Below are 112,688 nucleotides of genomic sequence, written 5' to 3' on the forward strand. Positions count from 1 at the left end.
ACGCTCGGCTGGGAAACCCCAGCCGAGCGCCTGCATAAACTGCTCGCGGCCTGATCAACACGACCACGTGTTGCAACGACCCCTAGAAACCGCCGGTATCGGTCCGGGCCCTTCGTGTCACCGGTTTCACCGCTCATCCGCTCACCGCATGACACGCGGCAGCCGCAGGCTCAGGAGTGCCGTCACGACGACCAGCGCGAGCTGGACGAGCAGGGTGATGACGAGTGCGTCACGCATGCCCAGCGAAGGGGCCAGGGCGAGGAAGAGGCTGCCCAGGGTGGCGACGCCGAGGGCGAGCGCGGACTGCTGGGTCGTGACCACCACACCGCCGCCCACGCCGGCCCGGTCGGCCGGGATGTCGGAGAGCATCAGCCGGATGAGGACCGGGAGTTGCAGGCCCTGGCCGAGGCCGGCGACCGCGACGCCTGGGGCGAGTTCGGCGACGGTCAGGCCCGACCAGCCGTGCCACACGGTCAGCGTGAGCAGCGCGATGCCCACCGCCTGGATCACGCCGCCCGCGCTCACCACACGCGTACCGAACCGGCCGATCAGGCGGGGTCCGGCGAGCGACGCGGCGAAGAAGGCGAGCGCCATCGGCACCAGTGCGAGACCGGCCGCGACCGGGCCCATCCGCAGCCCCTGCTGAAGCACCACCGCGACCACGAACATGAAGCCGCTGAAGCCGATCGAGAACGGCACGACCATCACGAGACCGCGCCGCAGCGAGTCCGTCTCCAGCAGGCTCGGCGGTACGAGCGGCGTCCGCCCCAGCCGGTCCGCGCGCCGCTCCACCATGAAGAACGCGGTGGCCGCGAACGGGAAGACACCGAGCGAGACCCACGTCCACAGCGGCCAGCCCGCGGCCCGCCCCTCGGTCAGCGGGACAAGCAGCGACAGCAACGAGAGCGCGAGCAGCAAGGTGCCCGCCACGTCGATGGTGGCCGGCCGCTCCGAGCGGGTCTCCGGCACCGTACGCACCGCGAGGAACAGACCGACGACGGCGACCGGCACGTTCACCAGGAACACCGAGCGCCAGCCGGACCCGGCGACGTCCGCCGCGACCAGCACGCCGCCGAGTATCTGGCCGGCGACCATGGAAAGCCCGGCTGTGGCGCCGTACAGGCTCATCGCCTTGGCCCGGCGCGGGCCCTGCGTGGTCGCCTGGATGGTGGCCAGGACCTGCGGCATCATCAGCGCGGCCGCGGCGCCCTGCGCCACCCGCGCAGCGACCAGGGTCCAGGCGGTGGGCGCGAGACCGCAGGCGAGCGAGGTGAGGCCGAAGGCGGCCATGCCGGCCAGGAAGAGCCTGCGCCGGCCCGCCATGTCACCGAGCCGTCCGCCGAGCACGAGCAGGACCGCGTAGGCGACGCCGTATCCGGCGACGACGAGTTCCAGCATCGCGGGTCCCGCCGCGAGGTCGCTGTCCATCGACGGCAGGGCGACATTGACGATGAAGAAGTCGATCAGGGGCAGGGCCGCGCCGAGCAGCACCGTGAACAGCCCGAGCGGCCCGATCACTGCCCCGTGGTGGGTGACGGGGACAGAGGAAGCGGGAGAAGGGGAAGCAGGGGTCGTGGGAGGGCGGGAGGTCGTCCGTACCGTTGTTTCGCTCACGATGAGGACGATCCTCCTTTCCTGAGCCTGGTACCAGAGTCTCGTTATCCTGGTACAAGCACTACCCGGCAACCCGCTGACAACGGTCGGCCGGTGCGGCACCCTGAGATCATGAGCACTGTGGCCCCGGCGAGCGATGTCCGCCGTCATGAGCTGGCGGAATTCCTGCGCAGCCGTCGCGAGCGCATCACGCCCGAGCAGGTCGGCCTGCCCCCCGGGCGCCGCAGGCGGACCCCGGGGCTGCGTCGCGAGGAGGTCGCCCAGCTCTCCGCCGTCGGTGTCACCTGGTACACGTGGCTTGAGCAGGCCCGCGACATCCAGGTCTCGCCGCAGGTCCTGGACGCGCTGGCGCGTGCCCTGCTGCTCGACCCCAGCGAGCGCAGTCACCTCTTCGCGCTGGCCGGCGCCCTCGACCCGACCCCCAACGCGCCGTGCCCGCGGGTGACCCCGGCGCTGCGCGCGATGCTCGACCAGCTGGGCCCGATCCCGGCCTGCGTCCAGAACAGCCGGTACGACATCCTCGCGTACAACACCACGTACGGGCGGCTGCTCTGCGATCTCGACGCGCTGCCTCCCGAGGACCGCAACTGCCTGTGGCTGGCCTTCACCAACCCCGACTGGCGGGCCTCCGTCGTCGATCTGGCCGACATGAACCGGCTGATGGCGGCCAAGTTCCGCGCCTCGATGGCCGAGCACCTGGCCGAGCCGGCCTGGAAGGCGCTGCTGAGCCGGCTCGAAGGGGCGTCGGCGGAGTTCCGCGAGCTGTGGGCGCGCCACGAGGTGGTCAACCAGGGCGGAAAGACCAAGTACTTGCGCAACGCCGAGGTCGGCCTGCTGTCCGTGGAGCACACCAACTTGTGGCTGGGGCCGTCGGCCGGCCCGCGTCTGGTGATGTACGTGCCCTGCGACGAGGACAGCCGCCGCCGCCTTGAGCGGCTTCAGGAGCTGGCCGAAGCCGGTCAGGCGTTGGCGTCTGCCGGAGTCTGAGCCGGCTTCAGGAGCTGGCCGAAGCCGGTCAGGCGTTGGCGTCCGCCGGAGTCTGAGCCGCAGGGGACTCCAGGCGCCGCGCGGTCCTGCGCGCCGACTCCCGCGCCCAGCGCCCGCTGGTCGCGAGCCCCAGGACCAGCACGCTCACACCGCAGCCCGCGATGATCCACCAGGCGGGCCGTGCGGCGGCGGGGAACGTGTCGGCGTACGCGCCCGCCGAGACGCCCGCCATGCCGCCCGCGAGCACCGCGCCGATGACTGCCACGCCCAGCGTCTGCCCGATCTGACGGCTGGTGGAGGCGACCGCCGCGGCCACGCCCGCCTGGGAGCGGGGCATCCCGGAGACCGCGGTGTTGGTGATGGGGGCGTTCACCATGCCGAAGCCGAGACCGAACAGGACATATCCGGTGAACAGCAGCGCCGTGGTCCGCTCGGCGTCGAAGAGGGCGAAGAGCAGCCCGCTCGCCGCCATCGCCAGGCCGGCGATCAGCAGCGAAAGACGCGGGCCGCGGCTGCCCACCAAGCGGCCCGACAGGGGCGCGCAGACGAAGGTGAGCGCGGCCATGGGCAGCATGTACAGCCCGGCGTTCAAGGCGCTCAGACCGCGGGCGTTTTGCAGGTAGAGCGTGTTGAGGAAGAGGAACCCGCCGAGCGCGGAGAAGGCCGACACCGCTATGACGGTGGCGCCGCTGAACGGAGCGCTGCGGAAGAAGCGCAGGTCGATGAGGGGTTCGGCGCGCCGGGGCTCGTACACCAGGAGCCCGGCGAGCGAGCCGACGGCGAGCGTGGCGAAGGTGAGGATCTTCGGCGAGTCCCACCCGGCGCTCGGCACCTCGATGATCGCGTACGTCAGCGAGCCGAGCAGCGCGACGACCAGGAGCTGCCCGACCGGATCGGGGCGGCGCGGCTTGGGTGCGCGCGACTCGGGGACGTAGCGCCAGGTCATGAAGAGCGCGAGCAGACCGACGGGCAGATTGAGCCAGAAGATCGAGCGCCAGCCGACCGACTCGACCAGGGCGCCACCGACGATCGGGCCCGCGGCCATCGAGATGCCGACGACGCCGCCCCAGACGCCGATCGCGCGGGCGCGTTCGCGCGGGTCGGTGAAGGTGTTGGTGATGATCGACATCGCGACGGGGTTGAGCATCGAGCCGCCGACCGCCTGCACCATCCGGAAGATCACCAGCGAGGTGAGGTTGGGCGCGACCGAGCACAGCACCGAGCCGATGGTGAACAGGACCAGGCCCGTCTGGAAGACCTTGCGGCGGCCGATGCGGTCGGCGGTGGAACCCGACAGCATCAGGAGCGAGGCGAGAACGAGGGTGTAGGCGTCGATCGTCCACTGCAACCCGGACACCGAGGCGTGGAAGTCCCTTTGCAGGGAGGGCAGGGCAACGTTGAGGACGGTGTTGTCCAGGCTGACGATCAGCAGGCTCAGGCAGCAGATCGCCAGGATGAGCATCCGTCGGCGGTGGGTCGGCTCGGACATGGCTTCGATAGTACGCCTAACTAATGACTGAGGGGTGCGTGATCCCGGTGGCGGCGGCCCCGGTAGGGACACCACCCGTCTGCGCCGCCCGGAGCCCCGGTTGTCCACAGGCCCCGAGGGGCACGCGGCCCCGGGTTGTCCACAGCCCCCGAGGGGCACGCGCGACATGCGCGACAATGAACAGATGACCACGCTCTCCATCGGCCCGCACACCGTGCAACCGCCCGTGGTGCTCGCACCCATGGCCGGCATCACCAACGCCCCGTTCCGCACCCTGTGCCGTGAGTTCTCCGGCGGCAAGGGCCTGTTCGTCAGCGAGATGATCACCACGCGGGCGCTGGTCGAGCGCAACGAGAAGACCATGCACCTCATCCACTTCGACGCGAGCGAGACCCCGCGCTCGATCCAGCTGTACGGAGTGGACCCGGTCACCGTCGGCAAAGCCGTCCGCATGATCGCCGACGAAAACCTCGCCGATCACATCGACCTCAACTTCGGCTGCCCGGTGCCCAAGGTGACCCGCAAGGGCGGCGGCTCCGCCCTGCCCTACAAGCGGCCGCTGCTGCGCGCGATCCTGCACGAGGCCGTCGCGGGCGCCGGGGACCTGCCGGTCACCATGAAGATGCGCAAGGGCATCGACGACGACCACATCACCTACCTGGACGCCGGCCGCATCGCCGTCGAGGAGGGCATCACCGCGATCGCCCTGCACGGCCGCACCGCCGCCCAGCACTACGGCGGCACCGCCGACTGGGACGCCATCGCCCGCCTCAAGGAGCACGTCCCGGAGATCCCGGTGCTCGGCAACGGCGACATCTGGTCCGCCGAGGACGCCCTGCGCATGGTCAAGGAGACCGGCTGCGACGGCGTCGTGGTCGGCCGGGGATGCCTGGGGCGGCCCTGGCTCTTCGGCGACCTAGTGGCCGCCTTCGAGGGCACCGACTCCTTCGCGCGCCCCACCCTGCGCACCGTCTCCGAGGTGATGCTGCGGCACGCGACACTGCTCGGCGAATGGATCGGCGACGAGACGCGCGGTGTGATCGACTTCCGCAAGCACGTCGCCTGGTACCTGAAGGGCTTCGCGGTCGGCTCCGAGATGCGCAAGTCCCTCGCCATCACCTCCTCCCTGGAGGAACTGGCCGCTCAGTTGAGCGAGCTGGACCTCGACCAGTCGTGGCCGGACGGCGCCGACGGCCCGCGCGGCAGAACGTCCGGAAACAACCGGGTCGTCCTGCCCGACGGCTGGCTGAAGGACCCCTATGACTGCTCCGGCATCACCATGGAAGCCGAGCTGGACACCTCCGGCGGCTGATCCGCGCCGGTCCGGACCTGCGCGGATCAGCGCGGATCGGTGCGGACCAGCGCCGATCGATGCGCATCGGCACGGATCGGTGCGGATCGGCACGGATTGATCCCACGGGCGGTCCCGGGGGCGGTCCGAGGGATGGAATCCCGCTCGATCGAGCGCGTGATTCTCGCCACCCCTGATAGGGCTTGCGCTCAGATGAGCGTTTTACAGGTGGCTGCATCTCTGGAAGGGGTGGCATTGAGTGCCACCCCGTCGATGTTCAAGTAGTGAACTCACTTGCATGCACGGCTGCTCATAAGAGCGGTTCAACTCGACTTTGGCGCCCCTTCTCTTCAAGTGATGAAGGAAAGGGGTGGGCGATCGTTACGCGCCAGTCACTTTCGATCTGGTGGCGGACGAGTGGTTACGACCCAGTGACGCGCAAGTGGACGTACCCAGACACCTTCGATCTGGGTATGTTCCTCGCCGTCAGGGCAGCCACCGCGGATTCGAGGAGTCGAGACCCGTGTCGGAAGACAAAGACCTCCAGCACACCCAGAAGTTCGTCTACGACTTCACCGAGGGGAACAGGGACCTCAAGGACCTTCTCGGCGGGAAGGGCGCGAACCTCGCCGAGATGACCAACCTCGGTCTCCCCGTCCCGCCCGGGTTCACGATCACCACCGAGGCCTGCAAGGTCTACCTCGACAGCGGCGAAGAGCCCGCCGAACTGCGCGACGAGGTCACCGCGCACCTCGAAGCCCTCCAGAAGGCAATGGGCAAGAACCTCGGCCAGGCCGACGACCCGCTGCTCGTCTCCGTACGCTCCGGCGCCAAATTCTCGATGCCCGGCATGATGGACACCGTCCTCAACATCGGGCTCTCCGACAAGTCGGTCACCGGCCTCGCCCAGCAGTCCGGCGACGAGCGCTTCGCCTGGGACTCCTACCGCCGCCTGATCCAGATGTTCGGCAAGACCGTCCTCGGCGTCGACGGCGAGCTCTTCGAGGAGGCCCTTGAGGACGCCAAGGCCGCCAAGAAGGTCAGCGTCGACACCGACCTCGACGCGAGCGACCTGAAGAAGCTGGTCAAGCAGTTCAAGAAGATCGTCAAGGCCGAGGCCGGACGCGACTTCCCGCAGGACCCGCGCGAACAGATGGACCTCGCGATCTGCTCGGTCTTCGAGTCGTGGAACACCGACCGCGCCAAGCTCTACCGCCGCCAGGAGCGCATCCCCGGCGACCTCGGCACCGCCGTCAACATCTGCTCCATGGTCTTCGGCAACCTCGGCCCCGACTCCGGCACCGGCGTCGCCTTCACCCGCGACCCCGCCTCCGGCCACCAGGGCGTGTACGGCGACTACCTCCAGAACGCCCAGGGCGAGGACGTCGTCGCGGGCATCCGCAACACCGTGGCGCTGGCCGACCTCGAAGGCATCGACAAGAAGTCGTACGACCAGCTCATGGGGATCATGGAGACCCTGGAGACCCACTACAAGGATCTCTGCGACATCGAGTTCACCATCGAGCGCGGCCAGCTGTGGATGCTCCAGACCCGCGTCGGCAAGCGCACCGCGGGCGCCGCCTTCCGCATCGCCACCCAGCTCGTCGACCAGGGCCTCATCGACGAGGCCGAGGCGCTCCAGCGCGTCAACGGCGCCCAGCTCGCCCAGCTGATGTTCCCCCGCTTCGACGAGTCCGCCAAGAGCGACCTCATCGGCCGCGGCATCGCCGCCTCGCCCGGCGCCGCCGTCGGCAAGGCCGTCTTCGACTCCTACACCGCCGTCAAGTGGTCCCGCTCGGGCGAGAAGGTCATCCTGATCCGCCGCGAGACCAACCCCGACGACCTGGACGGCATGATCGCCTCCGAGGGCATCCTGACCTCGCGCGGCGGCAAGACCTCGCACGCCGCCGTCGTCGCCCGCGGCATGGGCAAGACCTGTGTCTGCGGAGCCGAGGAGCTGGAGGTCGACACCAAGCGCCGCCGCATGACGACGCAGGCCGGCACCGTCATCGAAGAGGGCGACGTCGTCTCCATCGACGGCTCCACCGGCAAGGTCTACCTCGGTGAGGTGCCCGTCGTGCCCTCCCCGGTCGTCGAGTATTTCGAGGGCCGCATGCACGCCGGCGCCGACGACGCCGACGAACTCGTCGCCGCCGTGCACCGCGTCATGGCCTACGCCGACCGCGTACGCCGCCTGCGCGTACGGGCCAACGCCGACAACGCCGAGGACGCCCTGCGCGCCCGCCGCTTCGGCGCCCAGGGCATCGGCCTGTGCCGCACCGAGCACATGTTCCTCGGCGAGCGCCGCGAGATGGTCGAGCGCCTCATCCTCGCCGACACCGACGACGAGCGCGAGACGGCACTCAGTGCCCTGCTGCCGCTCCAGAAGAAGGACTTCGTCGAGCTGTTCGAGGCCATGGACGGACTCCCCGTCACCGTCCGCCTCCTCGACCCGCCGCTGCACGAGTTCCTGCCCGACATCACCGAGCTGTCGGTACGCGTCGCCCTCGCCGAATCCCGCAAGGACGCCAACGAGAACGACCTGCGCCTGCTCCAGGCCGTCCACAAGCTGCACGAGCAGAACCCCATGCTGGGCCTGCGCGGTGTACGCCTCGGCCTCGTCATCCCCGGCCTGTTCGCCATGCAGGTACGGGCGATCGCCGAGGCGGCCGCCGAACGCAAGAACGCCAAGGGCGACCCCCGCGCCGAGATCATGATCCCGCTCGTCGGCACCGTCCAGGAGCTGGAGATCGTCCGCGAGGAGGCCGACCACGTCATCGCCGAGGTCGAGGCCGCCACCGGCACCCAACTCAAGCTGACCATCGGCACGATGATCGAACTGCCCCGCGCCGCCCTGACGGCCGGCCAGATCGCCGAAGCCGCCCAGTTCTTCAGCTTCGGCACCAACGACCTGACCCAGACCGTGTGGGGCTTCTCCCGCGACGACGTCGAGGCCAGCTTCTTCACCGCCTACCTGGAAAAGGGCATCTTCGGAGTCTCCCCGTTCGAGACCATCGACAAGGACGGCGTCGGCTCGCTCGTACGCTCCGCCGTCGAAGCCGGCCGCGCCACCCGCCCCGACCTCAAGCTGGGCGTCTGCGGCGAGCACGGCGGCGACCCCGAGTCGGTGCACTTCTTCCACGAGGTGGGCCTGGACTACGTGTCCTGCTCGCCGTTCCGCATCCCCGTCGCCCGCCTGGAGGCCGGCCGCGCGGCTGCCGAATCGAAGGGCAGCGACTCGCGCTGAGACCCCGGAGCCGCCGCCGGGTCCCCGACCCTCACCACCGATCCGGCGGCGGCTCCGGCCAACAAGAAGGGGCAGCAACCCTGTGCGGGGGTGCTGCCCCTTTTGCCGTGCCGCCCGCGCGGGGCCGCGGTAAACGTTTGCCGCACGGGGTTCGCGAGCGGTAGGTGTTTGCCCGAACGGCGCCCGCACGGCGGTAAGCGTTTGCCGCGGGCGTCCACCCCCTACGCCGCCCACGTGTGCGAGCGCTTAATTCCGGTTGAATGGCGGACATTTAACGGGGTGGTGGCCGGAAATGCAGAGTGCGGTTCACGGATCCCCACCCGTGAACCGCACTCTGTCAACCACGCCGAGCACGGAGCCGCCACCTACGCCCACCGCCGCCAGAGCCTGTGAAGCCCCCCACGGTCTTCGCAGAATCTTTCCGGTTGGCTCGGTGTCGTGCCCGACGAGGTACAGCTTTTCGTCCCCGGTGCCCCTTGCGCGAGGCCTTTCAACTGTGGCTGAAAGGCCCGTGGTCACGTGCAGTGACGGGAGGCATACTCAGTCGAGTCGATCGGGGGATCAATTGCGGATGCAACATGACGCAACAGGTTGCAACACAGTGGACAGGTGGGGTTTCGGTGCTGCGCATTCATTTCACCGGCGAGGATCTGGCCCGGCTCCGTATGGCGCCGGGTCCCGACACGCTGTGGGAAACGATTCTCAGCTTTCACCGCTTAAGGGACCGGCGGGGCGCCTCCGTATTCGGCGAATGGCGACAGGAAACTCGCGGACGATTGAGCGGAGAAACGCGATTGCTCTCCGCAGTCGTTCCCTGCCGGGGCTATTTCCCCGACTTTCTCACGCCACCCCAGGGCCCGCATTCCCTCGACGCCGGCCTCGAACGCATGAGAGAAACCACACCCGAACGCCTGAACGACGAACTCTCCCGGCTCCCCGGCGGCCGCCCCACCACCGGCTGGGCAGCCTCCCTCGCCGACGGATGCCCCGGCCAACTCGGCCGCCTCGCCGACGCGCTGGCCGCCTACCACCACGCAGCCGTCTCCCCGTACTGGGCCCACATACAGACCCGCGTCGACGCCGACCGCGCCGCCCGCGGCCGCGCCCTGCTCGACGGCGGAGCCGGCGAACTCCTCGCCTCCCTCCCGCCGATGCTGCGCTGGCGCGCCCCCGTCCTCGAAGCCGACTATCCCGTGCACCGCGACCTCCACCTGAACGGACGCGGACTGCTCCTCCAGCCCTCGTTCTTCTGCCGCCGCACCCCGGTCGCACTCCAGAACCCGAAGCTGCCACCCGTACTCGTCTACCCCGTCACGCACACCCAGGCGCCGTACGAATCCCCGCCCGGCCCCGCTCGCGGCACCTCGCTCGGCCGGCTCGTCGGGCACACCCGCTCCAGCGTCCTGCACGCCATAGGCAACGGCTGCACCACCAGCGAACTCGCCCGCAGGGCAAGCGTGTCGCTGGCCTCGGCGAGCCAGCACGCCGCAGTGCTGCGCGACGCCGGCCTCCTGGTCACCCTGCGGCACGGCAACTCCGTCCTGCACACCCTCACCCCGCTCGGCTCCGCGCTCCTGTTCGGCGGGGCCCCACCGGCGCCCCGCCGGCTTCAGTCGTCGATCCCCGAGCGCTCCACCCCCGCCACGATGTAGCGCTGGAGCAGCAGGAAGACCAGGACCAACGGCACGATGGAGACGGCCGCCGCCACGAACAGCTCGTGCAGATGGACCACTTGAGCGGTCGTGAAGGTCGACAGCGCCACCTGCACCGTCCACGCGTCCCGGTCCTGGCCGATGACCAGCGGCCACAGAAAGGAATTCCAGGCACCGATGAACACAATGGTGCCGACGGCCGCGAACACCGGACGCGCATTGGGCACGACGATCCTCCAGTACGTGCGCCAATATCCAAGACCGTCTACGCGCGCAGCATCCTCCAACTCACGTGGAAATCCCGTGAAGAACTGACGGAAGACGAAGCACGCGAACCCCGAGAACAGAGTGGGGACGATCAGACCCCGCAAGCTCGACACCCAGCCGAGCGACGAAACCAGAACAAAACTTGGCACGAACGTGACCGCCGCGGGAACCATCAGCGTGCCGATCACCGCGTAGAAGACCTGGTTGGCGAACCGGTACGGGATGCGCGCCAGACCGTACCCGGCGAGCGAGGCGAACAGCAGGGTGCCCAGCGTCGTCGCCACCGCGATCAGCGCCGAGTTGAGCAGCGAGCGGGCCATCGGGACCGCCGGATCGTCGAACAGCTCCCGCACGTTCGACCAGCGCAGGGTGGAAGGGAAGAACGTCCAGCCGGGCGAGGTGATGTCCGCCTCGGCGGCCAGCCCGTTGCGGACCAGCAGATAGAAGGGGACGAGGAAGAGCAGCGCGAGCGCCACCAGGAGCACCGTACGCAGCGCACGGCCCGCCCGCACCAGGGAGTCCTCGGGCCCCGTCGCCCTCCGGTCCGGCGCCCTCATGCGTCCGCCTCCTTCCTGCCCAGGCCGAACCACCGGGCCTGGAACACCGTGACCACCGCGATGACCAGAGCGAGGATCACCGCGCCCGCGCTGCCCATGCCCAGGTTCTGCCCCTGGCCGAGCGCGGTGTAGTAGAGGTACACCAGCGGCGGACGGGCATAGGGCGGATAGCCGCGGGCATCGGAGAGCAGGTTGTAGAACTCGTCGAACGCCTGGAAGGCGTTGATCACCAGCAGCAGGACCACCGCGACCGACGTGGTGCGCAGCTGGGGAAAGGTGATGTGCCGGAACACCTGCCAGCCCGGCCGGGCACCGTCGACCGCGGCCGCCTCGTACAGCCGGGGACTGATCCGCTGGAGCCCCGCCAGGAAGAGGATCATGTAGAACCCGGCCTGCAGCCACAGCCGTACGGTCACGATCACCAGCCAGTACCAGGGCGGATGCGTCGTCGAGAGCCAGGCCGTCTGATCGGCGCCGAACCAGCCCAGCACCGTGTTCGCCAGACCGAACCGCACCCCGTTGAAGATCGACAGCTTCCAGATCAGCGAGGCGACGACATACGAACAGGCGGCGGGCAGAAAGAACACCGAACGGAAGAACGCCTGGAAGCGACGGGTCCGGTGCACCATCAGCGCCAGGGCCAGCGCGAGAACGTAGGTCGCGGGAACGATGAACAACGAGAACACCGCGAACGTGCCCAGACTGGACGTGAACGCACCGTCGCGCAGCATCGCCGCGTAGTTGTCGAACCCCACGAAGTCCGTCGGCGACACCGTGTTGTGGGCGTCGAAGAAACTCAAGTAGACGCTCCACACGAGCGGAACGTAGGTGAAGACGGCCAGACCGGCCGCGAAGGGACCGACGAAGATCCAGAACCAGAGGGTGTCGTGCGCAACACGCCGCCGTCGGCGTGGTTGCAGAGCAGTCGATGGCCGCCCGGCCGCGGGTCGCTCGCCTGCCCGTTGCTCGGCCGTCGACCGCGCGCCCGTCGGCTGCTCGCCCGTCGGCCGGCGCATCGCGGGGCGCGAGACCGTGGGACGTGGGAGCGCGGGGCGCGGGAGCGCGCGGCGCCTGAGGGGGATCCGCCGCATCGTGGGTCGTCGCATGGCGGTCAGCGCTTCTTCACCCGCTGAAGTTCGTCATTGGTCTTACGGATGACAGACTTCAACTCACTGTCAGGGTCGGCCCCATCCTTGATGATCCGGTTCAACGCGTCCTGGTACGCGCTCTGCATCGTCGGCGTCCACAGCAGCGGCTGCGCGTAGCCGCTCTCCGTCACGAACGCCACCACATCCGCCGCCGCGCCCTGCCGCAGCTTGGCCGCCTTCTTGGCGAGCGAGAGCCGCGCCGGGATGTGGAAACCGTACGACAGCGCGAAGTCCTCCTGGAAATCGGCGCGTTCAACCCACAGCCACTTCACATACGCCTTCGCCTCGGCCTGGTGCTTCGAGCGCGTCGACACCGCGGCCGCATACGCCCCCACCGGCACCGAAGGCTTCCCGCCCGGCCCGTCCTTGGGAAAGGGAAGCACCCCGAAGTCGTCCCCGAACGCCTCCCGCACCGCAGGCAGCGCCCACAGCCCCGACCACTGCATCGCGGTGAGCCCCTGGACGAACGCGGAAGGGTCCGACCAGTCGCTCGGCGCGCCCAGCAGCAGCGACTTGTCCGCGTACAGCCGGCGCAGCTTGCCGAGCGCGCGGGCCGCGGCCGGATCGTCGAAACCCACCCTGCCATCGGCGGTCACCAGACTCAGTCCCGCCGCGTACAACGGCGTACCACCGAGCACACCCGCACCGCCGTCGTTGCCGAGGAAGAGCCCCTTGACCTTGTTCCTCGTCAACGCCTTTGCCGCGTCGACCAGTTCGTCCAACGTGGACGGCGGCCGCACCCCCGCGTCCTTGAGGAGACTCTTGCGGTAGTAGAGGAACTGCGTGTCGACGGTCTGGGGGATGCCCCAGATCTTCCCGTCGTACGTCTTGGGCGCCAGCACCGCCGGATTGAAGTCGTCCCTCACCCCGTCGAGCAGCCCGGTCAGATCCGCGACAAGGCCCCCCTGGATCTGGTCCAGAGTAGGCCCGTTGACCTCGAAGACGTCCGGACCCGACGACGTCAGCAGCGCGGCGGCGGTCTGCTGGTCATAGGCGCCCGGCCGCCACTGCACGGTGACCTTCGCCTTGTCGTACGCTGCCGCGTACCGGCGCACGGCCGCCTCGGTCCCGGCCTCCCCGTACTGGTGGTACCAGTGGTCGAGCGTGACCTTCCCGCCCGCCGAACTCCCCTTGTCACGCCCGGTGTTGGAGCCGCACGCGGTGAGCAGGCCGAGCGCGGCCCCCGTGCCGAGCAATGTCCTGCGGCTGATCGTCATGGTGTGTGCCCCCAATTCGTCATCCCGCTGTACGGCTCAACGATCAACCATGCGGGCCGATTACGACAGAGCTGTTGCGCTGGTGTGTCGGCCTGAAGGCGGCCGACGCGAGCGGTCGGCCGACACCACGGAACGGACATACGGTGACCGTACAGCCACCCATCGTGGCTGTACGCGCACCGTCGTGACCCCGGATCGCGCACCGGCGTGGCTGTGGCGTGCCGCGGGGAATTCGGTCGCGGCGCCGCGATGAGTTTTCGCGCGGGCCCGTGTCTACCCCTCGACAGCAGCGCCACCACCCACGAGGGAGCACGACATGCCCACCATGATCTTCGTCAACCTGCCGGTGCGGGACCTGGACCGTTCCAAGGACTTCTTCGGCAAACTGGGCTACACCTTCAACCCCCAGTTCACCGACGAGAACGCCGGCTGTCTGGTCATCAGCGACACGATCTTCGCGATGCTGCTGACCGAACCGTTCTTCAAGGGCTTCACGAAGCGGCAGATCGCCGACACCGCCACCACCGCCGAGTCGATCGTCTGCCTCAGCGCCGACAGCCGCGAAGAGGTCGACCGCCTCGTCGACACTGCGCTGACCTGCGGCGGCTCGCCCGCCAACGACACCATGGAGCAGGGCCCGATGTACGGCCGCTCCTTCCTCGACCCCGACGGGCACCACTGGGAGGTCATGTACATGGACCCCGCCGCGGTCGCCTCCTGAGCCCGCCCCGAACACCCCGCCCGCTCACCGCGCCCGTACGTCACGTTGCTCACGGCGCCCCGTACGTCACGCCGGTCAGCTGCTCGGACGCCGCCCACAGGCGTTCACCGGCGGCATCGTTCAGCGTCCAGGGCGCCGACTGAGTCGCCGGAACTCGGCCCGCGCGCCCGGGACTTCACGCCGAACGCGCTCCTCGGCCTCCCGCCCGCGCGCCTGCGCCACGGCGGGCCGGCTCCCGCGCCGTGACGAGACCGACCCCGCTGTTCGTCCCCGTGACGACGGTGGTGCGGCCGCTCTGGTCGGGGATGTCCTGAGCGCCCCAGCCACGAGTCACGCGGCCACCGTACTGGTCGGTTTGGCTCGCGCGGCAGTACGAGCGCGCGTACGCGTCAGGCGGAGGCGCCACCGTCGATGACGAGATCGGTGCCGACGACCGAGGCGGCGTCGTCGGAGGCCAGATACAGCACGGCCGCCGCGGCCTCGGCGGTGGTCGAGACCCGGCCGAGAGGCTGGGCCTGCTTCATGCGGACCGCCCGCTCGGCGTCGCTCTCGCCGGGCAGCAGCGACATGCTGGTGTCGACGGGACCGGGGCTCACCGCATTGATCCGCACCCCGTCCTGGATATGGTCCAGGGCCGCGCCCCTGGTCAGCGCGCTGACCGCGGCCTTGGACGCGGCGTAGGCGGCCAGGCCGGGGCGGCGGCTGTGGGCGCCCAGGTTGGAGGCGATGTTGACGATGGCGCCGCCCGACTCCTGGGTGCGCATGTGGGCGATCTCGGCCTGGAGTGCGTGGAAGACGCCGGTGAGGTTGACGGATATCAGAGTCTGCCAGTCACTCTCCGACATCTCGACGACCGGGGCGCCACCGCGGAAAACTCCGGCGTTGTTGACCGCCACGTCGAGGGAGCCGAACCGGTCGACCACGTCGGCCACCACTGTGCGTATGGCGAAGGAGTCGGACACGTCGGCGGTGAACGCTGCCGCCGTGCCACCCGCCTCTGCGATCAGGGTGACCGTCTCGTCGAGGGTCGCGGCGGTCCGCCCGGCGACGGCGACCTTGGCCCCCTCGGCGGCGAAGGCGAGCGCGACGGCCCTGCCGAGCCCGGAACCTGCTCCGGTGACGAGGACGGTCCTGTGCGCGAAACGAGCAGACATATTCTGGACCAATCGTTCTGTTTTGAGGACGTGAGGGAGTGCGGGCGTGAGTGTGCGGGGGTGTGCGCGTCGGCGCCGGTCCGCGAAAGGGGGAGGGTCGGGTGCGCGAGATCAGTTGAGCAAAGTCAGTTGAGCAAGGTCAGTTGAGCAAGGTCAGTTGAGCAAGGTCAGAATCTGTTCGGCCGCATCCCGTACGCGCCCCGGCTCGCCCGACGCCTTGCCGACGACGCGTACCCCCTGGAGGAAGACGAGCAGCACGCGGGCAAGCCCGCGCGCGTCGCGGTCCCCGGCCAGCTCGCCCTGGGCCTGGGCCCGCGCGAGCGCGGAGTGCAGCAGGGTCTCGATGTGCTCCCAGCTGAGCTCGACCCGGCGGGCCGCGGCGCTGTCGTGCGGAGCGAGTTCGGCCGCGGTGTTGGTGACGAAACAACCCGGCAGGCGGGTCGCGTCGGCCGTCGACTCGACGGCGAACCGCCGCACCACGCCGCGGACCGCCGGCAGTGCGGGGCCGGGCCCCGAGAGCTCGGCAAGCAGCTCGGGGTCACGGTGCTCGGCGTACCGGTCGAGGGCCTTCAGATACAGCTCGTGCTTGTTGCCGAACGTCGCGTAGATGCTGGCGCGCCCGATGCCCAGGTGCTCGACGAGGTCCGCCATCGACGTCGCCTCGTAGCCGCGCCGCCAGAACAGCTCAAGGGCTGAGTGCAGCGCGGCGTCCGGGTCGAATTCCTTGGTCCTGGCCACGACCAGACAGTAGATCTAATTGGAATGCTCGGTCAAGTAAGTCTGGACCGCCTGTCCTTCGTCGTCGAGGCAGGTGCCGGTCTCCAGGTCGAAGCGGTGCTTGAGGAGCGGCGAGGCGACATAGGGGCGGCCCTCGGGTGTCGAGCCGAGCAGTCCGCGCGAGAGCACATAGGCGCCGGTGAACGGGTCGCGGTTGTCGATCGCGTACGTCCGTCCGCGCCGGTCGGTGAAGACGGCGGCCTGGCGGCCGTCGGGCAGAAGGGCGGCGACGCCGCGTCCCGGCGTGAGGCGGGCGGCTTCGCAGACCGCGAGCAAGCCGTCTTCGAGCTTGAGGTGGACCATCGTCATCGGGTGGCTCCCAGGGTGAGGAGGGGCAGTTCCGGCTTGATCTGGTCGCGTTCGGCAACGAAGCGGACCGAGGGGTCGGGTGCGCCGGGCGCGTTCACGAAGGACACGAAACGGGCGAGCCGTTCGGGGTCGTCGAGGGTTTCGGCCCACTCGTCGCGGTAGCCCGCCACGTGCGCGGCCATCAGGGACTCCAGTTCGGTGCAGATGCCGAGCGAGTCGTTCACGACCACGTCCCTGATGTGGTCGAGGCCGCCCTCGATCCGCTCCAGCCAGACCGAGGTGCGTTCCAGGCGGTCGGCGGTGCGGATGTAGAACATCAGGAATCTGTCGATCAGACGGACAAGTTCGTCATCCGTCAGGTCCTGGGCGAGCAGATCGGCGTGGCGTGGGCTCGCGCCGCCGTTGCCGCCGACGTACAGGTTCCAGCCGTTGGCCGTGGCGATGACCCCGAAGTCCTTCGACTGGGCTTCGGCGCACTCACGTGCGCAACCGGAGACCGCCGACTTCAGCTTGTGCGGCGAGCGAAGCCCCCGGTAGCGCAGCTCCAGGTCGATCGCCATCCGCACCGAGTCCTGCACACCGTAACGGCACCAGGTCTGGCCCACGCACGACTTGACCGTACGCAACGACTTCCCGTACGCGTGTCCGGACTCGAAGCCGGCGTCCACCAACCTGGTCCAGATCGAGGGGAGTTGGTCGACGCGGGCGCCGAAGAGGTCGATGCGCTGGCCGCCCGTGATCTTGGTGTAGAGGCCGAAGTCCCGTGCCACCTCGCCGATCACGATGAGCTTGTCGGGGGTGATCTCGCCGCCGGGGATGCGCGGCACGATCGAGTAGGAGCCGTTGCGCTGCAAGTTGGCGAGGAAGTGGTCGTTGGTGTCCTGGAGCGCGGCCTGTTCGCCGTCGAGGATGTGTCCGTTGCCCAGGGCGGCCAGGATCGAGGCGATCGTCGGCTTGCAGATCTCGCAGCCCTCGCCGCCCCGCGCCTGGCTGCGTCCGTGCCCGTCGAGGAGTTCGGTGAAGGTCGTCAGGCGCAGCGCGAGCGCGATCTCGTACAGTTCCTGGCGAGTCTGCGCGAAACAGGCGCAGAGGCCGTCGTCGCCCGACTTCGGCAGCAGCATCCCGATCGTCTTGACGCAACTGCCGCAGCCCGTACCGGCCTTGGTGCACTTCTTGACTTCGGGCAGCGAGGAGCAGGCGGTGATGGCGCCCTTGGTGACGTTGTGGCAGGAGCAGATGACGGCGTCGTCCGGCAGTGACTCGGGGCCGAGTGCGGCCGGCGTGCCGAGCCCGGCGGGCAGGACCAGCTGTTCGGGGGGGACCGGCGGCACGTGCCCGGTGAGCGGGCGCAGCATGCCGTACGCGTCGGCGTCGCCGACCAGGACGCCGCCGAGCAGCACGCCGTCGGACGACACGACGAGCTTCTTGTAGACGCCGGAGCGGGAGTCCGAGTAGACGACGTCGAGGCAGTCGCCGGCTGCGCCGTGCGCGTCGCCGAACGACGCCACGTCGACGCCAAGCAGCTTGAGCTTCGTGGACAGATCGGCGCCGGTGAAGGTGCGTTCTGCGGTGGCGGCGATGGTGTCGGCGGCCGTCTCCGCCATGTCGTAGCCGGGTGCGACCAGGCCGTACACGCGGCCGTCCGACGCCAGCGCGCACTCGCCGATGGCGAAGACCGCCGGGTCGCTGGTGCGGCACTGCTCGTCGACGACGATGCCGCCGCGCTCGCCGACCGCGAGGCCGCAGTCGCGGGCCAGCTGGTCACGGGGGCGGACGCCGGCGGAGAAGACCACCAGGTCGGTCGACAGATGTGAGCTGTCGGAAAGTGTCATCCCGTTGACACGTCCCTCATCACCGGCGGTGATCTCCTGGGTGCCGACACCCGTGTGGACGGTGAGGCCCATGTTCTCGATGGTGCGCAGGAGGGCCGCGCCGCCGCCCTCGTCGACCTGTACCGGCATCAGCCGGGGTGCGAACTCCACGATGTGGGTGTCGAGGCCGAGCCCGCGCAGCGCGCCGGCTGCCTCAAGGCCGAGCAGGCCGCCGCCCACCACCGCGCCGGTCGTCGCGGTCTTCGCGTACGCCTCGATGGCGAGCAGGTCCTCGATGGTGCGGTAGACGAAGCAGCCGGGGGTGTCCTTGCCGGGGACGGGCGGCACGAAGGGGTACGAGCCGGTCGCCAGGACCAGCGTGTCGTATGCGAAGGTGCGCCCCGAGCGGGCGGTCACGGTGCGCGCCGCCCGGTCGACCGACTCGGCGGGGTCGTCCACGTACAGCTCCATGCCGTGCTCGCGCAGGAAACCGTCGGGCACCAGACTGAGTTCGTCGGGTGTCTTTCCCTCGAAGTACGAGGTGAGGTGGACGCGGTCGTAGGCGGGGCGGGGCTCCTCGCACAGCACGACCACCCGGGTCCGCCCGGCCGCGCCGCGCTCGGCGAACGCCTCCAGGAAACGCTGGCCGACCATGCCGTGGCCGATGACCACGAGGGTGGGAAGGTGTTCGGTGGGCACGTCAGGAACCTCCGTCGTGGGTGAGCAGGTGGAGCAGGGGCGCGTCGGGTACGGGCTCGTCGCCCTCCCAGGTCCGGGCGAGCGCCCCGACCGCGCCGAGATCGCCGACGAGTACGCCCCCGACCAGGCGGTCGCCTCGCACGACGACCTTGCGGTAGGCGCCCCGGGTCGCGTCCGCGAGATGCGCCACGTCGTCGCCGGGGCGGGGCGTGGGCTCGCCGAACGCGGCCAGGTCCAGGGGGCGCGGGCCGCCCAGGGTGAGCCGGGTCAGGCCGCGGGTCCCCGGGTACGAGCCCCGCCCGGTCGCGAGCAACGCGCCGAGCGTGTCGGCCTGTTCGAGCGCGGGGCCCGCGAGCCCGTACACCGTGCCGCGATGTTCGGCGCAGTCGCCGACGGCGTGGATGAAGGGGTCGGACGTGCGCAGCTCGTCGTCGACGACGACGCCCTGGCGGACGTCGAGCCCGGCGGCCAGCGCGAGGCCGGTCCGGGGACGGACCCCGGTGGCCAGTACGACGAGTTCGGCGCCGAGCACGAAGCCGTCGGCGAGCTCGACGTCGGTACCGGACGCCCCCGTGAGTCCGCGCACCCGGCACTCGGTGTGCACCTCCACGCCGAGGAGTTCGAGATGGGTGCGGACCAGCGCGGAGGCCCCCGCGTCAAGCTGACGCTCCATCAGACGCTCGCCCTGCTGGGCGAGGACGACCTGCGCCCCGCACTCCGCGAGCGCCCGCGCCGCCATCACCCCGAGCAGGCCACCGCCGATCACCACGGCTCTGGCGCCCTTACGGGCCCGTTCGCGCAGGGCGAGCGCGTCGTCCAGGGTGCGGAAGGGGTGGACGCCATCGGGCAGCCGGCCCTCGCGCAGGCCCCGCAGCGGCGGCAGCACCGGGTTCGAGCCGGTCGCGAGGACGAGGCGCCCGTACGGGACGACGGTGCCGTCGTCGCAGTGCACCGCACGCGCCGCGCGGTCGATCCGCACCGCGCGCACGCCCCGCCGCACCGGCACGGGGGGCAGCTTGATCACCTCGGGCCCGTACCGCCCGGCCAGCACCTCCGCGAGGAGCACCCGGTTGTACGGAGCGTGGGCCTCCTCGCCGATGACGGTCACCGGGACATGCCGGGCCAGGCGGGCACCCGCTGTGCCGCCGCCGATCACCACGATGTCCGTACTCATGTGCCCAGCGTGCGCGGCGGCTGTTTCCCGGCCGCATCCCCGCGATTACCACGCGGGAACCTTGAGCTCAGCGGGGCGGCGGGCGGGATGTGAGGGGTGGGGTGCCGGGGGAGGGCCGCCGGGTGACCGGGCACCGGGGGAGGGCCGCCGGGTGACCGGGCACCCGGGGAGGGCCGCCGGGCGACCGGGCATCCGGGGAGGGCCGCAGGGTGACCGGGACACCCGGGGGAGGGGCCGCCGGGCGACTGGGGGACTCGGGGAGGGGCCGGGGGGTGGGGTAAACCGAACCATGAAGATCCGTACTGGCACGATCGAAAGAGCTGGCCGGGGGCGGGAGCCTTGACGCATGGACCTCGCGCAGCGGCATTCCGCACCCACACCGGCCCGTCCGAAGGGAGCGGCCCGCCCGAAGGGCTCGGCCCTCCCGGTCACGGGCTCGGCCCTCCCGGTCACGGGCTCGGCCCTCCCGGTCACGGGCACGGCCCTCCCGGTCACGGGCGTGGCCGGCCCGCGGCCAGGCACGATCCGCTCTGCTGTGGGCGCGCCGGCCCTGGGCTCGGGCGCCGGCCGCCCTGCCCTGAGTCTGGCCGCCCCGGGCTCGGGTGCCGACCGGCCCGCTGTAGGCATGGCCGGCACGGCTGCCGACGCGCCGGGGCCGGACCAGCACGTCCGGCACCGCGAGGCGCGCGGCCCCGACTGGAGGGGTGTCCTGCGGGAACCGTTCCGGGCCGGGACATGGCTGCGATTCGCCCATCTGCTGCTCGCCCTGCCGGTCGGCATCCTGTGCCTCCCCATAGCCCTCGTCGGTGGTCCGGCCGGCCGGATCCAGCGCGGGCTCGCCCGCAGACTGCTCGGCGTGGAGGTGGCCGCCCCCGGCCGCACCGTTCGCACCGGGTTGCTCGCCCTGGCCCATGCCATCGTCAGCGTGCCGCTCAACCTGATAGCGCTCACCGTCTCCGGCTACTTCTGGACGGTCGTCGTCATGAACCTGGGCTACCCGCTGCGCCCGGGTGGCGACCCGAGCCAGGCGTGGGGCGGCCCCACGATGGCCGGCGCGTGGGCGGTGCACGGCATCGGCGGCGGGGTGCCGTTCCTGCTCGTCACGCCCTGGGTGATCCGAGGCTTCACGCTGATCCAGGCCCGCCTGGTCAGGGGCTTCCTCGGCGCGGATCGCACCGGGCTCCTGAAGTCCGTCGGGATCGCCCTGTCGCTGGCCCTGGTCTGCGCGCTCCTGTCCATACCCGTGATCCACCAGCTCTGACCGGCGGGCCTAGGTTGTTCCCATGCACCGTCTGCGCCTGGCGCGTTCCGTGGAGTTCGCGTTCCCCTACCGGCGGGACCGGCTGGGCCCGGTGATACGAGCCGCGCTCTACTCGCTGCTCGCGCTGCCCCTGGGCCTCGTGGGCCTTGTCGCGGTCGCCGGGGTGCTGCTGGCCGGCGCGGCGCTGTCGTGGACGGCGCCGGGGCTCTGGCTCCTGGCCGCCGGTGTCCGCGGGGCGCTGGCGCTCGGCGGCCTCCAAGGCGGCCTGGCTTTGCGCCTGTTGGGGCTGGAGATCGAACCGCCGCCGCGCGCGGAGGCCGGGGGAGCGTTCGACTGGCGGCGCTCCGTGCTGGGAGGCAGGGCCGGATGGCGGGCGGTGTGCTGCGCCCTGACCGCACCGCTGACGGCGCTGCTGCCCCTGCTAGCGGTCTACATCGGTTTCGTGAACGGCGTGCTGCTGAGCCTGTATCCGGTACTCAAGCGCTGGAACTACTTCACGATCAGTGAGCCCGACGGTTCCATGCGGCGGGTGGGAATGGAGGTGGGGGGAGTGGAGTTCGACAGCTGGCCGCGGTGGCTGGCGCCCTTCGCCCTCGGTCTGCTCCTCCTGTACGTGGCGCCGTGGCTCGACCGTCATGCGCTCACCCCGCACCGGATGCTGCTCACGGCGTTGCTGGGGCCCGACCGGGCGGACCAGCGGATCCGGACCCTGGAGGAGACCCGGGCGCAGGCCGTCGACGACGCGGCGGCAACCTTGCGCCGCATCGAACGCGACCTGCACGACGGCACCCAGGCCCGCATGGTGGGCCTGGGCATGCACCTCACGATGATTCGTGAACTGGTGGCGGGCGGCGCCGACCAGGACCGCATCCTGAGCGTTGTCGAGACCGCCCAGAGCAATGCCAAGCAGGCCGTCGCCGACCTGCGTCATCTCGTCAAAGGCATCCATCCGCCCGTGCTCGACCAAGGTCTGGACACCGCGCTGGCGACCCTCGCGGCGGACAGCGCACTGCCCGTGCGGGTGTGGTGCGGCATCGAGGGAAGACCGAGCCCCGCGATCGAGTCCATCGCGTACTTCTGCACGGCCGAACTGCTCGCCAACGCGGCCAAGCACAGCGGGGCTTCACAGGTGAAGGTCACCGTGACCGGCGCGGCACGGATCCTGCTGCTCGTCGTCGAGGACGACGGGCGAGGGGGAGCGGTGGTGGGCGCGGGCAGCGGACTGGCCGGCCTGCGGGCCCGGGTGCGTACCGTCGACGGCTCACTGACCTGCAACAGCCCGGCCGGGGGGCCTACGGTGGTGAGCGTGGTGCTGCCCTTCAGATAAGCGGAGCCCGACCAGTAACGTCACCAGCACCAGCACCAGCACCAGCAAGCACCAGCCCGGTCGGGCAGTCGGCAGCCGGCCGTCGGCGCCGCGCCGACATCGGGGCTGGTACCGACAACGAATGGGTCACCGTATGCGCGTCGTCATCGCCGAGGACTCCTCGATCCTGCGCGACGGACTCGTCCAGCTCCTGGAGATGCGCGGTGTGGAGGTGGTGGCCGCGGTGGCGGACGCGCAGGCGCTGCTCGCCGCGGTCGCCGAACACCGGCCCGACGCGGCAGTGGTGGACATCAGACTGCCGCCGACCCAGACCGACGACGGTCTGCGCGCGGCCGTGGAGATCCGCCGCACGGCACCGGGCACCGGGGTGCTGATCTTCTCGCAGTACGTGGAGACCAAGTACGCGGCGCAGCTCATCGGCGACGGCGGGGCGGGGGTGGGCTATCTGCTCAAGGAACGGGTCGTGGACATCGGCGAGTTCGTGAACGCACTCGAACGGGTGGCTGCGGGCGGCACCGCGCTGGACCCGGAGGTGGTGGCCCAACTGTTCGGCGCGAGCCGACGGGCCGCGGCGCTGGACGCCCTCACGCCGCGCGAGCGGGAGGTGCTGGGTCTGATGGCGGAGGGCCGCACCAACCATGCCATCGCCGACTCGTTCGGGGTGTCGGAGCGGGCGGTGGAGAAACACATCGCGAACATCTTCACCAAGCTGGACCTGCCCCCATCGGAAGCGGGCCACCGACGGGTGCTGGCGGTTCTGCGCTACCTGGACCGGGCAGGCAGCTGACATCGGGCGGGCGGGCGGTCATTGACCACGGCCGTGTTCAACCGGGCTCACCCGCCCCCGTGCCCGCCCCCGCCGTCGCCCCGGCCGCACCCGCCTCCGCCGCACCCGCACCCGCACGCGCCGGGGCCGCCTCCGCACCCGCTGCACCCGCCCCCGTCGAACCCGCACCCGCCCCCGTCGAACCCGCACGCACGCCCGTCGAACCCGCACCCACGCCCGCCGCCCCCGCCGCACCCGAACCCGCACCCACACCCGAGCCCGCCGCAACCGAATCCGCCGAACCCGAACCGGAACCCGCCCCCGCGGCCCCCCGCACGACCCCCGTCAGATGGGCGAAGGCGACCACGTTGCCTCGGTAGCCGGTTTTCTTTGTGAAGCCGCCGCCGCAGGTGATCAGGCGGAGTTCGGGGCGCGTGGCCGCCCCGTACACCTTGGTGTCGGGGAACGCGTCGTTCTCGTACACCTCGACGGCGTCGACGTCGAACACCGCGGTCAGTCCGTCCCTGCGGGTGACCTCGACCCGGTTTCCCTTCTTCAGCGCGCCGAGTGCGTAGAAGACGGCGGGGCCGTGCGCGTCGTCGACGTGTCCCGCCATCACGGAGGTGCCCCGGGCGCCCGGCGCGGTGCCGTCCTTGTACCAGCCCGCTCTGTCCGTTTCGCCGGGCGGCGGCACGTCGAGGCTCCGGTCGGGGCCAAGGCCGAGCCGCATCACGGGCGCGTCCACGCCGATCGTGGGGATCTTGATCCGTACGGGTTCGGAGGCGGGCAGGCCGTCGGGGGGCGGGAGTTCCGTCGCGGGCCGGTCCGCGGAGCCGGACGGGGAGTCGGCCGCGATACCGCCGCGCCCCGCCGTCCCCGCCGGACCCGAAGCGAAGGCCTCGGCCGCCGACGGCTGGGGAGGCTCCACGGTCTCCAGGCCCCGCTCGATCAACCAGAGCCCGACGAACGCGGCGATCACCATCAGCCAGCCCGCGTTGCGCCGCGCGGCCCCCGCCGACAAGGGCGGTCAGCCCCGGCCCTGCGTGCCGCTCGCCCGGCGACGCAGCAGCCAGGTGCCGCCCACGGCGGCCGCGGCCAGTACCGCCGCGCCCACCGCGATCTCGGTGGTGTCGGGGCGGATGCTGCCGCCGGCACCGGTCTTGACGTGACCGTGCGGGTCGTTGCCCTCCCAGGGCTTGTCGTGGCCCTGCCCGTCCTTCACGTCCCACGGTTTGTCACGCCCGTGCTGGTCCTTCGGGTCCCACGGCTTGTCACGGCCGTGCTGGCCCTTCGGGTTCGGGTCCCACGTCTTGCCGTGGTCCTGCTGGTTCTGCTGGTTCTGCTGGTCGTTCGGGTTCCAGGGCTTGTCGTGGCCCTGCTGGTCCTTGCGGTCCCAGGGTGTGCCGATGCCACGCTCGGTGCCGGCGGCGCCGGCACCCTCACCGGCGCCGGTGACCGTCAGCCGGGCCTCGACAACCTTGCCGTTCTCGCACCTCACACCGATGCGGAACGAGCCGGGTCTGGCGTGCGGGGCGACCTCGAACTGCCCGGCCAGTGCGTCCTTGGGCGGGGAGGCCGTCATCGGGAAGTCGCCCGCGCCCACCGCGTTCGCGTCACCCGTGCCGTGCCCTGCCGGCCCGCAGGCGGTGGTGTTGGCGGTCACCGTGGCGCCGGGCGGCGCACTCGTCGGCCACAGTTCGAGGGAACCGCCGGGCTGGACGTCGGCGTACGCGAGCGAACCCGCCGGGCCCAGCACGGCGCCGCCGGCCAGCAGGGCGCTCGTCAGGAGTCGGGCAGTACGCATGGGTCCTCCGTGGGCGTGGCAGGAGCTTCTGCCTTCGACCTAAGAGGCGCACCGGGCGCGCCGCCCCTCGGCGGGGGGCGAAAGGGTGACGTGGGGCGGGCCGTACGGGTGGCCCGTCACTGCGGGTGAATCACATCCCAGGGTGACTCCTCGAACGCCCGCCACACCACTTTCATCAGCTCCGCGTCGACCGCGAACTCCCGCTCGTCGATCCGGCCCACCGGGGCGATGCCGCGCGCATTGGTGACGAACGCCGCGCTGTACGCGTCGAGCCCGGCCAGGGTGACCTGGCGGTGCACCGACTTCAGGTGGTAGGCGGCGAGCCTTGGTTCGAGCACCGCCTTGGTGACGCCGAGCAGCGCGGGCCGGTCGGGCCAGACCACCGATGTGCCGTCCCAGAACGCGATGTTGGTGATGGCGCCCTCCGCGACGACGCCGCCGGGGCCGGTCAGCAGGGCCTCGGTGAAGCCCTGGCGGCGTGCGAGCCGGCCGTAGTAGGCCTGTGCGAAGCCGCCGAGGTGTTTGAGGTGGGCGACCGGCCGCTCGTACGGCACGGAGAGCAGGGACTGTGCGTCGGACGGCATGTCGACGGGCTCGTTCACGACGACCATGGGGGTGGGAGCGTCGGCAGGCCCGTACACGTAGACGCGTACGGCCGCGTCGGACGTGCCGGCGCCGTCGAGGGCCTGCGCGACCAGCGAGCGGATCCGGCCGCCGTCCATGCCGGGTCCGAACAGCTCGCGGGTGGCCCGGTCGAGCCGGGTCAGGTGATGGGCCAGCCCACGGACCCGTCCGTCGCGCACCTGCATCGCGGTGAAGTGGCCGTAGCCGCCGGTCAGGGCCGGGACGAGCAGGGTCTCGGCATCGGCGGGGCGGCCGTCGATCTCGACGTACGGAAGTGTCATGGGCCACAAGATAGTTCGCCCACGACCGGGCTTGACCTCAAGCGAACTTGAGGTTGAATCCTTCTCGGCATGGACATCACCACAGCCGGACAGGCTGCTCTCAAGCTCACCGTGGTCGTCGCCTCCAACCGCGAGGGCCGGTTCGCGCCGGTCGTCGCCGACTGGTTCCTTGCCCGGGCCCGCGAACACCAGGGTCTGGACATCGACGTGGTCGATCTTGCCGACGTGGAGCTGCCGACCACTCTCTCGCGTGATCCGTCGCCCGCCGTCGCCGCGCAACTCGCCCTGATCACACCGAAGTTGGCGGACGCGGACGCGTTCGTCGTCATCACCCCCGAATACAACCACTCCTTCCCCGCCTCGCTGAAGAACGTGATCGACTGGCACTTCGCGCAGTGGCAGGCCAAGCCCGTCGGCTTCGTCTCCTACGGCGGGATCTCCGGCGGCCTGCGCGCCGTCGAACAGCTGCGGCAGGTCTTCGCCGAGCTGCACGCGGTGACGGTGCGGGACACGGTCAGTTTCCACCAGGCGCAGGGCCTCTTCGACGAGGACGGCGAGCACCGCGAGCCCTTGCAGGCCGACGCGGCCGTGAAGAAGATGCTCGACCAGGTGGCGTGGTGGGCGCTGGCCCTCCGGGACGCCAAGAGGACACGCCCGTACGCGAGTTGAGTGACGTGCATGACGTGCATGACGTGCATGACATGCATGACGTGCGTGACGCGTGTGGCGCGTGTGGCGTGCGGGCAGGGGCGGGGGCGGGGCCGGCAAGGTCTGGTTTCCCCCGGCCCGTGCTGACGGCTCGGGGGCAGCAGCTCCCGAACCGGGGTCCGCGGCCCCGCGCCGCTCCCCGGGCCCCCCGCCCCGGCCCCCCGCCCCCGGCCCCCCGCCCCCGGCCCCCCGCCCCCGGCCCCCCGCCCCCGGCCCCCCGCCCCCGGCTCCCCGGCCCCCCGCCCCCGGCTCCCCGGGATCCCGGCCCCGGCTCCCCGCCCGGGCCGCGTCGCGCCGCGCCGCGCCGTGGGAGCATCTGTGCGGCGCGGTACGGTTCGGCGGCTCTCGCGGTGCGGCCGGTGGCGTGTCGCCGCTCAACCGAGGGAGGAAGCCGTGACGACGCCCGACATGACGCTGACCGTGCAGACCACGACCGACAGCGAGGACAAGGCGGCGGCGCTCGCCCGTGGTGCGGTGGAGGCGCGCCTCGCCGCCTGCGCGCAGATCGCGGGACCCGTCACCTCCGTCTACCACTGGGCGGGCGCCATCGAGACGGCGCGGGAGTGGCAGGTGCTCTTCAAGACCACGGCCGCCCGCTACCCAGCGCTCGAACGTCACCTCCTGGCCGCCCACGACTACGAGACGCCCGAGATCATCGCGACCCCCGTGGTGGCCGGAAGCCCGGCATACCTGGCGTGGATCACTTCCCGGACGGCCGCCCGATGACCCCCGCCGACGAGCCGCCGCTCCCCTTCTTCGTGTACGGCACACTGCGCCCCGGGCAGCGCCACCACCGGCGTTTCCTGCACGGCCGTACGGTGTCCGAGCGCCCCGCGCTGCTGTCCGGGGCCGTCCTGTACGACGGCCCCGGATACCCCTACGCCCTGGCCGGCGTCGGCACCGTCACCGGCGCCCTCATCGAGACCGGCCCGGCCCGGCACCTCGAACTGCGGGCCGAGCTCGACGAGTTGGAGGAGTACTACGGTCCCGGGCATCCCCGCAATCTCTACGACCGGGTGGCGTGCGAGGTGGCCGTGGACGGGCGACGCGTACGGTCCTGGGTCTACCTCGCCGCACCCCGCCTCGCCCGTGAACTCCTCGCGTGCGGCACCCCGATCCCGGGCGGCGACTGGCTCAGCCGGCCGCTCCGGCCCGCTCCACCCGTACCGCGCACGCCTTGAACTCGGGCATCTTCGACACCGGGTCGAGCGCCGGGTTCGTGAGGTTGTTGGCCCGGCCCTCGCCCGCCCAGTGGAACGGCATGAACACCGTGTCCGAGCGGATCGCCGCGGTGACGCGGGCCGGGGCCGTGGCGTGGCCGCGCCGCGATGTCACCGTCACCGCGTCGCCGTCCGCCACGCCGATCCGGCCGGCCAGCAGGGGGTGCATCTCGACGAAGGCGCCGGGGGCCGCCGCGTTGAGTTCGGGGACCCGCCGGGTCTGCGCGCCCGACTGGTACTGCGCGAGCACCCGGCCCGTGGTGAGCACCACCGGATACTCCGCGTCGGTCTCCTCGTCGGGGCCGCGATGGGTGACCTCCACGAAGCGGGCCCGGCCGTCCGCCGTCGCGAACCGGTCGAGGAACAGCCGGGGCGTGCCCGGATGGCCCTCGTCGGGGCAGGGCCAGAACACGCCGTCCTCGGCCTCGATCCGGTCGTAGCTGATGCCGCGATAATCTGCGGGCCCGCCCGCCGACGCCAGGCGCAGCTCCGCGAACACCTCCTCGGGGTCCGCCGGGAACCCCTCGGCCGTACGCGGGCAACTCATGAGCTCAGCAAGGGAGTTGAGGACGGACAGGTCGCTGCGTACGCCGTCCGGCGGGGCGAGCGCGGCGCGCCGCAGCAGCACCCGGCCCTCCAGGTTGGTCATCGTGCCGGTCTCCTCCGCCCACTGGGTCACCGGCAGCACCACGTCCGCGAGCTCGGCGGTCTCCGAGAGGACCACGTCCGCGACGGCGAGGAAGTCCAACGAGCGGAGCCTGGACTCGACATGGGCCGCGCGCGGCGCCGAGACGACCGGGTTCGAACCCATCACGAGCAGCGCCCGCACCTCGCCGCCGAGCGCGTCGAGGAGTTCGTACGCGCTGCGCCCGGGGCCCGGGAGCGCGTCCGCTTCCACGCCCCACACTCCGGCCACATGGGCGCGCGCCGCGGGGTCGGTCAGCTTGCGGTAGCCGGGCAACTGGTCGGCCTTCTGGCCGTGTTCACGGCCGCCCTGGCCGTTGCCCTGGCCGGTGAGGCAGCCGTACCCGGACAGCGGGCGTCCCGCCCGGCCGGTCGCGAGACAGAAGTTGATCCACGCGCCCACCGTGTCGGTGCCCGTGGCGTGCTGCTCGGCGCCGCGCGCGGTCAGCACCATGCCGTCCGGCGCGTCGCAGAACAGGTCGACGGCAGCCCGTAGTTGGGGCACCGGCACCCCGGTGATCTTCTCCACGAGCTCCGGCCAGTGCGCCATCACCGCGGTGCGCGCCGCCTCCCAGCCCGTGGTGCGCTCGGCGATGAACGCCTCGTCGGCGCGGCCCTGGGCCACCACCAGGTGCAGCAGGCCGAGCGCGAGGGCGAGATCGGTGCCCGGGCGGGGTGCCAGATGCAGATCGGCCTGCTCGGCCGTCCGCGTCCTGCGCGGGTCGATTACGATCAACGTGCCGCCGTTCTCGCGCAGTTCCCTCAGGTGGCGCACCGCGGGCGGCATGGTCTCGGCCAGGTTCGAGCCCGCCAGGATCACACAGCCGGTCCGCGCCACGTCCTCCAGCGGGAACGGCAGACCCCGGTCGAGCCCGAACGCCCTCTGGTGCGCGGCGGCCGCCGACGACATGCAGAACCGCCCGTTGTAGTCGATCTGCGAGGTCCCGAGCACCACCCGGGCGAACTTTCCGAGCGCGTACGCCTTCTCATTGGTCAGACCGCCGCCGCCGAACACCCCGACCGCGTCCGCGCCGCGCTCCTCGCGGACCGAGCCGAGCCGCCCGGCGATCAGCGCGAGTGCTTCCTGCCAGCCGGCCGGCTCCAGTCTGCCGGAGGCGCGGCGGATCAGCGGCTCGGTCAGGCGCAGGCCCCGCGAGAGCAGCGCGGGCGCGGAACTCCCCTTGCCGCACAGCGCGCCCCGGTTCACCGGGAAGTCGCGCGGAACCACTTCGAGACCGCCCTGCGCACCGCTCGCCGTCCGCAGGCCCATGCCGCACTGGAGTGAGCAGTACGGGCAGTGGGTGGCGGTCACGGGGGAGGGCGCGGGGGAGTCGGTGAGCATGCGCCCAGGCTGCGGTGCGCGTGTTACGCCCGCCTCCGCCCGGCGGTTACGTGCCCGGTGCCATGCCCTCATCGCGGCCGGAGCCGCACGGTGAGGACGGGCCGCCCATGCGCCGCCTCGGCCCGGCAGGGCCCTTGCCACCCCGGGGCCGCCATGTGCCGCCTCGGCCCGGCAGGGCCCTTGCCGCCCCGGGGCCGCCATGTGCCGTCTCAGTCCGCCAGGGCCCTGGCCACCCCGGGTTCTTTGGGGCCGAGGAAGGTGGGGTCGGGCTTGAACACCACGTCCAGCAGAGCCTTCCCCGCGGCGAACACCTCGCGGGCGCCGCCGTAGTACCAGGTCACGTTGTGCGTGGCGTCCACACCGACCCCGTAGGAGCGCACGCCCGCGGCTTCGCACAGCGCCACCGCGCGCCGGATGTGGAAGCCCTGGCTGACCAGGACGGCCCGGTCCACCCCGAACACCTTCTTGGCCCGCACGCAGGAATCCCAGGTGTCGAACCCCGCGAAATCGCTGACCACGCTCGTATCCGGCACGCCGTGGCGCACGAGGTAGCCGCGCATCGCGTCGGGCTCGTCGTAGTCGGTGCGGCTGTTGTCCCCGGTCACCAGGACCGCCTTCACCTTGCCCGCCCGGTAGAGCCGCACGGCCGCGTCGAGTCGGCCGGCGAGATAGGGCGAGGGCTCGCCGTTCCACAGGCCGGCTCCGAACACCACGGCCACCCCGGACGACGGGGCGTCGGCGACCGTGCCGATGCGGTTGCCGGTGCTCGTGTACAGCCAGGTGGCGGGCGCGAGCGCCAGCACGCACCCGGCGACCACGCCCCGCACCAGGCGCCGCCGTCCCGCGCGGGTGCGCGGCAGGCGCGGTCGCTTCCATCGGATGCGCGGCACGGGGTCCCCCTGCTGATCGGATCGCCTTCGGTTTCGGTGTACGGCGGGATGGACGCGGCGGGGCACGGTCGTGGTTCGCCGTACGCCGGGTGCGTACAGCTTTGTGACATTGCGTGCGGCGGGGTCGCTCCGCTTGGGTATCCCTCGCGTCCTTGGCCCCGATTTCGGCCACTGATCGTGCGGGGTCGCTCGCGCAGTTCCCCGCGCCCCTCACCCGCTTTCGGCCGGCGGTTGTGGTCGTTTTTTGCGCAGTTCCTCGCGCCCCTGATCCGCTTTCGGCTGGCGGTTGTGGTCGCTTTTCGCGCAGTTCCTCGCGCCCCTCACCCGCTTTCGTCCGGCGGTTGTGGTCGCTTCTCGCGCAGTTCCTCGCGCCCCTGGATGGCTGGGCGGGGGCCCTTTCTTGTTCGTGGTGGCTTGGGCACGCACGTGATGTTGCTCGTGACCGGGGCGCAACGGTCCCGCAATGTGGGGGCGGCACGATCGGGGGATGGCGGAGCAGCGGCAGCATTCGACAGACACGGTGGGGGGACGGCCCGTCCTCGTCGCCGTCGCGCACGGCAGCCGGGACCCCGGTGCGCTGCGGACGGTCGGCGCGCTTGTGGACCGGGTCCGCGCGGTGCGGCCGGATCTCGATGTCCGGCTCGGGCACATCGAGATAGACCGGCCGCTGCTGCCCGACACGCTGGCCGAACTGCGGGGCGATGCCGTCCTCGTGCCGCTGCTGCTGGGGCGCGGCCACCACGTCACGTACGACATTCCGCAGGCCCTGGCCGCCGCGGGCGGCCAGGTGCGTGCCCGTGTCGCGGCGCCGCTCGGCCCGCATCCGCTGCTGGTCGAGGCGCTGCACGGGCGGCTCGTCGAGGCGGGCTGGCGGCTCGACCCGCATGCCGCGCGGCAGAGCGCGGTCGTGCTGGCCGCCGCCGGGTCCCGCGACCCCGCATCGGCTCTCGACACGCGCCGCACGGCGCGGCTGCTCGGCGAACGCCTCGGCGTGCCGGTGCTGGCCGCATACGCATCGGCCGCCTCGCCCAGCGTGCCCGAGGCGCTGCGCGCACTCGCCGCGCGCGGCAGGCACCGGGTCGCGATCGCCTCGTATTTCACCGCTCCGGGACGTTTCGCGGCGCAGAGCGCGGCACAGGCGCCGTGGCTCGCGGCCGCGCCCATGGGGGCGCATCCGGCGATGGCCAGGCTCGTACTGCACCGCTACGCACAGGCGTTGGCGCGGACGCCGGCCGTCGGCGGCCCGTGCCCGGTCGCGGCAGGCGTCCCGGCACGCGTCGCGGTCTGAGCGGTCAAGGGCGAGCCTCGACGCCCCCTTGAGCCCACTTGTCCCTGTCTGGCGTTTACTGTCGGGGCATGGAGTTCTACGCCGAGGCCGACACAGAACGCTGGGCCGCCGAGCCCGACAAGCGGCCCGGCCGCACCGCCTTCCAGCGTGACCGCGCACGCGTGCTGCACTCGGGGGCGCTGCGCCGTCTGTCCGGCAAGACGCAGGTCGTCACGCCCGGCTCGCTCCCCCGCGTCCTCGGCTCCGCGCGAGCGGGGGACAGCGCGGTGCAGGCGTGGGACGCGAGCCCGCGGACCCGGCTGACGCACTCCCTGGAGTGCGCGCAGGTGGGCCGCGAGCTGGGCGCCGCGCTCGGCTGCGACCCGGACCTCGTCGAAGCCGCCTGCCTCGCCCACGACATGGGGCACCCGCCGTTCGGGCACAACGGCGAGCAGGCGCTCAACGAGTTCGCCAAGGACATCGGCGGCTTCGAGGGCAACGCCCAGTCGCTGCGGCTGCTCACCCGTCTCGAACCGAAGCGTTTCGTGCGTTCGACGGTGACGGGGGAGCCCGTCAGCGTCGGGCTCAACCTGACCCGTGCCGCCCTGGACGCCGCCACCAAGTACCCCTGGGCGCGCGGCGGCCACCCCAGCGACCCGGCGTCGGTGAAGTTCGGTGTCTACGAGGACGACCTGCCGGTCTTCGCCTGGGTCAGACAGGGCGCCGCGCCCTACCGCAAGTGTTTCGAGGCCCAGGTCATGGACTGGTCCGACGACGTGGCGTACTCGGTGCACGACTTCGAGGACGGTCTGCACGCCGGTCACATCGACCCCGGCGCGCTGCTGTCCGCCACCGAGCGGAGCGACATCTGGCGCGTCGCCATCGGCCGGTACGTGCCCGAGGACACCGACCCGCAGGAGCTGGCCGACGCCCTGGCGCGGCTCATGGCGCAGGAGTGGTGGCCGCACGTCTACGACGGCTCGGCGGTCTCCCAGGCCCGCCTGAAAGACGCCACGAGCCAGCTCATCGGCCGGTTCTGCCTGGCCGCCGAGAGCGCCACCCGCGCCGCCTTCGGCACCGGGCACCTCACCCGGTACGGCGCGGAACTGGTCGTGCCGCGTGCCGCCCGCAATGAATGCGCCGTGCTGAAGGCGGTGGCCGACCGTTACGTCATGCAGCGCGACGAGCAGGAACGGCTCCGTGCCGACCAGCGCGTCGTGCTGGCCGAGCTCGCCGACGCGCTGACCGCCCGTGCCCCTGGTGAAGGGCTCGACCCGCAGTTCCGCGCACTGTACGAGGAGGCCGGCGACGACCGCGCGCGGAAGCGTGTGATCGTCGACCAGATCTCCTCGCTCACCGACGCGGCGGCACGCTCGCTTCACTCCAGACTCACCGTTCACCACCGGTAATCCAGGCCGACCCGGCGTCCAGGCGGAGCAAGCCCTCTTCCCCCATCACGCTCCGTGCGGGACGCTCGCAGATGGCGGCGCCGCGCAGCAAGCACCGAGGAGGCATCAAGTGGTCGACGCAGATCGGACATTCGTCATTGTGGGAGGCGGTCTCGCAGGGGCGAAAGCCGCCGAGACCCTGCGGTCGGAGGGTTTCAACGGGCGGGTGATCCTCATCGGCGACGAGCGGGAGCACCCCTATGAACGGCCGCCCTTGTCCAAGGGGTTCCTGGCCGGCAAGGAGGAGCGCGACAGCGTCTTCGTGCACGAGCCCGCCTGGTACGCGCAGCGCGACATCGAGCTCCATCTCGGCCAGCCCGTCACGGCCATCGACCGCGAGGCCAAGACGGTCCGGCTCGGCGACGGCGCCCTCATCCAGTACGACCGGCTGCTGCTCGCCACCGGCGCGGAGCCGCGCCGCCTGGACATTCCCGGCACCGATCTGGCGGGCGTCCACCACCTGCGGCGCCTGGCCCACTCCGAGCGGCTGAAGCACGTACTCAAAGCGCTCGGCCGCGACAACGGTCACCTCGTCATCTCGGGTGCCGGGTGGATCGGCCTGGAGGTCGCCGCGGCCGCCAGGAGTTACGGCGCCGAGGTCACCGTCGTCGAGCCGGCGCCCACGCCGCTGCACAACGTGGTCGGGCCCGAGCTCGGCCAGCTCTTCGCCGACCTGCACGCCGAGCACGGTGTCCGTTTCCACTTCGGGGCCCGGCTCACCGAGATCGTCGGCCAGGACGGCATGGTCCTTGCCGCCCGCACCGACGACGGCGAGGAGCACCTTGCGCACGACGTGCTCGCCGCGATCGGCGCCGCCCCGCGCACCTCGCTCGCCGAGACGGCCGGGCTGGCCCTGGTCGACCGCCTGCACGGCGGAGGCATCGCCGTGGACGCCTCGCTGCGTACGTCGGACCCCGACATCTTCGCGGCGGGCGACGTGGCCGCGGTCCACCATCCGCTGCTCGACACCCGGCTGCGCGTCGAGCACTGGGCCAACGCGCTCAACGGGGGACCGGCCGCCGCCCGCGCCATGCTGGACCAGGACGTGTCGTACGACCGTGTCCCGTACTTCTTCTCCGACCAGTACGACGTGGGTCTCGAATACTCGGGCTGGGCGCCGCCGGGCTCCTACGACCAGGTGGTGATCCGCGGCGACACGGGCAAGCGCGAGTTCATCGCGTTCTGGCTCAAGGAGCGCCGCGTCCTGGCCGGGATGAACGTCAACGTGTGGGATGTCACAGAGCCCATCCAGGCCCTGATCCGGGGCGGGGCCCCGGTGGACACCGAGGCGCTGGCCGATCCGTCCGTCGCGCTCGGCTCCCTCGCACCCTGAGTGTCGTGGCGCCCCCGTAGACTTCACGCGTGGCAGGCAGGATCAACGATGACGACGTGAAGGCGGTCAGGGACGCGGTCCCGATCGACGCCGTCGTGTCCGAGTACCTTCAGCTGCGCAACGCGGGCGGCGGCAACCTCAAGGGCCTGTGCCCCTTTCACGACGAGAAGTCCCCGTCCTTCCAGGTCAGCCCGAGCAAGGGTCTCTTCCACTGCTTCGGCTGCCAGGAAGGCGGCGACACGATCGCCTTCGTCCGCAAGATCGACCATCTGTCGTTCTCCGAGGCGGTCGAGCGGCTGGCCGCCACCGCGGGCATCACGCTGCGCTACGAGGAGGGCGGCTACAACCCCTCGCACCAGCGCGGTGAGCGCATCCGTCTGGTCGAGGCGCACAGGGCGGCCGCGCAGTTCTACAGCGAGCAGCTGGCCGGCCCGGAAGCCGAGATCGGCCGCGCGTTCTTGGCCGAGCGCGGCTTCGACCAGGCGGCGGCCGCGCACTTCGGTGTGGGCTACAGCCCGGCCGGCTGGGACCATCTGACCCGCTTCCTGCGCGGCAAGGGCTTCAGCGACAAGGAGCTTTTGACGTCGGGCCTGGCCCAGGAGAGCCGGCGCAACCCCATCGACCGTTTCCGCGGGCGCCTGATGTGGCCGATCCGCGACGTGTCGGGTGAGGTCGTCGGCTTCGGCGCGCGCAAGCTGCGCGACGACGACAACGGCCCGAAGTACCTGAACACGCCCGAGACCCCGATCTACAAGAAGTCGCAGGTCCTGTACGGCATCGACCTGGCCAAGAAGGACATCGCCAAGTCCAGCCGTGCGGTGGTCGTCGAGGGCTACACCGACGTCATGGCCTGCCATCTCGCCGGTGTCACCACCGCGATCGCGACGTGCGGCACCGCGTTCGGCGGCGACCACATCAAGATCCTGCGCCGTCTCCTGATGGACAACGGCTCGGCCCGTGTCATCTTCACCTTCGACGGCGACGCGGCAGGGCAGAAGGCCGCCCTGCGGGCCTTCGAGGACGACCAGAAGTTCGCCGCCGAGACCTACATCGCCATCGCGCCCGACAACATGGACCCGTGCGACCTGCGCCTGGCCAAGGGTGACGAGGCGGTCGCCGACCTGGTCCAACCACGCACCCCGCTCTTCGAGTTCGCGATCCGTCAGATCGTCGCGCGCTACGACCTGGAGACCCCGGCGGGCCGGGCCGCCGCCCTCGACGAGGCGGCCCCCATCGTCGCCCGCATCAAGAACGTGGCGTCCCAGCACGAGGTGGCCGTCCAACTCGCGGGCATCCTCGGCATTTTGGACACCCAGTTCGTCGTCAAGCGTGTCGCCCAGCTCGCCCGCTGGGCCCGCGACCGCGGCGGCAAGGGCCCCGCGCCCGCCCAGGACCGCCGCAGGCCCTACGAGAGCGAGGCCCCCCGGCCCTCCTTCGCCTCGGGTCCCGCCCTGAACCTGCGCAGCCCCGCCCACCGCACCGAGCGGGAGCTGTTGAAGCTGGCGTTGCAGCACCCGCACCTGGTCTCCCCGGCGTTCGACGCGTACGGCATCGACGAGTTCACCGCCCCGCCCTACGCGGCCGTGCGCCAGTGCATCCAGGAAGCGGGCGGCGCCACCGACGCCCCCTCCGACTACCTGCCGGCCGTCATGGACTGCGCGCCCAACGACGTGGTCCGCGCGCTGGTCACCGAGCTCGCCGTCGAAGCCGTGCACGCCCGTACCGTCGACGAGGCCTACGCCGGTGAGCAGTTGGTGGCCGTCCGCCGCCGGGCCGTGGACCGCCGCCTCCTGGACATCCAGGGCACCCTGGCCCGCCTGGGCCAGCACGGCGACCCGGCGCAACTGGCCGCCGTGCAGAACGAGTTGTGGGTCCTCCAGCAGTACGGGCAGGCCCTGCGCAACAAGGGCGCGGCGGCGCTCTGACCCGCCGGGCCCCGCCGGGCCCGTCCGTCCGGGTAACCGTCCCGTCACGCACCGGATTCAGAAAGTCGTCGCACGCCCGTCGCGGCGATGCTGTGTCGTACCCCACACTGGATGGCGGTGCCTGAGTCCTCGGAGCGCGGCCGGCCCACCCCCGAAGGTGGGCACCTCACCCCCGCGGATCCGCTCGATGTGTACGGGACGGAATGCGGCCCGGCCGCCCCCGTCCCGCTGCCACACGCCCCCGATCCGGCAGCGATCACCCTGGAGGTCGCCCCCGTGCAGACCCAGACCCTGACCGACCACGACGTCGTCACGGCCCCGCCACCGCAGCCGCGGGCCGCGTACCTCCCGGAGGCGGAGGCATCCGGGCCGCAGGCGGGGCCCGCGTCCGAACCGCCCGGGCAGGAACCGGCCGAGCAGGAACCGGCCGAGCAGGAACCCGGCGAGCAAGAGCACGCCGAGCAGGGACCGCCCGAGCAGGGGCCGCCCGAGCAGGAGCCCGCCGAGCAGGAACACGCCGGGCGAGAAGCCGCCGAGCGGGAGGTTCCCGAGCTCCCCGGTCCACGGCCGAGCCGGACCGACACCGGCGGCCCGTCATCCGACCTCTTCCGCCAGTATCTCCGCGAGATCGGCCGCATTCCCCTGCTGAGCGCCGCCGAAGAGGTCGAGCTCGCCCGGCGCGTCGAAGCGGGCCTGTTCGCCGAGGAGCGGCTGAACACCGCGTCCGACCTGGACTCCCAACTCGCGCTCGACCTCGACAAGTTGGTCGTCATGGGCCGGATGGCCAAACGCCGGCTCATCGAGGCCAACCTGCGTCTGGTGGTGTCCGTCGCCAAGCGGTACGTGGGGCGCGGGCTCACCATGCTCGACCTGGTCCAGGAGGGGAACCTCGGCCTGATCAGGGCCGTCGAGAAGTTCGACTACGCGCGCGGCTACAAGTTCTCGACGTACGCCACCTGGTGGATCCGCCAGGCCATGTCGCGGGCGCTCGCCGACCAGGCCCGCACCATCCGCGTCCCCGTCCACGTCGTCGAACTCATCAACCGTGTGGTGCGCGTCCAGCGCCGCATGCTCCAGGAGCGCGGCTACGAACCGACCGCCGAAGAGGTCGCCACCCACCTCGACCTGACCCCGGAGCGGGTCGGTGAAGTGCTGCGCCTGGCCCAGGAACCGGTGTCGCTGCACGCGCCCGTCGGCGAGGAGGACGACGTCGCGCTCGGCGACCTCATCGAGGACGGCGACGCCGCGTCCCCCGTCGAATCCGCCGCGTTCCTGCTGCTGCGCCAGCACCTGGAGGCGGTCCTGTCCACGCTCGGCGAGCGCGAACGCAAAGTCGTCCAGCTGCGGTACGGGCTCGCCGACGGCCGCCCGCGCACCCTGGAGGAGATAGGCCGGATCTTCGGTGTGACCCGCGAACGCATCCGCCAGATCGAGTCGAAGACGCTGAACAAGCTCCGCGACCACGCATTCGCGGAACAGCTGCGGGGTTACCTGGACTGAAACGGGAAAAGGGGCCGGTGCGCACCGCGCACCGGCCCCACCCCCCCCTGCGGGTCAGTCGACTTCGGCGACCGCCTGCGCGAACTGGGCCGCGTACAGGCGGGCATAGGCGCCGTCGGCCGCCAACAGCTCGTCGTGCGTGCCCTGTTCGACGATCGAGCCGTTCTCCATCACCAGGATCACGTCCGCGTCGCGGATCGTGGAGAGGCGGTGCGCGATGACGAACGACGTACGCCCGTGGGCCAGGCGCGCCATCGCCTTCTGGATCAGCACCTCGGTACGGGTGTCGACCGAACTCGTCGCCTCGTCGAGCACCAGGATCACCGGGTCGGACAGGAACGCCCGCGCGATGGTGATGAGCTGCTTCTCACCGGCGCTGACCCCGGTGCCCTCGTCGTCGATGACGGTGTCGTAGCCCTCGGGGAGCGTCCGGATGAAGCGGTCCGCGTGCGCCGCCTTCGCCGCCTCCTCGATCTCCTCCCGGCTGACTTCCTTCGCCGCGCCGTACGCGATGTTGTCCGCGATCGAGCCGCCGAAGAGCCAGGTGTCCTGAAGCACCATGCCGATGGAGGAACGCAGCTCCTCGCGGGTCATCCGCGCCGCGTCGACCCCGTCCAGGGTGATCCGGCCGCCGGTGACCTCGTAGAACCGCATGAGCAGGTTGACCAGCGTCGTCTTGCCGGCGCCGGTCGGGCCGACGATGGCGACGGTGTGCCCGGGTTCCACCCGCAGCGACAGATGGTCGATGAGCGGCTTCTCCGGCTCGTAGCGGAACGACACCCCCTCCAGCGCGACCGCGCCGCGCAGCACCTCGGGGCGCTCGGGCGAGGCGGTGTCCGGCTCCTGCTCCTCGGCGTCGAGCAGTTCGAAGATCCGCTCGGCGGAGGCGACACCGGACTGCACCAGGTTCGCCATCGAGGCGACCTGGGTGAGCGGCATCGAGAACTGCCGCGAGTACTGGATGAACGCCTGCACGTCACCGATGGACAGCGAACCCGTCGCGACCCGCAGCCCGCCGACGACCGCCACCAGGACGTAGTTCAGGTTGGACACGAACATCATCAGGGGCTGCATGACGCCGCTGTTGAACTGCGCCTTGAACGACGCCTCGTACAGCGCGTCGTTCTGCTCGGCGAACGCCTGCGCCGACTCGTTCTGCCGCCCGAACACCTTCACCAGGGCGTGCCCGGTGTACATCTCCTCGATGTGCGCGTTCAGCTTGCCCGTGGACTTCCACTGCTGGACGAACTGGGGCTGTGAGCGCTTGCCGACCCGGGTGGCCACGACCACCGAGAGCGGCACCGTGACCAGGGCCACGACCGCGAGCAGCGGCGAGATCCAGAACATCATCACCAGCACGCCGACGATGGTCAGGAGCGAGTTGATGAGCTGGCCCATCGTCTGCTGCATCGTCTGCGAGATGTTGTCGATGTCGTTGGTCGCGCGGCTCAGCACCTCACCGCGCTTGGCCTTGTCGAAGTACGAAAGCGGCAGCCGCGACAGCTTGGTCTGGATGTCCTCGCGCAGCCGGAACACCGTCTTGTTGATGGCCCGGTTGGCGAGCCGGGTCGCCACCAGCATGAGCAGGCCCGCGCCCACGTACACCGCGAGCGCGGCGATCAGGATGGTGGCGACCGAGCCGAAGTCGATGCCGTGGCCGGGCGTGAAGTCGACCCCCGAGAGCATGTCGGCGAGGCCGCCCTGGCCCTTGTGCCGCAGGTTGTCGAGGGCCTGCGCCTTGGTGACGCCGGCCGGGATCTGCCGTCCGATCACCCCGGCGAAGACCAGGTCGGTCGCCTTTCCGAGGATCTTCGGCCCGACCACCGACAGTCCGACGCTGCACACGACCGCGGCGAGCATCACGCTCAGCGTGGCCTTCTCCGGAGCGAGCCGTTTCACCAGCCGTTTTCCGGAGTCCTTGAAGTTCATCGACCGCTGATCCGGGCCGCCGCCCATCATCATGCGTCCACCGGCCCCGCTCATGCCGCCTCAGCCTCCGTCAGCTGGGAGAGCACGATCTCCCGGTACGTCTCGTTGTCGGCCATCAGCTCGTGATGGCGGCCGGTCCCGACGACCCGTCCCTCGTCGAGGACGATGATCCGGTCGGCTTCCCGGATGGTGGAGACCCGCTGGGCGACGATCACGACCGTGGCCTCGGCGGTCTCCCGCGCGAGCGCGGAGCGCAGCGCCGCGTCCGTGGCGTAGTCGAGCGCCGAGAAGGAATCGTCGAAGAGGTAGATCTCCGGGCGCTGCACCAGGGTCCGCGCGATCGCGAGACGCTGGCGCTGGCCGCCGGACACATTGGTGCCGCCCTGCGCGACGGGCGCATCGAGGCCGCCCTCCAGCCGGGAGACGAAGTCCTTGGCCTGCGCCACCTCAAGGGCGTGCCAGAGCTCTTCGTCGCTCGCGTCGGGGTTTCCGTACCGCAGGTTCGTGGCGACCGTGCCCGAGAACAGGTACGGCTTCTGCGGCACGAGGGAGACCGTCTTGGCGAGCAGCACCGGGTCGAGGGTGCGCACGTCCTCGCCGTCGACGAGCACCTGGCCGTCGGTGGCGTCCATCAGCCGCGGCACGAGCCCGAGCAGGGTCGACTTGCCGCTGCCCGTCGAACCGATGACGGCGGTGATCTCGCCGGGCCGGGCCACGAGGTCCACGCCGCGCAGCACGGACGCCTCGGCGCCGGGGTACTTGAAGTCGGCGCCCCGCACCTCCAGATGGCCGTGCCGGCGCAGTTCCAGGACCGGGGCCTTGGGCGGCACCACGCTGGTGTCGGTGCCCAGGACCTCCTCGATGCGCTCGGCGCAGACCTCGGCGCGCGGCACCATCATGAACATGAAGGTGGCCATCATGACGGCCATCACGATCTGCATGAGGTACGCGAGGAACGCGGTGAGCTGGCCGATCTGCATGTCGCCGCTGTCGATGCGGTGCGCACCGAACCAGACGACGGCCACCGACGAGACGTTCACGACGGTCATGACGGTCGGGAACATCAGCGCCATCAGGCGGCCGGTGGCGAGCGAGACGTCGGTGAGCTCGGTGTTGGCGCCCTTGAAGCGCTCCTGCTCGTACTCGTCCCGTACGAACGCCCGGATCACGCGGTTGCCGGTGATCTGCTCGCGCAGCACCCGGTTCACCGTGTCGAGCCGGGTCTGCATGGTGCGGAACAGCGGCCGCATCCTGCGCACGATCAGCGAGACCGCGATGCCGAGGACGGGGACGACGGCGAGCAGCACCGCGGACAGCGGCACGTCCTGGCCGAGCGCCATGATGATGCCGCCGACGCACATGATGGGCGCGGACACCATCAGGGTGAAGGCCATCAGGACCAGCATCTGGACCTGCTGGACGTCATTGGTGGTGCGGGTGATCAGGGACGGCGCCCCGAACTGGCCGACCTCGCGGGCCGAGAAGGACTGGACCCGTGCGAAGACGGCGGACCGCACGTCCCGTCCCAGTGCCGCCGCGGTCCTGGCGCCGAAGAAGACGGCGCCGATGTTGCAGAAGACCTGGACGAGACTGACGGCGATCATGATGCCGCCGTGCTTCAGAATGTAGCCCGTGTCACCGTTCACGACACCGTTGTCGATGATGTTCGCGTTCAAGGTGGGCAGATAAAGGGTGGCGCTGGTCTGCAGCAGCTGAAGCAGCACCAACAGGGCAATCGGTCTCTTGTACGGCCTCAGGTGGGACCGCAGAAGTCGTATGAGCACGCGCAGGCTCTCCGGGTCGGCAAGATCGGGGGGTTCGACCCCCCATCTTGCGACACTCCACCCGTGGAAGCTCAAGCGATTATCGAGCTGGAGTCAAAAGGAATAGCAAAGAGCGCGGGCCAGGTGCGCGTCAAGCGCCCTGGCCGAAGGCGCCGGGGTGGATCTCGTCACGCGTCGCGACGTACTGCTGACGCACCGCCTGCCCCACGGCCAGGTCCTCGCCCGGCTCGAAGACCTGCGCCGAGGCGCCCTGCCAGGCCGGCGGGGTGTGCGCGGCCAGTGTGCCCTGGGAGACGCCGAGCGCCCAGGCGGCCTGCCGGGCCGCGCCGAGCGCCGCGTACTCGGCCGGCTGCGGCACGACGACCTGCGTACCGAAGATGGCCGGCGCGGCCGCCTGCACGGCGGGCAGTTCGGCGGCGGCGCCCAGCAGGAAGACCCGCCTGACCTCGACACCGCGCCCGCGCAGCACGTCCAGCGCGTCGGCGAGCGAGCAGAGCATCCCCTCGAAGGCGGCCCGCGCCAGGTGTTCGGGCTTCATCGACTCGCGGCGCAGCCCCGACAGCGTCCCCGCCGCGTGCGGAAGCCGGGGCGTGCGCTCCCCTTCGAGGTAGGGCAGCAGGACGAGACCGCAGGAGCCGGGCGTGGATTCCAGGGCCAGGTCGCTCAGCGCGGCCAGGTCGTCGGCGCCGAGCATCTGCGCCGTTCCCCGCAGGGCCCGCACCGCATTGCTCGTATGGACGACCGGCAGGTGCATCCCGGTCGCATCGGCGAAGGACGTAATCATTCCGCTCGGATCGGCCAGCGCCTCGTGGTGCACCGCCATGACGGAACCCGAGGCGCCGAGCGAGACGACCGCGTCGCCCGCGCCGACGCCGAGCCCGAACGCGGCCGCCATCGTCTCGCCCGTACCGGCGGAGATGAGCAGGCCCTCGGGGGTGGTGCCGGCCGCGTCGGAGGGGCCGAGGACCTCGGGCAGCGCCACCTGGTGGCCGAGGGCGAGCTCCACGAGGTCGGGGCGGTAGAAGCCGGTGGCGGCGGACCAGTATCCGGTGCCGGACGCGGCACCCCGGTCGGTGGTGCGCCGGGCGGGCCGGCCGAGCAGCTGCCACACCAGCCAGTCGTGGGCCTGGAGCACTCCGGCGGTGCGCTTGGCGGCCTCCGGTTCGTCGCGCGCCAGCCAGCGCAGCTTGGCCACCGCCTGGGCCGCCTGCGGCACACACCCGACGGCCTGCGCCCAGGCCTCCCGGCTGCCGAGCCCGTCCACCAGGTCGGCGGCGGCGACCTGGGCCCGCTTGTCGTTGCCGGTCAGTGCCGGGCGTACGAGATTGCCCTGCCCGTCCAGCGGCAGGAGCCCGTGCTGCTGGGCCGAGACCCCGATGGCCTGAACACCCTCAAGGAGGCCGCCGGTCGCGGCCTCGCCGAGCGAGAGCAGCCACGCCTGCGGATCGATTTCCGTGGCCTTCGGTTCGACCGGATGAGGGGCGTACCCCTGTCGCAGCACGGCTCCGGTGTCCGTGTCGCAGACGACGATGCGCGTGAAGGCGGAAGAGCTGTCAAGACCGGCGACTATCCCCATGCCCACGATTCTGCCGCACGCGCGGGGCCAGGGGGACGGCAGTGGCCAGGACAACGCTGTCGCGCTGCGGGCCCCGCCCGGCGGGGTGGTGCGCGGCGGGCCCCGCCCGGCGGGGTCAGGTGTTGGTGGTGCCCCAGTCGTCCTCGGTGCCCTGGCCCCGCTCGCGCAGCGAGCGCACCCGGCCGGCCACGGAGGCGGGCACCTTGTCCCCGACCTTGTCGCTCACCGCCTGGAACGCCTTGCCCGCCACCTCGCGCGAGGTCTGCGCGGCCGACTCGGCGGTGTTCCGCACGGCGGGGTTCTGAGCCACCTGACGTGCGGACTTCTTCAACTGCTCGTAGCGCTCGCGGCCGGCCTTGGTGCCGAGCACGTATCCGAGGGCCAGTCCGGCGGCGAACGTGAGCCGGTATCGCATGGCGGTCACCCTTCCCTAGCGTGTGTGCCGCGCCTACCCGCGCGGCCCCGTGATCACCCGGGGCGGAACCGATTGGCGGAGCACCCCCCTGCTTGCGCTAATGTATGTGTCGCAGCGGACGCACGCCGCCCGGGAACATCCCAGGTGGGTTCGTTCGACGCAACGAGACATTCCCCTGTAGCTCAATTGGCAGAGCAGCCGACTGTTAATCGGCAGGTTACTGGTTCGAGTCCAGTCGGGGGAGCTCGGTCTCCTGTAGCTCAATTGGCAGAGCAGCCGACTGTTAATCGGCAGGTTACTGGTTCGAGTCCAGTCGGGAGAGCAGCGGAATCGGACCCTTCGGGGTCCTTTTTCGTGTCCGGCGGAACCGCCGGGATCTCCACGAAGTCCTCATGGGCGTGCGATGCCGACCATCCGAGGCAGGAGATCGTATGAGCGGCTATGCTGCGGCAGACGGCGCGCACACATGTGCGCGACGCGCCGTAAGGGGCGGTAGCTCAGCCGGTTAGAGCAGCGGACTCATAATCCGTCGGCCGTGGGTTCGAGTCCCACCCGCCCCACCAGCAGTTCCCTGTGCAGAAACGTTCTGACCTGCGGGGACATTGGTCGCAGGATAGCGTCGGCCGGGCGCTCGCCACGCGAACGCCGCACCGACACGCCGATACGATTTTCTGCACGGCTTGGCTCAATCCTGTGTGCGGATCTCCGGAGACCTGACATCCGCCGTGGCTCGCCGGGCGGCGGTGGCCGAACAGGCCGTCGGTGCCGGCGCCGTGAGCCTTCGACGACGACCAGTGGACGCGGCGCGTGCGTGACCCTCAGCTCGCGGACGTGAACAGTGCCGTGAGTCCGATCATCAACCCGGCGTAGGCCAGGACGATGAGCAGGGTGCAGAGCAGCAACAGCCACCCCGTCACGATGGCGGCCAGCGCCAGGCCGCGGTCGTGGCCGCCCAGCCGTTTGCCCCGGAATCTGCCGAGATGACCGGCGGGGATCGCGACGAGGCCGAACACGAACAGGAAGAACGTGTAGATCCCGCCGTGCATCAGCCAGAGCATCGGCGTCGTGAAGATCGAAATGATCACGCTGACACCCATGCCTGCCGACCAGGCCGCGACCCGTGCCGGAACGTTGCGTACTGCGGCAGCTGGTGCCGTTGTCTGTGGTGCGGTGCTGGTCACGACGCATCTCCCCCGATTCGGCCACTCACCCTACGCGCCGCCCGCCGCTCGCCGAGTTCAGCACCTCCTCCCCACCCACTGCCGCCCTGAGGCGGCAGTTCAGCTCCCCGGGGTCGCGGTGCTTGAATGGACCGTTGGTTTTTGATCGGGCGAGGAGATGTGCTGTGCCCCTGGTGTCTGTCGTGATGCCCGTCTACAACTCGGCCGCCACCCTTGGCGCGGCCGTCCGATCGGTGCTCTCGCAAACGCACAGCGACGTGGAGCTGCTGGTCACCGACGATCAGTCCTGCGACGGGTCGATGGACCTGCTGAGGCAGTTCGCCGCCCAGGACGAGCGGGTGCTGCCGCAGTCGGCGCCCGAGCGGGGCGGCGCGGGCCGGGCACGCAACCTCGCGATCGAGCGAGCCCGTGGGGACTACGTGGCGTTCCTCGACTCCGACGACATGTGGCTTGCGGACAAGACCGAGAAGCAGCTCGCCTTCGCCGCCGAAGGCGATGCGCCGCTGACGTTCACCAGCTATTTCAAGATGGACGCCGACCACGACGGCGAGAGCACCGACTGGGTCCCCAACGGGCGGGTCGTCCGGGCGCGGGCCCACGTGGACTACCGCGCGATGCTCGTCCGGGACCACATCGGCGCCCTGACCGCCATGTACGACCGCACCGTCCTGGGCACCAGGTTCATGCCGGAGATGCGCAAGCGCCAGGACTACGCGCTGTGGCTGTCGATCATGCGGGACGGCGCCGACGCCCGCGGCCTGGCCGAACCGCTTGCGGTGTACCGGGCGGGCCAGGCGGGGTCGCTGTCCTCCAACAAGCTGTCCTTGGTCAAGTACAACTGGTCCCTGTATCGCGAGCACGAGGACCTGTCGGTCCCGCGCGCGACGCGGGCGCTGACCGGCGCCGTGTGGCAGTCGTTGCGCAACTCGCGCATCTAGGACTGATCAGCTGGACGGTGCCATCAGCTGGACGGCCCGATCAGCTGGACGGTCCGATCAGCTGGACGGTCCGATCAGCTGGAGGTCCACGTACCCGGAGTTGCGGTTCGCCATCGACGGGTTGCCGTCGCCCGTGTCGATCACGGTCAACTTCCAGAGCCGTCCCGCGAATTCGAGGGTGTCCCCGACGCGGGCGTCCTCGTAGCCGGCGCCGCCACCGGCGCGGCTGGTGATCACGATGTCGGCACGGTCCGGATCGGCGGCGACATCATGGAGGATGGCGCTGATCGCGCCGTGCCGCTCGGTGTTCGGGACGTGCCAGCGCAGGCGCAGACGGCCGTCCGTCAGGGACGGCCACCCCGGGTCGACGGCGTTGGGCACGGGTGACTGGGTCACGGCGGTCTCGTCCTTCGGGGTGAGTACGACTCGGTAGGTGCAGATCTGGGAGACGGCGAAGGCCTTGCCGCCCACCGCGAGGGTCTGGCCGGGCCGCACCGGCCAGGATGTGGTGCCCGCCTGCGCGGTGCCCGTGCCCGTGCCGTTGGTCAGGGTCGCCGTACGGTGCGTACCGTCCGAGCCGCCCTCCTTGTACAGCACCGGGCCGGCGCCACCCGGCAGCGCCTGCGAACCGCCGCGCAGGACGTGCAGACCCTTGGCGGTCGGAGTGCCTTCGCATGCGGGGCCCTTGTCGGCCGGGGGAGCGGGAGTGCGGGAGGACGGCGGGGGCGTGTCGGCAGCCTCGGAGCCGCCGGATGCACCCCCACAGGCCGCCGCCGGCACCAGCACACATCCCACCAGCGCCGCGGCACGCAGGGAACGTACGAGGGCTGTCACTTGGGTACCTCCAGGGCCTGCGGATCGCTGAAGAACTTCTTGTACTGCTCCGGCGTGGCCACGATGTCCTGGTACGGCGGCCCCCAGGGGTTGCCCAGGACGATGTTGTCGCCCTGGAACCCTTTCACGTAGTACACGTGCCGGGTCGAGAAGGTGTCACCCCACAGGCCGTTGCCCTGCTTCTGGGCGTCGTCGCCACTGCCGGTCTGCACGATGATCGGGTGGCCGGAGTCGAAGCTCTTGCGCAGTGCCGGAACGTCATTGTCGACGCCGTCCGAGTCCTTGCCGGTCACATACGGCGGCGCCTTGTCCGTGTTGTCCCACTCGGTCGCGCCGTAGTCACCGTGCTCCGCGCGGTCGTACTTCGCATCGCCGCCCTTGCCGTCCGGCGCGCCGCCCTTGTCGCCGCCGTACACGAGGGCGAACGCCTTCTCGTAGTACGCCGGCCAGGTGGAGCCACCGGCCGTGGCGCCCATCACGGTGCCGTTCTGGTCCAGGGGAAGGTCGGGCGTGACCGTCACCCAGTGCTTGTTGCCGTCCTTGTCCCAGATGCGCACGTTCACCGTGCCGTTCGGGTTCTGGACGATGCCGTCCCGGATGAACTGCGGGTTCACCTGGGCGGTCGAGGTCAGGGACGCGATGTACCAGCAGTCGGCGAAGCGCCCCTGCTGGATGTCGGCGGCCGTGATCTCCTTGCCGTCGGTTCCCGGGGCGAAGAGCGGGTCGCTCGGGTCTCCCCAGTGCATGCCCTTGGCCTGGTTGCCGTTCTGCGCGTTCTGGCCGTCCAGGTAGGCGTCCGTGGTGTCGAAGCCCGGCTGCATCCCGGGGAACGCGGCCTGTGCCTTCGCCCAGTGCGAGGGTCCCAGCTTCGCCAGCATCGCGCTGAGGTGGTCGCGGCGGTCGCTCTCGGGCAGACCGTTCTCGTCCCACCACTTCCAGCCGCTGTCGTCCGTGTCGTTGATCAGGCCGTTGTAGTGCTTGAGGTCGGCCTCGGGGACCTTGTCGAAGAAGGCGTCCAGTTCGGCGGGCGTCATGCCGTCCAGCATGCGCCTGACCTTCTGGAGGTCGTCGCGGTCGCCGTCGGTGCCGAAGTCCTTCCCGTCCAGGTCGTGGATCTGCTTCAGCGCGTCGGTGATGTCCTTCTCGTTCGGGGCGTCCTCGTCGGCGAACAGGAGGGACGGGTCGACGGCGTACCCGTGCTCGATGAGCACCTTGACCTCGTCCAACTGCTTGCTGCGGCGCTCCATCGAGCCCGCCATGTCGCTCAGCTCGCCGCCGAGCACGCCGGGCAGGGTCGAGGGGCCGCCGAAGAACGGGAAGGTGAAGACCTGTCCGACCAGGGGGCTCAGCTGCGGGTCGGTGGTGGCGGGCTTGCCCTTCATGAGCTGCTGCGCCTCGGTGAGGAGCCAGGCCAGGTCCTGGTGGAGACCCTGGGCGTCCTCGCCCTGCTTGCGCAGGGCGGAGGCGAGGGTGCGTACCTGCTCGGTGTCGAAACCGCGGAAGTCGGTCATCGGCCTGCTCCTGGTGCGTCAGACGTGAAACCCGGGGAGCCGTTCAATGTCCCGCCCCCGCCTTCGGCTTGGCGCCCGCGGCCTTAGCCTGCTCGTCCAGGCTGTCCGCCTCGGCATCCCAGCGGCCCGCGTCGTGGATGAGCGCCCACGCCATCTGGTTCACGGAATTCCTGCGACGCACCAGCGCCTCGGCCGACCGGGTGGCGAACGGGCCGCGCCAGATCGTCGGGTCCGGCTGCGACGCCTTCTTCGCCGACGCGTCCAGGAGCGGACCGAGCCGCTTGGCCAGCGCGCGGGCCCTGCGAGCGCAGTCGCGCAGGTCGCCGGCGCGCTTCTTCAACTGCTCCGGGGTCTCCCCCGTCGGATTGTCGGGTCGCCCCACGTCTTCCTACCCCCGTCGCTGGTCCGTCCGTCTACAGAACCGGCAGGCGAGACTAGCACCCCCCTTCACCTGCGCCTCTGTTCGGTGCGACCGGGCCTCCATCGCCCGGGCGGGACACGTCGGTTCGGCGGGTGCCGGGCCTTCCTCGCGCCCGCCTTCGGGCCGCTTCCCCCGCGCGCGGCTCCATCGGCCGCACGTGCCTCACCCGCTCCACCGCCTCTGCCTGCCCGCCGAGTTCCGCCGCTTAGGCGAGGAAGTCGCGCCGCTGGACGCCGAGTTGAGCGAGGCCGTCACCCTGGGCCCGGCGGGTGCGGTTCCATGGGCCAGTGCGCTTTCGTGGACCGGCGGCATGGCGAAGGCCCCCGGCAGAGCGCACGGGCCGTGCGGCCGGCGGGGGCCTTCGCTCGGGGCCCGTGGGTTACGTGGTCTTCACAGAGCGGACTGGAACGCCGAGGCGCTCGGGACATGGACGGCCGCCGTGGTGACGCGGCCGAGGGTGGCCGGGACGTGGCCGGCGTGCTGGGCGGCGGCCCGTGCGGTGAGCGGCACGCGCCGGGTGGTCTGCCGCGTGGTCTGCGGGGTGGTGGCGCTGCGGGCGGCGGCGGAGATCAGAGTGTTCATGGGTGGCCTTCCGGGTGATGCGTCGCCGCCCCCGCCGGATGAGGGCGGGGGCGGTTGGGACGCTTGCTGATCGGGGGAAGCGTAACGGCGGCCGGGAGCTTCGGCGCGCGCCCGAAGGCGTGGCGTGAAGGTGGCCCTCGCGATCGCTTCCGTCCCTCATGGCTTCGACCTGAGGCGATGGGCGGCGGGGGAGGACCGACCGGCCCCGAACGGGCGCCTCTTGGCCGCGAAACTGCGGGCCGGGCCTGCGGCCGGCCGGGGTACTCCGTGCCGCCGTCGGCCCCTTCGCCGGCAGCCGGGGTACGTGGCGCCGCCGTCGGCCCGTCGGCCCGTCGGCCCGTCGGCCCGTCGGCCGGCAGCCTGGGTACTCCGTGCCGCCGTCGGCCCCACCGCCGGCAGCCGGGTACTCCGTGCCGCCGCCGGCCCCCGCCGGCCTCTGCCGCACTACGGGCGCCCCGGTCTTCTCTTCGCCCGTGCAGAACTGCGGCCGGGCACCGGGGGCGACCGCGTCCGGACGGCGCCGCACCGGGCCTGCGGACGCCATGGTGGCGGGGAGGGAGCCGGTGGAGCGGGCGGGCGGGAATCGGCTTTTCGGGCGGCCCGGGGCCGGGGTTAGCATCGCCCGTGACCGAACAAGCCGAGCAGCCCGCCGAAACGCCCCTGTCCGCCCCGGGCGCAGCCGTGTCCCAGGCCGGGGCCGTACGGACACGGGGCCGCATATTCGCCGACCTCACGCCGTTCCGTACCTCGCCCGACTACCGCAGGCTCTGGTTCGGCAACATGGTGTCCTGGGTCGGCAGCGGCATGACGGCGCTGGCGATATCCCTCCAGGTCTACGACCTGACCGGCTCCAGTTTCCATGTCGGCCTCGTCGGCATCTTCACGCTCGTACCGCTGGTCGTGTTCGGTCTGTACGGCGGGGCCGTCGCCGACACCATGGACCGCCGCAAGCTAGGCCTCTACAGCGCGCTGGGCTCGGCCGTGCTCTCGGCGGCCCTCGCCGCCGGCACCTTCGCCGGGGTCGCGAACATCTGGTTCCTGTACGGGGTGATCGCGCTCCAGTCGGTCTGCCAGGCGCTGAACGGCCCGGCCAGGTCCGCGATGATCCCCAAGCTGCTGCCGCCCGAGCAGCTGCCCGCAGCCAACGCCCTCAACTCCATGATCATGACGACCGGCACGCTCGTCGGCCCGATGCTGGGCGGGCTCGTCGTCGGCTTCGCCGGGTACAAGACGGCGTACCTCATCGACGCGATCACGTTCGCCGCGTCCCTCTACGCGATGTGGCGGCTGCCCGCGATGCTGCCCGAGCGGATCGGGGCGAAGCGCGCCTCCGTCCTGGACGGGCTGCGGTTCCTGTCGACCAGGCCCAACCTGCGGATGACATTCTTCAGCGACTTCTGCGCGATGATCCTGGCCCATCCCCGCGCCCTGTTCCCGGCCGTCGCCGTCCTCTGGTACGGCGGTGACGCGCGCACCACCGGACTGCTCGTCGCCGCGCCCGCCGTCGGTGCGCTGCTCGGCGGGGTCTTCTCCGGGTGGCAGGGCCGCATCCACCGGCACGGGCTCGCGGTGCTGGTCTCGGTGGGCGGATGGGGCGCCGCCATCGCCGCGTTCGGGCTGACCCGGCAGCTGTGGCTCGGCCTGCTGATGCTCGCCGTCGCCGGGTTCTCGGACACCGTGTCCATGGTGTTCCGCAACACGATGATGCAGGTCGCGGCGCCGGACGAGATGCGGGGCCGGCTCCAGGGCGTCTTCATCGTCGTGGTCGCGGGCGGCCCGAGGCTCGGTGACTTCCTCGCCGGCACGGTCGCCGACCTGACCTCGCCCGCCGTGATGGTGGTGGGCGGCGGCCTGGCATGCGTCCTCGCGGTGACGGTGCTGGGCCTCAGCCGCCGGGCCTTCGCCCGCTACGACGCGCGCAACCCGGTCCCGTAGCCGGTCCCGTAGCCGGTTCCGTAGCCGGCCCCGGTAGCCGGCCCCCGGAGAGGCCCGGCGGTGACGGGCCGGGTGGTCCGCCGGTGACGGCCCGCGAGGGCGCTGTCCGGAGGGGCCCGGAGGGATTACGTCCCCAGTACCCCTCGGGCCATCCCCAGCTCCACCAAGTCCTGTGGCCGCAGCCTCAGTTGGGAGGCCGTCTGCTCCACCTCGGCCGGCGGACGCTTCAGGATCGCCGCCGCGAGTTCCGGGGCGATCACCGAGAAGTAGCTGTCCGCCGTCACCCACATACGGTCGGCGGACGTCAGGGCGAGGGCGCCGCCCGAGCCGCCCTCGCCGATGACCAGGGTGGTCACCGGCACGCGCGCGGAGGCCACCGCCGCGAACGCCTCGGCGATCGCCGCGCCCTGCCCGGCCCGTTCCGCCGCCGCGTCGTTCGCCGCACCCGGAGTGTCCACGAGGGTCAGGACCGGGATGCCCAGACGGTCGGCGAGACGGATGAGGCGGGCCGCCGTGCGGTAGCCCGCCGGGCGGGTCGCGGTGCCGGTCTGGGCGGCGTACGCGTGGCTCACCCCCTGGTGCAGGCCGAAGCCGCACAGCATCCCCGGGTCCACCCCGCCGCACCGGTCGCCCACCAGCGACTGCCGGTGCGGGAAGTACGCGTCGAGGTACGCCTGCGCACGGGGGCGGCCCGCCGCGCGGGCCCGGCGCACCGCCTCCCAGCCGTCCTCCGGCAGCCCCGTCCGCCCGAACGGCTCGGGAACCGGCGCCGGTTCGGGGTTCCGGTCGCGCCCGCGGTCGCCGCCCAGCAGGGTCAGCCATCCCGCGAGGACGCCCCGGAGGTCTTCCTTGCGTACGATCGCGTCGATGTGCCCCGCCGCCAGCTGGCCCTCCGCCCGGTAGGCCGCCGGGTCCGCGTCCGCCGGGCGGACCCGGGAACCCGCGAAGCCGATCTGGGCGCCCGGCAGCGCGAGAACCACATCGGCGCCCGCGCCGAGCGTGGCCCAGCCGCCGCCCGTCGTGGGGTCGCGCAGCACCGCGATCTGGGGCAGTCCGGCCTCCTTCAGCAGCGCCGACTGCCGTGCCACACGCTGGAGTTGGGCCAGCGCCTGCATGCCTTCCTGCATGCGGCTGCCGCCCGTGGCGATCAGCGAGACCAGGGGGAGCCGCCGCGCGCGGGCCGTCTCGTACGCCCTTTCCAGACGGTCCCCGGTCCGCCGGCCGAGCGATCCTCCAAGGAAGCCGAACTCGAAGGAGAGCAGCACGCACGGCCGGCCGTCGACGGAGGCGACACCGGCGACCACCGATTCGTCCTCGCCCGTACGCTCCGTCGCCAGCGCCCGTGCGGCCCCGTAGCCGGACCAGGAGAGGGGACCGTCGTCGGGGAAGACCCCTTCGGGCACGTGCAGTTCGTCGAACCGCGTCGCCACGAGGGCGATCGCCGCGCGTGCCGTGATCCGCTCGGACATGTCAGGCATGCAGGGCTCGCTTCATGATTTTGCCCATGTCGTTGCGGGGGAGTTCGGACAGGTAGCGCACCACGCGCGGTCGTTTGTGCGGGGCGAGCTGTCCGGCGACGTGCGCCGTCAACTCGGCCGCGTCCGGCGGCGATTGGGGGTCCGTGGGCACCACCCACGCCACGATGCGCTCGCCCAGGTCGTCGTCCGGCTCGCCCGTCACCGCGGCCTCGCGGACCCCGGGATGGTCGAGGAGTACGTTCTCGATCTCGCCCGCGCCGATCTTGTAGCCGCCGCTCTTGATGAGGTCGGTGGCCTTGCGGCCGACGATCCGTACCTGTCCGTCCGCGTCCACGCTCGCCATGTCGCCGGTACGGAACCAGCCGTCCTCGGTGAACGCGGCGGCCGTCGCGTCCGGGCGGTTCAGGTAGCCGCTGAACAGGTTCGGGCCGCGCACCTGGATCTCGCCGATGCCGTCGGCCTCGTCGGCCAGGCGCAGCTCGACGCCGGGGAGCGGGGCGCCGACCGTGCCGGGGCGTGCCCCGCCGTCCGCCCGTTCGGCGCACAGCATCAGCGTCTCGGTCATGCCGTACCGTTCGATCACCGCCCGGCCCGTAGCGCGCGCGATCCGCCGGTGGTCGGGTGCGGTGAGCGCCGCGGAGCCGGAGACAAGCAGCCGCGCACCCGCCAGGGCCTTCGCCAACTCCTGGTCGTCGTCCACGACTTCGGCGATCCGGTGATACATCGTCGGCACTCCGAACAGCATGGTCGCGCCCGTCGAGAGCTCCCGCGTCACGCCCTCCACCGAGAAGCGGCCGAGGTGGCGCACCGAGCCGCCGCGGCGCAGCGGTCCGAGGATGCCGAGGATCAGTCCGTGGACGTGGAACAGGGGGAGTCCGTGGACCAGGACGTCGTCCGCGCTCCAGCCCCAGGCGTCCTGGAGCGCGTCGAGCGTCGCCGCGACCGCCCGGCGGGGCAGCACCGCGCCCTTGGGCGGGCCGGTGGTCCCCGAGGTGTAGACGATCAGCGCGGGTGTCTCGTCGCCGGGCTCGGCGGGCAGCTCCGTGGCCGTTCCGGACAGGGGTACGTCGATGCGGGTCAAGTGGGCGAGCGCCGAAGGGAGGTGATCATCGGGGGAGGCGAGCACCGCCGTGGGCTCGCTGTCGCCGACGATGTGCGTCAGCTCCCGTTCGCCCGTCTTGGGGTTCAGGGGCACCACGGGTACGCCCGCGACGAGCGCCGCCACCACGCCGATCACGGTCCGCGGGGTCGGCGTCGCCCAGACCGCGACCCGCCCGGCGCCCGCCAGCCGGACGGCCAAGGCGCCTGCCGCGCCCGCCAGTTCGGCATGGGTCAGCGCGTGCTCGCCGAAGCGGACCGCCTCCCGTGGCTCGGCGGCGTACAGGGAGGGGAAGAGAGGGGACACGTACGGGACTCCTCGGCATCGACGGCACGGCTGGACGGGGCCCGGACCGTGCCGGGCCCCAGCTCGTCGACCCTACGCGGCGCCGTCCGGACGCATGATCCGCATCCTGCCGTACGGGACGCCGTGTCCCGCCGGAGCCGCGCGAAGCGTGAGCACCGTCACGGAGGGGCGAACGCGAGGCGTGCCCCGCGCCGCGCGCCGGGACGCGCTCGCCCTCGGTTCGCGTGCCGCGTACCGCGTACCGCATGACCCGTGCCCCGTGCCGGTTCCGTACCCCATACCGCCCGCCGTGCGCCGGACCCGGATCCGTGTCGGGGTGTGCGCTTGGGCGGGTGCTGTCCCGCGGGGGTGCTAACTCGACGGGGGGTGCTCGGCCGGTGGGCGCTCGGCCGGTTCCGGCTCCAGCGGTGCCTGCCAGGTCAGTGTCGTGCCGCGGATGCCGTCGTCGCGCATGCCGTTGTCGACCACGGTGAGCCGCACCGCGGGCCGCCCGTCGGGGAGTTCGGCTGCCGCGTCGACGACGACGCGCACCGAGGACACCCCCGCCCGGCGGTGCGCCGCGGCGAGCGCGCCGCGCAGGGCGGCGACGAGCTGGGCGTCCACCGGATCCCCCACCAGCGCGTCGACCGCGCCGTCGAACCGCACCGAGGGCCGGAAGCCGAGCAGGGCGCCGGCCCCGGCCGTCTCGCGCAGGACCCGGCCGCGCAGGGTCGTCGGTGCGTCGGCGGGCGGCTGCTGGAGGGCGAAGATCGCGGTGCGCACCTCCTGGATCGTGGAGTCGAGCTCGTCCACGGCCCGGGTGAGCATGTCGTCCGTGTCGTCGGCCGCCGACTTCTCGGCCCGGCGCCGGGTGGACTCCAGCATCATCTCCGTGGCGAACAGCCGCTGGACGACCAGGTCGTGGAGGTCGCGGGCGATCCGGTCGCGGTCCTCGTAGACCGCGAGCTGTTCGCGGTTGTGCTGGGCGTCGGCCAGGACGAGGGCGAGGGCGGCCTGCGAGGCGAACTGGGAGGCGAGCAGCCGGTCCACCGCCGTGTAGGGGCGGGCGCCGCGCCGCCGGGGCAGCGCGAGCGTGCCGATGAGCTTGCCGCCGTGTTGGAGGGGGAGCATCATGCTGGGCCCGAACCGGGAGCGTACGTGCGTGGTCATCCGGGGGTCGGTCGCCGAGTCCTCCAGGAACACCGGCTCTCCGCCGAGGAGTTGGACCAGGACGGGCGATCCGGGTTCGATGGTCGTGCCGACGATGTCGTCGGGGTCGTCGGGCGCGGACGCGGCGACGATCTCCATGCCGCCCGCCGCGGTGGGCTGGAGCACCACCCCCGCTGCCGCGTCCGCGAGCAGCCGGGCCCGCTCGGCCACCGTCATCAGGGCGTCCGCCGCGGTGTCGCCGGTGAGCAGGGAGGTGGTGACGGCTGCGGCACCGTCGATCCAGCGCTCCCGCAGCCGTACGGTCTCGTACAGGCGGGCGTTGCCGACGGCGATGCCGGCCTGCGCGGCGAGGACCCGCAGCAGCGCCAGGTCGTCCTCGGTGAAGGGGCCGCCGCGTTTCTCGGTGAGGTAGAGGTTGCCGAAGACCTGGGTGTGCACACGGATCGGTACGCCGAGGAACGAGCGCATCGGCGGGTGGCCCGGCGGCAGGCCGGTCGAGCGGGGGTCGCTGCTCCGGTCGTCGAGACGCAGCGGCTGCGGGTCCTGGATGAGGGCGCCGAGCAAACCGGTGCGGCCGTCGGGCAGCGGGCCGATGCGTTCGCGTTCGGCGTCGGTGAGGCCGCAGGTGAACAGCTCGGTGAGCCGGCCGCGCTCGGGGTCGACCACCCCGAGCGCCCCGTACTTGGCGTCCGTCAGCTCGGTCGCGGTGTCCACGATGTGCTGGAGCGTGGTGCGCAGTTCGAGGTCGGTACCGACGCTGAGCACCGCCTGGAGGAGCATCGGCAGCCGGGGCGCCGCGCTGCCCGGGCTCTTCGCCCTCGGGGTGTCTGGCCCCTCGGGGTCCGCGACGCCCGGGCTCTCCACTTCACTCATCCTTCGAGGATCCCTCACCACGGCCGAACGCCCCGGAGTCGGCCGCCGCCGTTCTGCTCACTCGGCCACCGGGTTGAGGACCATCGGCTGGATCTTGCCTTCCAGCATCGCGCCGAGGCCCTGGATCGCGCACACGTCGGGGCGCTCCGCGATGTGCACCGGCACGCCCGTCGAGTCGCGCAGCATCTGGTCGAGGCCGGGGAGCAGCGCGCTGCCGCCGACCATCATGATGCCCCGCTCGGCCAGGTCGGCGACCAGGTCGGGCGGGCATTCGCGGAGCACCTTGCCGATGCCGTCGAGCACCGCGGTGAGGGGGGTGTGGATGGCGTTGCGTACGGCGGCGGTGTCGACCTGGACCGAGCGGGCGAGGCCGGTGGCCACGTCGCGCCCGTGGATCTCGGTGGACGCGGGCCCCTGCGGGGTGAGGCCGTTGCCGCGCAGGGCCAGTTGCAGGGGGCGTACGGACTGGCTCGGCAGCATGAGTTCGTGCTGGTGACGCAGGTGCTGGATGACCGCGTGGTCGATGGCTTCGCCGCCGACCGGGATGCGGACGGCCGTCACGATGGCGCCGAGCGAGAGCACGGCGATCTGGGTCGTCGCCGCGCCGCACACCATGATCATGGTGGCGGTGGGCTGTTCCACCGGGAGCCCGCAGCCCACGGCGGCCGCGATCAGGGTGTCGACGAGCTCGACCCGCCGCGCGCCGAGCCCCACCAGCGTCTCCATCGCGGCGCGCTGGGCGAGCGGGTCGCTGTCGTGCGGGGTGCAGGCGGCGGCGCGCAGTCGTGGCTTGCGGCGCAGCTGGCGGCGCAGCTTCTCGCCCAGCAGGTGACGCAGCATGCGCTGGGCCATCTCGATGTCGACCACCGTGCCGCCGGACACCGGCCGGGCGACCCGGATGTAGTCGGGTGTGCGGCCGGTCATCTGCTCGGCGAAGGCGCCGACGGCGATCAGCGCGCCCGTACGGGTGTTGACGGCGGCCACGCTCGGCTCGTCCACGACGAGCCCGGCGCCCTTGATGTAGACCCGGGTTCTCGCGGCCCCCAGGTCGACGGCTACATGGCAACGGCGCAACTGCTCAAGACTGACGGTCACGGCAGATCCTCCCGAGAGCGGTACGTGGTTCGCTTGGTGCGACCGGCACTTGGTTCGCATCATGTGGCCGCCGCGGGACCGGCGCGCGCTGGGCTGAGCCGGTCGGGGAGGAAGCAGCTGACGCTCAGCCAGAAAGAGGACACCACGCAGGTCAGGCCGGGTCTCGCACGGCCCGTGCCGACGTCCGGCGGGAGGCGGGTCTGCCGGACGTCACCCCACCCCTCGGTCCGCGCCGGGCACGGCGCCCCGCCCCGCTTCCCCTCCTCTTCGCTTCCCCTCCTCTTCGCCGCTTCTCTTCGCTTCTTCGCGCGCGGCTAGGGGGTGTCTGGTGGATCAGGGTCGGTCAGGGTGCGGCGCCTGGTGCGGTGCATCGCAAGGCGCCGGAACGTCGTGATAGCGGAGCTATCGGGGCGTTTCGGCAACGCCGCGAGGTGCCGTGCCAGGCGCCGCACCCCCGGCCATGATCCACCAGACACCCCCTAGGGCAGCAGCCGCTGGAGCAGGCCCCAGGTGAACTCCGCCCCGCACGCCCGGCCGCCGGGCAGGGTGATCGCCAGCTGCCACCGCGTCGGAGCCGAGCCCTCCATCGGGCGGGCCGGGGGGAAGGCCCGCGCCACCTCGTCCACCGTGCACGACCAGGGCCGCAGATCCTCTTCGCCGCGCAACTCGGGGCCGGGTATGCCAGGGGCTCTGACCAGCCATTCGTTCCACACCGCGCCCCCGGGCCCGGCCAGCACCTCGAACCGCAGCCCCGGCCAGAGCGGCACCGGCCACAGCTGGGCCTCGCAGTCCAGGTCCCCGATCCTGCGCGGCACGACCGCGTCGGGCGCCCCGAGCACCGAGCGGTAGCGGGACAGCGCGCCGCGGGAACGGGACGACCGGAGCATCGCCTGCCAGCGCTTGTTGGCCTCGCGCATGTCCGCGATCGAGGCGCCCAGCTCGTGACGGGCGTCCTCGACGAGACCCGGCTGGTGGTCGGCCATCCGCCGCAGCAGCACGAGTTGGAAGTCCAGCGGGCCGAAAGGCCGCGTCACGGTTTCCGTCATGACGTCCATCCTGCCCGGCACTACTGACAACGCCCCGGTCCATGGCGATTCGTCACGCCAACACGCGCTCGGCGGCGCCCTTCCGCACAAGATCCACACATCTCGGGCCCCTTTTGCGGCACGGCCGCCGCATAGCCTCCCTGGGCCATGGACTACTGCCACTCCTGCCGACGGCACCTCAACGGCGCCCTGGCCTGCGCCGGATGCGGAACACCCGCACAGGAGCTGGGGCCCGCACCCGAGGACGAGCTCCTGGTGTACGCCGGCGCCCCGGCCCGCACCCCGGACGTGCTCGCGCCGTCCGGTCATCGCCGTGCCCGCAAGGGGCGGCGGGCCCGGCGCAAGCGCGGCAAGGTGGTCCTCTTCGGCTCGGCCGGTCTGGTCCTGGTGGCCGGCGCGGTGGGATTCGTACAGATGGCGATGGAGCCGCCGGTCAACGACCGCGCGTCCTCCGTGCACGAGGACGAGTCGATCGCCGACCCCCAGCCGCTGCCCTCGGGCAGCGGGGCCGCTGCGCCTTCGCGGCCGACGGTCGAGCCGGTGGCGTCCCGGGGGCGCGGGCCGGGCCCCGGCCGCGGCACCGGGGGGCCCGCGTCCGGCGCGGGTACGGCCGGGCCGCACGCCGCGGGCCCCGCACCGAACGCGTCGTCTTCGGCCGCGCCCGGCCCCGGGCCCTCCTCCTCGGGGGCCTCTTCGGGCACCGCGTCCTCGGGAGCCTCCTCCGCGCCGACGGATTCGGCCTCGCCGGGGGCGTCCGGCACGCCGGAACCGGGCCAGTCCACCCCTCCCCAGCCCCCGCCGCCGACTCCCAAGCCGACCCAGACCTGCCACCGGATCCTGTGGTGGTGCTCCTGACCGTCGGACCGGCGCTGCGCGCGCCGGGAGCGGTCAGACCCCCAGCATCCGCCTGAGCAGATCGCGCAGCACCGTCCGCTCCTGCGTCGAGAGCTCGGCCAGCGGCTCACGGGCGAAGTTCAGGGATTCGCGCAGATGCGTCGCGGTGCTGAGGCCCGCCTCGGTGAGGGCGGCCAGCTTGACCCGGCGGTCGAGCGGATCGGGGCGGCGCTCCACCAGGCCGCGGGCCTCCAGGCGGTCCACGATGCCCGTGATGTTCGACGGCTCGCACTTCAGTTTCTGGGCGATCCGGCGCATGGGCAGCGGTTCGATGGAGAGCAGACCGAGCACCCGGGCCTGCGCGCCGGTGAGGGAGTGCTCGGCGGCGGCCCGCTCGTACTCCTCGTAGTAGCGGCCGACGACCGTGCCGATCAGCTCTACGACTTCGAGACTCAAGGGGTCCATTCGGGGGGCCATGCCCCCCAGCTTACCGAGTTACTTGACAATCTCAAATATGTGGGCGCATGGTTCTTTCAGTACCTGAAGCATATGAGGGCCCGGTGCTCCCCATGGTCCGGCGCCCCTCATGTGCCGGCACCCCCGTGTGCCGGCGCTCCCCATGTGCCGGCACCCCCCCCCGGCGTGCCGGGTGCCCCGCTCAGACGTACCGATATGCCCCACGTACCGATCAGCTTTGCTTCGCAGGAGGACCCACCCCATGGCCACCTCGTCCGCACTCCCCGCCACCAGCCGCGCCTGGCACCTCGTCGCCCGCCCGAACGGCTGGCCCGTACCGTCCGACTTCGCGCTGCGGGAGACCCCCGTCACCGAGCCGGCCCCCGGCCATGTCCTGATCCGTAACCTCTTCATGTCGGTCGACCCGTACATGCGCGGCCGGATGAACGACGTGAAGTCCTACGTCCCGCCGTTCCAGCTGGAGCGGCCCATGGACGGCGGCGCGGTCGGCGAGGTCATCGCCTCCAACGACGAGAAGTTCGCCGTCGGTGACCATGTCCTGCACGGGCTGGGCTGGCGCGAGTACGCCGACGTGGACGCCAAGCACGCCACGAAGGTGGACGCCGGGCTGGCCCCGCTCTCCACGTACCTCGGCGTCCTCGGCATGCCGGGCCTCACCGCGTACGCGGGCCTGCTGGACGTCGCCTCCTTCAAGGAGGGCGACGCCGTGTTCGTCTCCGGCGCGGCCGGCGCCGTGGGCAGCCAGGTCGGCCAGATCGCCCGCCTCAAGGGCGCCTCCCGCGTCATCGGCTCGGCCGGATCCGACGAGAAGGTCGCGTGGCTGGTGGACGAGCTCGGCTTCGACGCCGCCTTCAACTACAAGAAGGGTTCGGTCCTCGAGCAGCTGCGCGCGGCCGCCCCGGACGGCATCGACGTCTACTTCGACAACGTCGGCGGCGAGCACCTGGAAGCTGCCATCTCGGCGCTCAACGTGCACGGCCGCGCCACCATCTGCGGCATGATCGCGGTCTACAACGACACCGAGCCCGCCCCCGGCCCGCGCAACATGGCCATGATCATCGGCAAGCGTCTGCAACTCAAGGGCGTCCTGGTCGGCGACCACTACGGCATGCAGCAGCAGTTCACCGGCGAGGTCGCGGGCTGGCTGGCCTCGGGCGAGCTCAAGTACAACGAGACCGTCGTCGACGGCATCGAGAACGGCGTCGACGCCTTCCTGGGCATGCTGCGCGGCGCGAACACCGGAAAGATGGTCGTCTCGCTCGGCAAGTAGTCCCCGGGGGTGCGTCCTGCCCTGTGCGGGTAGGCGGCCGGGTGCCCCGTCGTGTCGTGCGAGGCGGATGAAGTGACCCATCGCACACTCCGCCTCATGGTTTCCGCGATCCGATAAGGTTTTTCCACATCCCGGCGGCCGTGAGGCGCGAGCGGCCGCGTACCCAGGAGGAGCACCCCAGCATGTCCATACAGAAGTCCGAGGTCCTCTACACCGCCGTCGCCACCGCCGAGAACGGCCGGGACGGCCGCGTCTCCACCGACGACGGCCAGTTGGACGTCGTCGTGAACCCGCCGAAGGAGATGGGCGGCAACGGCGCGGGCACCAACCCCGAGCAGCTGTTCGCCGCCGGTTACAGCGCCTGCTTCCAGGGCGCACTCGGCGTCGTCGCCCGCAACGAGAAGGCCGACATATCCGGCTCGACCGTCACCGCGCACGTCGGCATCGGCAAGAACGACGACGGCTTCGGCATCCACGTCGAGATCACCGCGACCATCCCGAACGTGGACCGCGCCGCCGCGCAGGACCTGATCGAGAAGGCCCACCAGGTCTGCCCGTACTCCAAGGCGACCCGCGGCAACATCACGGTGAACCTCGCCGTCGCGTAACCGGCGTTCTTCGAAGGACCGCGTCCCGACAGGCGCGGTCCTTCGTCATGCCGGTCCGCACGGCCAGTCCCGGGGCGCAGGAGGCCGGCGGCCGGTGCCGGTGAGAGGCGCCCTCCCTTGGCGGCGCCCACGGTCCCGTCGCGTGCGGGACGGCGGGCGGGCGCCCATGGTCCCGTCGCGTGCGGGGATGCCCGATACGGCTGGATCCGCCTCATCGGCGGCCGGATAGGGTCGACGGCATGCGTGATCTAGGGGCGGGCTTCGGGTATCTGGTCAAGGGGCAGCGATGGGCGGCCGGGCACGGCAGGTCGCTGGGTGTAGGGCTGCTGCCCGGCCTCATCACCCTCGTCCTGTACGCGGGCGCGCTGGTCGGGCTCGCCTATGGGGCCGACGACTTCGTGGGCTGGTCCACGCCGTTCGCCGACGACTGGTCCGCGCCCTGGCTCGGCCTGTTCCGCGGATTCCTGACCGTCCTGGTCTTCGCGCTCGGCCTGTTCCTCGCCGTGATCTCCTTCACCGCGGTGACCCTGCTCGTCGGCCAGCCCTTCTACGAGAAGCTGTCGGCCGACGTGGACCGGGCGGAGAGCGGCGGCGAGGCGCCCGAGTCGGGCCTGCCGCTCTGGCGTGAACTGTGGGTCTCCGCCCGGGACTCCCTGCGCATCCTGGTCAGGGTCGCCCTCTACGGCATCCTGCTCTTCGCCCTCGGCTTCATCCCGGTGATCGGCCAGAGCGTGATCCCGGCGATCGGCTTCTGCGTCACCGGTTTCTTCCTCACCGAAGAGCTCACCGCGGTCGCCCTCCAGCGGCGCGGCATGGAACTGCGGCCCCGGCTCGCCCTGTTGCGCTCGCGCCGCCTGATGGTCCTGGGCTTCGGCGTGCCCCTCGCCCTCGCCTTCGTGGTCCCGCTGGTCGCGGTCTTCCTGATGCCGGGGGCGGTCGCGGGCGCGACCCTGATGGTGCGGGACCTGCTCGGTGAGTCGCGCACCGCGGACGGCGAGAGCGACGACGGCGAGAGCGACGAGGACGACGGCAGGGCGGGCGCGGCGGTACGGGCCGGGCACGGCCACGCGGGCCGCGCCGGGCGATCCGCGAGCCGCGGTACACCGATCGCCTGACCCTCAGGACGGCCGTGACCGCCGTGTCCGCATGACCGGCCGAGCCAACCCGCCCGCCGTGACGCGCAGTTGGGTCACGAACGCGGCCGCCGCCAGGGAGAGCGCGAGACCGCGTGGGGTCGCCGCGTGGACCGTCCGGCGCGGTACGTCGTCCGCATGCACGGTGACCAGAACGATGTCGGCGCGTACCGAATCGGCGGCGAGCGCCGGGAGCAGGGTGACACCGAGGCCCGCCGCGACGAAACCCACCCTCGACAGCCCTGCCGGCGCCGACGCCGTGGCCTGTGCGCCGCCCCGGTCGCCTAGGGGGTGTCTGGTGGATCATGGCCGGGGGTGCGGCGCCTGGCACGGCACCTCGCGGCGTTGCCGAAACGCCCCGATAGCTCCGCTATCACGACGTTCCGGCGCCTTGCGATGCACCGCACCAGGCGCCGCACCCTGACCGACCCTGATCCACCAGACACCCCCTAGCCGGCCGCCACCGCCACGATCGCCCTCATCTGGGCGACGATGTCCAGGCGGTTGCGTACGAACTGCGGGTCCGTCACCGCGCCCGTGTCCGGATCGGTGTTGCCCGGGCCGAACTCCAAAACCGGTGTGTGCACATGACCGCCCGCAATGGTGAGGCCCAGCCGGTCGCGGAGCAGGGTGGCCCGGTAGGCGATCTCGTTGGAGAGGTAGTCGCCGCCGCCTCCCGCCCGCGCGGCCGAACCCGGCGTCGGCCCGTCGGGCCGGTCGACCGGGGCGGTTGCGCCGGCCGGGATCTCCGTGACGTCGGTGTGGTCGTAGACCGGGAAGCGGCCGGTGTCCGCCGCCACGATGCTCTGGTACGGGAGGGTCGTGCGGGTCCACTGGGGCTGCGTCGCCGGGTCGGCCACCGGGACCTGCCCGGTGCTCGACGCGTTGTCGTTGTCGGGGAAGCCGCCCCGCCAGGCCCCGTTGAACCGCTCGACGTCGATGCGTCCGACCCGGCCCTGGCTCACCGTGGTGAAGGCGTCCACCTTCGGCAACACCGGCGTGAGGGCCCGCTCCACGGCCCCGTCCGCGAAGTCCTGCCAGCGCACCGGGAACGTGACGGTCTCGATCCGCGCGAGCTGCCCGTCGGCGGTACGGATCCATGTGCCGTCCAGGGCGAGCGCGGTCGCCCCCGAGGGGTTGCTGATGCGGATGTCGCTGTCCAGCGTGAACGGGTCGAAGCCGGTCACCAGGATCCGCTTGAACTCCTTGCCCTCGGGATAGTCGACGCTCTGCTGGCCGCGCGAGGTCTGCTCCAAGCGGTCGATGAGGGCTGTCCTGGCGGCATTGGTGAGGCCGAACTCCGGTTGCCAGAGGCGTAGTTCACGGGTCAGGCCGAGCCGGGCCCAGTACAGCGGGCGGTCGTCGTCGCGGCTCAGGTCGCCGCCGGCCGGGCCCCGGCCCTGCACCCGGTCCACCGCCCGCCGCCACAGCCGCGTCCCTTCGCGCGACACGAGCCGCTGCGCCGCGCCGTAGGACCGTACGCCCTGGAGCTCCCGGGTGAACTCCGGCGCCACGTCGTCGAATCCGCTGCGCGCCAGGATCTCCTTCGGCGCCGCGCCGTCGAGGCGCAGCTCCTCGACGGTGACCGTGCCGGGCCCCGTCGCGGCCTGCGCCGGGGCCGGTACCGCCAGCGTGCAGAACGTCATCGCCGCCAAGGCCCAGCCGAGTCGTGCCGCCCGTACACGTCGTCGCACCGTGGGTCCTTCCGTCGGGGTCGGGTGGCGCCCAGTATCGGCAAGGAACTCCCGTGTGGGTAGAGGGACTTATGAGCCGACCGGGCCGTGGAGCAGCGTCACGAAGTCGCCGAAGGCGCCCGCCATGTCCACCGCATCGGGGTCGAGCAGCCACTGGTACTGGAGGCCGTCCAGCACGGCGGCGAGCAGCGGGGCGGCCCGCTCCGGGGTGAGGCCACCGGGCAGCCGGTCGCCGAACTCGGCCCGCAGCACCGACGCCATCTCCTCACGCACCTGCGCGTAGCGGCGGGTGAAGAACGGGCGGGCCGGATGCCCGTCGGTCACCGATTCACCGAGCAGCGCCGAGAACGTCTGGACGATGCCGGGCCGCATCGCGTTGTACTCGACCAGGGAGGCGAGCAGTTCCAGACGCCAGCCGTCGCGGGAGGCCCGCCGCCCGTGGGTGTCCCACTGGTCCCGCTCGGCGAGGACCGCGACGAGCAGGGCCTCCTTGGTGGGGAAGTAGTGGAGCAGGCCCTGCTGGGTGAGGCCGACCCGCTCGGCGACGGCGGCCAGCGACGCACCCCGGTAGCCGCGCTCCGCGATCACCTCAAGGGCGGCGCGCACAATCTCCGCACGCCGTTCCTCGCTTCTGGCGCTCCTGGCCCTCGCCATGTCTGCCCCCGTTTCGTGCCGGTCCTTCGATGGTCCGAGAGGACCGTACGGCATCCTATTATCACGGTAAGGTAACTAACCCTACCGTTCTACAGGTGAACCGGTCACCATGGGCCCATCAGCGGACTTCTCCGAGGAGGTACGGCCGTGGCAGCATCCGTTTCCACCCCCGACTACACCGAGGCCGTCGAAGCGGCCCTGGGCGCACTCGACCTGGAGACCAAGGCCCGGCTGCTCGCCGGGCAGGACATGTGGTCCCTGCCGGCGCTCCCCGAGATCGGGCTCGCCTCCCTCGTGATGTCCGACGGCCCGATCGGGGTGCGCGGGGTGCGCTGGACCGCCGACGACCCCTCGATCGCGCTCCCCTCGCCGACCGCGCTGGCCGCCACCTGGGACCCCGAGCTCGCCCGCCGCGCCGGCACGCTGCTCGCCCAGGAGGCCCGCCGCAAAGGCGTCCACGTCCTGCTCGCGCCGACGGTCAACCTGCACCGCACCCCGCTCGGCGGTCGGCACTTCGAGTGCTACTCCGAGGACCCCTGCCTCACCGGGGCGATCGCCTCCGGCTATGTGAACGGCGTCCAGAGCGGCGGCGTCGGCGCCACCGTCAAGCACTTCGTCGCCAACGACGCCGAGACCGACCGCTTCACCGTCGACAACGTCATCGCCCCGCGCCCCCTGCGCGAGCTCTACCTCGCCCCCTTCGAGACCGTCGTCGAAAACGCCCACCCCTGGGGCATCATGTCCGCCTACAACCAGGTCAACGGCGTGACGATGACCGAACACCGCCACCTCCAGAACGAGGTGCTGCGCGGCGCATGGGGCTTCGACGGGGTCATCGTGTCCGACTGGATGGCCGCCCGCTCGACCGTCGGCGACATCCTGGGCGGTCTCGACGTCGCGATGCCCGGACCACGGACCGTGTACGGCGACGCGCTCGCCGCCGCCGTGCGCCGGGGCGAGGTGGAGGAGGCGGTGCTCGACGACGCGGTACGCAACGTGCTGCGGCTCGCCGCCCGCGTCGGCGTCCTCGACGGCGTCGAGCCGGCCGTCACCGAACTGCCCGCCCACCTCGACGGCCAGGCGCTGGCTCGCGAAATCGCCCGCCGCGCCTTCGTCCTCGTACGCAACGAAGGCGACACCCTGCCCATGGATCCGGCGCGCGTACGCGAAGTGGCGCTCATCGGCGCCGCCGCGCGTGATGCCCGTGTCCTGGGCGGCGGCTCCGCCACCGTCTTCCCCGAGCGCGTCGTCTCCCCGCTCGACGGCCTTGCCGCGGCCCTGCCCGAGGGCGCCCTGACCTACACCGTCGGCGCCGACCCGAGCGACGAACTCGCCCCCGCCGACCGGGGTTTCGAGCTGCGTGCGGTGTGCCGCGACGCCGACGGGAACGTGCTGGGCACCGGCTCGCTGCCCAGCGGCCAGGTCCAGTGGATCGGCGACGACCTGCCTGCCGGGGTCACCCACGAGAGGCTGCACTGCGTCGAGGTCACCGGCACCTTCACCCCGCGCGAGAGCGGCGAGCACACCTTCGGGACCCGGGGCACCGGCGCCTTCACGCTCACCGTCGACGGCCGCGCCCTGTGGGAGGGCGCCCAGGCGCCGAGCGGGGGCGCCGACCCGTTCGAGGCGTTCTTCGGCGCCCCCGCCGAACGCGGCCGCGTCCACCTCGCCGAGGGCGTACCGGTCGAGGTGTCCCTGCTGCACACCGTGCACAGGTCGGCCGACGCCCCGCTCACGGCCGTGATGTTCTCGCTCACCCACCTCGGCCCGCGGCGGGACGCGGACGAACTCATCGCCGAAGCCGTCGAGGCGGCCAGGTCCGCCGACCTCGCGGTGGTGATGGTCGCCACCACCGACCGCGTCGAGTCCGAGGGCTTCGACCGGCGCGACCTGCGGCTGCCCGGCCGCCAGGACGACCTGGTGCGCGCCGTCGCCGCCGCCAACCCGCGCACGGTGGTCGTCGTCAACTCCGGCTCCCCGGTGGAACTTCCCTGGCGCGAGGACGTCGCGGCGGTGCTTCTGAGCTGGTTCCCGGGGCAGGAGGGCGGCGCCGCCCTCGCCGACGTGCTGCTGGGCCACGCCGAGCCGGGCGGGCGCCTGCCCACCACCTGGCCGGCCCGCCTCGCCGACGCTCCGGTCACCGAGGTCCAGCCGGTGGCGGGTCAACTTGCCTACGCCGAGGGCCTGTTCGTCGGCTACCGGGCGTACGACCGGGACGGGGTGACGCCCGCGTACTCCTTCGGACACGGGCTCGGATACACGAGCTGGGAGTACGAGTCCCTTGAGGTGACCCCCGCGCACGCCAAGGTCCGCATCCGCAACACCGGTGCGCGCGCCGGCCGCGAGAGCGTCCAGATCTACCTGGCCCCGGTCGCCGACGCGGTGGAGCGGCCGCGGCGGTGGCTGGCCGGGTTCGCCTCCGTCGAGGCGGCGGCGGGTGCGACGGCGGAGGTCGAGATCCCGCTGCGCGGGCGGGCGTTCGAGATCTGGGACGAGGCGGCGGGGGGTTTTCGTTTCGTCCCCGGCCCGTACGAGGTGCGGGCGTGCCACTCGCTGGGGGACGTGCGGCTGAGGGTGACGCTGGAGGTGTAGCCCTGCGGGGGGTCCGGTGGGGGCGGGGTTTCGACTGCGGGCCGTCGGGGGCGGTTGCGCAGTTCCTCGCGCCCCTTGGCGGCGTTTTCGGCCTGCGGGTCGTGGTGGCTTCTCGCGCAGTTCCTCGCGCCCCTTAACCCCGCTTTCGGCCTGCGGGCCGTGGTGGCTTCTCGCGCAGTTCCCCGCGCCCCTTGGCGCCGTTTTCGGGTGCGGGCCGTCGGGGGCGGTTGCGCAGTTCCTCGCGCCCCTCAACGCCGCTTTCGGGTGCGGGTCGTGGTGGCTTCTCGCGCAGTTCCTCGCGCCCCTTAACCCCGCTTTCGGCCTGCGGGCCGTGGTCGCTTTTCGCGCAGTTCCCCGCGCCCCTTGGCGGCGCGAGGTCGGGCAGCATGGGCAGCTTCGGCCTGGCATGGGGGCCCCTGGCCCATGAGGGTTTGGGGGAGATTGAGGACAAGTGCCGTTCAGGCGTGCACGGGGTCTGGGGCGGGGCCCCGGGGGGTGCTCCGGCGGGGTCAGCCGGCTGCCGTCACCTTGCGGTAGGCGATTTCCGCCAGGTGGCCCTGGCCGTCCTTGCTGGGGTGGAACCAGTCCCACGGGCTCAACTGGGTGCCGTTGAAGTCGTAGTCGAACACCGCGCCGCCGTCAGAACGACAGGCACGATCCTTGGCGCACACGTCCTTGAGCACCTGGTTGTACGCCACGACCCGGTCGTACACCTTGCCGCGCCGCGCAGACGCATCCGCCCCCAGATCATCCGCGTCGGCCAGCATCGACCGGCAGATGCCCAGCTTCCAGATCTGCTTGCCCAGCGGGCTGCCCCGACCGGTCGACCACAGCCGCTTCAGATCGGGCACGCTCGCCACGTACACCTGCGTCTTCGGCGACACCGCGCGCAACTGCCGCAGCGACGCCTCGAACTCCGTGCGGAAGGACTCCACGGGCGTCATCGCCGCCACATCGTCGCGGCAGGCGTCGTTCGCCCCCACCATCACCGTGACGAGCCCCGGGCGCTGGGCCGCGGCCCGGCTCATCTGGGCCGGCAGGTCGGACATCCTGGCGCCGGTCTTGGCGTAGTTCCAGCTGTGCGTCGGGGCCGCGGGGCCCAGCAGGCGCATCGCGAGCGAGTCGACCTGGGCGTCGCTGCCGGTCGCCCAGGAGACCTCGGGGCAGTCCGCGAGGACGTCGCAGGCGTCGAAGCCGCGGGTTATCGAGTCGCCCACCGCGGCGAGTGACGCCGGGTGGCTGTCCCAGGCCGGGGAAGGGCTGGGCGAGGGCTTCTTCGATACGGTCGGGCCCGCCGCGGAACCGCCGGAATCACAGCCCGCGACCAGGGCGAGGGCGGCCGCCGCAGCCAGGGCCGCCGTGGTGCGGACGCGACGGCTCCGGCGACTGTCCGGCATCCCCGGCCCCCTCCGTGCGGTGATCGTGCGGTGATCGTGCGGTGTTCGTGCGGCGGCCCAGGGGCTTCCGCGGCGTCCTCGCGGGTGAAAGCCTGGTGTTCGAAGGCGCTCCGACCGACATTACGACACCCTGGGCACGGCTCAGCGCGGTAGCTTTGGCCCGTCCAGCCAGAGGAACCACGCCAGACGACTCCGGTAAATTACATCACGTCACATACTGTCCCTTTTCAGGAGATTAGCTCCCGATGCTGTTTACTGTTGAACCCAGGGGCAGAATGTCAGGTGCTGTCCTGACCGGGAACGGCAGGGGCGCGAGGCCGCTGGGGAAGGCGAACCTCGAACCGCACTGGAGGTCCCGGTGACGACACGTGGAGTTCTCTACGTCCACTCCGCCCCGCGCGCGCTCTGCCCGCACGTCGAATGGGCGGTGGCCGGCGTCCTGGGGGTGCGCGTCCAGCTCGACTGGATCCGCCAGCCCGCGTCGCCCGGCACCTGGAGAGCCGAGTTCTCCTGGCGGGGCGAACCCGGCACGGCCTCCAAGCTCGCCTCCGCGCTGCGCGGCTGGCACCTGCTGCGCTTCGAGGTCACGGCCGAACCCTGCGCCACCGCCGAGGGCGAGCGGTACAGCGCCACGCCCGACCTCGGCATCTTCCACGCCGTGACCGGCATGCACGGCGACATCCTGATCCCGGAGGACCGGCTGCGGGCCGCCCTCGCCCGCTCCGTACAGGGCGAGACCGACCTGGAGGCCGAGATCGCCAAGCTGCTCGGCAAGCCCTGGGACGACGAACTTGAGCCCTTCCGCTACGCGGGAGAGGGCGCCCCGGTGCGCTGGCTGCACCAGGTCGTCTGACCCACCCGGCACACCCCCCGCGTACGCGAAAGGGCCCCACCGGACGGTGGGGCCCTTTCAGCCGCTCACGGCGCCACGGGCCGCACTCAGACCGAGCGGAAGGCGAGCACCACGTTGTGGCCGCCGAAGCCGAACGAGTTGTTGATCGCGGAGATCGAACCCTCGGGCAGCGCGCGGGGCTCGCTGCTGATCAGGGCCGCGTCGACCTCGTCGTCGAGGTCGTCGACGTTGATGGTCGGCGGGGCCGTGCGGTGGTACAGGGCGAGGACCGTGGCGACGGTCTCGATGCCGCCCGCGCCGCCCAGGAGGTGGCCGGTCATCGACTTCGTCGCGGAGATCGCCACGTGGTCCAGGTCGTCGCCCAGGACCTTGCGCAGCGCCTTGATCTCGGCGATGTCACCCTGCGGCGTCGACGTGGCGTGCGCGTTGAGGTGTACGACCTCGGACGGCTTCAGGTCCGTCGAGTCGAGCAGGTTCTGCACCGCGGCGGCGACACCCCGGCCGGTCGGCTCGGGCTGCGCGATGTGGTGGCTGTCGGCCGAAAGACCCTGGCCCAGCACCTCGCAGTAGACCCGGGCGCCGCGCTTCTTGGCGTGCTCGGCGGACTCCAGGACCACCACGCCGGCGCCCTCGCCCAGGACGAAGCCGTCGCGGGCCTTGTCGTAGGGGCGCGAGGCCTGCTCGGGGTGGTCGTTGTTCTTGGACATCGCCATCATGTTGGCGAACGCCGCGATGGGCAGAGGGTGGATCGCCGCCTCGGTGCCGCCCGCGACCACCACGTCGGCGCGGCCCGTGCGGATCATCTCGACGGCGTACCCGATGGCCTCAGCGCCCGACGCGCAGGCGGAGACGGGGGTGTGGACGCCCGCGCGGGCGTTGACCTCAAGGCCGACGTTGGCCGAGGGGCCGTTCGGCATGAGCATGGGCACGGTGTGCGGGGAGACCCGGCGTACGCCCTTCTCCTTCAGCACGTCATACTGGTCGAGCAGGGTGGTGACACCGCCGATGCCCGACGCGATGACCGTGCCGAGCCGCTCGGGGGTGACCCCTGCCTCGTCGCCCGCCGGGGCGGTGAAACCCGCGTCCGCCCAGGCCTCCTTGGCCGCGATCAGCGCGAACTGCGCCGAGCGGTCCAGCTTGCGGGCCAGCGGGCGGGGCAGCACCTCACCGGGGTCGACCGCGGCCGGAGCCGCGATACGGACCGGCAGTTCGGCGAAGCGATCACCTTCGAGGGGGCGGACACCGGAGCGTCCCGCCAGCAGACCTTCCCAGGTCGAGGCGGTGTCGCCACCCAGCGGTGTGGTTGCGCCGATACCGGTGACGACCACGGTGCGATTGGTCGAGCTCACAGGAAATTTCTCCACGTGTGTAAGGGGCGTGAATCAGCGGCGCCACCGCTGGGTGGCGGCCCGAATTCAGGTCCTGAATCAGGCCTGGTGCTTCAGGATGTAGTCGGTGGCGTCGCCGACCGTCTTGAGGTTCTTGACGTCCTCGTCCGGGATCTTGACCTCGAAGCGCTCCTCGGCGGCGACGACGACCTCGACCATGGACAGCGAGTCGACGTCCAGGTCGTCGGTGAAGGACTTGCCCAGCTCGACGTCCTCGACCGGGATACCGGCGATCTCGTTGACGATATCGGCGAGACCTTCGAGGATCTCTTCCTGCGTGGCGGTCATGTTGGCGCTCCTTCGGTGTTAATGCTTCGATTTACGGGCTTCCGGAAGATCCGGAGTGCCTAGGGGAGGGTAACGACCGTCGCGGCGTACACGAGACCCGCCCCGAAGCCGATGACGAGCGCGGTGTCGCCGCTCTTCGCCTGTCCGGTCGCCAGAAGCCGCTCCATTGCGAGCGGGATCGAGGCGGCCGAGGTGTTGCCGGTGGTTTCCACATCACGGGCGACCGTGACGTGGTCCGGCAGCTTGAGAGTCTTCACCATCGAGTCGATGATCCGCATGTTGGCCTGGTGCGGAATGAAGACGTCCAGGTCGTCCGGGCTGATTCCGGCCGCGTCCAGCGCCTGCTGGGCGACCTTCGCCATCTCGAACACGGCCCAGCGGAAGACCGCCTGGCCCTCCTGCGTGATCGCGGGGAACTTGCCCGAGCTGTCGTACTCGGTCCACGGCACGGTCTGCTTGATCGTCTCCGACTTGTCGCCCTCGGAACCCCAGATCGTGGGGCCGATGGCCGGCTCGTCGGAGGGACCCACGACCACGGCGCCCGCGCCGTCACCGAACAGGAACGCCGTCGCACGGTCCTGGAGGTCGGTCAGATCGCTCAGCCGCTCCACGCCGATGACCAGGACGTACCGCGCGGAACCCTCGACGATCATGCCCTTGGCCAGGGTCAGACCGTAACCGAAGCCCGCGCAGCCGGCCGAGATGTCGAAGGCGGCCGCCTTGCCGGTGCCCAGCTTGTCGGCGATCTCCGTCGCGACGGCCGGGGTCTGCTTGAAGTGCGACACGGTGGAGACGATCACTCCGCCGATCTGGTCGGCCGAGATGCCGGAGTCGGCGATCGCCTTGCCGGACGCCTCGATCGACATCGCGGCCACGGTCTCGTCGGCCGATGCCCAGTGCCGCGTGGCGATGCCGGAGCGCGAGCGGATCCACTCGTCGGAGGAGTCGATCGTCTCCAGGATCACCTCGTTGGGCACCACCCGCACGGGGCGGTAACCGCCTACGCCCAGAATGCGGGCGTACGGGGCGCCCTTGCTTGGCCGGATCTTCGACATGGCTCTTCGCTCCTTAGGCGGATGCGTGCTCGGCGATGAGCGCGCGAGCCGCGTCGAGGTCGGCGGGGGTCTTCAGGGCGAGCGTCTTGACACCCGGCAGCGCGCGCTTGGCGAGCCCGGTCAGGGTGCCGCCCGGGCACAGCTCGACCAGCGCCGTGGCGCCCAGCTCCTTGAACGTCTCCATGCACAGGTCCCAACGGACCGGACTGGAGACCTGGTTGACCAGGCGGGTCACGATCTCCCGGCCCGTCGCGACGGTCCTGCCGTCGGCGTTCGAGACGTAGGTGAAGCGCGGGTCGGCCACGTCAAGGGACCCGGCCGCCTCTTCGAGGGAGGCCACGGCCGGGGCCATGTGGTGGGTGTGGAAGGCGCCGGCGACCTTGAGGGCCACCACACGGCGCACGCCCTCGGGCTTGTCGGCCTCCAGGGCGGCAAGCTGCTCGGCGGTGCCGGCGGCCACGATCTGGCCCGCGCCGTTCACGTTCGCCGGGGTCAGGCCCAGCTTCTCCAGGTGCGGCAGCACATCCTCGGGCTCGCCGCCCAGCAGCGCCGCCATGCCGGTCGGCGTGACGGCCGCGGCCTCGGCCATGCCCAGGCCCCGCGTGCGGACGAAGCCGAGCGCGGCCTCCTCCGCCAGGACGCCCGCGATCGCGGTGGCGGTGATCTCGCCCACGCTGTGCCCGGCGACGGCGCCGGGGGCGATGTCACCCAGGGCGGCGGCCGACAGCAGACCTGCGGCGACCAGCAGGGGCTGGGCCACGGCGGTGTCGCGGATCGCGTCGGCGTCGGCCTGCGTGCCGTAGTGGACGAGGTCGAGACCGATGGCGTCCGACCATGCGGCGAGCCGGTCGGCAGCGCCGGGGAGGTCGAGCCAGGGGGTCAGGAAGCCGGGCGTCTGAGCGCCTTGGCCGGGAGCGACGAGTACGAGCACTCTCACACTCTCTCTTGTGGACGGCTCCGCACGCCCGTGGGGACAGGGACGAAGAACCGTCGGGGGAATTGTGGGTGTCCGACAAAAGTCTAGGACTGCGAATCTGCGTCGGCCAGGCGCCCCAGGATCAGCGCGATCCTCAGCGTGAACGCGGAGCGCACATCGGACGGCGACCAGCCGGTGACGTCCGTCACACGTCGTAGCCGGTAGCGAACGGTATTGGGGTGGACGAACAACATCCGGGCCGCGCCCTCCAGGCTGCTCGCCTGCTCCAGATACACGCTCAAGGTTTCCAGGAGCGCCGAGCCGGCTTCCTCCAGCGGTCTGTAGATCTCCTCCACCAACTGCTCACGCGCGGCAGGATCGGAGGCGATCGCGCGCTCCGGCAGCAGATCGTCCGCGAGAACCGGCCGGGGAGCGTCCTGCCAGGCCGAACACGCCTTCAGGCCGGCCGCCGCCGCCTGCGCGGACCGGGTCGCGGCCAGCAGGTCGGGCACGATGGGCCCGGCCACCACGGGACCCGCGGCATAGGGCCCGATCAGGCCCTTGGCCACCTGCAACGGGTTGTCGCTGCCGCCCGCGATGACGACGAGGCGGTCACCCAGCACCCCGGTGAGCACCTGGAGCTTGGTGTGCCGGGCGGCCCGCCGGATCGCCTCCACGGTGAGCTCGCTGTCGCCGTCGGGCGCGGTGCCGAGCACCACACACACGTGCTCCGGCGAGTTCCAGCCGAGCGCCGCCGCCCGGGACACCGCGCCCTCGTCGGCCTCGCCGGAGAGCACCGCGTTGACGACGAGGGATTCGAGGCGGGCATCCCACGCGCCGCGCGCCTCGGCGGCCTGCGCGTACACCTGGGCGGTCGCGAAGGCGATCTCGCGGGCGTACACGAGCAGCGCCTCGCGCAGGATCGACTCGTCGCCCGGGGCCGCGACCTCCTCGATCGCGGTCTCCATGACCTCGATGGTGGTGCGGACCATCTCCACGGTCTGGCGCAGCGTGATCGCGCGCGTCAGCTCGCGCGGGGCGGTGCCGAAGACGTCGGTGGAGATCGCCTGCGGTGTCTCGGGGTGCCGGAACCACTCGGTGAAGGCCGCGATGCCGGCCTGGGCGACCAGACCGATCCACGACCGGTTCTCCGGCGGCATCGCCCGGTACCACGGCAGCGTCGCGTCCATGCGGGCGATCGCGTTCGCCGCGAGCCGCCCGGAGGACTGCTCAAGGCGCTTCAGGGTCGCCGCGTGCGGATGGGCATTCTTCGCGGGGTGTACGGGATCGGGTGCTGGCACGGGGACAAGAGTGCCTTATCGGGAACCCTCCCCGCCGGGCCGGGGGTGAGTCCCGGGGCGGCAACGGGGGTGAGTCCCGGCGGCAACGGGGGTGAGTCCCGGCGCCACCCGGGCGGGGCGGGCGCGGCCGGGTCTACGGTGGTGGGCGTGATTTCAGTCAGGCGCGGCGACGAGCGCTATCCGGGCGGGGACGCGGACGCCGGCATCGAGTCCTTGCACGCCTTCTCCTTCGGCCGGTTCTACGAGCCGGACAACCTCCGCTTCGGGCCCGTCCTCGCCTGCAACGAGGAGCGGCTGGCGCCCGGCGCGGGCTTCGACGAACATCCGCACAGCCACACCGAGATCCTGACCTGGGTGATCGAGGGCGAGCTCACCCACCGCGACTCGGCGGGCCACACCACGGTGGTGCGCCCCGGCGACGTGCAGTGCCTCAGCTCCGCCGACGGCGTACGGCACGAGGAGCGCAACGAGGGCGAGCGCCCCCTGGTCTTCCTCCAGATGTGGCTCGCCCCGCACACGCCGGGCGGCCGTCCCTCGTACGACATCGTGCGCGGCATCGCGGACTCCACGCCCTATGCGGTGCGCCCCGCCGGCGCCATGCTGCACGTCCGCCGCCTCGCGGTCGGCGAGCGCACCGCGGTGCCCGATGCGCCCGGCGTGTACGCCCATGTCGTGCGCGGGCGGGTGCGCCTGGCGCACGAGGAGCTGGGGCCCGGCGACTCGGCGCGGATCACCGGCGCCCTCGGCCTGGAGCTGAGCGCGGCGGGCGACGCCGAGGTGCTGCTCTGGGAGCTCAGCTCCGTGTGAACTCGGCCAGCACCGCGTCGGTGAACGCTGGCCACACCTCGGCCGCCCACGGCCCGAACGCGCGGTCCGTCAGCGCCACACAGGCAAGACCCGCATCGGGGTCGACCCACAGGAACGTGCCCGCCTGGCCGAAGTGACCGAAGGTGCGCGGCGAGGACGAACTGCCCGTCCAGTGCGGGGACTTGGCGCCACGGATCTCAAAACCGAGACCCCAGTCGTTGGGGTTCTGGTGGCCGTAGCCGGGCAGCACGCCCTTGAGGCCCGGGTACTGCACGTGCATCGCCTCGGCGACCGTGGCCGGGTGGAGCAGCCGCGGCGCCTGCACCTCGGCGACGAACGCCGCGAGGTCTTCGACGGTGGAGACGCCGTCCTTGGCGGGGGAGCCCTCAAGGCTGCTGGAGGTCATGCCGAGCGGCGTGAGCACCGCCTGGCGCACGTAGTCGGCGAAGGGGATGCCCGACTGCTTCGCGATGTGGTCGCCAAGGGCCTCGAACCCGGCGTTGGAGTACAGCCGCCGGTCGCCGGGGGGCGCCATCACCCGGTGCTCGTCGAAGGCGAGCCCCGAGGTGTGCGCGAGCAGGTGCCGGACGGTGGCGCCCGCGGGCCCGGCCGGCTCGTCGAGCTCGATCGCGCCCTCCTCGTAGGCGACGAGAGCCGCGTACGCGGCGAGCGGCTTGCTGACGGAGGCCAGCGGGAACCGGTGGGACACCGGCCCGTGTGTGCCGACACGTGTTCCGTCGGCCCGCACCACGGCCGCGGCGGCGGTCGGTACGGGCCAGGTCTCGATGATCCGCAGGCTCTCCATGCGTACGAGCCTAGGGGGTGTCTGGTGGATCAGGGTCGGTCAGGGTGCGGCGCCTGGTGCGGTGCATCGCAAGGCGCCGGAACGTCGTGATAGCGGAGCTATCGGGGCGTTTCGGCAACGCCGCGAGGTGCCGTGCCAGGCGCCGCACCCCCGGCCATGATCCACCAGACACCCCCTAGCCCGCGGCCCGCCGCCGCCGGACGGGCCCTTCGGGCTCCGTCCGGTTGCCGGGAGCGCCCCGGCGGTGTGCGGTGGGACCGGGTACGGCGGACGGATGGGAACCCGGCGCCGAATTCGCTTGCTTGGAGTGCACTCCAAGGTCCTAGCGTGGAGGTCATGACGGTGATCGAGAGCACGGCGGTGAAGGTGGCGGCCCGGGTCCGGCAGGGCCTCTGCGCGACGGAGCCGCCCCACCCGCGCCCCGACGGCCAGGACCGCTACACGATCAGCGAGGTCGTGGCGTGCACCGGGCTCACCGCGCACACCCTTCGCTGGTACGAGCGGATCGGCCTCATGCCGCACGTGGACCGCTCCCACACCGGCCAGCGGCGCTTCAGCAACAAGGACCTGGACTGGCTGGCCTTCGTCGGCAAGCTGCGCCTGACCGGCATGCCGGTCGCCGGCATGGTCCGTTACGCCGAACTCGTCCGCGAGGGGGCGCACACCTTCGAGGAGCGCCAGGAACTCCTGGAGCAGACCCGGCGCGACGTCATCGCGCGCATGGCGGAACTCCAGGACACACTCGCCGTACTCGACTACAAGATCGACTTTTATGCGGACGCCCGCAAGGCGTCGGAAAGGGCCTGAACCCCCATGAGCAACAGCCCCGTTGAGAAGATCAGCACCGTACGACTCGGCACCGAGGGCCCGCAGGTCGGCGTCCAGGGCTTCGGCGCCATGGGCATCAGCGAGTTCTACGGCGACACCGACGAGAGCGCCGCACGCGACACGCTGGAGGCGACCGTCGAGGCGGGCGTCACCCTCATCGACACCGCCGACATCTACGGATCCGGCGCCAATGAGGAGTTCCTGGCTCCCTTCCTCGCCGCCCACCGCGACGAGGTGACCCTGGCCACCAAGTTCGCCATCGAGCGCCGCGCCGACGACCCGCACTACCGGGGCATCAACAACACCCCCGCCTACATCAAGAAGGCCGTCGAGGCGAGCCTGCGCCGGCTGAACACCGACGTCATCGACCTGTACTACATGCACCGCCGCAACCCCGAGGTGCCGCTCGCCGAGTCCGTCGGCGCGATGGCCGAGCTGGTCCGCGAGGGCAAGGTGAAGTACCTGGGTCTGAGCGAGGTCACCGGCGCCGAACTGCGCGAGGCACACGCCGTGCACCCCATCACGGCCCTTCAGTCGGAGTGGTCGGTCTTCAGCCGCGACGTCGAGCGCAGCGCCGTGCCGGCCGCCGCCGAACTCGGCGTCACCTTCGTGCCGTACTCGCCGCTCGGCCGCGGCTTCCTCACCGGCGCGTTCGCCGACGCGGGCAAGGACCTCGCCAAGGGCGACTTCCGCACGTTCCAGCCCCGCTTCACCGGCGACAACGCCGCGACCAACGCGGCGCTGCTCGAACCCCTCCACAAGATCGCGGCCGCCCACGGCGCGACGACCGCGCAGATCGCGCTGGCCTGGGTGCAGCAGCGGGCCCAGGTGCACGGCCTGACCGTCGTGCCGATCCCCGGTACCCGCAAGCGCAGCCGCCTCCTGGAGAACACCGGGGCCACCCGCATCACGCTGAGCGCCGACGAGCTGGCGCTCCTTGAGCCCATCGCCGGGCAGGTCGCGGGCGACCGCTACCCCGACATGTCGTCCACCTCGGCGGCCCGCGAGCAGTAGGGCCTTCCGTTTGGACCGGGCCGGATCGGGCCGGATCGGGCCCGACCAGGCCGGATCGGGCCGGACCGGGGGCCGGGGCTTCGCCCGTCGCCGTCAGGCGGCCACCGCCGTCACGCGGCCGTCGGCGCGGGGGCCGTGCGGTCGGCGCGTACGCGCTGGCGCAGGAAGAGGGCGGCGCGCTCCAGCGCCTCGTCGGCTTCGTCCAGGACGCCGGCGTACGCCTGGAAGACATGGGGAACGTCGGCGGTGACGTCCAGGACGACATCCACCGCGGCGTCCCTCGCGCGCGCTGCCAGGCGGGTCGAGTCGTCCAGGACCATTTCGTTGGTGCCCGCCTGGAGAAGCATCGGGGGGAACCCGGTCAGGTCGGCGAGGACGGCGGGGCTGAGCAGGGGCTGGTACGGGTCCTGCCCGGCCAGGTACATCGCCCCGGTGTGTTCCATGCCGGCCCGTGTCAGGAGCGGGTCGAGGTCCGCCTTGCTGGCCATGCTCTCGCCGGTCCGTGTCATGTCGAGTCCGGCGGAGAACGTGAGGATCGCGGCGGGCACGGGCAGGCCCGCGTCGCGCAGGGCGAGGCAGATGGTGACGGCGAGGCCGCCACCGGCGGAGTCCCCGGCGAACGCGATCGCCGCGGGGTCCTCGCCGCTGTCGAGGAGGGCGCGGTACGCGCTCAGCCCGTCCTCGATCGCGGCAGGGAAGGGGTGTTCGGGAGCGAGCCGGTAATCCAGCGAGTACGCCCTGAACCCGGTTCGGGTCACCAGGTTCCCCGTCAGTGCCATCGCCGTTCGCGGTGAGCCGACCACGTAGGAACCGCCGTGGAAGTACAGGATCGTCCCGGGCCGTGGAGTGCCGGCCGGTTCGACGAGCACCGCGGGCCGGTCGCCGAGCGCCGTGCTCCGGGTGCGGATCCCGGCCGGGACGATCATGCCGGCCATCAGCGCCCTGAACCCGGCTCGTAGCTCCTCCACCGGCCGCGGGTCCTCGGGCCGAGGGTCCTCGGGCAGGGGACCCTCGGGCCGGGGGCCCCGGATCATCGCGTCGAGCTCCGCGCGCTGCTGCCTGCTCATCGTCGCCTCCGTCACGTGTGCACGCCACGACGTCCACGCCACGACGTCCACGCCCCGGCGTGCATGCCAAGGAACTATATGCCTAGGAATATAGACTAGGATATATGCCATGGCATCCAAGTTGAGCGGTGGCGTCGACCTCCCGGGGTTCTTCGCGGATCTCGTCCGGTGCGAGACGCGCCTCTACAACGCGCTGAACGAGCGTCTGCGCGAGCGGCACGGGATCGTCACGTCGCAGTACGAGTTCCTGCGCTTCCTGCGCGACAGTCCCGGGGCCCGGGTCGCGGATCTCTCCGCCGAGTTCGCCATCGGAATCGGTGCGAGCAGCAAGGGCATCGACCGCCTGGAGAAGCAGGCGTGGGTGGTGCGGCGGACCAACCCGTCGGATCGCCGCTCGTCGCTGCTGGACCTGACCGACGACGGTCTACGGCTCGTCGAGGCGGCGGAGGCGACCTTCACGCAGGCGCTGGCCGAGCTGACCGCGGGCGCCCTCGCCGGCGCCTCGGGGCCGGCCGCCGCGCGGTTCCTCGCGGAGCTCCGCGCCGGGCTCGAACGCGACGGGATCGGCCGGCCCACGGGCTGACCGGCCCGGGGCGGGTGGAGGCGTCCTGTCGCCGCTTTCGGCGCGGGCGAGGACCCGTCACCGGCGCGGAGGGGGGAGGTCACCCGGCCCGGCGCGGGCGGGGTGCTCGCCCGGCTCGGCGCAGGTTGCCCGGCGTGCGCCGGGCCGGGGCGTCCCGGCCTACAGCTCGGCCAGCAGTTCGGCCTTCTTGGCGCTGAACTCGTCGTCGGTCACCAGGCCCGCCCGGTGCAGGTCGCCGAGGTGGCGGATCCTTTCCGCGATGTCCGCGGGGTCGCGCCGGCCCGCCGGGGCGGGGACCGTCTGGTGGGGGATCGAGGGGCCGCCCCCGCCGTCCCGTACGGCCGCGAGTACCGCCGCGGCGAAGGGCAACGACTCGTGCACCGGGCCGTAACCGAGGCCGAAGACGACGGACGCCGGGTCGCGGTCGGCGGGCCCGGCGGAGCGGCCGGTACTGCCTTCCGGCTCGCGGTGCAGCAGCCTCAGATGCCCGTCGAAGACGTCGGGGGAGCGCCATTCCACGCCGCTGAGCGCGGCGATGGGGAAGGTCTGGTCGCCGGCCTTCCACTTCTCCGAGGACGCACCCGTCCAGAACCAGCGGAAGCTGACCTGCCTGCCGTCGAAGGCGGCCCTGGCGTCGTACGCCTTGAAGTTCAGCGGGGCTCCGGGCGCCGCCACCAGATGGCGGTCGGCGGGTTTGGAGGCGTGCGGCACCAAGGACGACCGCAGTTCGTCGGCGTAGTACTCGGCGAGCATTTCGCGCTCGGCCGGCAGCACCAGGCGGTAGGGGTCGCAGGCCTCCTTGAGCTGGCCCGCGGCGGCCTCCATCAGCGGATCGGCGCCGGGTCTCGGCACCGCGTGCAGCACCACCGTGCCGCGCTTGCCCTGGGACAGCGTCACCGACTCCAACGCCTCGTGGGGGATGCGCCGTTCGCGCAGCGCCTGGAAGAGCTTCGGCGCACGGATCCCCCGTTCGAAGCGGATGAGCACGGAGTCGCTTCCGAACTCCCAGGTGGCATGAATTCCGGCCAGCACATCACCCATGTGCCTCATCGTAGGCGGCGCACGCCCGCGCGTCCCCCCTCAGAGGAAACCCCGTCATCGCGCCGCCCCACGGGCGATCACACGGTGTCTACGCGTGTCAGCCCGTCACACTGCCCGTCAAGCCGCCGACCGGACGGAAATTCCGCTGCCGCAGTCGGCGTCGGCGGCGGTGCAGCCGACCGTCCGGTACGCGCCAACTCCGATGGCGGCGAAGTTGGCGAGGCTCTGGGTGCCCGGCTCGAAATAGCCGGTGTGTCCGATGGCGCCGGCGGCCGAGAGGACGCGGGCGCCGAAGGCCGCGGAGACCGGATCGGCGCCGTGGCCGAGCCCCGCCACGTCCAGGTACGGCACGTCCTGGATCCAGTCGTCCTTGTCCCGCATCGCCCAGACCTGAGCCCTGGTGCCCAGCTGAGCGGCGTTGCGCACCCGCATGCCGGGACTGCCGGCCACCGCGATGTCGCTGACGCGGGAGGGGAGTTCACGCGTCGAGACGCCGCACACCACGGAGCCGTAACTGTGGCAGAACAACTCCACCGACGAGCTCCCCGGCAGCGCGCTCACCATGGCGGAAAGCCGCACCGCACCGTCCTCGGCCAGCCTGCCGATGGCCGCGTCGATGCCGAGACCGGCCGGCGCCGTGTAGTCGGCCCAGGCGATCACGGCGGTCCGGGTGTCCGGCGACGCCGCGTGCTCGGCCGCGTACAGGGACTCGGCCATGCCGACCGGGGCCGTGTTCTTGCGGGTGGACTTCTCGAAGGTCAAGACGTTGGTGTCGACCCCGGGGACGATCACCGAGACCCGCTGGGCGTGGTCGAGATCGCCGAAGACCTCCGCGACCCGGCCGGTGTCGGAGGGGTCGAAGGCGAGGATCTGGCGGTCGTCGTCGAGCAGCGAGTCGAACCGGTGCATCCGGCGGCTCGCGTCCTGGCGGCCGTCGGCGGAGAGCCGGGGGTCGACCGTGCGTTTCTGCTCCACGGCGCGCGCGGCCACGAGCGCGGCCCGGTTCGCGCGGTAGCGCAGGGAGACGGGGGCACCGTTCAGATTGCCCACGACCAGCGGGTAGCGATCGGCGAGCTCGTCGCGCTCGGTGCCGGTGAGCGAGCCGAAGAAGTGAGCCAGCTGTTGAGCGGTTCCGTCCGCCTTGGGCAGCTTGTGGCCGTCCATCGTGCCCCGCGCCCAGGCGGCCAGGGCTTTGGTGCGGGGAGCGGAGTCGTCCGCGTGGCCGCGGATCGCCGTCCAGCCGGAGGTCGCGAGCATGACGAACACGACGGCGAGCGCGAGCAGCGCGCGCCAGGCGTTCAAGGTGGGGGAGGAGTCGAAGGAAGTCACTGCGGACCACATTAGGAGACGCGGGAGGTCCACTGGGCTGACAGTGACTCAGATCACGTTTAGACCCGGAGTGGTCTCACCAAGAGCGCGCGCGGGCGCACGCTCCGTACGGCGCGAAGGCGCCCCGGCGGGGCTCAGCGCCAGTCGTCGGCGAGGGCGGGGCCCAAGTGGTCCAGGTAGTCGGAGGTCAGCGCGCGGATCGCCGCCACGCTGGGATCCGTGCCCTTTCCCCAGAGCCCGCCGGTCACGCGCATCACGCCGGTGAAGGCGGCCACGGCCACCCGGGGCCTGGGGTCGGCGTCGATGTCGAGGCCTTCGCGCTCGGCGATCAGCCGCGCGACGTGCTCCTCAAGCTCCGCCGAGCGGCGCAGGTGGACCGCGAGCAGCGCCGGGGTCGACTCGATCACCTGGTACGTCCGCATGTACAGGGTGACCGGGACCACGGGGGACAGGCGCTCCTCGATGGTGTCCCACGCCGAGAGCGCGGCCCGGCGCATGGCGGTGAACGGGCCCTCGCCGGGCGGCCGTTCACGCAGCGCGTCGACGAAATGCGACTCCACCGTGTCCTGGGCCCCGAAGACGACGGCCTCCTTGTTGGCGAAGTAGCGGAAGAAGGTGCGCTGCGAGACATCGACGGCGTCGGCGATCTCGTCGATGGTCGTGCGCTCGTACCCCTGGGTGGTGAACAGTTCGAGGGCCACCCGCAGCAGCGCGTCGCGGGTGCGCTGCTTCTTCAGCTCGCGCAGGCCGCCCACAGGCGCCACCGGCCGCTGCTCCACCGTCACTTCAGGGTCCTCTTCCAGTCAATGTGGCGGGTATCAGTCTAGCTGTGAGCCACGTGACAGCTGCCGACTTGTGAAATGGTTTGTCAACTGTCAGTCGCTGACATTAGCCTCCATGGCATGACTAGTCATACCGTCGAAAAGGCGCCAGGGGACGAGATACCGGCGCCGGCCAAGGGGCTGCGCGGCCACCCCTGGCTGACGCTGTTCGCCGTGGCCATCGGCGTGATGATGGTCGCGCTCGACGGCACCATCGTGGCGATCGCGAACCCGGCCATCCAGAGCGATCTGAAGGCCTCGCTCCAGGACGTCCAGTGGATCACCAACGGCTACATGCTGGCCCTGGCCGTCTCGCTGATCACCGCGGGCAAGCTCGGTGACCGGTTCGGTCACCGGCAGACATTCCTCATCGGAGTCGTCGGCTTCGCCGCGGCCTCCGGCGCCATCGGCCTCTCCCACAGCGTCACGTACGTCATCGCCTTCCGCGTCCTGCAAGGACTGTTCGGCGCGCTCCTGATGCCGGCCGCGCTCGGCCTGCTGCGCGCCACCTTCCCCGCCGAGAAGCTGAACATGGCGATCGGCATCTGGGGCATGGTCATCGGCGCCTCCACCGCGGGCGGCCCGATCCTCGGCGGCATGCTCGTCGAGCACGTCAGCTGGCAGTCCGTCTTCTTCATCAACGTGCCGGTCGGCGCGCTCGCGCTGGTCCTCGGCCTGCTGATCCTGCGCGACCACCGCGCGGAGAACGCGCCGAGGTCGTTCGACATCCCCGGCATCGTGCTCCTTTCGGTCGCGATGTTCTGCATGATCTGGGCGCTCATCAAGGGCTCGGACTACGGCTGGGGCAGCGGCAAGACCCTCGGGTTCATCGCGGCCGCCGTCATCTGCTTCGTGCTCTTCGCCCTGTGGGAGACCAAGGTCAGGGAACCGCTCATCCCGCTCGGCCTGTTCCGGTCCGTCCCGCTCTCGGCGGGCACGGTCCTGATGATCCTCATGGCGTTCGCCTTCATGGGCGGTCTCTTCTTCGTCACCTTCTACCTCCAGAACGTGCACGGCATGTCGGCCGTCGACAGCGGACTGCACCTGCTGCCGCTCACCGGCATGATGATCGTCGCCTCGCCGGTCGCCGGCGCGCTCATCACCAAGCTCGGCCCGCGCATCCCGCTGGTCGGCGGCATGGTCTGCACCGCCGTCGCCATGTTCGGCATGTCCCGGCTGACCATCGACACCGGCACCGCGACCATGTCGATCTGGTTCGCGCTCCTCGGCATGGGTCTCGCCCCGGTCATGGTCGGCGCCACCGAGGTCATCGTCGGCAACGCGCCTCTTGAGCTGTCCGGTGTCGCGGGCGGGCTCCAGCAGGCCGGCATGCAGGTCGGCGGCTCGCTCGGCACCGCGGTGCTCGGCGCCGTGATGTCCTCGCAGGTCACCTCGAAGCTCCCGGACAACTGGGCCGCCGCGAAGCTGCCGCCCATGCCGCCCGCGCAGTCCGCGTCCCTGTCCAAGGCGGTCGAGGTCGGCCTCGGCCCGGTCCAGCCGGGCACGCCGCCGGGGATCGCGGCCAAGGTCGCCTCCGTCGCGCACGACACGTTCGTGTCGGGCATGAGCACCGCGTTCACCGTCGCCGGGATCGTGGCGGTGCTCGCCGCGGCGGTCGCCCTGTTCACCAAGCGCGGCGTGAACGCCGAGGCGGGCGTGGGCGCGGGTCACATCTGATCCCGTCGACTCCCGTACCCGAAAGCCCCGCCGGACGCGCTCCGGCGAGGCTTTCACCTATTCGGATGGTTACGCGTCCCAGCCCCCGTGCCGCGGAACCGCCCGCACGCCCCGACCGTTTCCCGATTCCAACTGATCGCTCCAGCACGGGGGATGAGCCTTATGCGTACGACCACGACCACAGCGGCGCTGCTCGCCGCGACCGCCTTCCTGCTGCCCGCCGCCGCCCCGGCCACCGCGACCCCGCGCATGGGCGACTGCGCGCCGGGTGAGCTCTGCCTCTGGGCCAAGGGCGCCTTCAAGGGCCCCCGCCAGGTGTACGACCTGACACGCATCGACATCGAGAGCTGCACCCCGCTGCCCCCGGGCACCGACGTCCAGTCCCTCGCCAACCGCACCGGCCGGCCCGTCACCACGTACCAGTCGGAGGAATGCGCGGAGACCGCCGAGTTCGACACCTACCCGGGCGGTGGGACCTGGGTCCCACAAGTTCCTTATCGGGTGCGGGCGTTCAAGGTGTGGGAGAGCTGAGACGTGGTACCCGACTCTTGAGGAGGCCGAGCCGGCCAACCTCAAGAAGTGGTGATGGCGGGCTTCGGACACAGCACCCATACGCGCAGGACCCCCCCCGATCACGGAACCGCATGAGGCCCCGGACCGGGCAGGACCGCGCGACGCTGTCCATCATCGCGCTGATAGCGGCGGCATCCTCGGCCAACGGCATCTTCTGACCGTGCCGTGAACGACCGGAGGGCGGCGGGGCCCCCAAGGACCCCGCCACCCTCCTTCACCACTAAAACCCCGGGTCACCTACAGGGGCGCGAGGAACTGCGCGAGTCGCGAGCACGGTCCGCAGGGATGGGCCGGGTGTAGCCAGGGGCGCGAGGAACTGCGCGAGTTGCGAGCACGGTCCGCAGGGATAGGCCGGGTGTAGCCAGGGGCGCGAGGAACTGCGCGAGTCGCGAGCACGGTCCGCAGGGATGGGCCGGGTGTGGCCAGGGGCGCGAGGAACTGCGCGAGTCGCGAGCACGGTCCGCAGGGATAGGCCGGGTGTAGCCAGGGGCGCGGGGAACTGCGCGAGTCGCGGCACGGTCCGCAGGGATGGGCCGGGTGTGGCCAGGGGCGCGGGGAACTGCGCGAGTCGCGGGCACGGTCCGCAGGGATGGGCCGGGTGCAGCCAGGGGCGCGAGGAACTGCGCGAGTCGCGAGCACGGTCCGCAGGGATGGGCCGGGTGCAGCCAGGGGCGCGAGGAACTGCGCGACCAGCCACACCCGACCCGCGCCCAAGAGACGGACCGGCGGAAGCGATGGGGCCCGGGGAAAAACCCCGCAGCACCCACCGCACCCCGCACTTCAAAGCCCAGCCACCGCACCCCGCACTCCACAGCCCAGCAGCGCGAAGCCGCTGCTACGCGTCGCCGCCCGCCGCACCCGGGTCGGCCGAGGCGACGTCGAGCAGCGCGTACCGGTCGACCGCCTGTTTCAACGCCGACCGGTCGACCTTCCCCTCCCGAGCCAGCTCCGTGAGGACAGCCAGCACGATCGACTGCGCGTCGATGTGGAAGAAGCGCCGCGCCGCACCCCGCGTGTCCGCGAAGCCGAACCCGTCCGCGCCGAGCGACTGGTACGTGCCGGGAACCCAGCGCGCGATCTGGTCGGGAACGGCCCGCATCCAGTCGGAGACGGCCACGAACGGACCCTGCGCGTCCTGGAGCTTGCGCGTCACATACGGGACGCGCTGCTCCTCCTCGGGATGCAGCAGGTTGTGCTCCTCCACCGAGACGGCCTCGCGGCGCAGCTCGTTCCAGGAGGTCGCCGACCAGACGTCGGCCCGTACGTCCCACTCCTCGGCGAGGATCCGCTGCGCCTCGACGGCCCACGGCACGGCCACGCCGGACGCCATGATCTGCGCCGGGATGGAGCCCGCGGTGCCCGCGGCAAGGCGGTGGATGCCCTTGAGGATGCCGTCCACGTCGACGTCCGCCGGCTCGGCCGGGTGCTGGATCGGCTCGTTGTAGACGGTGAGGTAGTAGAAGACGTCCTCACTCTCGGGCCCGTACATCCGGCGCAGACCGTCCTGGACGATGTGCGCGATCTCGTAGCCGTACGCCGGGTCGTAGGCGACACAGGCCGGGTTGGTCGAGGCGAGCAACTGCGAGTGCCCGTCCGCGTGTTGCAGACCCTCGCCGGTCAGCGTCGTACGCCCGGCGGTCGCGCCGAGCACGAAACCGCGCGCCAGCTGGTCGGCCATCTGCCAGAACTGGTCGCCGGTGCGCTGGAAACCGAACATCGAGTAGAAGACGTACACCGGGATCAGCGGCTCGCCGTGCGTGGCGTACGCCGAACCCGCGGCGATCAGCGACGCGGTGCAGCCGGCCTCGGAGATGCCGTCGTGCAGCATCTGCCCGGTCGGCGACTCCTTGTAGGCGAGCAGCAGTTCGCGGTCGACCGCCTCGTACTGCTGGCCCAGCGGGTTGTAGATCTTGGCGCTCGGGAAGAACGCGTCCATGCCGAAGGTGCGGTACTCGTCGGGCGCGATCAGCACGAACCGCTTGCCGATCTCCTTGTCCCGCATCAGGTCCTTCAGGATGCGGACGAACGCCATCGTCGTGGCGATCGACTGCTGGCCCGAGCCCTTCTTGGCCACCGCGTACGTCTTGTCCTCGGGCAGCGGCAGCGGCTTGGAGCGCACCACACGGGTCGGCACATAGCCGCCGAGCCCGAGCCGGCGGTCGTGCATGTACTGGATCTCCTCGGACTTGCGCCCGGGGTGGTAGTACGGCGGCGCGCCGGACTCCAGCTCCTGGTCCGTGATCGGGATGTGCAGCCGGTCGCGGAAGCCCTTGAGGTCGTCGACCGTCAGCTTCTTCATCTGGTGGGTCGCGTTGCGGCCCTCGAAGTTCGGGCCGAGCGTCCAGCCCTTGACGGTGTGCGCCAGGATGACGGTCGGCTGGCCCTTGTGTGCCTTGGCCGCCGAGAACGCCGCGAAGATCTTCTTGTGGTCGTGGCCGCCGCGCCCCAGGTGCAGGATCTGCTGGTCGGTCATGCCCTCGACCATGGCGCGCAGCCGCTGGTCGTCGCCGAAGAAGTGGTCGCGGATGTACGCGCCGGTCTCGGTGGCGTACGTCTGGAACTGGCCGTCCGGCGTGGTGTTCATCCGGTTGACCAGGATGCCGTCGCGGTCCTGCGCGAGCAGCGGGTCCCAACTGCGGTCCCAGATCAGCTTGATGACGTTCCATCCGGCGCCGCGGAACTGCGACTCCAGCTCTTGGATGATCTTGCCGTTGCCGCGCACCGGGCCGTCGAGGCGCTGGAGGTTGCAGTTGACGACGAAGGTCAGGTTGTCCAGGTTCTCGCGCGCGGCGATGGACAGCTGGCCCAGCGACTCCGGCTCGTCCATCTCGCCGTCGCCGAGGAAGGCCCACACGTGCGAGTTGGAGGTGTCGGCGATGCCGCGCGCCTCCATGTAACGGTTCATCCGCGCCTGGTAGATCGCACCGAGCGGGCCAAGGCCCATCGAGACGGTCGGGAACTCCCAGAAGTCCGGCATGAGCCGCGGGTGCGGGTAGGAGGAGAGCCCGTAGGGGGCCTTCGACTTCTCCTGGCGGAACGCGTCGAGCTGCTGCTCGCTGAGCCGGTCCAGGAGGTAGGCGCGGGCGTAGATGCCGGGGGACGCGTGGCCCTGGAAGAAGATCTGGTCGCCGCCGTCCTCCTCCTTGCCGCGGAAGAAGTGGTTGAAGCCGACGTCGTACAGCGAGGCGGAGGAGGCGAAGGTGGCGATGTGGCCGCCGACGCCGATGCCGGGGCGCTGGGCCCTCGACACCATGACGGCCGCGTTCCAGCGCGTCGCGTTGAGGACCTTGCGCTCGATCTCCTCGTTGCCGGGGAAGAACGGCTCGTCCTTGGTGGCGATCGTGTTGACATAGTCCGAGCTGCGCATCTCGGGCACGGCCACGCGCTTCTCGCGGGCCCGCTCGATCAGGCGGAGCATCAGATAGCGGGCCCGCTCGCGGCCGCGTTCGTCGACGGCGGCGTCCAGGGAGTCGAGCCACTCCTGGGTCTCTTCGGGATCGAAGTCCGGGACCTGGCTCGGCAGGCCGCCAATGATGATCGGGTTGCGATCGGATCCGGAAGCCACGCTGTTCCTTCACTGTCGGGGGATGCGGAGAACGCCAATGCTGCGCCGCATCCCATCGTGTACCGCTGGGGCGCAAACGTCATCTCTACCGAGAGGTAACCGAGTGGTCTTCCCCGGGCGCCTCTACCGAGGGGTAACCGTCACCGGAGCAGGAAGTAGGCTCAGGGTCTGGACGGGTCGGGCCAAATCGCAACCTTACGCTCAACCCGGCCATCCGTTCCCGAAGGGTGTTCGGACCCGATTGGAGTACCCGGAGGAACAGAACGGAACAAACAGTCACCAATGGTGTGGGATGAATCACCGACGGGGATGCGGATTCCCCTGAACACGGCCACACTGGGCCCCAAAGGGCGGGTTCGGGTGCCGGGTACTTGCGAGATTCGTCCCGCCCGTGTGGACTACGCCCCATGCCACGCGTATGCGCGCGGCTGCAGAACTTACCGAATCAAGATCAGGAGGCAAGCCGTGAGCGCGACCGCGGACCACGCGGAGGAGCGGACCAACCCGGCCATGAGGCTGGGGTTCGAGCCCGGACAGGTGGTCCAGGAGATCGGTTACGACGAAGACGTCGACCAGGATCTCCGCGAGGGCATCGAGTCCATTATTGGCCAGGACCTCGTCGACGAGGAGTATGACGACACAGCCGACGTCGTGGTGCTCTGGTTCCGCGACGAGGACGGCGACCTTACGGACGCCCTGGTGGACGCCATCGGTCTCCTTGAGGACGGTGGCGCGGTGCTGCTGCTGACTCCGAAGACCGGCCGGGATGGATACGTCGAGCCCAGCGACGTCAATGACGCCGCGCAGACGGCCGGCCTGTCGGCGGCCAAGAGCGTCAGCGTCGGGAAGGACTGGTCGGGCACGCGCCTGAAGTCCCCCAAGCGCTGATCCCTCCTCACGCCCCACCGGGCCCCCTCAGGCAGCAGCCTGAGGGGGCCCGGTGCGTGGGCGGTGCGTAGGGTGGGCCTTCACCGGTACGGCCCATTGAAGGGAAGGCGTTTCCATGGCTATCGAGGTCGGCACCCAGGCCCCGGAGTTCGAGCTCAAGGACAACCACGGCAGGACCGTGAAGCTCAGTGACTTCCGCGGCGAGAAGAACGTGGTGCTGCTCTTCTACCCGTTCGCCTTCACCGGCGTCTGCACGGGCGAGCTGTGCGAACTGCGGGACAACCTGCCGAAGTTCGTCAACGACGACACCCAGCTGCTCGCCGTCTCCAACGACTCCATCCACACCCTGCGCGTCTTCGCCGAGCAGGAGGGCCTGGAGTACCCGCTGGTCTCCGACTTCTGGCCGCACGGCGAGGTGAGCCGCGCGTACGGCGTCTTCGACGAGGACAAGGGGTGCGCGGTGCGCGGCACGTTCGTCATCGACAAGGAGGGTGTGGTCCGCTGGACCGTAGTGAACGCCCTCCCGGACGCCCGTGACCTGAACGACTACCTCAAGGCGCTCGACACCATCTGAGCGCGGCACCCGCCTGGCCTGGCGACACCCCTGATGGGTCGTTCGGCCGAATCGTCTGTTTGACCCGGGAACCGGTCACTAGGATCCATTCGTTGATCCGATGCCAACGCACGACGGGGACGCTGACCAAGCCGGCCCCTCACACCATTGGGAGGACTCGTGGGAGTCAGCCTCAGCAAGGGCGGCAACGTCTCGCTGACCAAGGCCGCCCCCAACCTGACCGCGGTCATCGTCGGTCTGGGATGGGACGCACGCACCACCACCGGGGGTGACTTCGACCTGGACGCCAGCGCCCTGCTGACCAACGACCAGGGCAAGGTCACCAACGACTCGAACTTCGTGTTCTTCAACAACCTCAAGAGCCCCGACGGCTCCGTCGAGCACACCGGTGACAACCTCACCGGTGAGGGCGAGGGCGACGACGAGGTCATCAAGGTGAACCTGGCCGGCGTGCCGGCCGACGTAGCCAAGATCGTCTTCCCGGTCTCGATCTACGAGGCCGAGTCCCGCCAGCAGTCCTTCGGCCAGGTGCGCAACGCGTACATCCGCGTCGTGAACCAGGCGGACAACTCCGAGCTGGCCCGCTACGACCTGAGCGAGGACGCCTCGACGGAGACCGCGATGGTCTTCGGCGAGCTGTACCGCAACGGCGCGGAGTGGAAGTTCCGCGCCATCGGCCAGGGTTACGCATCGGGCCTGCGCGGCATCGCGCAGGACTTCGGCGTCAACGTCTGAGCCCGCAGCTCTTCCCGTCCGGCGCCGCACCCTCCCGGTGCGGCGCCGGACGCGCTCACCACCTGTTCCACTTCTCGGGGAGGACACGATCATGGGCGTCACGCTCGCCAAGGGGGGCAATGTCTCCCTCTCCAAGGCCGCACCGAACCTCACCCAGGTGCTCGTCGGTCTCGGATGGGACGCGCGCTCCACCACCGGGGCCGACTTCGACCTCGACGCCAGCGCGCTGCTGTGCGCGAATGGGCGGGTGCTCGGCGACGAGTACTTCGTCTTCTACAACAACCTCACGAGCCCCGAGGGCTCGGTCGAGCACACCGGTGACAACCTGACCGGTGAGGGCGAGGGCGACGACGAGTCGCTGATCGTCGACCTGACCAAGGTGCCGGCCGGCTGCGACAAGATCGTCTTCCCGGTCTCGATCCACGACGCGGACAACCGCGGCCAGACCTTCGGACAGGTCGCCAACGCGTTCATCCGCGTGGTCAACCAGGCCGACGGCCAGGAGCTGGCCCGCTACGACCTGAGCGAGGACGCCTCGACGGAGACCGCGATGATCTTCGGTGAGCTGTACCGCTACGGCGGCGAGTGGAAGTTCCGTGCAGTTGGCCAGGGGTATGCGTCGGGTCTTCGGGGCATCGCTCTAGACTTCGGGGTCAACGTCTCCTAAAGAGATCGCCCGGTTGCGTTCAAGTCGAGTGCCGTCAGGGGCGGTCCCTGCCGGGGGTCCGGGGGTGGTCCCCGGGAGACAGCAGCGCAAAGCCGTGCGCGGTGCGGGAGGACACCCGCTCCACCCAGGGCCGGCCCGCTCTACACGATGGGGAAGTCAGTGCTTCTGAAAACCTTCGGCTGGTCATTCGTGATCACCGCGATCGGCCTGGTCCTGGCCGTGCTCTACGACGGCTGGACAGCCCTCGGTGTCGTCGCCATTCTGGCGGTCCTCGAAATCTCGCTGTCCTTCGACAACGCGGTGGTCAACGCCGGAATCCTGAAGAAGATGAGCGCCTTCTGGCAGAAGATCTTCCTCACGGTCGGCGTCCTGATCGCCGTGTTCGGCATGCGCCTGCTCTTCCCCGTCGTCATCGTGGCCATCAGCGCCAAGATCGGCCCCATCGACGCGGTCGACCTCGCCCTCAACGACGCGAACCGCTACCAGCAGCTGGTGACCGACGCCCACCCGTCGATCGCGGCCTTCGGCGGCATGTTCCTGCTGATGATCTTCCTCGACTTCATTTTCGAGGACCGTGACATCAAGTGGCTCGCGTGGCTGGAGCGCCCGCTGGCCAAGCTCGGCAAGATCGACATGCTCTCGGTCTGCATCGCGCTGATCGCGCTGCTCGTCGCGTCCATGACGGTCGCCACCCACGCCCACCAGCACGGCGGCGGGCACGTCGACAAGGCGCAGACGGTCCTGATCTCCGGCATCGCAGGCCTCATCACCTACCTCGTCGTCGGCGGCCTCTCCGGCTACTTCGAGAACCGTCTCGAAGAGGACGAGGAGCGCGAGCACGAGCAGGAGGAGGAAGCCAAGCGCACCGGCAGCAAGGTGTCCGCCGTGGCCATGGCCGGCAAGGCCGCGTTCTTCATGTTCCTCTACCTGGAGGTCCTGGACGCGTCGTTCTCCTTCGACGGCGTGATCGGCGCCTTCGCCATCACCAACGACATCGTCCTGATGGCGCTCGGCCTGGGCATCGGCGCGATGTACGTACGGTCGCTCACCGTCTACCTGGTCCGCCAGGGCACCCTGGACGACTACGTCTACCTGGAGCACGGAGCGCACTACGCGATCGGTGCGCTGGCCGTGATTCTGCTCGTCACCATCCAGTACGAGATCAACGACGTGATCACGGGCCTGGTCGGCGTGGTCCTCATCGCCTGGTCCTTCTTCTCCTCCGTGCGCCGCAACCGCCGCATCGAGGCGGCCGGCGGCGAGGACGCGGGCGAGAGGGCGGAAGTCGGCTCCGGGGTGTGACCCCGGTGCTTCCGGAGCGCACGCCCTGGGGCGTGTGATCCGGCTCCGATTGCGGAACGCTCTCTGCGGGGCGGTCACGAGGCTCCGGCCTCGCCGGCCGCCCCGCAGGGCTTTGACGGCCCGGTGTGCGGGGACAGTTCACGGACCTATGGGGTGGGGGAGATGGCGTTCTGGGACGGCCTGGTGCGGGGCAGGGCCTCACAGTTCGACTCGGGCAGCGCGGCGACGAACACGATCGAGCTGACCCGACGGCACAACACGGTCTCGCTGGGCAAGCAGGGTGCCAACACCGGCAGCCTGCGGATCAACCTGTCCTGGCGGATGCGGACCTCGGACTTCGGGGGCAAACCCGCCCAGAGCGGGCGGCTGCTGCGCCACCCGCTCCAGTTCTTCAAGCCGGAGATGGTGCAGGGGCACACCCATTCCATGGTCAATGTCGACCTGGACCTCGGCTGCCTCTACGAACTCCAGGACGGCACCAAGGGCGTCGTCCAGCCGCTCGGCAACTTCTTCGGCGCCACCAACAAGCCGCCCTACGTGGAGTGCAGCGGCGACGACCGCTTCGGTTCGGCGTCCGGCGAGACGGTCTTCGTCAACCTGGACCACCGGGACGAGATCAAACGGCTGCTGGTCTTCGTCTACATCTACGACCAGACCCCGGCCTTCGACCGCACCCACGCCAAGGTGACGCTCTATCCGAGCAACGGCCCGCGCATCGAGATCGAGCTCGACGAGCGCGCCCCGGAGGCCCGCTCCTGCGCCGTGGTCTGCATCGAGAACGTCAAGGGCGACATGATCGTGCGGCGCGAGGTGAAGTTCGTGTACGGATTCCAGGCCGAGCTGGACCGCCTGTACGGCTGGGGGCTCCAGTGGGGCCGCGGCTACAAGACCAAGGCCTGAGCCGCGGCCGCCCCCGGCGCCCTACTGACGGATGAACTGCGGCCCCATGGGCGGCAGGACGAACGTGGGGTCGGGCGCCGGAGCGCTCTGGGGGTAGCCGTACGCGGGCTGCGGCGAGGTGGGCTGCGGATAGCCGTACGAGGGCTGCGCGGCCGGCGGCTGCGCCGGGGGAGCGGGGTGCGGGTAGCCGTAGGCGGGCTGCGGCGAGGTGGGCTGCGCCGCGTGCCGCGGGAGCGGCTGGGGCACGGACGGCGCACTGGGCGTACTGGGCGCGCTGTCGGCGCCCTCGCCGTCGTCCACCGAGATGCCGTACTCGGTGGCGAGACCCACCAGGCCCGTGGGGTATCCCTGGCCCACCGCGCGGAACTTCCACGCGTCGCCGCGGCGGTACAGCTCGCCGCAGATGATCGCGGTCTCCTCGCCGGTCTCGGGCTTCACGTCGAACAGCGCGACCGGCTCGCCCCCCGACACCGCGGCGTCGAAGAGCAGGATCCGCAGATCCCGCACGGCACGGAACGTCGCGCCGTCCGACGACGCGGTGATCAGCACCCGGTCCACGGAGCGGTCGAGCGCGGCGAGATCGGCCTCGACGGTGTCGGTGAGCCCTTCCACGACGCGCTTCTTGGGGAGCCTGCGCACCAGCCCCGAGGGATGGCGCGGCTGGTTGTAGAAGACGAAGTCCTCGTCCGAACGCACCCGGCCGTCGGCGCCGAGCAGCAGCGCCGACGCGTCCACGTCCGGGACATCGGCGCCGGGCGACCAGCGGAGCACGGCCCGCACGGCCGGGGCCTCCAGCGGGACGTTCGAGCCCTTCAGCATCGCGTGCGTCATGCCCGTCATCCTGCCTTCCCGCGGGCCCCGCGGACAACGCGGGGCCGCCCCGCTCCGTCTCTCGGCGTACCCGGCCGCCCCACGAGGCGTGACGATGCAGATGAGTTACCTGAACTTCATGCACTTGGGGAACTCTTGACACGTGTTCCTACGTACTATTACCGGCCACTCAATTTCCGGGCCTTCCTGGCAGTACGGGGGATGTATATGCGTCATTTCGGGCACGTCCCGCCGGCGGTGCGGAAGGACCTCTTCCATCAGGAGCCCTGCGCATTCACCGCGGGCTCTTCCGCCCGCGTGCTGTCGGCCGCCCTGGGCGCCACCCTCTACAGCCCGGCGACCCGGCCGTCCCTCGCCGACGACGTCCTGAAACAGGCTCGCCGGGGAGTCGTGTCCATGGTGCTCTGCCTGGAGGACTCGATCGACGACGCGGACGTGGTGGCCGCCGAGACCAACCTGGTCCGCCAGTTCGCCGACCTCGACGCCCGCGCCGAGGGAGTCCCGCTGCTCTTCGTCCGTGTCCGCGACCCGCTCCAGATACCCGACCTGGTGCAGCGCCTCGGCGCCTCGGCGCGGCTGCTCTGCGGCTTCGTCCTGCCGAAGTTCACCGAGGAGCGCGGCCTGCCGTTCCTGGAGGCGCTGACCGCCGCCGAGTCCGCGTGCGGCCGCCGGCTCTTCGCCATGCCCGTCCTCGAATCGCCCCAGCTGCTCCATCTGGAGACCCGCGCCGAAACCCTGGCCGGAATCGCGCGCACGGTGGAGAAGTACCGTGAGCGGATCCTCGCCCTGCGTCTCGGTGTCACCGACTTCTGCTCCGCCTACGGACTGCGCCGCTCGCCGGACATGACGGCGTACGACGTGCAGATCGTGGCCAACGTCATCGCGGACGTCGTGAACGTGCTCGGCAGGGCCGACGGCAGCGGCTTCACCATCACCGGCCCCGTCTGGGAGTACTTCCGGCTCCAGGAGCGGATGTTCAAGCCCCAGCTGCGCCGCAGCCCCTTCCTTGAGGGGCGCGCCGAGGCGCTGCGCACCGCCCTGATCGAGCACGACCTGGACGGGCTGCTCCGCGAGATCGAGCTCGACCGCGCCAACGGACTGCTCGGCAAGACCTGCATCCACCCCTCGCATGTGATGCCCGTCCACGCCCTGTCGGTGGTCAGCCACGAGGAGTTCAGCGACGCCCAGGACATCCTGCGCCCCGAGCGGGACGGCGGCGGGGTGCTGCGCTCGGCGTACACGAACAAGATGAACGAGGTGAAGCCGCACCGCGCCTGGGCCGAGCGCACCCTGCTGCGGGCCGAGGTGTTCGGCGTCGCCGCCGAGGACGTCGGCTTCGTGGACCTGCTCGCGGCGGGCCTGGCCGACTGACAGGCGCGGCTCCCGGCGGGGCGCGGGCGGCGGCGCGAACGATCAGCTTTGAAGCGTTCGAAGTACTCGAATCAGTCGAATCGCTTGAATCATTCACATCAACAGTCATGAACAGCCATCAACAGTCATGAACAGTAGGGACACAGCAACGTGGTGGAGTGGTCGGGAACGTGGGTCGCGCAGCGGCTCGGAGTCGAGCTCGTCGGGGACGAGCACCTGAGCGACCTGCTCGGGCTCGCCCTGCGCCGCAACCCAAAGCGCGCCCATCTGCTCGTCTCCAACGTCCTCGGCAAGCATGTGCCGCAGAGCCCTTCGGTGGTGTGGCGCGCCGGGTACGAACTGGGCGTCCGCGTACGGCAGTTGCTGGGCCAGGAGGCGGCCGCGCGCGCCGTGGTGCTCGGGTACGCCGAGACCGCGACGGGTCTGGGCCACTGTGTCGCCGACGGGCTGGGCCTCGCCCCCTGCCTCCACTCGACCCGGCGCCCGGTCGAGGGCGTGGCCACGGCCGGCGGGTTCGAGGAGTCCCACTCCCACGCCACGTCCCACCTGCTGCTGCCCGAAGTCCCCCGACTCCTTGCGGGCGGCGGCCCGTTGGTCCTGGTGGACGACGAGTTCTCGACGGGCAACACGGTCCTCAACACCATTCGCGACCTGCACGCGCGCCACCCGCGCGACCACTATGTGATCGTCGCGCTCGTCGACATGCGCTCCCCGCAGGACCGCGACCGCCTCACCGCCTTCGCGGCACAGACCGGCGCCCGCGTCGACCTGATCGCCTCGGCCTCGGGCACGGTACGGCTGCCCGAGGGGGTCCTGGAGAAGGGGCGGGCGCTGGTGGAGGAGTACGAGGGCGGCCGTGCGGCGGCGCGGGGGGCTTCGGCCGGGACGGCCGCGCCGTCGGCGCCGCCCGGCCTGCCGGTGAACCCCGCACATCTGCTTTGCAAGAGCAGCGCTCCCCGGCAGCCGTACGCCGACCGCGTCGACCTCCGCTGGCCCGCCGGTCTGCCCGACGGGGGCCGGCACGGGTTCACCCCCGCGCACCGGGCCGAGCTGGACGCCGCGCTGCCCGGCATGGCCGCCCGCCTGGCCCGGGCCCTGGACACCCTCGGCGAGGTGGAGAAGCGGCGCGTCCTGGTCCTCGGTTTTGAGGAGCTGATGTACGCACCCCTGCGCCTGGCCGTCGCGCTCGAAGAGCTCGACGGGGGCGAGGCGGGCTCCGGCGCCGGCTTCGAGGTGCGCTACTCGACCACCACCCGCTCACCCGTGCTGGCCGTCGACGACCCCGGGTACGCCATCCGCACCCGCCTCGCCTTCCCCGCGCACGACGACCCGGCCGACGGGCCCGGCGAGCGGTACGCGTACAACGTCGCGGGCGGCGGCTTCGACGCGGTCGTCGTCGTCGTGGACTCGGCCGCCGACACCAATCAACTGCACGCGCCCGACGGCCTGTTGGCCCAGCTGGCCGCCCACATCCCGCACGTCGTGCTCGCCGTGCTGCCCTCGTACGTACCCCAAGGTGTCCCCATGCCCGAGCCGCTGCGCGGTCCCGCGTTCTCCTCCTACGCGCCCGACGAGGTGGGCTGGCTGCTCAAGGACCTGTCCGCGGTCGAGCTCGAAGCGCCGACCGAGGAGCGCGAGGAGGCCATCCAGAGCGGCGGCGCCCACTACGCGGAGTCGCTGCCGGTCGAGTACCAGCCGAGCCCCCAGTACCAGGAGCTGTTCCGCGCCGCGCTCGACACCTCGGCCGACCGGATCGCGCGCGCCGTCGGCGTGGTCACCGAGACCGTCCTGGCCGAGCGGTCGCCGCGCCCGGTGCTCGTCTCGCTCGCCCGCGCCGGGACACCCGTCGGTGTCCTGATGCGCCGCTGGGCCCAGCACCGTCACGGCCTCGACCTGCCGCACTACGCGGTCTCCATCGTGCGCGGCCGCGGCATCGACCCGAACGCGCTGCGCTGGCTCGCCGCCCACCACGACCCGGCCGACGTGGTGTTCGTCGACGGCTGGACGGGCAAGGGCGCCATCACCCGCGAACTGGCCGCAGCGATCGGGGAGTTCCCCGAGTTCGCGGGCTTCGTCCCGGAGATCGCCGTGCTCGCCGACCCCGGTTCCTGTGTGCGCACGTACGGCACCCGCGAGGACTTCCTGATCCCCTCCGCCTGCCTCAACTCGACGGTCTCCGGCCTGATATCGCGCACCGTGCTGCGCCAGGACCTCATCGGCCCCGGCGACTTCCACGGCGCCAAGTTCTACCGCGAGCTGGCCGGCGCCGACGTCTCGGGCGCCTTCCTCGACGCCGTCGCCGCCCGCTTCGACGCGGTCGCCGCCGACGTGGACCGCGAGGCCAAGGTGCTGCGCGACACCGACCGCACCCCGACCTGGGAGGGCTGGGCCGCCGTCGAGCGGATCAGCGAGGAGTACGGCATCCACGACGTCAACCTGGTCAAGCCCGGCGTCGGCGAGACCACCCGGGTGCTGCTGCGCCGGGTCCCGTGGAAGATCCTCGCGGGGCGCGGCGCGGGTGCCGACCTCGACCACGTCAGGCTGCTGGCCGAGCAGCGCGGCGTACCGGTCGAGGAGGTGGACGGCCTTCCGTACAGCTGCGTCGGCCTGATCCACCCCCAGTACACGCGGGGTGCCACCGGCGCCGACGGCAAGGCGGTGGCCGCCAAGTGAGTACGCCGCTTCCGCTGGTCGCCAGTGACCTCGACCGCACCCTGATCTACTCGACCGCGGCCCTCGGCCTCACCATGCCCGACGCCCGCGCGCCCCGGCTGCTGTGCGTCGAGGTGTACGAGCACAAGCCTCTCTCGTACGTCACCGAGCACGCGGCCCGCCTGCTGGCCGAGGTGAAGGCGGCCTCCGTGTTCGTGCCCACCACCACCCGCACGCGCGAGCAGTACCACCGCATTCAACTCCCGGGGCCCGCATCGGAGTTCGCGATCTGCGCCAACGGCGGGCACCTGCTCGTCGACGGCGTGTCCGACCCGGACTGGGCCCGTGCGGTGGCCGGCCGCATTGCCGCCGAGTGCGCCCCCCTCGACGAGGTCCGCGCCCACCTGAGGGCCACCGCCGACCCGCTGTGGCTCCGCAAGGAGCGGACCGCCGAGGACCTTTTCGCCTACCTCGTGGTCGAGCGCGACCTGCTGCCCGGAGAGTGGGTCAAGGAACTCGCCGCCTGGGCCGGGCCGCGCGGCTGGACGGTCTCCCTCCAGGGGCGCAAGATCTACGCCGTCCCGAAGCCCCTCACCAAGAGCGCGGCGGTCCGCGAGGTGGCCCGCCGCACCGGGGCCCGGCTCACCCTGGCCGCCGGGGACTCGCTCCTCGACGCCGACCTGCTGCTCGCCGCCGACCAGGCGTGGCGCCCGGGCCACGGGGAGCTCGCCGAGGAGGGCTGGCTCGCCCCGGGCACCGAGGCCCTGACCGAGCGCGGCGTGCTCGCGGGCGAGGAGATCCTGCGCCGCTTCCTGGCCCGCGCGACGCGGTGAACGACGGCCGTTCCCGTCGGCCGGTCCAGCGGGTACGGTCGCCGCATGACCAAGGGAAACAGCACCAAGATCACGGACGAGCTGTACGCCTACATGCTGGCCCACAACCCGCCCCTCGACGCGGTGCAGCAGGGCCTCGTGAAGACCACGTACGACCTGCTGCCCGACTATGCGGGCATGCAGTCGGCGCATGAGCAGGCGCCGCTCCTCGCCTTCCTGGTACGCCTGGTGAATGCCCGTCATGTCGTCGAGGTGGGCACCTTCACCGGCTTCTCGGCGCTCGCCATGGCGCAGGCGCTGCCCGCCGACGGCACGTTGATCGCCTGCGACATCTCCGAGGAGTGGACGGCCCACGGCAAGGAGGCCTGGGCGGCGGCCGGGGTCGGCGACCGCATCGACCTGCGCATCGCGCCCGCGCTCGACACCCTGCGCGCGATGCCGTCCGAGCCGCACATCGACTTCGCCTACCTGGACGCGGACAAGGGCAACTACATCGCGTACTGGGAGGAGTTGGTGCCCCGCATGCGGCCCGGCGGCCTCATCGCCACCGACAATGTGCTCTTCCACGGCGCGGTCCTGGACCAGGAGGCGACGGGCGCGCCTGCCGCGATCCGTGCGTTCAATGAGCACGTGGTGGCGGATGAGCGGATGGACAGCGTCATGCTGACTGTTGCGGATGGGCTGACCCTGTCCCGCAAGCGGTAGCGCTCCGTGGGGGGGGTGGGGGGGCGGGGTTTTTGGGCGCGGGCCGCCGGGGGTGTGGGTTTGGCAAGGTGCGGGCCCGCCGGGGGTATGGGCGCTGGGTGCGGGCCCGCCCCAGGCTCTGCCGGTTTGCGCAGTTCCTCGCGCCCCCAACCCGTCTTTGCGTGCGGGCCGTTGGGGGGTGGGCGGGCAGTTCCTCGCGCCCCCCGGCAGAGCCGGTGTCGGCGGGCGTTCGGGGTGGTCAGCCGCAGCAGCCGCCTCCGCAGCAGCCGCCACCGGCGCCGCCCGCGGAGGGGACCGCGTTCGGGGTGGTCAGCCGCAGCAGCCGCCTCCGCAGCAGCCGCCACCGCCGCCGCCCGCGGAGGGGGCCGGGCCCGACTTGGCGGAGCCGGCCACGGCCACCGTGGAGAGCAGCTTCACCGTGTCGTCGTGGCCCACCGGGCAGGTCGCGGGCGCGGCGGACTCGGCCATCGGGCGGCTGAGCTCGAACGTGTCGCCGCAGGAGCGGCAGCGGTATTCATAGCGAGGCATGACCCCAGCCTAAGCGGTCGAGCTTCGAAGTCCTTCGGGGGTTGATCACGTTGGCGGGTTGTTGGAGCCAGCGGGACAGCGGCGCCCGGGCTCGGCAGGTAACTGGCAGGCCAGTGCCTTGACTTCGGCGGTCTGCAGCGGGGTGAAACGCGACGGTCTTCCGGAACGCTTACGGTCCTCAAGGGCCGGAAGACCGCCGGTGGCCAACCGGCCCCGCCACGTGCGCACCGTGTCCACGTGCAGGCCGGTCTCACCGGCGATCCGTGCGTTGGAGCGTCCACGTGCTGCACGCAGCACAGGGTCCGCGCGCATCCGGGCCTGGCGGGGACTCTTGTGGCCATAGGCCATCTTCTTCAGCCGATGCCTCTGCGAAGCTGTCAGCGATATCGGGCAGGCGGAGGCAGCAGGCAGGGCAGGCAGGTCGATCAGCAGAAGTGGATCTCACCGGCCGCCCCTTGCCGCAACACCCGCCGCCGCGGCCGTATTGCGCGCTTTGACAGTCCGGCGGCGCGGATGCTCGGGTTACTGACCGCTGCCTTCGGCGAGGGTGTGTGCGACAAGCGCGTTGGCGTGGCCGTGGCCGAGTCCATGCTCGGTCTTGAGCCAGGTGACGAGTTCCATGTGCTTGGTCAGGGGCGAGGAGTGGATGAGGTCCTTCCAGTCCGTGATCGGGCGGCCGTACTTCTTCTCGATCGAAGGGAAGTAGCTGGCGGGGCCCTTCACCGGTCCGGTCATTGCGGTGTCCTGTCTACCTGTAGTGATCTTGATCGTTGTCTTGGTCGCGTCCGCGGTTCGTGGGCGGGTGCTGCTACTTCTGTGCTGCGGAGAGGGTCGTCATCAGCCGGGCCGTGACGGCCGTGAGCCACAGGAGGCCGAGTCCGGCTCCGGCGGTGAAAGCCAGCACGGTGGCGGAGGAGCCGGCGAATCCGGCGAGGACCCCCAGCGGTACCAGGCGTGAGCTCACGGCCCATCCGCGCTGCCGGTGCGTGGCGAAGTGTCGGGCCAGGACGAGGAACGCCGCGGACAGCGCGAGGAAGCCCACCATGGCGCTGAGCATGTGGACGGCGCCGTGCCAGCTCAGGGAGGCGGCGGAAGCCTGGGGGGCACTGGCGGGGAAGCCTGCCCCCGGGTCCGCAGTGAACACCGCGGCGAGGGCGAACGAGATGCCGAACACACGGATCAGGCGCGGCGCCCAGGTGCCGGCGGGTGCGCCGTCCAGCGCGCGGCGGATCCCGGCCGCACCCGCGGCGGCCAGCATGCCGGTCAACAGGAAGCTGGTCACCTGGATCCAGCCGAGATCGCCCAGGCTGAGCTGGCTGATCGCGTTGCGGCTGAAGTCGAAGCCGTCGCGGGTGAGCCCTTGGACGGCACCGAGGCCCAGGAACAGCGGACCTGCCGTGACGCCGCCCGCCAGCAGAACCCGCGTCGTCGGCCATGCCGACGCGGAGCGGGCCGTGACCGGGACGCCGATGCTCTGGGTCATGCGATTCCCCCATGCGTAGAACTAGACGGTGTGGTACTCGTCGGAGCCGGGCGCTAGATTAGTCACATGAGAACTGGACTGTCCAGTACCGAAAGGTTGGCGATGGAAGCGAGCGAGCAAGGCCGGTCCGCACGCAAGCACAAGGCGATCCTGGACGCCGCGACCCAGGCGTTCATGGCCAAGGGGTACTCCAGGACCAGCATGGACGACATCGCGAAGCAGGCCGCAGTCTCCAAGCAGACCGTCTACAAGCACTTCGCGGACAAGGAGCAGCTGTTCGCCGAGATCGTCCTGGCCACGACTGACCGGGTCGACGCCATGGTCGACCTGGTGGCCGACATCCCGGCCGACGCCGAGGCACTGGAGGAGAACCTGACCCGCCTGGCCCGCCAGTTTCTGGCCGCCCTCACTCAGCCCCAGGTCCTCCAACTGCGGCGCCTGATCATCGCCAACGCCGACACCTTCCCCGAACTCGGCGCCACTTGGTATGAGCAGGGCTTCGAACGGGTCCTCGCCACCCTGGCAGCCACCTTCCAACGCCTCGCCGACCACGGTCTCCTCCGCGTTTCCGACGTGCATCTGGCCGCCAGCCACTTCACCGGCCTGCTCCTGTGGATCCCCGTGAACAAGGCCATGTTCCACGGCAGCCCCCAGTACACGCAGAACGAACTCGAGCGCTATGCGGACGCCGGCGTCCGGGCCTTCACCGCTGCCTACCGATGACCCAAAGCGACACGCCGCCAAGCCGCCGCCCCCGGGCACGCGGAAGAGGACGCCAGTGGTGCGCCGAGGACGGCCTCCGTCACGTCACAGTTCCTCGGGGGGCTGGTGGCGGGCCTTCCAGTACGGGTTGTCGTGCGGCAGGAAGCCGGTGACCCGCCCGTACATCCCGAACACCATGAGCAGCAGCCCGACCACGAAGCTGAACAGCACGTTCTGCATCTTGAAGGCCAGGAAGTCGCGCGACGTGTCGAGCAGCGCCAGGTTGACGAACCCGCTGATCAGGAACAGCACACCGAGCACGATGTTGAGCGTCGACGCGAAGTTGCCGCCCTTGACCATTCCGTACAGGAGCAGCAGCCCGACGACGACGGACAGGACGCTCAGCGCACCGTTGGTGCTGAGGCCCGCGACCGTGTCACCGCCCGTATCGAAGAACCCGATCTGGTGGACCAGGCCGAGGATGCCGAAGACGAGCAGAAAGAGCCCCATGATTCCGGCGCCGAAGCGGTACACGCGGCTGAGGCGGTGGTCGATCGGCAGGTGTTCGTTGAGCGAGACGCGGCTGTGATTGATGCGCTGCGAGATCGTGTGGCTGGCCATGGTCGGGGCCCTCCTCATCCCTAGGCACGCAGGGCGTACGTACACCAGGATCCGCCCGGCCGGTGCCCGCAACAACTCAGCGGCGGGGAGGCACGGCGCGGGCCCCTGGTGGCTGGGGCGGGGGGCCGGTCAGGTGCCCGTGGCCCACGGGGGCTGGGGCGGCGGGCCGGTCAGGTGCTGTGGCCCAGCTCCTCGCGGATCCGGGTCACCACCTGCGCCACCGTCTGCCGCACCGCCTCGGTCTCCGTGAGGAAGTGCCAGTAGTCGGGGTGCCGGCCTTCGAGCGTGGCGATCGCCCGGTCCAGGCGCGCCACCGAATCGTCCAGCGGCCGGGCGTGCCGGGGGTCGGGGGTGTTGCGGCCGGACATCGCCAGCCGCTGGGCGTCACGGATCGCGAACCGGGTGCGCTGGATCTCCTGCTGCGGGTCCTTCGCCACGGCGTCCAGCCTGCGCAGCCGGTCACCGGCGGCCGAGACGGCCTCGTCCGTGGTGTTGAGCAGCGCCCGCACCGTGCTGAGGCGCGACGTCGCGTCGGCCCAGCGCTGCTCCTCGCGCGCCACGGCCGCCTCCTTGAGCTTGTCCTCGGCCTGCCGCACGGAGACCGCGGCCTGCTCGGGCACGTGCTGAAGGTCCTGCCAGCATGCGGCGGCGAAGCGGCGGCGCAACTCGCTCAGCACCGGGTCGACCTTGCCGGCCCGGGTGGTGAGCGCCTGGGCCCGGGTGCGCAGCGAGACCAGTCTGCGGTCGATCTCGGCGGCCTTCGCGGGCAGCTGCTCGGCCTCGGCCCGCAGGGTTTCCGCCTCGCGCAGGACCCGGTCGGCGCGCTGAAGGGTCTCCGGTACGCCGTGCCGGCCCGCGCCCTCGTTGAGTCTGGTCAGCTCGGGGCCGAGCGCGGCGAGCCGGGCCGCGAGGTCGTCGGCGCGCAGCCCGGACGCGCGCACGGCGTCCAGGGCGGTGCTGGCGCCGAGCAGCGCGTGCCGGGCGCGCTCGATGGCGGGGGCGAGCCGGGCGAGCTGGGTCTCGGCGGTGTCCAGGAGTGGCCGCAGGCTCTGCTCGAAGCGGTCGAGCTCGCCCTTGACCCGGACGAGTTCGTCCTTGGCCGTCGTGAGCTCGGCCCGCGCCCGCGAGGCCACGGACGTGTCGAGGTCGTCGCGGTCCAGGTCGTGGGCGTCGACGGCGTTGATGTACTGGTTGGAGACCTCGTCGATGCGACGCCCCAGGGCCGCGAAGTCGTCGACGGCACGCCGGGCGCCCGGCGAACTGTCCACGGCCGTGATCGTCTCGATGGAGATCCGCAGGTCGCGCTGGGCGGTGTCGAGCTCGTAGAACGCGGCCGCCGCGGCGTCCTTGGCGGCCTGCGCGTCGGCCCGCACGCTCTCGCCGCGCCCGCCGAACCAGCGACGCGTACCGCCTCCGGCGAAGGCGCCGGGCAGCACGGCGGCGCCGAGCACCACGGGGAGGGCCATGAGCGCCAGTACGTCCCGGACGTCCCGGACAGTGGCACCCGCTCTGCTGTACGGCCGCGCGTGTGTCGCCGTCACATCCCTCTCCCGTGCTGTGTCGCCCTGCCCGGTCCATTCTCCCACCAGGTAAGGACGAACACACGGCCCGGTCAGTTCACGCTTCCTTCTCTCTGTTTACGGCGCGGGCGGGGGCGTCACCGGGGCGTGCGTCACCGGGGCGTGCGTCACCGGGGTGGACGTCATCCGAGGTGGACGTCATCCGGGGTGGACGCTGACGCGGCCGTTGTCGCTGCGCGCGTCCAGCACATGCGTACTGGAACCGGAGCGGTCCACGCTCACATCGACCTTGCCGTCGTCCGAGCGGGCCGCGACCTTGTAGGTGTCCTTCGGCACGGTCAGCTCGACCCGGCCGTTGTCGCTGACGGCCAGCACGCTGTCCGGCACGACCGCGAAGGACAGCTCGACCCGCCCGTTGTCCGAGGTGGCCCGCACGCTCTTCGACCTGATCCCCTCGCCCTCGATCCGCCCGTCCTGAGCGGTGAGATCCAGCGGCCCGGAGGAGTTGGTGACGCTCACGCGGCCGTTGGCGGACGAGATGGTGAGCGGGGTGTCGAACCCGCCGGCCTCCACCCGGCCGTCGGCGTCGCGCACGGTGACCGCGACCCCGCGCGGCACCTTCACCTCGTGCCGGGCGCCACAGCTCTTGATCAGCCCGTCGCACGTCACGTCGAGGCTCAGCGTGCCGTTGTCGAGCGCCCAGCTCGCGTCGGGCCCACTTCCGAAGGCGGTCCACCCGTCCACCTGCCGGTCGACCTCGACGTCCTTCACGTCGGCAGGAGCCACGACGACGGTGGAATGACCGGCGTCGATGGTCAACGCCTTCGCCGCGAAGGGGAAGTTCTTGTGCTCGACCGGCGCGTCCGAGGCATCCGAACTCCCGCACCCCGTAAGTGCGAACGCCAGCAGCCCGGCCCCGCCGACGGCGAGCAGCGTGGTGCGACAGCGAAATGCCATGGTGTTGTTCCCCCTGGTTGCCTGCGGTGGCTCTCCCTCCACGCTAGGGATCCGGGTCCCGCCGCGCGCTGAAGCCTGCTACCGAACCCGAGGTGGTGCCAGCCCCACCCCCCGCCCGCCCACGATCTGGTTTGCGGCGGCACCCCGTGCGCCATGTACGCTGTTCCTCCATCCACGGGTGTGTAGCTCAGGGGTAGAGCGCTGCTCTTACAAAGCAGATGTCGGCGGTTCGAAACCGTCCACGCCCACCGACGGGATGTCAGCAGGTGAGAGCCTGCTCGGGCCCTCCAGCCAAGATCGGCTGGAGGGCCTTCTCTGTGATCGAAGTCCACAAAGAGTCCACCCCTCCCCACAGCACCCTGCTCCGGTCGCCGACGCGATCGACGTACCCCTGGCAGAACTCAGGCAGTAGAAAGCCCCGGCCATCACCGCGGGAAGCGCTGATGGCCGGGGACGTCCAGATGCTACTCAGAGGGCGGGCTGGCCGGAGCCCGGGCACATCTCCCGGCTCCCCTCCGGCTGGTGCGGCGGGGTGGGCTGGCCGGACGCTGCCCCATTGGTGGAGCCGCAGAACGGGCAGTTGCCGGCGCAGCGCGCAGGGTCGAACCGGTCACCTCGGCGGCGACAGGTGCATTCCATTTCGACACGTCCCTTCGGTAGAGGGTGGTGCTCCAGGTGGTGCACTCCCAGGCGCCTACTCGGCCGGGGAAGATCAGAACTCGCCTTGCAGGGAGAACGGGTTGTTGCCCTTGTCCTGCCCGGGACGAGCCATGTGGTGGAACAGACAGTGAGCGCGCCCCGTCGAGTGGAACACCACGCCGAACCCGGGGTTTTGAGCATCCTCTGCGTAGGTTTCAGCCCGCTCGATCTCGGTGTTCCCTGACGCGGCGAGGGCCGCGGCGAGGTACTGGGCAAGCAGCCGCGGGTTGGTCTTGCCATTGGTGTACAGATCCGGGTACGCAACCTCCGCAGGCGCGGCGCCGGTGACGGGCGTCTCGGGCTGGTCCGCCATGTCACCAGGGGGCGCGATGGTGGTCAGCCCGATCCAGGCACGTGCGCCGGACGTGAGAGTGATCTGCCAGCCGTACAGGTGATCAGCGCCACGGTCCCAACGGTCCACGGCCTGGACGTCGGGCGCCTTGGCCAGTGCTTCGGTGGCGAAGGCGTGGAACCTCTGAATGCGCATTTGTGATCATTCCTCTCGTCGCGGCGGCTGCGACAGTCTATGAGTGGGAGCCGCGGGCGTTGGCTCAGCGCCCGCGCGGCAGGAACCTCCGCTGGGATTCCTGAGTCAGCCCCGCCGCGCGCGGCATCCGTCTCCTTCGCCGAGGCAGACCGCAGCTCACTGGTCCGTATCGTTGCCTCGCTGAGCTGCCCGGGTGGAGACGGCCGCAGGAAGGCGATCCGCTTCATGTCGGGGCCGAGGTCGAGGGTGATGCGCCCAGTCCGTCCCTCGCGGTCGTACACGACGTAGTCCCACCTCGTCACGAGTCGGCCCCCTCGCCGAGCAGGGCCGTGCCGGCCCGGATCAGCCTCAGCACCCGGGCCGGGTCGCACAGTGTGCCAGGCCAGGACATGGGCACGGCCCAGTAGCTTGCCCACGTCTCGGTCTGCTCGTCCTCTCCGACCCGTGGCACGCCTACGAAGTGGCCGAGACCGAGATACGCGGCGTGTGGGCCGAGATCCGGGCCGGGCGGAGCCGGTGGCACCAGGGCGTAGAAGCGGCGGCCGCCCGGGTCGTGGATGACGGGGCCGTCCAAGGTGCGCAGGGTCGTCGAGGCCAGCGAAAAGCCGCTGTCAGTCCCCACGCCGTGCACAAGCTCGTCGGACAGACGGAACGCACAGAACTTACTGCCGAGCGCGAGGACGGCGAGACGGCGGTCGGCCCACTGCGTGTACGCGTCGGACGGACGGTGAAGGCTGTTGGCCAGCCACACGGAGATGGCCGCGTTCTTCGTGTCCGTGAGGATATGGGCAGGTGCTGAGCTCATGGGTGCCTCCGCCGTCGGCTGCTCGAAGCGGCGCGGAGCGCCGTCATGACGAGCAAGGTAAGGAGGCAGGAACCGGGCTCGCTCGGCGATTGCGCGCAATTGCGGATGCAGGCAGGCAGATTCGCCTGGATTGCTCAGATGATGTCGAGAGATGCCCGGGCGCGTGCGATGGCTCGGTGCGCCTGCGGGCCGTACACGGCGGACTCGGCCAGCCAGTTCCATGCGCGCTCGTACAGTCGGATCGAATCCTCGTCGTCGAGCCACATCTCAGTGTCGATCGTCTCGACGATCACCAGACGCCGGTCGTAGATCCAAAACCCGTGTGCCGGGGTACGCCGCAGTTGCACGCCGAGCGGCACGATGCCGAGCTCGATGGTGTCGAGGCCAATCAGACTGACGAGGCGGTCAAGTTGAGCCGCGTGTACTTCGCGCGAGCACATCCGCACGTACAAGGCGGCCTCCCACACGAGGAAGCGAAAGCTCCTGCCAGGTTCGTACAGGGCCTGCTGGCGGCGCATCCTCGTCCGCACGGCGTCGTCGATGTCCTTGACGACCTGCCTGAACTCGGAGTTCGCGGCGAAGGTCGCCCGAGCGTAGTCCGGCGTCTGAAACAGGCCTGGAATGCGGGCGACTTCCAGGCCGCGGATCGCCTTCGTGTCCGCCGTTTCCGCAATGGCCAGCTCCTGTCGAGCACGGTGCCCGGTTGCCAGCTGGCGGCGCCAGGACCGGTACTTGGTCTCTACCCCCGACAGGAGTCCGGTTAGCTCGCCCGCAAGCTCCGGCCGGCCAACCGCCTGCGCCCATGCACCGAGATCGCCTGGAGTAGGGGTCTGCTTCCCGCGCTCCAGGCGGGACACCTTGGAGCGCTGCCAGCCGAGCCGTTCCGCGATGCCTTTCCCGTCGAGACCCACCGCGGTGCGCAGCTCACGCAGCCGCGCACCCAAAGCGATCCTCGCGTTCTGGAAGTCCGTGCTCACACGGTGGAACGTACCTGCCTCTGGAACTCGCCGGTACGGGTCGCGTAGTGCCAGGCCTTGTCACGCGCCTGGCAGGCAGCAAGGACTTCGGCGGGATCCTCGCTGATGATCACGCCCAGGGTGTTGTCCTCATCGTCGAAGGCAAAGCGGACCAGAGTGCGGGAGTCGAAGAGCCAGAAGTCCCAGGCGGGCAGTCCGAGCCGGCTGGCTTCCGATCGGGTCAGATTGCGGATGTCCTCGCCGGCTGCGACGTTCCCGAGCCCGGAGGCCAGGAGGTACTGTTGGCCCTCGGTGGCCGGCTCATCGACGACCCGGACACGCTCGAAGCGCTTGCCCTCCTCCGTCTGCTTGTGCACGTTGGTGCGCCAGGCATCGAAAGGCTCGTCAGCGATGCTTTGCCCGGCCTGCCAGCGCTGCCACTTCTCGCCCCTGCGGTCGGAGGCGTAGCCGCGTCGTGTCTCCAGGCGCCAGGCCGTGTGTTTGAAGTCAGCGAACATGTGGGCCACTTCGGGGAACGAGATCAGGTCATTCGTCTTGGTCTGGGGAGCGAATCGAATGAGTAGATCACGAGGCACGGTGACGAAGGCCTCCGTCTCCTTCACGTCGCGCAGTTGCACGAGGTGTTCGGGATCGGTGACTCGCTCGCCTTGCACGAGGATGTCTCCGGTCCCCTCGACTTCGTACAGCGTTGGGCAGTCACCGTCGTCGCTGGTGGTGCCGATGAACCGGAGCGTCATGTCGCCCTCCATCTGGTCTTGTTGGGGGACCAGCATGCGATGGCCGACCCAGGGGCCGCCCACTGATTGCGGCAAATTGCGAATCACCGCTTCAACAAACTGAGTTGCGGGCAACGCCACAGAGGAAGCGCCCCCCGCCGGACCCGAAAGGACGGCAGGAGGCAATTGTGCGAGCGGCTACAGCGAGAGCTGGAACGCCGACGCGCTCGGGACGGTGGCGGCGGAGTTGTGACGCGGGCAAGAGCAACCGGGATACGTCCAGCGTGCTGGGCAATGGCCTTGGCGGCAAGCGGAACCCCGCGAGCGGTGCGCGTGACGGTCCGGGCCACGCGGAGACACGCGCGATGGCATGGCAGCTCATCTCCGCCAAGGCGGAAGGTCGAGATCGGCGGGCGGGTCGGGCCAGGGAGGTGTTGCCCGACCCGGACACTCGGGGGCGCGCGGGGTGGCCGCCCGCTGGCGGTGCCCCGGTGCATCTGCCCGCACGCCTGCCCGGCGCCCGGTCGTCCCTGGGACGGTCAAGTGTTTCGTCCACACCGAGTCGTATGTCGGAGGGGCGCATGGCGCAGGCGATATGCGGGGCACCAACGCAGAGCGGGAAGCGGTGCCGGAGCAAGGCAGTCATCGGCACCTCGCGGTGCTCCAAGCACCAAGGGGATTTGTCTGCTTACGGGGTGCAGCAGCGGAAGAAGAAGGAAGCTGAGGCGAAGATGAAGAGGCTTCGCAAGAAGCGATGAGCTGGGGTGCCGGCCCGCTCGGCTGACCACCACGGGTGACATCAACGAGGTGGATCGCAGTGGTTCTCGGCGGTTTGCTGCGGGGTCACAGTCGAGGCTGGTGCGGCTGGTCTGGGGTGCCGGGCGAACTTACAAAGCAGATGTCGGCGGTTCGAAACCGTCCACGCCCACCAGCACGAAGGCCCCGCGCCGATCTTGGCGGGGGGCCTTCGTCCTTGGCCGACCTCGTACGGCGGTGGCTCAATGCCGGGGTGGCAGGAAACTCCGCTGCGACTTTCGGGTCAGCCCTTCCGCGCGGACGGATTCCATCCGCGTGGCCGAGGCGGGCCGCAGCTCGCTGGTGCGGATCGTTGCCTCGCTGAGCTGCCCGGGCGGGGACGGCCGCAGAAATGCCACGCGCATCAGTTCGTGGCCCAGGTCGGCGGTGATGAGTCCGGTGCGGCCATCTTGTGCGTACACGACGTAGTCCCACTGCTTCACGAGTCGGCTCCCGCGCGCAGTGCGGTCGTCCCGGCCGCGATCAGGTCCGCCACGCGGGCGGGGTCGCAGAGGTGGCCGGGGGTGCGCAGGGGGACCACCCAGTAGGTCGCAAGCCCGTGTGGCTCGGTGTCCCGGACTCGCGGAACACCCACGAAGTGGGGCAGACCGAGATGGGCGGCGTACGGGCCGAGATCCGGGCCCGGCGGTGCGGCGGGCACGAGGGCGTAGAAGCGGCGGCCGCGTGGGTCATGGATGACCGGGCCGCCCAGCGTGTGCAGGGTCATCGAGGCGGTCGACGGCCCGGCGCCGACGGCGTGGACGAGTTCGTCGGCGAGGCGGACCGCGCAGAACCGGCGGCCGAGCGCGAGGACGGCGAGACGGCGGTCGGCCCACTGGGTGTGTGCGTCGGCGGGGCGGTGGAGGCTCCCCGCCAGCCAGTCGGAGACTGCCTCATGTTCGGTGGCCCGGGTTGTCACAGGACCTGCACCGATCGTGCGGCGCGCAGCGTGCGGGCGCAGCGCTCCAGAAGGGTGCCGAGGTCGGCGGAGAGCCGCTGTGCCTCGCCGTACGACAGGACGAGGTCGACCTCGTCCTCCGCGCGGTCCACGGTCCAGAGGCTGACCGGTACTCGGATCTCGCCGGTGCTGTCATCGCAGGTGGGTTGCGCGTCACGGGTGGACGCGTGCCGACGGGGCATGGGTGCCTCCGCAGTGGTGAGGGTTCGTCAGGAGCCGTCACCGTAGAGGCGGTACCGGCGAGTAACGGGGCCGGTTTGTCCCCCTGTCCCATGCTGTCCCCGTGTCCCATCCTGCCGCTACGGAACTTCCGGACGATCCCGTTGAGAACCGTCCGGTCATCCGACCGCTTCCGCCCTCGCTCCGACCGAGACAACAGAGGACGAACGAACTCCCGCTCGGCATCGGACAGTTCATGGCGACGTATCACCCGACCATGATCCACCATTCAAGATCATTTGGAGACATCGCCGCGAGGGGTCAGTTGATCGGCAGCATGCTGTTCTCCTGTCGGGAGGCTGTGCCGAGCAATGTACGTGCGACGTCCTCCAGGGATCCGAGCAGCGGGTTCGGGTCGCCGGCGCGCGTGACGAGCACGAGCTCGCAGGGATCGATGTCGATGACGGGCACCAGGGCGATGTCCTCGCGCACAGCGGCGCGTCGGTCACTGGCAGGGAAGATCGCGACACAGTGGCCGGTGGCGATGAGTTCCAGCTTGTCCTCGTAGCTGTCGTCGATCGCGGGTGGGGGTGGTGCCGGGCGGTCG

General features: G+C 71.1%; 101 protein-coding genes, 4 tRNA genes and 2 pseudogenes (1 of these 107 running past the window's edge). 45 read left to right on the plus strand and 62 right to left on the minus strand.

Translation table 11 applies throughout. The features are described from left to right. Positions 1-141 precede the first annotated feature (141 nt). Entirely contained in the window at positions 142-1,518 is a 1,377-nt protein-coding gene (locus ACGFW5_RS21930; RefSeq protein ID WP_393835958.1) for an MFS transporter, read from the minus strand. A gap of 207 nt (positions 1,519-1,725) precedes the next feature. Here ACGFW5_RS21930 and ACGFW5_RS21935 point away from each other — a divergent pair, with 207 nt between their 5' ends. Then, the gene (locus ACGFW5_RS21935) at positions 1,726-2,601 is read left to right on the plus strand and encodes a helix-turn-helix domain-containing protein (protein ID WP_393835959.1); all 876 of its coding nucleotides are present in this window, start codon (positions 1,726-1,728) and stop codon (positions 2,599-2,601) included. A 28-nt stretch (positions 2,602-2,629) separates the two neighbouring features. On the opposite strand, the gene ACGFW5_RS21940 is transcribed toward ACGFW5_RS21935, so the two are convergent. Continuing rightward, positions 2,630-4,090, minus strand: coding sequence for an MFS transporter (locus ACGFW5_RS21940; RefSeq protein ID WP_393835960.1), 1,461 nt, complete (start codon positions 4,088-4,090; stop codon positions 2,630-2,632). 166 nt (positions 4,091-4,256) lie between these two features. Between ACGFW5_RS21940 and dusB the strand changes: the two genes are divergently transcribed. The 3 genes from dusB (at position 4,257) to ACGFW5_RS21955 (ending at position 10,280) form a co-directional block, all read left to right on the plus strand. Further along, on the plus strand, positions 4,257-5,402 hold the full coding sequence (dusB, locus tag ACGFW5_RS21945) for a tRNA dihydrouridine synthase DusB (RefSeq protein WP_393835961.1): 1,146 nt from the start codon (positions 4,257-4,259) through the stop codon (positions 5,400-5,402). A 502-nt stretch (positions 5,403-5,904) separates the two neighbouring features. After that, on the plus strand, positions 5,905-8,628 hold the full coding sequence (gene ppdK / locus ACGFW5_RS21950) for a pyruvate, phosphate dikinase (protein WP_393835962.1): 2,724 nt from the start codon (positions 5,905-5,907) through the stop codon (positions 8,626-8,628). A gap of 620 nt (positions 8,629-9,248) precedes the next feature. Beyond that, complete coding sequence (locus tag ACGFW5_RS21955; protein ID WP_393835963.1) at positions 9,249-10,280, plus strand: ArsR/SmtB family transcription factor; 1,032 nt, start codon at positions 9,249-9,251, stop codon at positions 10,278-10,280. Here the strand turns inward: ACGFW5_RS21955 and ACGFW5_RS21960 are convergent. From ACGFW5_RS21960 to ACGFW5_RS21970, 3 genes are all read right to left on the minus strand, one after another. Further along, complete coding sequence (locus ACGFW5_RS21960) at positions 10,238-11,104, minus strand: carbohydrate ABC transporter permease (protein WP_393835964.1); 867 nt, start codon at positions 11,102-11,104, stop codon at positions 10,238-10,240. The genes ACGFW5_RS21955 and ACGFW5_RS21960 overlap by 43 nt on opposite strands. Beyond that, a complete protein-coding gene (locus tag ACGFW5_RS21965) occupies positions 11,101-12,120 on the minus strand; it encodes a carbohydrate ABC transporter permease (protein WP_393835965.1) in 1,020 nt (339 codons plus the stop codon). The genes ACGFW5_RS21960 and ACGFW5_RS21965 overlap by 4 nt, the downstream gene beginning before the upstream one ends. A gap of 95 nt (positions 12,121-12,215) precedes the next feature. Next, positions 12,216-13,469, minus strand: a complete 1,254-nt coding sequence (locus ACGFW5_RS21970; RefSeq protein ID WP_393835966.1) for an ABC transporter substrate-binding protein — start codon at positions 13,467-13,469, stop codon at positions 12,216-12,218. A 316-nt stretch (positions 13,470-13,785) separates the two neighbouring features. Between ACGFW5_RS21970 and ACGFW5_RS21975 the strand changes: the two genes are divergently transcribed. After that, complete coding sequence (locus ACGFW5_RS21975; RefSeq protein ID WP_393835967.1) at positions 13,786-14,190, plus strand: VOC family protein; 405 nt, start codon at positions 13,786-13,788, stop codon at positions 14,188-14,190. Between the two features lie 141 nt (positions 14,191-14,331). Here ACGFW5_RS21975 and ACGFW5_RS21980 read toward each other — a convergent pair. From ACGFW5_RS21980 to ACGFW5_RS22005, 6 genes and pseudogenes are all read right to left on the minus strand, one after another. After that, positions 14,332-14,524 (minus strand): annotated as a pseudogene (locus ACGFW5_RS21980) (short-chain dehydrogenase); the annotation flags it as partial. 55 nt (positions 14,525-14,579) lie between these two features. After that, positions 14,580-15,344 carry an SDR family NAD(P)-dependent oxidoreductase gene (locus tag ACGFW5_RS21985; protein ID WP_393835968.1) on the minus strand — a complete coding sequence of 255 codons (765 nt, stop codon included), beginning with the start codon at positions 15,342-15,344 and terminating at the stop codon, positions 14,580-14,582. Between the two features lie 153 nt (positions 15,345-15,497). Then, a complete protein-coding gene (locus ACGFW5_RS21990; RefSeq protein WP_393835969.1) occupies positions 15,498-16,082 on the minus strand; it encodes a TetR/AcrR family transcriptional regulator in 585 nt (194 codons plus the stop codon). A gap of 15 nt (positions 16,083-16,097) precedes the next feature. Beyond that, a complete protein-coding gene (nirD, locus tag ACGFW5_RS21995) occupies positions 16,098-16,430 on the minus strand; it encodes a nitrite reductase small subunit NirD (protein ID WP_393835970.1) in 333 nt (110 codons plus the stop codon). Continuing rightward, positions 16,427-18,895, minus strand: a complete 2,469-nt coding sequence (gene nirB / locus ACGFW5_RS22000; protein ID WP_393836067.1) for a nitrite reductase large subunit NirB — start codon at positions 18,893-18,895, stop codon at positions 16,427-16,429. The genes nirD and nirB overlap by 4 nt, the downstream gene beginning before the upstream one ends. A 46-nt stretch (positions 18,896-18,941) precedes the next feature. Beyond that, positions 18,942-20,114 carry an NAD(P)/FAD-dependent oxidoreductase gene (locus ACGFW5_RS22005; protein WP_393835971.1) on the minus strand — a complete coding sequence of 391 codons (1,173 nt, stop codon included), beginning with the start codon at positions 20,112-20,114 and terminating at the stop codon, positions 18,942-18,944. A gap of 625 nt (positions 20,115-20,739) precedes the next feature. On the opposite strand from ACGFW5_RS22005, the gene ACGFW5_RS22010 reads away from it, so the two are divergent. From ACGFW5_RS22010 to ACGFW5_RS22020, 3 genes are all read left to right on the plus strand, one after another. After that, on the plus strand, positions 20,740-21,375 hold the full coding sequence (locus tag ACGFW5_RS22010) for a sensor domain-containing protein (RefSeq protein ID WP_393835972.1): 636 nt from the start codon (positions 20,740-20,742) through the stop codon (positions 21,373-21,375). Between the two features lie 22 nt (positions 21,376-21,397). Beyond that, a complete protein-coding gene (locus tag ACGFW5_RS22015; protein WP_393835973.1) occupies positions 21,398-22,702 on the plus strand; it encodes a sensor domain-containing protein in 1,305 nt (434 codons plus the stop codon). A 133-nt stretch (positions 22,703-22,835) separates the two neighbouring features. After that, positions 22,836-23,489: a response regulator gene (locus ACGFW5_RS22020; RefSeq protein ID WP_393836068.1), complete on the plus strand. Its 654-nt coding sequence runs from the start codon at positions 22,836-22,838 to the stop codon at positions 23,487-23,489. Positions 23,490-23,805: 316 nt separating this feature from the next. Here the strand turns inward: ACGFW5_RS22020 and ACGFW5_RS22025 are convergent. The 3 genes and pseudogenes from ACGFW5_RS22025 to ACGFW5_RS22035 all read right to left on the minus strand — a co-directional run. Continuing rightward, positions 23,806-24,450, minus strand: a pseudogene (locus tag ACGFW5_RS22025) (class F sortase); the annotation flags it as partial. Between the two features lie 45 nt (positions 24,451-24,495). After that, the gene (locus ACGFW5_RS22030) at positions 24,496-25,272 is read right to left on the minus strand and encodes a hypothetical protein (protein ID WP_393835974.1); all 777 of its coding nucleotides are present in this window, start codon (positions 25,270-25,272) and stop codon (positions 24,496-24,498) included. 116 nt (positions 25,273-25,388) lie between these two features. Beyond that, entirely contained in the window at positions 25,389-26,177 is a 789-nt protein-coding gene (locus ACGFW5_RS22035; protein WP_393835975.1) for an aminotransferase class IV, read from the minus strand. Positions 26,178-26,246: 69 nt separating this feature from the next. On the opposite strand from ACGFW5_RS22035, the gene ACGFW5_RS22040 reads away from it, so the two are divergent. From ACGFW5_RS22040 to ACGFW5_RS22050, 3 genes are all read left to right on the plus strand, one after another. Continuing rightward, positions 26,247-26,846 carry an NADPH-dependent FMN reductase gene (locus ACGFW5_RS22040; RefSeq protein WP_393835976.1) on the plus strand — a complete coding sequence of 200 codons (600 nt, stop codon included), beginning with the start codon at positions 26,247-26,249 and terminating at the stop codon, positions 26,844-26,846. A 447-nt stretch (positions 26,847-27,293) separates the two neighbouring features. After that, a complete protein-coding gene (cutA, locus tag ACGFW5_RS22045) occupies positions 27,294-27,611 on the plus strand; it encodes a divalent-cation tolerance protein CutA (RefSeq protein WP_393836069.1) in 318 nt (105 codons plus the stop codon). Beyond that, on the plus strand, positions 27,608-28,066 hold the full coding sequence (locus ACGFW5_RS22050) for a gamma-glutamylcyclotransferase family protein (RefSeq protein WP_393836070.1): 459 nt from the start codon (positions 27,608-27,610) through the stop codon (positions 28,064-28,066). The genes cutA and ACGFW5_RS22050 overlap by 4 nt, the downstream gene beginning before the upstream one ends. Here ACGFW5_RS22050 and ACGFW5_RS22055 read toward each other — a convergent pair. After that, positions 28,020-30,131: a molybdopterin oxidoreductase family protein gene (locus ACGFW5_RS22055; protein ID WP_393835977.1), complete on the minus strand. Its 2,112-nt coding sequence runs from the start codon at positions 30,129-30,131 to the stop codon at positions 28,020-28,022. The two genes, ACGFW5_RS22050 and ACGFW5_RS22055, sit on opposite strands and share 47 nt — an antisense overlap. A 209-nt stretch (positions 30,132-30,340) precedes the next feature. After that, positions 30,341-31,021, minus strand: a complete 681-nt coding sequence (locus ACGFW5_RS22060; RefSeq protein ID WP_393835978.1) for a vancomycin high temperature exclusion protein — start codon at positions 31,019-31,021, stop codon at positions 30,341-30,343. A 487-nt stretch (positions 31,022-31,508) separates the two neighbouring features. On the opposite strand from ACGFW5_RS22060, the gene ACGFW5_RS22065 reads away from it, so the two are divergent. The 5 genes from ACGFW5_RS22065 (at position 31,509) to ACGFW5_RS22085 (ending at position 38,494) form a co-directional block, all read left to right on the plus strand. Next, entirely contained in the window at positions 31,509-32,309 is an 801-nt protein-coding gene (locus ACGFW5_RS22065) for a sirohydrochlorin chelatase (protein WP_393835979.1), read from the plus strand. A gap of 68 nt (positions 32,310-32,377) precedes the next feature. Then, positions 32,378-33,697, plus strand: coding sequence for a deoxyguanosinetriphosphate triphosphohydrolase (locus ACGFW5_RS22070; protein ID WP_393835980.1), 1,320 nt, complete (start codon positions 32,378-32,380; stop codon positions 33,695-33,697). 109 nt (positions 33,698-33,806) lie between these two features. Beyond that, positions 33,807-35,069, plus strand: a complete 1,263-nt coding sequence (locus tag ACGFW5_RS22075) for an NAD(P)/FAD-dependent oxidoreductase (protein WP_393835981.1) — start codon at positions 33,807-33,809, stop codon at positions 35,067-35,069. 29 nt (positions 35,070-35,098) lie between these two features. Next, entirely contained in the window at positions 35,099-36,994 is a 1,896-nt protein-coding gene (dnaG, locus tag ACGFW5_RS22080) for a DNA primase (RefSeq protein WP_393835982.1), read from the plus strand. Between the two features lie 117 nt (positions 36,995-37,111). After that, complete coding sequence (locus ACGFW5_RS22085; protein ID WP_393836071.1) at positions 37,112-38,494, plus strand: sigma-70 family RNA polymerase sigma factor; 1,383 nt, start codon at positions 37,112-37,114, stop codon at positions 38,492-38,494. A gap of 54 nt (positions 38,495-38,548) precedes the next feature. On the opposite strand, the gene ACGFW5_RS22090 is transcribed toward ACGFW5_RS22085, so the two are convergent. The 4 genes from ACGFW5_RS22090 to ACGFW5_RS22105 form a co-directional block, all read right to left on the minus strand. Beyond that, positions 38,549-40,477: an ABC transporter ATP-binding protein gene (locus ACGFW5_RS22090; protein WP_393835983.1), complete on the minus strand. Its 1,929-nt coding sequence runs from the start codon at positions 40,475-40,477 to the stop codon at positions 38,549-38,551. Continuing rightward, the gene (locus ACGFW5_RS22095) at positions 40,474-42,207 is read right to left on the minus strand and encodes an ABC transporter ATP-binding protein (protein WP_393835984.1); all 1,734 of its coding nucleotides are present in this window, start codon (positions 42,205-42,207) and stop codon (positions 40,474-40,476) included. Before ACGFW5_RS22095 ends, ACGFW5_RS22090 begins: the two co-directional genes overlap by 4 nt. A gap of 130 nt (positions 42,208-42,337) precedes the next feature. Beyond that, positions 42,338-43,783 (minus strand): FGGY family carbohydrate kinase, encoded by a 1,446-nt coding sequence (locus ACGFW5_RS22100; RefSeq protein WP_393835985.1) that lies wholly within the window; start codon positions 43,781-43,783, stop codon positions 42,338-42,340. 115 nt (positions 43,784-43,898) lie between these two features. Then, positions 43,899-44,198: a YtxH domain-containing protein gene (locus ACGFW5_RS22105; RefSeq protein ID WP_393836072.1), complete on the minus strand. Its 300-nt coding sequence runs from the start codon at positions 44,196-44,198 to the stop codon at positions 43,899-43,901. A 171-nt stretch (positions 44,199-44,369) separates the two neighbouring features. Here ACGFW5_RS22105 and ACGFW5_RS22110 point away from each other — a divergent pair. From ACGFW5_RS22110 to ACGFW5_RS22120, 3 genes are all read left to right on the plus strand, one after another. After that, a tRNA-Asn gene (locus ACGFW5_RS22110) sits at positions 44,370-44,442 on the plus strand. Between the two features lie 5 nt (positions 44,443-44,447). Next, positions 44,448-44,520: transfer RNA gene (locus ACGFW5_RS22115), tRNA-Asn, on the plus strand. Positions 44,521-44,684: 164 nt separating this feature from the next. Continuing rightward, positions 44,685-44,761, plus strand: a tRNA-Ile gene (locus ACGFW5_RS22120). A 255-nt stretch (positions 44,762-45,016) separates the two neighbouring features. Here ACGFW5_RS22120 and ACGFW5_RS22125 read toward each other — a convergent pair. Next, positions 45,017-45,379 (minus strand): hypothetical protein, encoded by a 363-nt coding sequence (locus ACGFW5_RS22125; protein ID WP_393835986.1) that lies wholly within the window; start codon positions 45,377-45,379, stop codon positions 45,017-45,019. 164 nt (positions 45,380-45,543) lie between these two features. Here ACGFW5_RS22125 and ACGFW5_RS22130 point away from each other — a divergent pair, with 164 nt between their 5' ends. After that, the gene (locus ACGFW5_RS22130) at positions 45,544-46,317 is read left to right on the plus strand and encodes a glycosyltransferase family 2 protein (RefSeq protein WP_393835987.1); all 774 of its coding nucleotides are present in this window, start codon (positions 45,544-45,546) and stop codon (positions 46,315-46,317) included. Between the two features lie 57 nt (positions 46,318-46,374). On the opposite strand, the gene ACGFW5_RS22135 is transcribed toward ACGFW5_RS22130, so the two are convergent. The 4 genes from ACGFW5_RS22135 to ACGFW5_RS22150 form a co-directional block, all read right to left on the minus strand. Continuing rightward, positions 46,375-47,151 (minus strand): hypothetical protein, encoded by a 777-nt coding sequence (locus ACGFW5_RS22135; RefSeq protein ID WP_393835988.1) that lies wholly within the window; start codon positions 47,149-47,151, stop codon positions 46,375-46,377. After that, positions 47,148-48,662, minus strand: coding sequence for a C2 family cysteine protease (locus tag ACGFW5_RS22140; RefSeq protein ID WP_393835989.1), 1,515 nt, complete (start codon positions 48,660-48,662; stop codon positions 47,148-47,150). Before ACGFW5_RS22140 ends, ACGFW5_RS22135 begins: the two co-directional genes overlap by 4 nt. 43 nt (positions 48,663-48,705) lie before the next feature. Beyond that, a complete protein-coding gene (locus ACGFW5_RS22145; protein ID WP_393835990.1) occupies positions 48,706-49,044 on the minus strand; it encodes a hypothetical protein in 339 nt (112 codons plus the stop codon). Positions 49,045-49,473: 429 nt separating this feature from the next. Continuing rightward, positions 49,474-49,665, minus strand: coding sequence for a hypothetical protein (locus ACGFW5_RS22150; protein WP_393835991.1), 192 nt, complete (start codon positions 49,663-49,665; stop codon positions 49,474-49,476). A gap of 681 nt (positions 49,666-50,346) precedes the next feature. Between ACGFW5_RS22150 and ACGFW5_RS22155 the strand changes: the two genes are divergently transcribed. Beyond that, the gene (locus ACGFW5_RS22155) at positions 50,347-51,600 is read left to right on the plus strand and encodes an MFS transporter (RefSeq protein ID WP_393836073.1); all 1,254 of its coding nucleotides are present in this window, start codon (positions 50,347-50,349) and stop codon (positions 51,598-51,600) included. Positions 51,601-51,725: 125 nt separating this feature from the next. On the opposite strand, the gene ACGFW5_RS22160 is transcribed toward ACGFW5_RS22155, so the two are convergent. The 5 genes from ACGFW5_RS22160 to ACGFW5_RS22180 form a co-directional block, all read right to left on the minus strand. Continuing rightward, positions 51,726-53,069, minus strand: coding sequence for a carboxyl transferase domain-containing protein (locus ACGFW5_RS22160; protein ID WP_393836074.1), 1,344 nt, complete (start codon positions 53,067-53,069; stop codon positions 51,726-51,728). A 1-nt stretch (position 53,070) separates the two neighbouring features. Further along, on the minus strand, positions 53,071-54,483 hold the full coding sequence (locus ACGFW5_RS22165) for an acyl-CoA synthetase (RefSeq protein ID WP_393835992.1): 1,413 nt from the start codon (positions 54,481-54,483) through the stop codon (positions 53,071-53,073). Between the two features lie 351 nt (positions 54,484-54,834). Further along, the gene (locus tag ACGFW5_RS22170) at positions 54,835-56,505 is read right to left on the minus strand and encodes a GAF domain-containing protein (RefSeq protein ID WP_393835993.1); all 1,671 of its coding nucleotides are present in this window, start codon (positions 56,503-56,505) and stop codon (positions 54,835-54,837) included. A 57-nt stretch (positions 56,506-56,562) separates the two neighbouring features. Then, positions 56,563-57,600: a rod shape-determining protein gene (locus tag ACGFW5_RS22175; RefSeq protein ID WP_393835994.1), complete on the minus strand. Its 1,038-nt coding sequence runs from the start codon at positions 57,598-57,600 to the stop codon at positions 56,563-56,565. A 479-nt stretch (positions 57,601-58,079) separates the two neighbouring features. Further along, on the minus strand, positions 58,080-58,646 hold the full coding sequence (locus tag ACGFW5_RS22180) for a hypothetical protein (RefSeq protein WP_393835995.1): 567 nt from the start codon (positions 58,644-58,646) through the stop codon (positions 58,080-58,082). 147 nt (positions 58,647-58,793) lie between these two features. On the opposite strand from ACGFW5_RS22180, the gene ACGFW5_RS22185 reads away from it, so the two are divergent. Then, on the plus strand, positions 58,794-59,501 hold the full coding sequence (locus ACGFW5_RS22185) for a hypothetical protein (RefSeq protein WP_393835996.1): 708 nt from the start codon (positions 58,794-58,796) through the stop codon (positions 59,499-59,501). Positions 59,502-59,534: 33 nt separating this feature from the next. On the opposite strand, the gene ACGFW5_RS22190 is transcribed toward ACGFW5_RS22185, so the two are convergent. Then, positions 59,535-59,957: a MarR family winged helix-turn-helix transcriptional regulator gene (locus ACGFW5_RS22190; protein ID WP_393835997.1), complete on the minus strand. Its 423-nt coding sequence runs from the start codon at positions 59,955-59,957 to the stop codon at positions 59,535-59,537. Positions 59,958-60,198: 241 nt separating this feature from the next. On the opposite strand from ACGFW5_RS22190, the gene ACGFW5_RS22195 reads away from it, so the two are divergent. The 3 genes from ACGFW5_RS22195 (at position 60,199) to ACGFW5_RS22205 (ending at position 62,950) form a co-directional block, all read left to right on the plus strand. After that, the gene (locus ACGFW5_RS22195) at positions 60,199-61,227 is read left to right on the plus strand and encodes an NADP-dependent oxidoreductase (RefSeq protein ID WP_393835998.1); all 1,029 of its coding nucleotides are present in this window, start codon (positions 60,199-60,201) and stop codon (positions 61,225-61,227) included. A 182-nt stretch (positions 61,228-61,409) separates the two neighbouring features. Beyond that, complete coding sequence (locus tag ACGFW5_RS22200; protein WP_393835999.1) at positions 61,410-61,835, plus strand: organic hydroperoxide resistance protein; 426 nt, start codon at positions 61,410-61,412, stop codon at positions 61,833-61,835. A gap of 239 nt (positions 61,836-62,074) precedes the next feature. Beyond that, positions 62,075-62,950: an EI24 domain-containing protein gene (locus ACGFW5_RS22205; protein WP_393836000.1), complete on the plus strand. Its 876-nt coding sequence runs from the start codon at positions 62,075-62,077 to the stop codon at positions 62,948-62,950. Between the two features lie 3 nt (positions 62,951-62,953). Here the strand turns inward: ACGFW5_RS22205 and ACGFW5_RS22210 are convergent, their stop codons facing one another. The 3 genes from ACGFW5_RS22210 to ACGFW5_RS22220 all read right to left on the minus strand — a co-directional run bounded on the left by ACGFW5_RS22210 (position 62,954) and on the right by ACGFW5_RS22220 (position 65,316). Next, the gene (locus tag ACGFW5_RS22210) at positions 62,954-63,199 is read right to left on the minus strand and encodes a LysR substrate-binding domain-containing protein (RefSeq protein WP_393836001.1); all 246 of its coding nucleotides are present in this window, start codon (positions 63,197-63,199) and stop codon (positions 62,954-62,956) included. 218 nt (positions 63,200-63,417) lie between these two features. Next, entirely contained in the window at positions 63,418-64,614 is a 1,197-nt protein-coding gene (locus ACGFW5_RS22215; RefSeq protein WP_393836075.1) for a pyroglutamyl peptidase, read from the minus strand. 117 nt (positions 64,615-64,731) lie between these two features. Then, on the minus strand, positions 64,732-65,316 hold the full coding sequence (locus ACGFW5_RS22220) for a TetR/AcrR family transcriptional regulator (RefSeq protein ID WP_393836002.1): 585 nt from the start codon (positions 65,314-65,316) through the stop codon (positions 64,732-64,734). A gap of 147 nt (positions 65,317-65,463) precedes the next feature. On the opposite strand from ACGFW5_RS22220, the gene ACGFW5_RS22225 reads away from it, so the two are divergent. Further along, positions 65,464-67,908, plus strand: coding sequence for a glycoside hydrolase family 3 protein (locus ACGFW5_RS22225; protein ID WP_393836003.1), 2,445 nt, complete (start codon positions 65,464-65,466; stop codon positions 67,906-67,908). Between the two features lie 509 nt (positions 67,909-68,417). Here ACGFW5_RS22225 and ACGFW5_RS22230 read toward each other — a convergent pair. After that, a complete protein-coding gene (locus ACGFW5_RS22230; protein ID WP_393836004.1) occupies positions 68,418-69,305 on the minus strand; it encodes an SGNH/GDSL hydrolase family protein in 888 nt (295 codons plus the stop codon). Between the two features lie 358 nt (positions 69,306-69,663). Here ACGFW5_RS22230 and ACGFW5_RS22235 point away from each other — a divergent pair, with 358 nt between their 5' ends. After that, on the plus strand, positions 69,664-70,158 hold the full coding sequence (locus tag ACGFW5_RS22235) for a DUF3145 domain-containing protein (protein ID WP_267053406.1): 495 nt from the start codon (positions 69,664-69,666) through the stop codon (positions 70,156-70,158). A gap of 86 nt (positions 70,159-70,244) precedes the next feature. Here the strand turns inward: ACGFW5_RS22235 and fabF are convergent, their stop codons facing one another. The 5 genes from fabF to ACGFW5_RS22260 all read right to left on the minus strand — a co-directional run bounded on the left by fabF (position 70,245) and on the right by ACGFW5_RS22260 (position 75,106). Beyond that, entirely contained in the window at positions 70,245-71,507 is a 1,263-nt protein-coding gene (gene fabF / locus ACGFW5_RS22240) for a beta-ketoacyl-ACP synthase II (protein WP_393836005.1), read from the minus strand. Between the two features lie 78 nt (positions 71,508-71,585). After that, positions 71,586-71,834 (minus strand): acyl carrier protein, encoded by a 249-nt coding sequence (locus tag ACGFW5_RS22245; protein ID WP_393836006.1) that lies wholly within the window; start codon positions 71,832-71,834, stop codon positions 71,586-71,588. A 59-nt stretch (positions 71,835-71,893) separates the two neighbouring features. Next, a complete protein-coding gene (locus ACGFW5_RS22250; protein WP_393836007.1) occupies positions 71,894-72,889 on the minus strand; it encodes a ketoacyl-ACP synthase III in 996 nt (331 codons plus the stop codon). A gap of 13 nt (positions 72,890-72,902) precedes the next feature. Continuing rightward, positions 72,903-73,820, minus strand: a complete 918-nt coding sequence (locus ACGFW5_RS22255) for an ACP S-malonyltransferase (protein WP_393836008.1) — start codon at positions 73,818-73,820, stop codon at positions 72,903-72,905. Positions 73,821-73,909: 89 nt separating this feature from the next. Beyond that, positions 73,910-75,106: a PucR family transcriptional regulator gene (locus tag ACGFW5_RS22260; RefSeq protein WP_393836009.1), complete on the minus strand. Its 1,197-nt coding sequence runs from the start codon at positions 75,104-75,106 to the stop codon at positions 73,910-73,912. Between the two features lie 147 nt (positions 75,107-75,253). Here ACGFW5_RS22260 and ACGFW5_RS22265 point away from each other — a divergent pair, with 147 nt between their 5' ends. Next, positions 75,254-75,913, plus strand: a complete 660-nt coding sequence (locus tag ACGFW5_RS22265) for a pirin family protein (protein ID WP_393836010.1) — start codon at positions 75,254-75,256, stop codon at positions 75,911-75,913. Here the strand turns inward: ACGFW5_RS22265 and ACGFW5_RS22270 are convergent. Next, positions 75,900-76,718: a serine hydrolase domain-containing protein gene (locus ACGFW5_RS22270; RefSeq protein WP_393836011.1), complete on the minus strand. Its 819-nt coding sequence runs from the start codon at positions 76,716-76,718 to the stop codon at positions 75,900-75,902. The genes ACGFW5_RS22265 and ACGFW5_RS22270 overlap by 14 nt on opposite strands. A gap of 336 nt (positions 76,719-77,054) precedes the next feature. On the opposite strand from ACGFW5_RS22270, the gene ACGFW5_RS22275 reads away from it, so the two are divergent. Both ACGFW5_RS22275 and ACGFW5_RS22280 read left to right on the plus strand, forming a co-directional pair. After that, complete coding sequence (locus ACGFW5_RS22275; RefSeq protein WP_393836012.1) at positions 77,055-77,525, plus strand: MerR family transcriptional regulator; 471 nt, start codon at positions 77,055-77,057, stop codon at positions 77,523-77,525. Positions 77,526-77,531: 6 nt separating this feature from the next. Next, positions 77,532-78,560, plus strand: a complete 1,029-nt coding sequence (locus tag ACGFW5_RS22280) for an aldo/keto reductase (RefSeq protein ID WP_393836013.1) — start codon at positions 77,532-77,534, stop codon at positions 78,558-78,560. A gap of 110 nt (positions 78,561-78,670) precedes the next feature. Here the strand turns inward: ACGFW5_RS22280 and ACGFW5_RS22285 are convergent, their stop codons facing one another. Continuing rightward, a complete protein-coding gene (locus ACGFW5_RS22285; protein WP_393836014.1) occupies positions 78,671-79,627 on the minus strand; it encodes an alpha/beta hydrolase in 957 nt (318 codons plus the stop codon). Positions 79,628-79,736: 109 nt separating this feature from the next. Here ACGFW5_RS22285 and ACGFW5_RS22290 point away from each other — a divergent pair, with 109 nt between their 5' ends. Continuing rightward, a complete protein-coding gene (locus tag ACGFW5_RS22290) occupies positions 79,737-80,210 on the plus strand; it encodes a MarR family winged helix-turn-helix transcriptional regulator (RefSeq protein WP_393836015.1) in 474 nt (157 codons plus the stop codon). A gap of 159 nt (positions 80,211-80,369) precedes the next feature. Here ACGFW5_RS22290 and ACGFW5_RS22295 read toward each other — a convergent pair whose 3' ends face one another. From ACGFW5_RS22295 to ACGFW5_RS22305, 3 genes are all read right to left on the minus strand, one after another. Next, the gene (locus tag ACGFW5_RS22295; RefSeq protein ID WP_393836016.1) at positions 80,370-81,251 is read right to left on the minus strand and encodes a DUF4429 domain-containing protein; all 882 of its coding nucleotides are present in this window, start codon (positions 81,249-81,251) and stop codon (positions 80,370-80,372) included. A 117-nt stretch (positions 81,252-81,368) separates the two neighbouring features. Further along, positions 81,369-82,580 carry an alpha/beta hydrolase gene (locus tag ACGFW5_RS22300; protein WP_393836017.1) on the minus strand — a complete coding sequence of 404 codons (1,212 nt, stop codon included), beginning with the start codon at positions 82,578-82,580 and terminating at the stop codon, positions 81,369-81,371. Positions 82,581-82,714: 134 nt separating this feature from the next. After that, positions 82,715-83,365 (minus strand): TetR/AcrR family transcriptional regulator, encoded by a 651-nt coding sequence (locus tag ACGFW5_RS22305; RefSeq protein WP_393836018.1) that lies wholly within the window; start codon positions 83,363-83,365, stop codon positions 82,715-82,717. Positions 83,366-83,482: 117 nt separating this feature from the next. On the opposite strand from ACGFW5_RS22305, the gene ACGFW5_RS22310 reads away from it, so the two are divergent. Then, positions 83,483-85,078, plus strand: a complete 1,596-nt coding sequence (locus tag ACGFW5_RS22310) for an MFS transporter (protein WP_393836019.1) — start codon at positions 83,483-83,485, stop codon at positions 85,076-85,078. 162 nt (positions 85,079-85,240) lie between these two features. Then, positions 85,241-85,609: a peptidase inhibitor family I36 protein gene (locus ACGFW5_RS22315; protein ID WP_393836020.1), complete on the plus strand. Its 369-nt coding sequence runs from the start codon at positions 85,241-85,243 to the stop codon at positions 85,607-85,609. Between the two features lie 877 nt (positions 85,610-86,486). Here the strand turns inward: ACGFW5_RS22315 and aceE are convergent. After that, the gene (gene aceE / locus ACGFW5_RS22320; protein WP_393836021.1) at positions 86,487-89,216 is read right to left on the minus strand and encodes a pyruvate dehydrogenase (acetyl-transferring), homodimeric type; all 2,730 of its coding nucleotides are present in this window, start codon (positions 89,214-89,216) and stop codon (positions 86,487-86,489) included. A 465-nt stretch (positions 89,217-89,681) separates the two neighbouring features. Here aceE and ACGFW5_RS22325 point away from each other — a divergent pair, with 465 nt between their 5' ends. The 6 genes from ACGFW5_RS22325 to ACGFW5_RS22350 all read left to right on the plus strand — a co-directional run bounded on the left by ACGFW5_RS22325 (position 89,682) and on the right by ACGFW5_RS22350 (position 94,282). Then, positions 89,682-90,104, plus strand: coding sequence for a DUF3052 domain-containing protein (locus tag ACGFW5_RS22325; protein WP_267053425.1), 423 nt, complete (start codon positions 89,682-89,684; stop codon positions 90,102-90,104). 115 nt (positions 90,105-90,219) lie between these two features. After that, complete coding sequence (locus ACGFW5_RS22330; RefSeq protein ID WP_393836022.1) at positions 90,220-90,678, plus strand: peroxiredoxin; 459 nt, start codon at positions 90,220-90,222, stop codon at positions 90,676-90,678. A 159-nt stretch (positions 90,679-90,837) separates the two neighbouring features. Beyond that, the gene (locus tag ACGFW5_RS22335; RefSeq protein WP_267053427.1) at positions 90,838-91,413 is read left to right on the plus strand and encodes a TerD family protein; all 576 of its coding nucleotides are present in this window, start codon (positions 90,838-90,840) and stop codon (positions 91,411-91,413) included. 91 nt (positions 91,414-91,504) lie between these two features. After that, on the plus strand, positions 91,505-92,080 hold the full coding sequence (locus ACGFW5_RS22340; RefSeq protein WP_350230091.1) for a TerD family protein: 576 nt from the start codon (positions 91,505-91,507) through the stop codon (positions 92,078-92,080). A gap of 159 nt (positions 92,081-92,239) precedes the next feature. After that, a complete protein-coding gene (locus ACGFW5_RS22345) occupies positions 92,240-93,382 on the plus strand; it encodes a DUF475 domain-containing protein (protein WP_393836023.1) in 1,143 nt (380 codons plus the stop codon). A gap of 162 nt (positions 93,383-93,544) precedes the next feature. Next, positions 93,545-94,282 carry a Tellurium resistance gene (locus tag ACGFW5_RS22350; protein WP_393836024.1) on the plus strand — a complete coding sequence of 246 codons (738 nt, stop codon included), beginning with the start codon at positions 93,545-93,547 and terminating at the stop codon, positions 94,280-94,282. Positions 94,283-94,303: 21 nt separating this feature from the next. Here the strand turns inward: ACGFW5_RS22350 and ACGFW5_RS22355 are convergent, their stop codons facing one another. Next, complete coding sequence (locus tag ACGFW5_RS22355; protein ID WP_393836025.1) at positions 94,304-95,122, minus strand: TerD family protein; 819 nt, start codon at positions 95,120-95,122, stop codon at positions 94,304-94,306. Positions 95,123-95,320: 198 nt separating this feature from the next. Here ACGFW5_RS22355 and ACGFW5_RS22360 point away from each other — a divergent pair, with 198 nt between their 5' ends. The 4 genes from ACGFW5_RS22360 to ACGFW5_RS22375 all read left to right on the plus strand — a co-directional run bounded on the left by ACGFW5_RS22360 (position 95,321) and on the right by ACGFW5_RS22375 (position 100,674). Continuing rightward, entirely contained in the window at positions 95,321-96,484 is a 1,164-nt protein-coding gene (locus tag ACGFW5_RS22360; RefSeq protein WP_393836026.1) for an HpcH/HpaI aldolase/citrate lyase family protein, read from the plus strand. A 153-nt stretch (positions 96,485-96,637) separates the two neighbouring features. Then, the gene (locus ACGFW5_RS22365; protein ID WP_393836076.1) at positions 96,638-99,157 is read left to right on the plus strand and encodes a phosphoribosyltransferase; all 2,520 of its coding nucleotides are present in this window, start codon (positions 96,638-96,640) and stop codon (positions 99,155-99,157) included. Positions 99,158-99,231: 74 nt separating this feature from the next. Then, positions 99,232-99,969: an HAD family hydrolase gene (locus ACGFW5_RS22370; RefSeq protein WP_393836077.1), complete on the plus strand. Its 738-nt coding sequence runs from the start codon at positions 99,232-99,234 to the stop codon at positions 99,967-99,969. 45 nt (positions 99,970-100,014) lie between these two features. Further along, positions 100,015-100,674 (plus strand): O-methyltransferase, encoded by a 660-nt coding sequence (locus ACGFW5_RS22375; protein WP_393836027.1) that lies wholly within the window; start codon positions 100,015-100,017, stop codon positions 100,672-100,674. 309 nt (positions 100,675-100,983) lie between these two features. Here the strand turns inward: ACGFW5_RS22375 and ACGFW5_RS22380 are convergent, their stop codons facing one another. The 4 genes from ACGFW5_RS22380 to ACGFW5_RS22395 all read right to left on the minus strand — a co-directional run bounded on the left by ACGFW5_RS22380 (position 100,984) and on the right by ACGFW5_RS22395 (position 102,685). Beyond that, positions 100,984-101,202, minus strand: coding sequence for a zinc ribbon domain-containing protein (locus ACGFW5_RS22380; RefSeq protein ID WP_393836028.1), 219 nt, complete (start codon positions 101,200-101,202; stop codon positions 100,984-100,986). Between the two features lie 45 nt (positions 101,203-101,247). Continuing rightward, the gene (locus ACGFW5_RS22385; protein ID WP_393836029.1) at positions 101,248-101,550 is read right to left on the minus strand and encodes a helix-turn-helix domain-containing protein; all 303 of its coding nucleotides are present in this window, start codon (positions 101,548-101,550) and stop codon (positions 101,248-101,250) included. Positions 101,551-101,724: 174 nt separating this feature from the next. After that, positions 101,725-101,937, minus strand: coding sequence for a DUF4287 domain-containing protein (locus tag ACGFW5_RS22390; RefSeq protein ID WP_393836030.1), 213 nt, complete (start codon positions 101,935-101,937; stop codon positions 101,725-101,727). Between the two features lie 73 nt (positions 101,938-102,010). Continuing rightward, positions 102,011-102,685 carry a DUF998 domain-containing protein gene (locus ACGFW5_RS22395; protein WP_393836031.1) on the minus strand — a complete coding sequence of 225 codons (675 nt, stop codon included), beginning with the start codon at positions 102,683-102,685 and terminating at the stop codon, positions 102,011-102,013. A gap of 66 nt (positions 102,686-102,751) precedes the next feature. Between ACGFW5_RS22395 and ACGFW5_RS22400 the strand changes: the two genes are divergently transcribed. Next, positions 102,752-103,408, plus strand: coding sequence for a TetR/AcrR family transcriptional regulator (locus ACGFW5_RS22400; RefSeq protein WP_393836032.1), 657 nt, complete (start codon positions 102,752-102,754; stop codon positions 103,406-103,408). A gap of 84 nt (positions 103,409-103,492) precedes the next feature. Here ACGFW5_RS22400 and ACGFW5_RS22405 read toward each other — a convergent pair whose 3' ends face one another. The 3 genes from ACGFW5_RS22405 to ACGFW5_RS22415 all read right to left on the minus strand — a co-directional run bounded on the left by ACGFW5_RS22405 (position 103,493) and on the right by ACGFW5_RS22415 (position 106,485). Continuing rightward, the gene (locus tag ACGFW5_RS22405; RefSeq protein ID WP_393836033.1) at positions 103,493-104,008 is read right to left on the minus strand and encodes a DUF4383 domain-containing protein; all 516 of its coding nucleotides are present in this window, start codon (positions 104,006-104,008) and stop codon (positions 103,493-103,495) included. 170 nt (positions 104,009-104,178) lie between these two features. Then, positions 104,179-105,549 (minus strand): hypothetical protein, encoded by a 1,371-nt coding sequence (locus ACGFW5_RS22410; RefSeq protein WP_393836034.1) that lies wholly within the window; start codon positions 105,547-105,549, stop codon positions 104,179-104,181. A 177-nt stretch (positions 105,550-105,726) separates the two neighbouring features. Continuing rightward, positions 105,727-106,485 (minus strand): DUF4097 family beta strand repeat-containing protein, encoded by a 759-nt coding sequence (locus ACGFW5_RS22415; protein ID WP_393836035.1) that lies wholly within the window; start codon positions 106,483-106,485, stop codon positions 105,727-105,729. 176 nt (positions 106,486-106,661) lie between these two features. Between ACGFW5_RS22415 and ACGFW5_RS22420 the strand changes: the two genes are divergently transcribed. Then, a tRNA-Val gene (locus ACGFW5_RS22420) sits at positions 106,662-106,733 on the plus strand. A gap of 464 nt (positions 106,734-107,197) precedes the next feature. Here the strand turns inward: ACGFW5_RS22420 and ACGFW5_RS22425 are convergent. The 8 genes from ACGFW5_RS22425 to ACGFW5_RS22460 all read right to left on the minus strand — a co-directional run. Further along, the gene (locus ACGFW5_RS22425; RefSeq protein ID WP_393836036.1) at positions 107,198-107,671 is read right to left on the minus strand and encodes a hypothetical protein; all 474 of its coding nucleotides are present in this window, start codon (positions 107,669-107,671) and stop codon (positions 107,198-107,200) included. Between the two features lie 298 nt (positions 107,672-107,969). Then, entirely contained in the window at positions 107,970-108,476 is a 507-nt protein-coding gene (locus ACGFW5_RS22430) for a hypothetical protein (protein WP_393836037.1), read from the minus strand. A 134-nt stretch (positions 108,477-108,610) separates the two neighbouring features. Then, the gene (locus ACGFW5_RS22435) at positions 108,611-109,453 is read right to left on the minus strand and encodes a helix-turn-helix domain-containing protein (RefSeq protein ID WP_393836038.1); all 843 of its coding nucleotides are present in this window, start codon (positions 109,451-109,453) and stop codon (positions 108,611-108,613) included. Beyond that, complete coding sequence (locus tag ACGFW5_RS22440) at positions 109,450-110,190, minus strand: DUF6879 family protein (protein ID WP_393836078.1); 741 nt, start codon at positions 110,188-110,190, stop codon at positions 109,450-109,452. Before ACGFW5_RS22440 ends, ACGFW5_RS22435 begins: the two co-directional genes overlap by 4 nt. A gap of 977 nt (positions 110,191-111,167) precedes the next feature. Continuing rightward, entirely contained in the window at positions 111,168-111,407 is a 240-nt protein-coding gene (locus ACGFW5_RS22445) for a hypothetical protein (protein WP_393836039.1), read from the minus strand. After that, the gene (locus ACGFW5_RS22450; protein WP_393836040.1) at positions 111,404-111,883 is read right to left on the minus strand and encodes a hypothetical protein; all 480 of its coding nucleotides are present in this window, start codon (positions 111,881-111,883) and stop codon (positions 111,404-111,406) included. Before ACGFW5_RS22450 ends, ACGFW5_RS22445 begins: the two co-directional genes overlap by 4 nt. Continuing rightward, entirely contained in the window at positions 111,880-112,104 is a 225-nt protein-coding gene (locus ACGFW5_RS22455) for a hypothetical protein (protein WP_393836041.1), read from the minus strand. Before ACGFW5_RS22455 ends, ACGFW5_RS22450 begins: the two co-directional genes overlap by 4 nt. 298 nt (positions 112,105-112,402) lie before the next feature. Beyond that, positions 112,403-112,688, minus strand: the final stretch of a protein-coding gene (locus ACGFW5_RS22460) for a LysR family transcriptional regulator (RefSeq protein ID WP_393836042.1). Its footprint extends 617 nt past the window's final position; only the last 286 of its 903 coding nucleotides appear in the window; its start codon lies off the right edge, out of view; its stop codon occupies positions 112,403-112,405.

Origin of the sequence: Streptomyces sp. NPDC048416 (assembly GCF_043200435.1) — a bacterium.
Taxonomy (GTDB): Bacteria; Actinomycetota; Actinomycetes; order Streptomycetales; family Streptomycetaceae; genus Streptomyces.

Excerpts from the sequence above, each read along its gene's own strand:
- ACGFW5_RS21935 (WP_393835959.1), top strand. The coding sequence starts at position 1,726 with ATGAGCACTGTGGCCCCGGCGAGCGATGTCCGCCGTCATGAGCTGGCG.
- ACGFW5_RS21940 (WP_393835960.1), bottom strand. The coding sequence starts at position 4,090 with ATGTCCGAGCCGACCCACCGCCGACGGATGCTCATCCTGGCGATCTGC.
- dusB (WP_393835961.1), top strand. The coding sequence starts at position 4,257 with ATGCGCGACAATGAACAGATGACCACGCTCTCCATCGGCCCGCACACC.
- ACGFW5_RS21960 (WP_393835964.1), bottom strand. The coding sequence starts at position 11,104 with ATGAGGGCGCCGGACCGGAGGGCGACGGGGCCCGAGGACTCCCTGGTG.
- ACGFW5_RS21965 (WP_393835965.1), bottom strand. The coding sequence starts at position 12,120 with ATGCGCCGGCCGACGGGCGAGCAGCCGACGGGCGCGCGGTCGACGGCC.
- ACGFW5_RS21970 (WP_393835966.1), bottom strand. The coding sequence starts at position 13,469 with ATGACGATCAGCCGCAGGACATTGCTCGGCACGGGGGCCGCGCTCGGC.
- ACGFW5_RS21975 (WP_393835967.1), top strand. The coding sequence starts at position 13,786 with ATGCCCACCATGATCTTCGTCAACCTGCCGGTGCGGGACCTGGACCGT.
- ACGFW5_RS21985 (WP_393835968.1), bottom strand. The coding sequence starts at position 15,344 with ATGTCTGCTCGTTTCGCGCACAGGACCGTCCTCGTCACCGGAGCAGGT.
- nirD (WP_393835970.1), bottom strand. The coding sequence starts at position 16,430 with ATGACGATGGTCCACCTCAAGCTCGAAGACGGCTTGCTCGCGGTCTGC.
- nirB (WP_393836067.1), bottom strand. The coding sequence starts at position 18,895 with ATGGTCGGCCAGCGTTTCCTGGAGGCGTTCGCCGAGCGCGGCGCGGCC.
- ACGFW5_RS22005 (WP_393835971.1), bottom strand. The coding sequence starts at position 20,114 with ATGAGTACGGACATCGTGGTGATCGGCGGCGGCACAGCGGGTGCCCGC.
- ACGFW5_RS22010 (WP_393835972.1), top strand. The coding sequence starts at position 20,740 with ATGGCCGGCACGGCTGCCGACGCGCCGGGGCCGGACCAGCACGTCCGG.
- ACGFW5_RS22015 (WP_393835973.1), top strand. The coding sequence starts at position 21,398 with ATGCACCGTCTGCGCCTGGCGCGTTCCGTGGAGTTCGCGTTCCCCTAC.
- ACGFW5_RS22020 (WP_393836068.1), top strand. The coding sequence starts at position 22,836 with ATGCGCGTCGTCATCGCCGAGGACTCCTCGATCCTGCGCGACGGACTC.
- ACGFW5_RS22030 (WP_393835974.1), bottom strand. The coding sequence starts at position 25,272 with ATGCGTACTGCCCGACTCCTGACGAGCGCCCTGCTGGCCGGCGGCGCC.
- ACGFW5_RS22035 (WP_393835975.1), bottom strand. The coding sequence starts at position 26,177 with ATGACACTTCCGTACGTCGAGATCGACGGCCGCCCCGCCGATGCCGAG.
- ACGFW5_RS22040 (WP_393835976.1), top strand. The coding sequence starts at position 26,247 with ATGGACATCACCACAGCCGGACAGGCTGCTCTCAAGCTCACCGTGGTC.
- cutA (WP_393836069.1), top strand. The coding sequence starts at position 27,294 with ATGACGCTGACCGTGCAGACCACGACCGACAGCGAGGACAAGGCGGCG.
- ACGFW5_RS22050 (WP_393836070.1), top strand. The coding sequence starts at position 27,608 with ATGACCCCCGCCGACGAGCCGCCGCTCCCCTTCTTCGTGTACGGCACA.
- ACGFW5_RS22055 (WP_393835977.1), bottom strand. The coding sequence starts at position 30,131 with ATGCTCACCGACTCCCCCGCGCCCTCCCCCGTGACCGCCACCCACTGC.
- ACGFW5_RS22065 (WP_393835979.1), top strand. The coding sequence starts at position 31,509 with ATGGCGGAGCAGCGGCAGCATTCGACAGACACGGTGGGGGGACGGCCC.
- ACGFW5_RS22070 (WP_393835980.1), top strand. The coding sequence starts at position 32,378 with ATGGAGTTCTACGCCGAGGCCGACACAGAACGCTGGGCCGCCGAGCCC.
- ACGFW5_RS22090 (WP_393835983.1), bottom strand. The coding sequence starts at position 40,477 with ATGAGCGGGGCCGGTGGACGCATGATGATGGGCGGCGGCCCGGATCAG.
- ACGFW5_RS22100 (WP_393835985.1), bottom strand. The coding sequence starts at position 43,783 with ATGGGGATAGTCGCCGGTCTTGACAGCTCTTCCGCCTTCACGCGCATC.
- ACGFW5_RS22105 (WP_393836072.1), bottom strand. The coding sequence starts at position 44,198 with ATGCGATACCGGCTCACGTTCGCCGCCGGACTGGCCCTCGGATACGTG.
- ACGFW5_RS22140 (WP_393835989.1), bottom strand. The coding sequence starts at position 48,662 with ATGACCGACTTCCGCGGTTTCGACACCGAGCAGGTACGCACCCTCGCC.
- ACGFW5_RS22150 (WP_393835991.1), bottom strand. The coding sequence starts at position 49,665 with ATGAACACTCTGATCTCCGCCGCCGCCCGCAGCGCCACCACCCCGCAG.
- ACGFW5_RS22160 (WP_393836074.1), bottom strand. The coding sequence starts at position 53,069 with ATGTCCGAGCGGATCACGGCACGCGCGGCGATCGCCCTCGTGGCGACG.
- ACGFW5_RS22170 (WP_393835993.1), bottom strand. The coding sequence starts at position 56,505 with ATGAGTGAAGTGGAGAGCCCGGGCGTCGCGGACCCCGAGGGGCCAGAC.
- ACGFW5_RS22180 (WP_393835995.1), bottom strand. The coding sequence starts at position 58,646 with ATGACGGAAACCGTGACGCGGCCTTTCGGCCCGCTGGACTTCCAACTC.
- ACGFW5_RS22185 (WP_393835996.1), top strand. The coding sequence starts at position 58,794 with ATGGACTACTGCCACTCCTGCCGACGGCACCTCAACGGCGCCCTGGCC.
- ACGFW5_RS22190 (WP_393835997.1), bottom strand. The coding sequence starts at position 59,957 with ATGGCCCCCCGAATGGACCCCTTGAGTCTCGAAGTCGTAGAGCTGATC.
- ACGFW5_RS22195 (WP_393835998.1), top strand. The coding sequence starts at position 60,199 with ATGGCCACCTCGTCCGCACTCCCCGCCACCAGCCGCGCCTGGCACCTC.
- ACGFW5_RS22200 (WP_393835999.1), top strand. The coding sequence starts at position 61,410 with ATGTCCATACAGAAGTCCGAGGTCCTCTACACCGCCGTCGCCACCGCC.
- ACGFW5_RS22205 (WP_393836000.1), top strand. The coding sequence starts at position 62,075 with ATGCGTGATCTAGGGGCGGGCTTCGGGTATCTGGTCAAGGGGCAGCGA.
- ACGFW5_RS22215 (WP_393836075.1), bottom strand. The coding sequence starts at position 64,614 with ATGACGTTCTGCACGCTGGCGGTACCGGCCCCGGCGCAGGCCGCGACG.
- ACGFW5_RS22220 (WP_393836002.1), bottom strand. The coding sequence starts at position 65,316 with ATGGCGAGGGCCAGGAGCGCCAGAAGCGAGGAACGGCGTGCGGAGATT.
- ACGFW5_RS22230 (WP_393836004.1), bottom strand. The coding sequence starts at position 69,305 with ATGCCGGACAGTCGCCGGAGCCGTCGCGTCCGCACCACGGCGGCCCTG.
- ACGFW5_RS22245 (WP_393836006.1), bottom strand. The coding sequence starts at position 71,834 with ATGACCGCCACGCAGGAAGAGATCCTCGAAGGTCTCGCCGATATCGTC.
- ACGFW5_RS22250 (WP_393836007.1), bottom strand. The coding sequence starts at position 72,889 with ATGTCGAAGATCCGGCCAAGCAAGGGCGCCCCGTACGCCCGCATTCTG.
- ACGFW5_RS22270 (WP_393836011.1), bottom strand. The coding sequence starts at position 76,718 with ATGGAGAGCCTGCGGATCATCGAGACCTGGCCCGTACCGACCGCCGCC.
- ACGFW5_RS22275 (WP_393836012.1), top strand. The coding sequence starts at position 77,055 with ATGACGGTGATCGAGAGCACGGCGGTGAAGGTGGCGGCCCGGGTCCGG.
- ACGFW5_RS22280 (WP_393836013.1), top strand. The coding sequence starts at position 77,532 with ATGAGCAACAGCCCCGTTGAGAAGATCAGCACCGTACGACTCGGCACC.
- ACGFW5_RS22285 (WP_393836014.1), bottom strand. The coding sequence starts at position 79,627 with ATGAGCAGGCAGCAGCGCGCGGAGCTCGACGCGATGATCCGGGGCCCC.
- ACGFW5_RS22290 (WP_393836015.1), top strand. The coding sequence starts at position 79,737 with ATGGCATCCAAGTTGAGCGGTGGCGTCGACCTCCCGGGGTTCTTCGCG.
- ACGFW5_RS22295 (WP_393836016.1), bottom strand. The coding sequence starts at position 81,251 with ATGGGTGATGTGCTGGCCGGAATTCATGCCACCTGGGAGTTCGGAAGC.
- ACGFW5_RS22310 (WP_393836019.1), top strand. The coding sequence starts at position 83,483 with ATGACTAGTCATACCGTCGAAAAGGCGCCAGGGGACGAGATACCGGCG.
- ACGFW5_RS22315 (WP_393836020.1), top strand. The coding sequence starts at position 85,241 with ATGCGTACGACCACGACCACAGCGGCGCTGCTCGCCGCGACCGCCTTC.
- ACGFW5_RS22330 (WP_393836022.1), top strand. The coding sequence starts at position 90,220 with ATGGCTATCGAGGTCGGCACCCAGGCCCCGGAGTTCGAGCTCAAGGAC.
- ACGFW5_RS22340 (WP_350230091.1), top strand. The coding sequence starts at position 91,505 with ATGGGCGTCACGCTCGCCAAGGGGGGCAATGTCTCCCTCTCCAAGGCC.
- ACGFW5_RS22350 (WP_393836024.1), top strand. The coding sequence starts at position 93,545 with ATGGCGTTCTGGGACGGCCTGGTGCGGGGCAGGGCCTCACAGTTCGAC.
- ACGFW5_RS22355 (WP_393836025.1), bottom strand. The coding sequence starts at position 95,122 with ATGACGGGCATGACGCACGCGATGCTGAAGGGCTCGAACGTCCCGCTG.
- ACGFW5_RS22360 (WP_393836026.1), top strand. The coding sequence starts at position 95,321 with ATGCGTCATTTCGGGCACGTCCCGCCGGCGGTGCGGAAGGACCTCTTC.
- ACGFW5_RS22370 (WP_393836077.1), top strand. The coding sequence starts at position 99,232 with ATGCCCGACGCCCGCGCGCCCCGGCTGCTGTGCGTCGAGGTGTACGAG.
- ACGFW5_RS22375 (WP_393836027.1), top strand. The coding sequence starts at position 100,015 with ATGACCAAGGGAAACAGCACCAAGATCACGGACGAGCTGTACGCCTAC.
- ACGFW5_RS22380 (WP_393836028.1), bottom strand. The coding sequence starts at position 101,202 with ATGCCTCGCTATGAATACCGCTGCCGCTCCTGCGGCGACACGTTCGAG.
- ACGFW5_RS22385 (WP_393836029.1), bottom strand. The coding sequence starts at position 101,550 with ATGGCCTATGGCCACAAGAGTCCCCGCCAGGCCCGGATGCGCGCGGAC.
- ACGFW5_RS22390 (WP_393836030.1), bottom strand. The coding sequence starts at position 101,937 with ATGACCGGACCGGTGAAGGGCCCCGCCAGCTACTTCCCTTCGATCGAG.
- ACGFW5_RS22395 (WP_393836031.1), bottom strand. The coding sequence starts at position 102,685 with ATGACCCAGAGCATCGGCGTCCCGGTCACGGCCCGCTCCGCGTCGGCA.
- ACGFW5_RS22400 (WP_393836032.1), top strand. The coding sequence starts at position 102,752 with ATGAGAACTGGACTGTCCAGTACCGAAAGGTTGGCGATGGAAGCGAGC.
- ACGFW5_RS22405 (WP_393836033.1), bottom strand. The coding sequence starts at position 104,008 with ATGGCCAGCCACACGATCTCGCAGCGCATCAATCACAGCCGCGTCTCG.
- ACGFW5_RS22415 (WP_393836035.1), bottom strand. The coding sequence starts at position 106,485 with ATGGCATTTCGCTGTCGCACCACGCTGCTCGCCGTCGGCGGGGCCGGG.
- ACGFW5_RS22425 (WP_393836036.1), bottom strand. The coding sequence starts at position 107,671 with ATGCGCATTCAGAGGTTCCACGCCTTCGCCACCGAAGCACTGGCCAAG.
- ACGFW5_RS22430 (WP_393836037.1), bottom strand. The coding sequence starts at position 108,476 with ATGAGCTCAGCACCTGCCCATATCCTCACGGACACGAAGAACGCGGCC.
- ACGFW5_RS22440 (WP_393836078.1), bottom strand. The coding sequence starts at position 110,190 with ATGACGCTCCGGTTCATCGGCACCACCAGCGACGACGGTGACTGCCCA.
- ACGFW5_RS22455 (WP_393836041.1), bottom strand. The coding sequence starts at position 112,104 with ATGCCCCGTCGGCACGCGTCCACCCGTGACGCGCAACCCACCTGCGAT.